We start from the raw sequence: 110931 nt of genomic DNA, 5'->3' as shown, positions 1-110931 counted from the left end.
CACCGTGCCCGTGTGACGCGCCCCCGGCACCCGGAAGGCCACCGGCCGAACACCGGTGGCCTTCCGCGCGTCCGGCGGCAACTGCACGCGGTGCCCCGGGCGGTGGTGCGTCTTCGGCCGCGTACCGGGGGGCGGCCTTCCGGGCGCCCAGCCCGGCCGCGACGCCCCGAGCAACCCCTGTCCTGGAGGGCCACCCTCCCCTTGTGACGCGCCCCCGGCACCCGGAAGGCCACCGGCCGAACACCGGTGGCCTTCCGCGCGCCCGGCGGCAGCCGACTGCGATGCCCCGGGCGGTGGTACGTCCTCCGCATACCGGGGGCGGCCTTCCGGACGGCGCCCTGCCCGACCACGACACCCCGGGCAGCCCCCGTCCCGGGCTTCCCCTCCCGCGTGACGCGCCCCGGAACCCCGGAAGGCCGCCGGGCCGTATGCCCGGTGGCCTTCCGTGAGCCTGGGAGGGTCGCGGACTGGGGTGCCGGGCGTGGCCGGACGGCTTCGGCCCCGGCCACCCCCGGTCGCGGAGGCCCGCTTCCCGCGCGAGGGGCCCCGGCACACCGGAAAGGCCCACAGGAAAGGCCCACCGGCCGGACGCCGGTGGGCCTTTGTGGGTCTGGCCGCGGGGCCGGTCGCCGGCTACGGCGCCTCGGGTGGCGGGACGGGGGCGCCGGGCAGGCGTACGGTCGCCACCGTGCCGCCGCCCTCGGCCGGGGACAGGGCGACCTCGCCGCCCGCCTGGTGCACGGTGCGCGCCACGATGGACAGGCCCAGACCCGAGCCGGGCAGGGCGCGTGCGTCGGGGGAGCGCCAGAAGCGGTCGAAGACGTGCGGGAGTTCCTCGGTGGGGATGCCCGGACCGTGGTCCCGGACCGTCAGCACGCCGTCCGCGAGCCGCACCTCGACGGTGCCGCCCTCCGGGCTGAACTTCACCGCGTTGTCCAGGATGTTGACGATCGCCCGCTCCAGGGCCGACGGCTCGGCGCGGACGTACCAGGGCCGCAGGTCGGCCGTGATCGTCAGCTCGGGGCCGCGCAGCCGGGCCCGGCGCAGGGCGGACTCGATGGTGTCCTCCAGGGCGATCACCTGGACCCGCTCGCCCCGCTGGCCCTCCGAGCGGGACAGTTCCTGGAGGTCGCCGATGAGCGCGGCCAGCTCGGTCATCTGGGCCTTCACCGAGGCGAGCAGCGCCTTGCGGTCCGCCGGGGGGATCGGGCGGCCGGTCTCCTCGCTGCGGGTGAGCAGTTCGATGTTGGTGCGCAGGGAGGTCAGCGGGGTGCGCAGCTCATGTCCGGCGTCCGCGATCAGCTGCTGCTGGAGCTCGTGGGAGCTGGCCAGCGCGGAGGTCATCGAGTTGAACGACCTCGACAGCCGGGCCACCTCGTCCTCGGCGTCCTCCGACACGGGGATGCGGACGCTCAGGTCCTCCGTCCTGGCCACGTGCTCGACGGCCTCGGTGAGCTTGTCGACGGGCCGCAGCCCGGCCCGCGCGACGGCGAGCCCGGCGGCTCCGGCGCCCACGACTCCGATGCCGGAGACCAGGAGAAGGATGAGGGCCAGGTCGTTGAGGGTGTCCTGGGTGCTCTTCAGGGGCATGGCGACGACGAGTCCGAGTTTCGGGCCGGCTTCTCCGTCCCGGGTGACCGTGGTGAGCGGGCGGGTCAGCACGCGCACGTCGGTGCCGTCGGCGGTGGTCCCGTTGCGGAAGTAGACCTTCTGCGTGTCCCCGCTCTCGATCGCCTCCCTGTCGGCGTCCGTGACCTTCACCTCGGAGGAGGAGCCTTCGAGGAGACAGACGGTGCCGTCCTCCTGGACCACCTGGGAGTAGTTGCGGAAGACGTTGCCGGCGTAGGAGGGGGTGTCGGTGCAGTTGGCGAGGGCGCTCTGCAACTGCGCCGGCATGCGCATCGACGACGCCCGGGTCAGGTCCCCCTCCAGCTGTTCGTACAGTTTCCCCTGCACGATGAACCAGCACGTCACCGAGACCGCCGCCACCGCGAACGCCACCGCCGCCGCCACCAGCAGCGACAGCCGCGCCCGGATCGGCAGCGCGCGGAACCCGCGGAACAGCTTGCTCACTCGGCGCCGCCCTGTCGGAGCACATAGCCAACCCCGCGGACCGTGTGCACGAGGCGCGGCTCGCCGCCCGCCTCGGTCTTGCGGCGCAGGTACATGACGTAGACGTCGAGGGAGTTCGACGACGGCTCGAAGTCGAAGCCCCAGACGGCCTTGAGGATCTGCTCACGGGTGAGGACCTGGCGCGGGTGCGCCATGAACATCTCCAACAGCGTGAACTCCGTGCGGGTCAGCTCCACCGGGCGCCCGGCCCGGGTCACCTCCCGGGTCGCCAGGTTCATGCGCAGGTCGGCGAAGGTGAGCGCCTCGTCCTCCTCGGTGGCGGCCGAGGCCGCGGCCGCGTAGGAGCTGCGCCGCAGCAGGGCCCGTACCCGGGCGAACAGTTCGTCCAGTTCGAAGGGCTTGACGAGGTAGTCGTCGGCGCCGGCGTCGAGCCCGGTGACCCGGTCGCCGACGGTGTCGCGGGCGGTCAGCATCAGGATCGGGGTGGTGTCGCCCGCGCCGCGGATGCGCCGGGCGGCGGTCAGTCCGTCCATGCGGGGCATCTGGATGTCGAGGACGACCAGGTCCGGGTGGTACGCGGTGGCCTTCTCCAGGGCGTCGGCGCCGTCGACGGCGACCTCGGTGTCGTAGCCCTCGAAGGCGAGGCTGCGCTGGAGGGCTTCGCGCACCGCCGGCTCGTCGTCGACGATCAGGATGCGCTGGGGGTCACGGTCGCCATCGGCGGGGCTCATGGGCTTCGGGTTCCTCGGTGCGGGGGACGGGTCGGCACATTCAGCCTCGCATGTCCGCGACGGGTGCGGTCAGAGGCGGGTCAGGCGCGGGCCGTCGTACGGCGGCGGGCGCGGCGGGCCGTGGTGCGGCCGACGGGGCCGGTGGCCAGCTCGGGGGCGCGGGCGGCGGGGGCGTGCAGCTCGTACGCGACCTCCAGGGCGAGCGCGAAGCTCGCCGGGTCGGTGTCGGCGGCCGTACGGGAGACCTGCTTGATCATGGCGTGCCCCTTCAGCTCTGGGAGCCCGAACGCAGCTTGGCGAGGTCGGACTTGACGGTGTTGATCGGAATGGCGAAGCCGAGGCCGACACTGCCGGCGTCGGAGGAGGACGAGGCCGAGGAGTACATCGCGGAGTTGATGCCGACGATGTTGCCGTTCATGTCGATCAGCGCGCCGCCGGAGTTGCCGGGGTTCAGGGACGCGTCCGTCTGGAGCGCCTTGTACGTCGTGGTGGACGAGCCGGTGTCGCCGTTGAACTGCTGGCCGCCGAACTCGAACGGCCAGCCGCCGCCCTGCTGCTGTTGCTGTTGCTGCTGGCCCTCGTCGGTGGAGACGGTGACGTCGCGGTCGAGCGCCGAGATGATGCCGCTGGTGACGGTGCCGGTCAGGCCCTCGGGCGAGCCGATCGCCACGACCGTGTCGCCCACCTGCACGTTGTCGGAGTCGCCGAGGCTCGCGGCCGTCAGTCCAGAGGCGTCCTGGAGCTTGATCAGCGCCAGGTCCTTGCTGCTGTCGGTGCCGACGACCTCGGCGGTGTACTCCTTGCCGTCGCTGGTGGTGACCTTGATCGAGGAGGCGCCGGAGATGACGTGGTTGTTGGTGACGATCTCGCCGTCACTGGTGATGATCACGCCGGAGCCGGTGGACTCGCCGGAGTTCGAGGTGGCGCTGATCTCCACGATGCTCGGGCTGACCACCGAGGCGATGGCCGCGATGTCGCCCTTCTTGCTGGAGGGCACCACGCTGGTGGTGGTGCTCGCGGCGACGGTGTCGCTGCCGGTCAGCTCCTGCACGGCGTAGGCGGTGCCGCCGCCCACGGCCGCGGCGACCAGCGCGACGGCGGCGAGCAGGGCGACGGGTCCCCGGGTGCGCTTCCTGCGCGGTGCCTCGCCGGAGGGTGCGGGGGTGAGCGGTGCGGTGCCGCCGCCGTCGCCGTCACCGGCGGCCCAGGCGGTCTGCGCCGGGGCGGGCTCCTGCGCCTGCTGGTGGTGGACCGGGGCGGGCTCCTGCACCGGCGCGAACGCCGGCGGGGGCGGCCACTCCGGGTTCACAGGAGTGGAGGCGTGGTGCTGCCGGCCCTGGTACGGGTCCTGCCGGCCCTGGTACGGGTCCTCGTACTCGCCGCTGCGGCGGAAGCTCTCGGTCATGGAACAGAGCTTGTCCGCCGACGATGAGAGCTCCCTGAGTGCTCCCTGAGAAGCCCGGCAGAACCTCGTATGCCCGATGTAAAGGCCGTTCCGGGCGTGGGGTGGGCCCTCTCAGGAGGCGTTCACGAACCGTGGCGGGAGGGGCTCACGGGCAGCCGCAGGACCGCCGGGTCACCAGCTGGGACGGGAACACCTTGAGCCGTTCGCGCCGGGATCCCGCGACCCGCAGACCGTCGTCCAGGACCAGGTCCACCGCGGCCCGCGCCATCGCCGAGCGGTCCGAGGCGATCGTGGTCAGCGGCGGGTCCGCCAGCGCCGCCTCCTTGATGTCGTCGAAGCCCGCCACGGCCAGCTCGCCCGGCACGTCGATGCGCAGCTCGCGCGCGGCCCGCAGGACACCCAGCGCCTGGTCGTCGGTGGAGCAGAAGATCGCCGGCGGCCGGTCGGGGCCGGCGAGCAGGTCCAGCGCTATCCGGTAGGCGTCGTAGCGGTTGTAGGGCGCCTCGAAGAGCTTGCCCTCGGAGCTGATCCCGGCCTCGTGCAGGGCGCGCCGCCAGCCCTCGACGTGGTCGGAGACGGGGTCGCCGACCGAGGGGGTCTCCGCGGTGCCGCCCATGCAGGCGACGTAGTCGTAGCCGTGCTCCAGCAGGTGGCGCACGGCGAGCTGGGCTCCGCCGAGGTCGTCGGTGACGACGGCGACGTCGTCGATCGCCTCGGGGCGCTCGTGCAGCAGCACCACCCGGGCGTCCCACGCCTCGATCTCGGCCGCCGCCAGGTCGTTCAGCGCGTGGCTGACCAGGATCAGACCGGAGACCCGCATGCCGAGGAAGGCGCGCAGATAGTGGACCTCGCGCTCGCCGACGTAGTCGGTGTTGCCGACGAGGACCATCTTTCCGCGCTCGGACGCGGCCTGTTCGACCGCGTGCGCCATCTCCCCGAAGAAGGGCTGGCGCGCGTCCGGGATGATCAGACCTATGAGGTCCGTCCGGCGCGAGGCCATGGCCTGGGCGACCCGGTCGGGCCGGTACCCCAGCTCCTTGATCGCGGCGAGAACGCGCTCGCGCGTGGCCGGGGCGACCGGCCGGGGTCCGTTGTTGATGACATAGCTGACGACGGCGGTGGAGGTACCCGCCAGCCGCGCCACATCATCCCTGGTTACCTTGGCCACGCGCGGAGTCTACGCGGATGGACCCGCTCTGGGCAGGGCGTGCAGAGGCTTGCCTGAGCCCCGCCCGAGCGCTGCCGGGATCCGCTAGGCGTCCGCACTGACCTCGACGCCGTCCAGGACCGCCGTCTCGTCCGTATCTTCCGCCTTTGCGCGGTCGGCCTTGGCGCGGGCCTCCTCGGCGGAACGGTCGCCCTTCTCGGGCGTAACGAATCGATAACCGACGTTCCGGACGGTACCGATCAGCGACTCGTGCTCGGGGCCGAGCTTGGCGCGCAGCCGTCGTACGTGCACGTCGACGGTGCGGGTGCCGCCGAAGTAGTCGTAGCCCCAGACCTCCTGGAGCAGCTGGGCGCGGGTGAAGACGCGGCCCGGGTGCTGCGCGAGGTACTTCAGGAGCTCGAACTCCTTGAAGGTGAGGTCGAGGACCCGCCCCTTGAGCTTGGCGCTGTAGGTGGCCTCGTCGACGGAGAGGTCGCCGTTGCGGATCTCCATCGGGGAGTCGTCGTTGACGATCTGCTGGCGGCCCATGGCCAGGCGCAGCCGCGCCTCGACCTCGGCGGGGCCGGCGGTGTCCAGCAGGACGTCGTCGATGCCCCAGTCGGCGGTGACGGCGGCGAGGCCGCCCTCGGTGACGACCAGGATGAGCGGACAGCCGGGTCCGGTGGAGCGCAGCAGCTGGCACAGGCTGCGCACCTGCGGCAGATCACGGCGCCCGTCGATCAGGATGACGTCGGCGCCCGGGGTGTCGACGAGCGCGGGGCCTTCGGCGGGGGCCACTCGCACGTTGTGCAGGAGCAGGCCGAGGGCCGGAAGCACCTCCGTCGACGGCTGGAGGGCATTGGTCAGGAGCAGCAGAGAACTCATACGTCTGGTTCCTCCTCGGTCCCTGCGAGGACGTTTGCGGCACAGCGGCATTGCTCTGCGATCCCGGGGCCCGTACACCCGCGGTTTCCCGCGTCGTATACAACGCTTCCGAAAGCACAAAAGGACCCGGGGGCTTCGCTGCCCGAGTCCTCTGCCCAGGAGAATAGCCCACATGAGGACTGATCCGGCAGGTCGTGTGGCGCGTTCGACGTCTGTTCCGAATTCTGAGACGAACAGACGTACCCCTATCCGGACGTTTCTGCGCACGGACGACGGGGTGACGATCGATTCCGTATACGAACCGGGTGCGGTCGTATACAACACCGGAATTCCATCCACCGGTGGTCCGGCGTTCGTGATCGCGCACGGTTTCACCGGTGATGTGGACAAGCCGCACGTGCGCCGGGTCGCGGAGGCGTTCGCCCAGTACGGGAGCGTGATCACCTTCTCCTTCCGGGGCCACGGACGCTCCGCCGGACGGTCCACGGTGGGCGACCGCGAGGTGCTCGACCTGGCCGCCGCCGTGGCCTGGGCGCGGGAGCTCGGGCACTCACGCGTAGTGACGGTGGGCTTCTCCATGGGCGGCTCCGTGGTGCTGCGCCACGCGGCCCTGTACGGGCCGGAGCACGCGGGGCGCACGGGGGCGCAAACGGACGCGGTGGTTTCGGTGAGTGCCCCCGCGCGTTGGTACTACCGGGGGACGGCCCCTATGCGCCGGGTCCACTGGCTGGTAACCCGCCGCGAGGGCCGCCTGGTGAGCCGCTACGGACTGCGCACGCGTATCCACCACCGCGGGTGGAGCCCGGTCCCGCTCTCCCCGGTGGACTCGGTGCCGTTGATCGCCCCCGTCCCGCTGCTGATCGTGCACGGCGACCGCGACGGCTACTTCCCCCTCGACCACCCCCGGATGCTGGCCGACGCGGCCGGTGGGCACGGCGAACTCTGGCTGGAACCGGGCATGGGGCACGCCGAGCACGCGGCCGACGACGGGCTGCTGGCCAGGATCGGGCGCTGGGCCGTCGGCCGGGCGGGCTAGCCTGGGCCCGTTGACAGCCGAAGGACGGTTGACGCCGAAGGACAGAGGAACGGGATGGCAGAGGTCACGGTCCGCTACTGGGCCGCCGCGAAGGCCGCGGCCGGAGTGGATGAGGAGCCGTACGCCGCGGACACACTCGCCGAGGCGCTCGCCGCGGTGCGCGAGCGGCACCCCGGCGAACTCACGCGCGTGCTGCTGCGCTGCTCGTTCCTGATCGACGGTGACCCCGTGGGCACCCGCGGACATGAGACGGTACGCCTGGCCGACGGCGGCACGGTCGAAGTGCTCCCGCCGTTCGCAGGAGGGTGAGCGATGACCAACCAGCCGTACCAGGGCGGCTACGACGCCTACGACCCGTACGGGCAGCAGCAGCCACAGCCACAGGCGCAACAGGGGTGGCAGGGGTACGAGGACCCGCAGGCCGCCCAGCAGTACACGCAGCAGTGGCAGGGCCAGACCTGGGAGACCCAGGTCCAGCCCCCGGTCGCGGCCGCGGAGACGGCGTACATGCCCCAGCAGGGCTACGAGCCGTACGCGGCGGGGTCACCGCAGGCCCCTGAGCCGTACGCGGCCGCGCCCCCGCAGGCTCCTGGGCCGCAACCGGCCCCGGTCCCGCCGGCCGCGCCCGAGGAGTCGGGCTACGGTCCGGCGACCCTCGGCGGCAACGCTCGCGTCACCGACGCGCAGCGGGCCCGTCTGGAGGGCCGTTCCCCGATCATCGAGCCGGGCATGCAGCCGGCGGCGCTGACCGCGGCGCTCGGCCTGCTGCTGTCGGGCACGGCGGCGGTCGGCACCTACGCGCTGCTGGTCCCGCTGGTCGTGCTCCAGGCGGTCACCGCGGCCGGCTGGTTCCGGCTGAACGGCATGTGGCCGGCCCGCCAGGGCATCGCGCTGGCCTTCGCGGGCGCGCTGACCGCGGACGTGGCCCTGCTCGCCTCCGACCGGGCCCCCTCGGCCATCCTCGGCACGCTGGGCGTCTGGGTCCTGCTGGCCCTGGTCCTCCAGCTCCGTTCGCACGCCGACCCCGACGAGCGCATGTACGGCCTGATGGCGACCGTCGCCTCGGCGGCGCTGGCCATCGTGGCGTCCGGCTACCTCGCGGCGGAGGCGGACGCGGTGACGGTGGGCGCGGCCGCGGTGGCGGTGGCCCTGCTCGCCCGTGCCCTGCCGCTGCCGACCGCGGCGTCCGTCGTGGTCTCCGTGCTCGCCGCGGCGGGCGCGGGCATCGCCGTCGGCGGGATGACGGACGTCGGCTCCCAGGGCGCGCTGCTCGGCGCGGCGGCCGGGGCCTCGGCCCTCATCGGCCACCGGGTGGCGAGCTACGACTACCCGTCGAGGTTCGTCCACTTCACGGCCGGCGTCGCCCTCCCCCTCGCGGCGGCGGCACCGGCGGTGTACGTCCTGGGCCGGGCTCTGGGCTAGACCTTTCACCGGTCCGCGTGTCACAGGTGATCGACAGTTCGGCGGACCGGACGCCATCCGGGGTTACGCTCCCCCGATGGCGGCCGGCCGGTCGTCGTCCGACCGGGTGGGGGAAGTCCGAAACATGCGCGCACTGCGGATCCTGCTGATCGTCACCGTCGTCCTCGGTGGTCTCTTCGTGCTCGCCGACCGGCTCGCCGTGGGCTTCGCCGAGGACGAGGCGGCCGAGAAGCTGCGGACGACCGAGAACCTCGCCGCCACCCCCGACGTGTCCATCAAGGGCTTCCCCTTCCTCACCCAGCTCGCCGGGGGCGAACTGGACGACATCGAGGTCGGCATAGACGACTACGAGGCCACGGCGGGCGACGGCGAGACCATCCGCATCGACGGGCTCAGGGCGAACATGAAGGGCGTGCGGTTCTCCAACGGCTTCAGCTCCGCCACCGCGGACACCGCCACCGGCACCGCCTCCATCGGCTACGCGGAACTCCTCAAGACCGCCCAGTCCGAGGACACCGAGGTCGGGCCCGGCGTCACCGCCCATGTGGTGGGGCTCTCCGACGGCGGCAACGGCCGGATCAAGGTCGCCGTGGAGGCCACCGTCCTCGGGGTGAAGCTCCCCAACCCGGTCCACGTGCTCAGCTCGGTCACCGTGGAGGGCGACACCGTCAAGGTGCACGCGGACTCCCTGCCCTCGTTCGGCGGCGTCGACATAGCGGAGTCCCGGGCGCGCGGCATCACCGACTTCGAGCAGCGGATCGACGGTCTGCCCGGCGGCATCGAGCTGGACAAGGTCGAGGCGGCGAAGGACGGAGTGGAGATCACGGTGCGGGGTTCGGACGTCCGGCTCGCGGGGTAGTACGGCCCTTGGCGCACGTCGGGGCGGCTTCGGGGCGCCCCGGTGCGAGCAACCGGTGTGAGCCTCGGTGCCTCGGTGTGAGCCTCGGTGTGAGCTTCGGTGTCCGAAAGGCGAGACGCCGCTGTCCGCACCGTAGCTGTGACGGCGGCCGCATCGCCCCGGAAGCCCTGCGGCGACGGCTTCGAGGGCCCGCCGGTCCCACATCCCGGACGATCGCGTCTCAAAATGCGACACGCCGGTGACATGCGCGCCTGTCCCTCCCTACGATCGCAGGTATGAAGCGACAGGCGGATCTCACGAAGCGGCGGGCAGTAGACCTGTGCCGCGTCGCCGCCATGCTCTGTCGCCCCTTCTGAGCGAAGAGCACCGACGCCTCGCATTCCCCCGCCCTGCCCAGGGCCTTCGTGCGCCGTCCGCACCCGGACCGCGCGCCCCTCTCACTTGCACGCCCCGCCGCAACTGCCCCGGAGGAGAAAGCATGAGCCGCAGCGACGTCCTGGTCGACGCCGACTGGCTCCAGGAGCACCTGGACGACAGCAACATCGCGATCGTGGAGGTGGACGAGGACACGTCCGCCTACGAGAAGAACCACATCAAGAACGCGATCCGCATCGACTGGACCAAGGACCTTCAGGACCCGGTCCGCCGCGACTTCATCGACCAGGAGGGCTTCGAGAAGCTCCTGTCGAAGAAGGGCATCGCCAACGACACGCTGGTGATCCTCTACGGCGGCAACAACAACTGGTTCGCGTCCTACGCCTACTGGTACTTCAAGCTCTACGGCCACGACAGCGTCAAGCTCCTCGACGGCGGCCGCAAGAAGTGGGAGCTGGACGCCCGCGAGCTGGTCGCCGGCGACGAGGTCCCCGAGCGCGCGGCCACCGAGTACAAGGCCAAGGCACAGGACACCTCGATCCGTGCCTTCCGCGACGATGTCGTGGCGGCCATCGGCGCGCAGAACCTGGTCGACGTGCGCTCGCCCGACGAGTTCTCCGGCAAGCTGCTCGCCCCGGCCCACCTGCCGCAGGAGCAGTCCCAGCGTCCCGGCCACGTGCCGAGCGCCCGCAACATCCCGTGGTCGAAGAACGCCAACGACGACGGCACCTTCAAGTCGGACGACGAGCTGAAGGAGCTGTACGCCGAGGAGCAGGTGGACCTGGCCAAGGACACCATCGCCTACTGCCGCATCGGTGAGCGCTCCGCGCTGACCTGGTTCGTCCTGCACGAGCTGCTCGGCGTGGAGAACGTCAAGAACTACGACGGCTCCTGGACCGAGTACGGCTCCCTCGTCGGCGTGCCGATCGAGCTCGGCGCCAACAAGTAAGACCAACGACCTTTACCCCGAGGAGTTCAACATGTGCGGAGCGAAGGCCGGCGGCCCGGACGCCTCCACGATCAAGCCCGGTGAGACCACGATCCAGGGTCAGGTGACGAAGGACGGCGAGCCGATCGTCGGATACGTCCGCCTGCTGGACTCCACCGGCGAGTTCACCGCGGAGGTCCCCACCTCCGCCACGGGCCAGTTCCGCTTCTACGCGGCCGAGGGCACCTGGACCGTGCGCGCGCTGGTTCCCGGCGGCACCGCCGACCGTACCGTCGTCGCCCAGCAGGGCGGCCTGGCGGAGGTCGCCATCGCCGTCTGAGGCACCCCTGAACGGCCGAAGGGCCGCACCCCCGGGTTGGACGCTCGGGGTGCGGCCCTTCGGCCTACTCTGGACGTATGTACGCACGGCGTCGTCATCTGTACTTCGCCATGATGGGCACCTGCCTGGGGCTGTTCGTCCTGGCCTGGGGCGTCGTACGGCTCTGGTCGGTGCCCGTGGCGGTGGGCATGTGCGTGGTGGCCATGGTCATCCCGCCGCTGGCCGCCGTGGTCGCCAACCGCCGCGGCCCCGAAGACCGCTGGTGGGACGACCACTCCGGCGACCCCGAGTCCGACGAGTGGTGGGACGAGCTGGACGGCAGGAAGCGGCCGCGTCAGTAGACGAGGGCCTGGGTGTCGTCCGCGAGCGACTCCTGCACGAACACCTGGGCGCCCGCGATCCGTACGCCCTCGACGACGTCCTTCTCCGTGATGTCCCGCCGGGCCGCGCACTGGGTGCACAGGGTGATCCGGCCGCCCGCCAGGATCGACTCGACCAGGTCCGGCAGCGGAGCGGCGTGCGGCAGCTCGAACTCGGCGGCCCGGCCCGGCAGGGCGAACCAGGCGGACTCCCCGGTCAGCCACAGGGACACCTCCACGCCACTGGCCACGGCCACCGCCGCCACCGTGAACGCCTGCGAGCAGCGTTCGGGGGCGTCGGCCCCCGCCGTCACCTTGATCACGAGCTTCTTCGCCATGGCTGAATCGTAATCAACTGCCTTGCAACCTTGAGCTTTGGCCATGGGTCTCCTGTGCGCGCGCATACGGAATGCGCGCTTCACGTTCCGTGGGGGGACGACTTGGAAGTACCCGAAGAAGCAGTGGCCCGGCCGCGCCGTCGCGGACGTACGGCGCTGCTGATCACCGGCGCCGCCGTGCTCGGCCTGGTGGCCGGTACCTGCGCCGGCTACCTGGTGCAGGCCGACCGCGAGCCGACGCGGCTGCCCTCGCTCTCCCAGCCGAAGCTGGAGCAGACCCGGGGCGAGGCCCCCGAACCCCTGTCCGCCGCGCACGACCACCAGGTCAAGACCGACGGCGACCTGCGCAAGCTGCTGCTGAAGAAGCCGGCGGGGGCGGAGAAGGCCGAGTGGCTCGGAGGGTCCGACGGCTGGATGAGCCTGGCCGACTACGCCGACTACTTCGAGGACCCGGCCGGCGCCTTCGAGGACATGGCGCCCGCCTTCCGCCGTGCGGCCGTCACCGGCTGGGAGTACGACGCGTACACCGTGGAGATCCGGCTGATCCAGTACCGGCAGGACGAGGTGGCGGACCTGGCCGCGGGTGCGGCTGACGACGGCCACTACTGGGCGACCTACGACGAGGACGGCTCGGGCATGCCGTGGGCCGAGGAGGACGAGGACACCAAGAGCTGGAGCGTGCGCGGCACCGAGGACGGGATGGCGTACGTCCACACCGTGCCGGAGACCGAGCCGGGCTACGAGCCGGTCTACAGCGCCGAAGCGCACGCCTGGCGCGGTGACATCGCCTTGGAGGTCTGGATCTACAGCACCGAGCCGGTCTCCGGGAAGACGATCCGGGGCCTGGCCGAGCGTCAGATGGAGCGGCTGTGACTGAAGCAGAGAACCCGGAGAGCGCGGAGAGTCCGGTCGAGGTTGTCGCCGAGGCGCCCGTGAAGAAGAAGGTGCGGGTCGGCCGGATCCTGGCCGTCGCCGGGTCCTTGGTGCTGGTCGGCGCGCTGGTCGCCGGGGTCGGGTACACCGTGGTGACGGTGCGCGGCGCCGACCGGGACGCGGGGGCGCCCGTCTGGAAGTTCCCGCGCGGCGAGTCGGGGGGCCGGGCGCACGCCGCGAAGCCCTCCGGGCTCTCCGCGGTACTGGTCCCGTACGACGACTACTGGACCCGGGGGCCCGACCTCACGGAGTTCGGCTCGGACGAGGCGCTCAGCGGCGCCGAGGCGACCGCCCTGCGCAAGGAGTCGCTGCGCGGCCTGCCGCGCACGCAGCGCCGCGAGATGGAGAAGCAGATCGACAAGGCGCGGTACACCGGCATGGCGATGCGCAGCTACGTGCAGACGGGGGGCAGCTCCCCCTCCGCCGTCAGCATCATCCTGTCCCGGATGGAGAACCGGACGTCCGTGCGCCGCAACACGGTGTTCTACAACGAGCTGCTCGACGCCATCGACGTGTTCGAGGCCGGTCCGAAGATCGAGGGGCACAAGGACACCAAGTGCTTCCTGCTGCCCTCGGACGTGACGTACGGCGAGGACGAGGACGAGGGCGAGGGCCTGGACCACCTCCTCTGCTCCGGCTACCAGGGTGACGTCATGGTCACCGCCGTCGCGGACGGCGTCGAGTCGATGGACACCGACGCGATCGCATCGCTGCTCAAGACCCAACTCGACCGCATCGCCGAACCGGGAGCAGCGGTATGACCACGACCGACCACCCCACCCCCGCAACTCCGTCCGAGCCGGCGCCGAAGCCGACGTCCGAGCCGGGGCCGAAGCCGACGTCCGAGCCGGGGCCCGAGGCCGGCCCCGCGCCTGCACCCGCGGCCGGCCCGGCAAATGAGCCCGCGCCCGACTCCACGCCCGCGCCTGAGGCCGGCCCCGCGCCTGCACCCGCGCCCGAGCCCACGCCCACGCCTGAGGCCGGGCCTGCTCCTGAGGCCGGGCCTGCTCCTGAGGCTGCGCCTGCTCCTGAGGCTGCGCCCGCCCCTGAGGCCGGGGACGCCCCTGAGGCTGCGCCCGCCCCTGAGGCCGGGGACGCCCCTGAGGCTGCGCCCGCCCCTGAGGCCGGGGACGCCCCGGAAGCAGAGACCGGGCCCGGCACCGAGCCGGATGCCGCGTCGGTGACCGCGTCGACGCCTGCTCCTGAGGCCGGGCCTGCTCCTGAGGCTGCGCCCGCTCCTGAGGCCGGGGACGCCCCGGAAGCAGAGGCCGGGCCCGGCACCGAGCCGGATGCCGCGTCGACGCCCGTGCCTGAGGCCGCGCCCGTGCCTGAGGCCGCGCCCGCCCCTGCCGCTGTCCTTGCGTCGGAGTCTCGGAACGCCCCTGAGTCCGGGGACGACCCGGGAGCCGACGCCGTGTCGGGAGCCGCCTCGGCGGTGGGCCCGGTGTCCGATGCCGCGTCTGTCCGTGACACGGCACCCACCCCCACGCTCACCCCCGAGGCCGGGGCCGTAGCGCCGGCCGAGTCGGTGCCCGCTGGTGGGGCCGAGGGGGACCCCGCCGCCGTTTCCGGCACCCCGGTGGGTGGGCCCGTGCCCGAGGGCGGGGACGCGCTCGCCCCCGTTGCGCAGGGTGCCGGCGCGCCCGCCGCACGGCCGCGGCGGAGGCTGCGGGCCGCGCTCCGGTGGACCGCCGCGGTGGCCGTCTTCGCCGCCGTCGGGACGCTGACGGCGTACGGCATCACCCGGATGGAGCGCACCGACGTACCGGGGCTGGCGACCGAGTCGGACGGTCGGTGGAACTACCCGACGCTCGCCTACCCGCCGATGCCCTCGGGCAGCCCCGGACCGCTCGCCGAGGACAACCCGGCCGGCACCCACCACGCCGACCTGCGCGCCCTGGTGCTGCCCGCGCCGAAGGGCGCCACCGAGGACAAGGCGCTGCGGGGCGAGGACGGCTGGCTGGCGACGAAGGACTTCCTCGCCCAGTTCCCCGAGAAGACGCACCGCGCGGAGTTCGGGCAGTTCCTGACCGACTACGGGCTGCGGCACATCGCCGCCCGGGGCTGGACCACCGAGGACGGCACCGAGACCCGCGTTTACCTGCTGCGCTTCGCCACCTCGGCGGTCGTGCAGGAACTGACCCCCGGCCGCATCGCCCCGGCCGGCGGCCCGGCCTACCGGGTGCGCGGCGACAACCTCTCCGAGTTCGACAACGAGTACGCCGAGGCGGTCAAGCCGTTGCCGGACGTCTCGCGCTACGTCTACGCGGAGATGAAGCCGTACGGCGCCCAGCAGGTCCGGCAGGCGTACGTCACCGCCGGTGACGTGCTCGCCCTGATCGTCCAGTCCCGGAAGGGGAAGGCCCTCGCCGTCCCCTTCCAGCAGACGGTCACCCTCCAGAGCCAGCTGCTGAGCTGACCTCGCCAAGAAGGCCGGGCCCGGGCCGCGTAAGCTGGGGCCCGGCCTTCGTGCATCGCCCGTCCGCTCACCAAGGAGCAACCCGTGATCCTCTTCTTCGAGATCCTGCTGGTCCTGGTCGCCATCGGCGTCCTCGCCTTCGCCGGACTGACCGTGAAGAAGCTGTACCAGGGCCAGCGCTGACCCACGTCTAGGAACTGCACCCATGATCGAGATCCCGTCCGACCTCCACAAGGACCTCGTCCCGCTCGCCTTCCTGCTCGGCAACTGGGCCGGCGCGGGCGTGCACGACTTCCCCGGCGCCGAGAAGTGCAACTTCGGTCAGGAGGTCTCCTTCACGCATGACGGCCGGGACTTCCTGGAGTACCAGTCCCACACCTGGGTGCTGGACAACGACGGCAACAAGGTCAGGCCGCTGGAGTCCGAGCACGGCTACTGGCGGATCGACGCCGACCGCAAGGTCGAGGTCACGATGACCCGCGACGACGGTGTCATCGAGATCTGGTACGGCGAGCTGGCCGACAAGAAGCCGCAGATCGACATCGTCACCGACGCCGTGGCCCGCACCGCCGCCTCCGCCCCCTACACGGGCGGCAAGCGTCTGTACGGCTACGTCAAGAGCGACCTGATGTGGGTCGGCGAGAAGCAGACCCCCGAGGTCGAGCTGCGTCCCTACATGTCGGCGCACCTGAAGAAGGTCGTCACCCCCGAGGACGTCGAGCGCTGGGCCAAGGCCCTCCCCGATGACATGCCGGACGACGGGATCGCTTTCTTCAAGTAGTCCTAGACTCGTCGGTGTGGTGAGCACCGACTGGAAGAGCGATCTCAGGCAGCGCGGCTACCGGCTGACGCCGCAACGGCAACTCGTGCTCGAAGCCGTGGACACCCTTGAGCATGCGACCCCCGACGACATCCTCGTGGAAGTGAGGAAGACCGCGTCGGGGGTCAACATTTCGACGGTGTACCGGACCCTTGAGCTCCTGGAGGAGCTGGGGCTGGTCAGCCACGCGCATCTCGGGCACGGAGCGCCCACCTACCATCTCGCGGACCGGCACCATCACCTTCATCTGGTGTGCCGGGACTGCACGAACGTGATCGAGGCGGACGTCTCCGTGGCCGCCGAGTTCACGGCCAAGCTGCGGGACACCTTCGGCTTCGAGACCGATATGAAGCACTTCGCGATCTTCGGGCGCTGCGCGGACTGCGCGCGGAAGGGCTCGGAGAACAGCTTGAAGAACAGCTCGGAGAACAGCTCGCTGAAGAATTCAACTACCGAGTCGTAGGCTTGCCCCCATGAAGAGCCCTCTGCTGACCCTGCCCGGCGCCGTCCCCGCCGAGGGCGTGGACGAAGGCGTCGCCGCCCACTACGGCGAACTGTTCCGCGAGCAGCGCGCCCTCGCCGACGGCGCCGGTTTCGTCGACCTCTCGCACCGCGGCGTGATCGCCGTGACCGGTGAGGACCGGCTGAGCTGGCTGCACCTGCTGCTCACCCAGCACGTCAGCGAGCTGCCGGCCGGCGAGGCCACGGAGGCGCTGATCCTCTCCGCGCACGGCCACATCGAGCACGCGCTGTACCTGGTGGACGACGGCGGCACGGTCTGGGCCCACGTCGAGCCCGGCACCCAGGAGGCGCTGCTGGCGTACCTGGAGTCGATGAAGTTCTTCTACCGCGTCGAGGCGACCGACCGGACCGCCGACTTCGCCGTCGTGCACCTGCCCGCCGGCTCCATCGCGGAGGTCCCGGACGGCGTCGTCGTACGCGAGACGGCGTACGGGCGTGACCTCTTCCTGCCGCGTGCCGACCTGGAGTCGTACGCGCAGAAGGCCGGGCCCGCCGCCGGGCTGCTCGCGTACGAGGCGCTGCGCGTCGAGCACCACCGGCCGCGCCTGGGCTTCGAGACCGACCACCGCACGATCCCGCACGAGCTGGGCTGGATCGGTACCGCGGTCCATCTCCAGAAGGGCTGCTACCGGGGCCAGGAGACCGTGGCCCGGGTGCAGAACCTGGGCAAGCCGCCGCGCCGGCTGGTCTTCCTGCACCTCGACGGCAGCGAGGTCCATCTGCCGGTCGCCGGTACCGAGATCCGGCTCGCGGCGGACGGGCCCGAGGGCCGGAAGATCGGCTTCATCACCACCTCGGCCCGCCACCACGAGCTGGGCCCGGTCGCGCTCGCGCTGGTGAAGCGGAACGTGCCGACGGACGCGCAGCTGGTGGCCGGGGACACCGCGGCGGCGCAGGAAGTCGTCGTCGCGCCGTAGGAGCCTGTGGGGCCGTTCGCGCCTGTGCGCCCCGTAGGGCCTGCGGGCCCCGTGGGACCTGTGGGTGTCTCAGATCTCCAGCAGGACGGTGAACGGGCCGTCGTTGGTCAGACCGACGCGCATCTGCGCGCCGAAGCGGCCCGTCGCCACCGTCGCGCCCAGGGCGCGCAGCTGGGCCACCACCTCGTCGACCAAGGGCTCGGCCACGTCGCCCGGGGCGGCGGCGTTCCAGGTGGGGCGGCGGCCCTTGCGGGCGTCGCCGTACAGGGTGAACTGGCTGATCACGAGGAGCGGGGCGTCGATGTCGCTGCACGACTTCTCGTCGTGGAGCATGCGCACCGACCAGAGTTTGCGGGCCAGCGCGGCGGCCTTCTCCTTGGTGTCGTCATGGGTGACGCCCACCAGGACGCACAGCCCCTCCTCGGCGATCTCGCCGACGGTCTCGCCCTCCACGACGACGCTCGCGCCGTCCACCCTCTGCACCACTGCACGCATGACGACCATCATGCCGTGTGTCCCGGAGCAGTTTGTCAGGGGATTCTTTTTGAACCTTAACCCCCCATCCGGGGTCGATCGGGGGCACTCGGTCACATAGCGGCCACTTGGGGTGGCACGATGCTTCCACACTTTGGTCGAGGGGACGGTTGAGGTAGATGAGCGCATCGAGTACCGGACGGCAGTCCGGGGCCGTCTCGTTGACCCGAGCGGGAGAACGCGGTCTGCGCGGCCCGCTCAGGCCGCCCGTGCAGCGCACCGCGACGGAGCAGTCGGCGCGGCTGCCCGCCGGTCCGCCCGAGCACGACCTGGCCCTGCTGAACCTGCCCGAACTGCGCACGGTACGACGGGACGCGCAGCGCGACGAGGCCGATCTGAGCTACGTACGGCGCCTGTTGCAGGGGCGGATCGACATCCTGCGGGCCGAGCTGGCCCGGCGCTCGCCCCTGGGCGCCGCGTCCGTCGTGGAGCGGCTCGCGGAGATCCTGCGCGACGCCCCGGCCCGGCACCGCTCCTCGGCCCGCCACGTCACGCTGGGCACACCGCACAGCGAGGAGTACCGGCGGCTGGCGGCGGAGATGCTGGCGGAGGTCGAGCTGTCGGACCTCGGCGCGCGCACCGACGCGGAGCTGAACGAGGCGATGGGCCGCCTGGTCCGCTACGAACAGCAGGTCTCCCTGCGCCGCCAGCGCCTCCAGCGCACGGCGGACGACTGCAGCGCCGAGATCGCCCGCCGCTACCGCGAGGGCGAGGCCCAGGTGGACGACCTGCTGCTGTGACACCGGGCCGCGCCGCGCAGGCACCGCGCGTCCGGTCCCGGAACCACCGCGCGTCCGGTCCCGGACCTACCGCGCGTCCGGTCCCGGACCTACCGCGGGTCCGGTCCCGTCCGGCGAAAACGTCGCGACACCCCCGCCGGGCCGCGCCTACCGTGAGGGCATGACGCGCGCCGCTGACATCGACGTCCGACCGATCACCGAGGCAGAGCTGCCCGACTGGCATCGTGCCGTGCACACCGGGTTCCTGCGGGAGCCCACCCTCACCGAGGAGCAACTGGCCGCGCGCCGGCCCTGGTTCGTCCCCGGCCGGGTCCGGGGGGCCTTCGACGGGGACCGCTGCGTCGCCACCTTCCGCTCCTTCGACCAGCGGCTCACCGCGGTGGGCGGCGCCGCCCTGCCCTCCGACGCGATCACCAACGTGACCGTCTCGCCCACCCACCGCCGCCGCGGTCTGCTCGGCCGGATGATGGAGCAGGACCTGGCCGCCGCCCGGGAGCGCGGGGACGCCGTCGCCACCCTCATCGCCGCCGAGTACCCGATCTACGGCCGCTACGGCTTCGGCCCCGCCACCACGGCGGCCGAGTGGACCATCGACGTCCCCCGCACCGGCCTCGACCCGCGCTGGTCCGGCCCCGAGGACGGCGGCCGGATCGACCTGGTCGACGCCGAGGACGTCCGCAAGCTGGGCCCCGAACTCCACGAGCGGCTGCGCCGGGTGCAGCCCGGAGCGGTCAGCCGCGACGAGGTGTGGTGGCAGGCGACCACCGGGCAGGTGAGGTACTACAACACCTTCCAGGAACCCCACTACGCGGTGTACCGCGCGCCGTCCGGCGAGGTGGAGGGCATGGTGGCCTACACCGCCGACGACCGGTGGGGCGACGGCGGGCAGCCGTCGAACACGGCCACGGTGAAGTGGCTGACCACCCTCTCGCCGAACGCCGAGCGCGCGCTGTGGCGCTATCTCTGCTCCATCGACTGGATCACCCACGTCAAGACGGGCCGGCGGGCCCCGGACGACCTTCTGCCGCACTTCTTCCCCGACCCGCGTGCGGCCAGGCTCACCAGCCAGGTCGACTGGCTGTGGGTGCGGATCCTGGACGTCGTACGGGCCCTGGAGGCGCGGACGTACGGGAGTGCCGGGTCGCTGGTGCTGGACGTCGTCGACGGGGGCGGGCGGTACCGCCTGGAGGCGGACGCCGACGGCTCGGGGGACTGCGCGGCCACCACCGACGGTGCCGACCTCACCCTGAACCTCTCCGACCTGGCCACCCTGTGGCTCGGCGACGAGTCCGCCGTACGGCTCGCCGCGATCGGCCGGGTCCGGGAAGAACGAGCGGGCGCCGCCCGTGTGGCCGACGCCCTGCTGCGTACGTCCAGGCGACCGTGGTGCCCGGACCTGTTTTGACCCCTTTCGTCTGTTTCAGGCCCGATGCTCGGTGACTCGGCGGGCCGGACTCCCGGCTCCCCTCCGGAAGGGAGCCCGGCCCGCCGTGTCGTGCATCCGGGTGCCTGTGCCTGTGTGTTTCGGTTGTGGACCGCGGATCGCCAACCATCCGTAGTTGCAACCATGTTGTGCAAGTTGGCGACCAACTCCACTGTACTTATCACCGCGTGGAAGCGTCTCATAACCACCTTTCCCCGAACTGCCCAAAGATGGCGGGAAGTTGTACTGTTTGGCCGTGGACCCGAAACACGACTCCGCCAATGGGCGGAAGAGGTCACCGCGGCCACAGAAGTCACATCGCGACGTGGCCGACGAACTGCGCGCCCGGATCAGGTCCGGCGAACTGCAGCCCGGCCACCGCATGCCCACCCAGGCCCGGCTCGCCGAGGAGTTCGGCGTGGAGCGGGGAGTGGTGCGGCAGGCACTGCGGATCCTCCAGGCCGAGCATCTGCTCACCAACGTCTCCAAGGGCAGTCCGGCCACCGTCGCCGCGGACCCGGTCAGGGCGCTGACCGGCCCCGGAGCCCCGCCGCAGCCCACCATGGTCGCCCTCGCGCCCCGCATCGGGTGCGCCTTCGGCGCCGCGCACGTCGAGATCGACGCCCTGTGCCTGACCGCCATCTCGCTCACCCTGGCCATCGGTGAGCCGCTGCGGCAGATCCACGCCGGAGGGCCGAAACCGGCCAAGGTCGACGTCCGTGTCCTGCTGCCGAGCCGGGACATCGACCTGGCCTTCCCCACCCCCGTGGACGGCTCCGAGCGGGGCCGGCTGCGCCGACGCTGGCTCGCCCAGCGCAACGCCCAGGTCCGGGTGCTCCAGCACAATCTGCTGGCCCTGCGGGCGACCCACGGCATCGACGTCCAGGTCACCTTCCGCGCGCTGCCCTTCACCCCGCCGGTGAAGCTGTACCTGCTCAACGGTGTGGAGGCGCTGTTCGCCTACTACACGGTCGAGCGCCGTGAGGAGGAGGTCGATCACGAGTTCCTGGAGATGTACGACGCCGAGGGCGTCCAGTCCCTGCTCTTCGCCTTCGAGCAGGGTGCCGCGCTGCGCGACACCACCTTCGTGGAGCAGTCCCATGTGTGGTTCAACTCGCTGTGGGAGACGATCAGTTCGGAGCTGGTGCCGACGAGCTGATCATCCCCCGCGGCGGGCGATCCGGGTGCGGTTCGGTCATAGGGCGGGCCCCGAGACCAGCAGCGCGAGCACCACGGCGCCCGCGGAGCTGACGGCCGGGCTCTTGGCCTTGATGCCTATGGTGAGCAGCAGCAGTCCGACGATGCCGGTGGTTCCGTACTGGACTTCGATAGCCTGTTCGATGCCGACGACGAGGATCGCGGCGAGGAGGGCGATGACAGGCACGGTGTTCCCCCTTCTGATGGTCCAACCTGAGGTAAAGCTTCCGCCAACTCGGCCAAGTTGGTGACCAACTCTGCTTATGTTGTCCCCACTTGGTTACTACTCATAAACAAGTACCAAACAACTCCACGTAGATGGAGTGGAGTTGTAGCGTTTGGTCGTGACCCAGGAGAACGTGGCAGTGAACGGCAGCAGACGGTTCTCCCCGCAGGAGATCGCGGACGTCCTGCGGGACCGCATCCGCGCGGGAGAGCTCAAGGCGGGCCAACGCCTGCCCACCCAGGCCGAACTCGCCGAGGAGTTCGGCGTGGAGCGCGGCACCGTCCGCCAGGCGCTGCGCGCCCTCCAGGAGGACGGCCTGCTCAGCAACGTCAGCAAGGGCAGCCCGCCGAGGATCGCGGTGCCCCCGTCCCCCGTGCGCGGGGTGCCCAGGCCGACCATGGTCGGGCTCGCGCCCCGGCTGGTGGACGCGTTCGGGGCCCGCCAGGTGCGGGTGGACGTCGTCTGCCACACTGCCGAGACCCTGATGCTCGCCGTCGGCGAACCGCTGCGCCGCATCCACGAGGGCACGCTCACCCCGCAGTCCATCGACGTACGCATCCTGCTGCCCTCCCGGGAGATCACACTCGCCTTCCCCCGCCTGGTGGAGGCCCAGGGCGAGGACGATCCGGTCCACAAGCGCTGGCTGGAGATGCGCAACGCCCAGGCCCAGGTCCTGCGCCACAACCTCCAGGCGGTCCGCTCCACCCACGGCATCGACGTCCGCGTCACCTTCCGCGCCCTGCCGTTCACCCCACCGGTGAAGCTGTACCTCCTGAACGGGGAGGAGGCGCTGATCGGGTACTACGTCGTCACCGAGCGGGCCGAGGAGTACGAGAGCACGACCCTGGAGATGTACGACGCGCTCGGTGCCGCGTCCCTGCTCTTCTCCTTCGACAAGCAGAGCGCGGAACGTGACGGGGCGTTCGTGGAGGAATCCCAGAAGTGGTTCGACGCCCTCTGGGAAACCATCTCCACGGAGTTGACACTCTCCTAGTGACCTCTGAGACGCAGGCTGAAGCGGTGACGAACCGGACCGAGCGCGACTCCGACGAACTGGGCGACCTGATCGGACGGGCCCGTGTGGTCCTCTGGGACTTCGACGGACCCGTCTGCCGTCTGTTCGCCCGCCACAAGGCGGAGCGGGTCGCCACGGATCTGGTGGAGTGGCTGGAGACCCGGGGCCTGCGCGGTCTGCTCACGGAGGGCGAACGCGAGTCCCCCGACCCCCATCTCGTGCTGCGCGCCGTGGACCGCAGGCATCCGGGCAGCGACCTGGTGGCCGAGCTGGAGGAGTACCTGACCAAGGAGGAACTGAAGGCCACGTCCTCCGCGATGCCCACGCCGTACGCGGATCCGCTGATCCGGACCTGGACCGCGATCGGATCCCGGCTGGCCGTCGCCACCAACAACTCCCCACAGGTGGTGCGCACCTACCTCGCGAGCCGGGGCCTGACCTCCTGCTTCAGCCCGCACATCTACGGCCGCACGCAACAGCTGAACCACCTCAAGCCGCACCCGCACTGCCTCAACCGCGCCCTGAACGCGATGGGCGCGGCCCCCGGCGCGGCCCTGATGATCGGCGACACCCCGTCGGACTACCTCGCGGCCCGCGCCGCCGGCGTCCCCTTCCTCGGCTACGGCCGCAACGAACACAAGGAACACCTGCTGCGCGAGGCAGGGGCGACGGTCGTGGTGGACTCGCTGGAGCCGGTGCTCTCGACGGTCCGAGGTCTGAAGTGACATGGCCTCTCCCCTTCCTGCCAATCCGGACTGAGGCCTTCAAGTTGCGGTCCAATTGGACCGGTCAACCTGATGGGTGTCTGCCCTGTCCTGGTGATCCCTTAACCGGCGATCCGCTCAATCTCGCTCTGGAGCGGTCCAGTTGGGCGAAAGTGGTGTGACTCCGGAAGGTAGGCGGTACGGTCCAGTTGTGGACAAGGAGTTCGAGAAGGTCGCCGGAGCGCTCAGGAACCGCATCACCGACGGGACGTACGCGCTGGGCGCTTCCCTGCCCTCCCAACGCGCCCTCCTCGTCGAGTTCGGTGTCTCCCGAGCCACGGTCCAGCGCGCGCTGCGGGAGCTGACCGGCGAAGGCTGGATCGAGTCACGACAGGGAAGCGGATCCCGGGTGATCAAGACGCAGCGCATACAGTCGTCGAGATCCGCGTCCGTCGGCAGCCGGCCCGCCACGCTCGGACCCCTGATCAGCGAGGCATTCGAGCAGCCCGAAATCACGTTGGACGTCTACACGTTGACCTCGGAGTCCCTGGACACCCACCTCCGCCTTCAGGTGGAGCGCATCCGCGGCGGCGAGCTCCGGCCCCGGAGTATCACCCTGCGCGTTCTGCTCCCGCGCGAAGACCAGCCGATGCCCTACCCCTGTGCCAAGGGGGATCCGGCCGATCCGCGGCCCGGTGAGCGGATGCGCGCGACCAGCCGACTGCACACGGCTTCACTGCGTCGGCTCCTGCGGGACCTGACGACCGAGGAACTCGTACCCTCCGTCGAGGTGACGGTCCGGCACGCCCCGTTGGTCCCGGCCTTCAAGGTCTACCTGATGAACGGGACCGAGGCTCTGCACGGCATGTACGAGGTGATCCAGCGCCGGATGGAGCTGGACAGCGGGGAGGTGATCGACGCCCTGGACGTGCTGGGACTCGGCGCGACCCTGACCCATCACGTCAAGGACACGGACCCTGACTCACCGGGTTCGGTCTTCGTGGACAGCATGAAGGTGTGGTTCGACTCGGTCTGGGAGCGGCTCTCGGAGTAGGGCTCAGGAGTGCCGAGAACTCCTCCCCGTGGTGCGCTAGCATTCCGGCACCGTCCGGGTAACCGCGGCAGACCAACCGTCGCGCCCGCTCAAGGACGTCTCCGGTAGTGCCTGCTAAGAACCGGACTTACGTTGTGGAATACCTTCTGATCTGCACGAAATTCCGGAGCGGCTCGTGGGCTCACCACCCCTTCCTGGTTCCCTCCCCGAGGGGCATGCGGAGTCCTTCGCTGTCCGGGCCTTCGTGACCCGGGCCGCGACGCGGGGTCGTTCGAGCCGGGGTCACCACAATCAGAACCATGTGCTCCCCCTGACCGAGGAACTGGCCCGAAAGTTCGGCCGGGAGGCCGGGACCCTGGTGACCGTGCGGATGCGGCGGCCGGAGGCGCTGCCCGTGGTCATCAGAACCTGGCAGGACGAGCCGGAGATCCTCCGGGCGGTGGGACGGGCGCTGCCGCAGGTGCCGCAATGTCTCGCCACGGGGCCGGACTTCGCCCTTCACACCTACGTGGAGGGCGTTCCGCTGTCGAGTGTCTGCGCGGACGGCAAGCCCCTCGACACCCTGCTGGTGAAGGCGCTGGCAGAGGTGTTCGCCCAGATGGCGCCGGTACGCCGGAGCGAGCTGCCCCGACTGCCCGCCTCCTGGCCTCGCGACGACGAGGACAGCCAGGGCTTTCTGCGCACCTTGGCCTTCGAGGCCGATCGTCAGATCAGGCGGCCCAACCAGGAGGCGTTCGGCTCCCTGTTCGCCGCTCTCGGCATCCCGGAGAACGCGCTGGCGCGGCTCGCCGACCGGGCGCCGACGATGCGAAGACGGCCGTTCGGTCTCCTCCACACCGATCTGCACCGCGACAACCTGATTCTGCCGTCCGACGAGGAGGCTCCGCTCTTCTGCGTCGACTGGGAGCTGGCCACGTTCGGTGATCCGCTGCACGATCTCGCCACGCACCTGGTGCGCATGGGCTACCCGGAGCAACAGCGGCCGGAGGTCGTCGAGAGCTGGGCCGAGGCGGTGGGGCGGTCGCGGCCCGGTGCCCTCGACGGGTTGGACCAGGATCTCGATCTCTACCTCGACTTCGAGGAGGCACAGTCCGTCTACCCGGACGTCATGCGGGCGGCGGCACTGCTGCGCGACCGGGCCGACGAGGAGGGCCTGGCCGCCGCGACGGCGCGGGTCCGGGCGGCACTGGAGGCGGCGGCCCGGCCTCTGTCGCTCGCGGCTGTCCCGAGTGAGCAGGAGGTCGAGCGGATCCTGTCCCGCTGGCGAGACGCGAGGGTCGAGAGCGCGCCACCGGCCCTCATCGCCCTGGACCTGCCCTCGGTCATGCGGGACCCGGCGCCCGCTCTGCGCTGAGTCCGCCCGCGCCCGCATACGCTCAACCCATGAGTGAGACCGGCCTGCGTGAGCGGAAGAAGCGGCGGACGTACGAGGTCGTGTCGGAAGTCGCGATCCGGCTGTTCCTGGAGAAGGGCTTCGACGCGGTGTCCGTGGCCGAGGTGGCCGCCGCCGCGGAGATCTCCAAGCCGACGCTCTTCCGGTACTTCCCGGCCAAGGAGGACCTGGTCCTGTACCGGATCGCGGACCACGAGGGCGAGGCGGCGCGAGCGGCCGCCGGTGCCGAGGGCTCGCCGCTGGACGCGTTGCGTCGGCACTTCCTCGACGGTCTCGAGCGCCACGACCCCGTCACCGGGCTCAACGACCATCCGCAGGTGCTCGCCTTTCACGCGCTGCTCTAAGGCACTCCGGCCTTGGTCGCGCGGGCGTACACCCATCAGCAGCGGTCCGAGGCCGCGCTCGCGGAGGCGCTGGGCGGGGATCTGGACGCGCGGCTGGCCGCGGGCCAGATCATGGCCGTCCAGCCGGTGGCATGACGTCCGCCGATCCCGTCCTCCGTGCCCCAGTCCGCGATCAGCTCCATGACCGCCTTCGTGTTGAACGGGACCACCACGACCGCTGCCGTGCCGCCCTCGACGCGATGGTCGCCGGTGCCGAGGAACACGTCGTCGTCGGCGAGGACGTCTCCGCCTCGGGCGCCGACGCCGAGGTCCTGGGCCACCGGCTGCGCAGCCGGGCCTAGGAGATGCGCGAACTGCCCGAGGGGCCGCTGTTCTTCGGCCGGCTGGACTTCGGCGGCGGTCCGCACGCCGGGCAGAGCTATCACGTGGGACGCCTGCGCGGATCAGTGAGGATCCGGCCGCCCGACGCTGGTCGTCGACTGGCGCGCGCCGGTCTCCCGGGCCTTCTACCAGGCCAGCTCCCGTGACCGCGCGGAGTGACCGTGCGCCGCAGGTTCGGCCGGGCCCCGGGCAGCCGGGGCGCCTCGGCCGACCTCACCGGGCTGGAGGACGAACACCTCCAGGAACCGCAGGAGCCGGAGGTCAGCGGGATCGTCACCCGGGAGATCGAGCGGCCGAGGCTCGGACCGATGCGGGACATCGCCGCCACCATCAAGCCCGAGCAGGACGACCTGGTCCGCGCCGACCTCACCGTCTCGGTCTGCGTGCAAGGCGCCCCGGGCACCGGCAAGACCGCGGTCGGCCTGCACCGGGCCGCTTATCTGCTCTACACCCACCCGCGCCGCATCCACCGTTCCGGCCTGCTCATCCTCGGCCCCAACCGCGCCTTCCTCGCCTACATCTCCGAGGTGCTCCCCGCGCTCGGCGAGACGGGGGTCCGCCAGTCGACGCTGCTGGACGAGATCGCCCGGTATCCGGCCACCGGCACCGACGAGGAACCGGCGGCCGTGGTCAAGCACGACGCGCGGATGGCGGAGGTGGTGCGACGGGCGCTGTACGCACGGGTGGCCGTGGCGGGCGCGGGCGCTCCGGAGGTGCCGGACGGCTCCTACCGCTGGCGCGTCGGCACCGACGAACTGGCTCGGATCGTCAGGGAGGTACGCGGCGAGGAACTGCCGTACGGCGCGGGACGGGAGCGGGTGCGGACCCGGATCGTGGCGGCCCTGCGGGAGCGGGCCGAACGGCGGACGGGACCCCGCCCGAACGCCTGGGTGCGCCGGATGGCGGGAATCCGGGGCGTAGGCCCGTACGTCGACGCGGTGTGGCCCCGGGTGCGCCCCGAGGAGGTGCTGGCCGACCTCCTCACCGGGCCCGAGGCGCTGGCGGAGGCGGCGGACGGTCTGCTGACGGCGGATGAGCAGCGTGCGGTGCGGTGGACGCGACCGCCGCGGTCCCGGAAGTCGGCGCGCTGGTCCCCGGCCGACCTGGTCCTCCTCGACGAACTGTCCGGGCTGATCGAGCACCCGCGGGGGTACGGCCATGTCGTCGTCGACGAGGCGCAGGACCTGTCGCCCATGGAGTGCCGGGCCGTCGCGCGCCGGGCTCCCTTCGGATCGCTGACCGTGCTGGGGGACCTGGCTCAGGGGACGACGCCGTGGGCGGCCCGGTCCTGGGCGCCCCTGCTCGGGCACCTGGGCAGGCCGGACGCGGTCCTCGCCCCGCTCACCACCGGCTTCCGCATGCCCGCGGCGGTGGCGGAACTGGCCAACCGCCTGCGCAGGACGGACGCCGGTGAGCTGCCCGGGGCGGTGGTGGAGGCCGTCCGCGCGGCGCACGCGCGGGAGGGCGCCATCGCGGTCGTCGCGGCGGGGCCGGACCTGCCGGTGCTGGACCGGGCCCTCGCCGAGGCCGGGGTGCGGTCGTCGAGGGTGACGGTGATCGCGGCGACCGAGGTCAAGGGGCTGGAGTACGACCATGTCGTCGTCGTGGAGCCGGCGAACGTCGTCGCGGCCGAGGCACGCGGACTGCACCGGCTCTACGTCGCCCTGACCCGGGCCGTGTCCCGGCTGGAGAGCGTGCACGCGAAACCCCCGCCGTTCTGAGGGATGCTGGTCGGGATGTTCCTCTTCCTGGATGTCGACGGGACCCTGCTGCCCTTCGGGGGACCGGGGCCGTACCCCGAGTTCGAGGCGCCGCTGCCGGCGGCCCTCGCGGGCAACCCGCTGCTGGCCCGGGTCGACCCCGCGCTCGGCCCCCGCCTGGCCGGGCTGGGCTGCGAGCTGGTGTGGGCCACGACCTGGCTGGAGGACGCCAACACCTGCCTGGCGCCCTGGCTCGGGCTGCCCGCGCTGCCGATGGTGGACTGGCCGGAGGACCAGGACCGTCCCGAGGGACTGCACTGGAAGACCCTCCCCCTGACCGACTGGGCGGCCGGGCGGCCCTTCGTCTGGGTCGACGACGAGATCCGCGCCGCCGACCGCGACTGGGTGGCCGCCCGCCACCCCGGCCCCGCCCTCCTGCACCGGGTCGACCACCGCGCGGGCCTGACCGACGCCGACTTCGCCGCGCTGGAGCGCTGGATCACCACCTACGGCGGCCCGTGAGCGGACCTCGGCGTCGGCATCGGGCGGCCCGAGACCGGACCCCGGCGTCGGCGTCAGTGGGACTGGCGGGCCAGCAGGTCCGTGACGCGGACGAAGCCGTCCGAGCCGTGGCCCACGGCGACGACCCGGCGGGCCAGGCCCTCGATGACACGCATCAGGCTCGCGTCGATGCCGTGGGCCTCCGAGGCGTGTACGACGTGCGACATCGTGGAGACCGCCGAGGTGATCGGGTTCAGGTCCCCGGAGTACGTGCCGTCGTCGACGTCCCCCGCGAACTCCTCGAACAGCGGCGGCAGGATCGCGCCGATGCCCTGTGCGAAGGGTGCCAGCTCACGGGCGGTGACGCCCTCGGCGCGGGCCACCGCGAGGGCGTGCGCGTAGCCCGCCATCGCCGTCCAGAAGATGTCGAGCAGGGCGATGTCGTAGGCGGCGGCCCGCCCGATGTCCTCGCCCAGGTGGGTGTGGGTGCCGCCGAGCGCGGCGAGCAGGGTGCGGTGCCGCTCGTAAAGGTCCTTCGGGCCGCTGAGGATGAACACCGCGTCGGGCGTGCCGATGGTCGGCGTCGGGGTCATGATCGCGCCGTCCAGGTAGGGGATCGCGTGCTCGTCCGCCCAGGCGCCGGCGGACCGGGCGCGGTCCGGGGTGTCGGCGGTGAGGTTGACGAGGGTGCGGCCCTTCAGCGCTTCGGCGACGTCCGCCTGGCGCAGGATCGCGTCGGAGGCGTCGTAGTTCACCACGCAGACCACGGTCAGCGGGCTCGCGGCGACCGCCTCCGCCGCCGAACCGGCGGCCGTGGCGCCCCGGGCGACCAGCTCGGCCGCGCGGCCGGGCGTGCGGTTCCAGACCGTGGTCCGCACCCCGGCGTCCAGGAAGGCCCCGGCCAGGGCACGGCCCATCGGACCCAGTCCGAGGACGGTGACGGCAGACTGGTCGTCGTGGTCCCCGTGGTCCCCGTGGTCCCCGTGGTCCCCGTGGTCCCCGTGGTCCCCGTGGTCCTCGTGGTCCTCGTGGTCTTTGTACGCGGACATGCTTCTCCAACTCCTTGTATCTAAGTAGCCAGTTGTGAAAAAAGTCAGTCACGAATATTCGTTGCAAAAGGGGCGATGATGACGCGCAGCCGTGCCAAGGATCCGAACGTCTGCGGAGTGACCGCCGCCATCGCGGTGATCGACGGAAAGTGGAAGCCGAGCCTGCTGTGGATGCTGGAGTCGGGCCCGCGCCGCCCCGGTGAGCTGCGGCGCGCCCTGCCCGGACTCAGCGAGAAGGTGCTGACCCAGGCGCTGCGCGAGATGGAGGAGGACGGTCTGGTGCACCGCGAGGTGCATGACGTGCTCCCGCTGAAGACGGTCTACTCGCTGACCGGCTTCGGCCGTGAACTCTCCGGACTCCTCGGTCCCCTCTCCGACTGGGGTCACCGCCGGCTGGAGCGGCTGGCGGCTTCCTGATCAGGTGCGTCCAGCCTCGCCGGTGCAAGGGGCCGTGCCAAGTACCCACAAAAAGGTGGGTACGCCGAGGGGGCGGCGGGCGGCCCGGCGCGGCCGATGTCACAGCGCGCGGGGCTGTCTCGTCCCAGGGATGAGAGACGGTTCGCGAGAGCGGGGAAGGTGAGGACCATGCGTGTGTTCGTGGCGGGCGGCGCCGGGACGCTGGGCCGGCGGCTGGTGCCGCTGCTGGTGGCCCGGGGGCACGAGGTGACCGCGACGACGAGGAGCGCGGCGCGGCTGGGCGAGGTGGAGCGGCTCGGCGCGCGGGGCGTGGTGATGGACGGGCTCGACGCGATGTCCGTCGGCGAGGCGGTGGCGCTGGCCCGGCCGGACGCGATCGTGCACCAGATGACCGCCATCACCGGCCCGCCCGACATCCGGCGCATCGACCGCTGGTTCGCGACGACGAACCGGCTGCGCACCGAGGGCACCGACCACCTGCTGGCCGCCGCCGAGGCGACCGGCGTGCCGCACGTCGTCGCGCAGAGCTACGGCGCCTGGAACGGGCCGCGCGAGGGCGGCTGGGTCAAGACCGAGGAGGATCCGCCGGACCCCATGACCGGGACCCCGGCCGAGCCGGTCATGGCGGCGGTCCGGCATGTCGAGGACGCGGTCACGAAGGCGGGCGGCGCGGCCCTCAGATACGGCGCCTTCTACGGCGCGGGCGCCACCGGCGACCAGGTGGCGCTGGTCCGCAAACGGCGGTTCCCCCTGGTCGGGAAGGGCACCGGGCACTGCTCGTGGATCCATGTCGACGACGCGGCGAGCGCCACCGCGCTGGCGCTGGAGCGGCGGGCGAGGGGCGTGTACGACATCGTCGACGACGACCCGGCGCCGGCCGCCGAGTGGCTGCCGCACCTGGCGGCCTGCGCGGGCGCCGAACCGCCCCTCCGGGTGCCGGTGTGGCTGGCGCGGCTGCTGGCGGGGGAGGTCGCGGTGGTGATGATGACCGAGGGGCGGGGATTCTCCAACGCCAGGGCCAAGCGGGAGCTGGGCTGGGAGCCGGCCCACCCGTCCTGGCGGGAGGGGTTCGAGAAGGAGCTTGGGTGAGGAGGGCCCGGAGTGACCCGTACGGACGATTTCGAGGAACTGCGGCCGCTGCTGTTCGCCGTCGCCTACCGGATTCTGGGCAGCGTCGGCGAGGCGGAGGACGCGGTGCAGGAGACCTGGCTGCGCTGGCAGGCGGTGGCGACCCGGCCCGCGTCGACCAAGGCGTACCTGTCGGCGGTGGTCACCCGGATCTCCATCGACGTCCTGCGCTCGGCGCGGGTGCGCCGCGAGGAGTACGTCGGCCCCTGGTTCCCCGAGCCCCTGCTGAACGACCCCTACGAGGACCCCGAGCGCTCGGCGGAACTGGCGGACTCGCTGTCGATGGCGGCGCTGGTCCTGCTGGAGCGCCTGTCACCGCTGGAACGGGCGGTGTTCGTGCTGCGGGACGTGTTCGGCTTCGGCTTCCCGGAGATCGCCTCGGCGGTGGACCGCTCGGAGGCGGCCTGCCGTCAGCTGGCGGTACGGGCGCGGCGGCACATGGACGCGGGGCGGCCCCGCTTCGAGGCCGACCGCGGGGAGCGGGACCGGCTCGCGGAGCGGTTCTTCGACGCGTTCCGGGAGGGGGACGTGGACGGGCTCAGGGAACTGCTGGCCGGTGACGTCCAGATGGTCGGCGACGGCGGCGGCAAGGCTCCGCAGTGGGCGCGGGCGATCACCGGCGCCGAGCACGTGTCCCGCCTGCTGGTCTCGCTGGCGCGGCCCTTCGGCGCGATCGGCGTCACCGCCGAGCGGCACGAGATCAACGGGCAGCCGGGCATCCTCTTCCGGGACCGGGACGGCAAGGTCGTCAACATCATGGTCCTGGAGATCGCCGACGGTCGGGTCCTCACCATCCGCTCGGTGATCAACCCCGAGAAGCTGGGCCACCTGGGCCCGGTCGCGGACGCCTACGCCGTGATGCGGGAGGCGAACCGGGCCCGCCGGGAGTCCGCACCCGACCCTGGCGAAAAGTGATCCGGGTCACACCGTGTCACAGACGCGAGGGGTCCGGTGTCTTCATGCCGAATCGACGGAAGCAAGCGGATCGAGGAGGCGGCGTGATGGGGAACATCGAGATCGTGGTGGTCGGCGGCGGATACGCCGGAGTGATGGCGGCCAACCGGCTGACGCTGCGCGCGGGCGTGCGGGTCACCGTGGTCAATCCGCGGGAGTCGTTCGTGGAGCGGATCCGGCTCCACCAGCTGGTCGGCGGGTCCGACGACGCGGTCGTGGCGTACCGCGAGGTGCTCGCCGAGGGGGTGCGGCTGGTGGTGGACTCGGTGGACCGGATCGACGCCGCGGGGCGCGCGGTGGAGCTGGCGTCCGGCCGGCGGCTCGGCTACGACCACCTCGTCTACGCCGTCGGCAGCGGCAGCACGGGGACCGGCGTGCCCGGGTGCGACGAGTTCGCGCTTCCGCTGGCCACCTTCGAGGAGGCGGACCGGCTGCGGGCGGTGCTCCTGGACACCCCCGAGTCTGCCCCGGTCACCGTGGTCGGCGCCGGCCCGCTCGGCATCGAGACCGCCACGGAACTCGCGGAGGAGGGCCGCTCGGTGACCCTGGTCTGCGGCGGGCGGCTCGGTCCGTATCTGCACCGCCGGGGGCGGCGCTCGGTCGCCCGGCGGATGGCCGCGCTCGGGGTGACCGTCCTGGACGGTCCGGGCAGCCGCGCCGCCGAGGTCACCCCGGACACGGTGCGGCTGGAGGACGGCCGTGCGGTGCCGAGCGAGGTGACCGTGTGGACGGCCGGGTTCGGCGTACCTGACCTCGCCGCGCGCAGCGGTCTGACCACCGACGAGCTGGGCCGGCTGCTCACCGACGAGACGCTGACCAGCGTGGACGACCCGCGCATCGTCGCGGCCGGCGACTCCGCCGCGCCCTCGGGCCTGCCGCTGCGGATGAGCTGCCAGGCCGCCATGCCGCTCGGCGCGCGGGCCGCCGACACCGTGCTCAGCCGGATCGACGGCGAGGAGCCCGAGACCCTCAACCAGGCCTTCGCCGGGCAGTGCATCAGCCTGGGCCGCGAGGCGGGCATCTTCCAGTTCGCCCGCCGCCACGACGTCGCGGTCTGGTTCCACATCGGCGGCCGGCCCGGCGCGAAGCTCAAGGAGTTCGTCTGCAAGGGCATCGTCAAGCACCTCTCGGAGGAGGCCCACCAGCCGGGTTCGTACCGTCTGCACAAGGTCTCCGGCGGCCCGGCCCGCGAGCGGCGCCTCCGGGCCCGGAGCGCGGACGCCCCCGGCTCCGTCGAACACGTGGCCTAGACCGCGAGGGCATCGGGGAGAGTCCCGTCATGAGTGATCACGCCACCGACCCGGCGACCGAGGCCTTCGTCGCCCACCGCAACCTGCTCTTCACCGTCGCCTACGAGATGCTCGGCTCGGCGGCCGACGCGGAGGACGTACTCCAGGAGACCTGGCTGCGGTGGGTCCGCCTCGACCTGGAGCAGGTGCGCGACCACCGTGCCTACCTGGTGCGGATCACCACCCGGCAGGCGCTCAACCGGCTGCGCGCCCTGCAGCGCCGCAAGGAGGCCTACGTCGGCCCCTGGCTGCCGGAACCCCTCCTGACCTCGCCGGACGTGGCCGAGGACGTCGAACTCGCCGAGAGTGTCTCGATGGCGCTGATGCTGGTCCTGGAGACGCTCTCGCCGACCGAACGTGCGGTCTTCGTGCTGCGGGACGTCTTCGACCTCGGCTACGACGAGATCGCGGCCGCCGTCGACAAGAGCCCCGCGGCCGTGCGCCAGATCGCGCACCGGGCCCGGCTCCACGTGGAGGAGCGGCGCCCGCGTGAGCCGGTCTCCGCGAGCCGGACCCGGGCGGCCCTGGACTCCTTCCGGCGCACCCTGGAGACCGGCGACCTCCAGGGCCTGCTGGACGTCCTCGCCCCCGACGTCGTCCTGATGTCCGACGGCGGCGGGATCAAGCAGGCCGCGGTCCGGCCGATCGTGGGCGCCGACCGGGTGGGCCGCTACGTCCTCGGCGGCATCGGCAAGGCCCAGGTCACGGTCGCCTACGAGCCCACCGTGGTGAACGGCCACCCGGCCTTCGCGCTCCGCGTGGACGGCGTCACCGACGGCGTGATGGCGATCCGTGTCGAGGACGACCGCATCACCGGCATCTACTACGTCCGCAACCCCGAGAAGCTGACCCGCATCGGCTCGGAGACCTCGCTGACCCGGCGCTGACCCCCTCGCGACATGACGTGGCGCACTATTGCAAGCGGGTGCTTGCAATAGTTAGCGCGGCTGGGGCAAGGTGGAGTCATGGCAACACTCAACGTCGGCAATCTCGGTGAGTACCTGCGCGAGCAGCGGCGCAACGCCCAGCTCTCGCTGCGGCAGCTCGCCGATGCCGCCGGGGTGTCCAACCCGTATCTGAGCCAGATCGAGCGCGGCCTGCGCAAGCCGAGCGCGGAGGTCCTCCAGCAGGTCGCCAAGGCCCTGCGGATCTCCGCCGAGACGCTGTACGTGCGGGCCGGGATCCTCGACGCCGAGCGCGACCGGGACGAGGTGGAGACGCGTGCCGTCATACTCGCCGACCCCACGCTCAACGAGCAGCAGAAGACCGCGCTGCTCCAGATCTACGAGTCCTTCCGCAAGGAGAACGGCTTCGGGATCGCGGCGGACGAGGACGCCATGACGGGCACCGAACCCGGCGACGACGCCGGGCCCGTCCGGCTCGACGGCACCCGCACGGCCGACGACGGCGACGAGGCCGACGTCCAGGGCTCCAAGGACACCGAAGACCCGCGGGAACCCCGGCAGTCGGCCGGCTGAGCCGGGCGACCGGCCGCCGCCGCACCGGCCCGCGGAACGCACTCACCCCAACCCTCAACTGCCAGCGATCCGGGAGAACCATCACCATGGCCATCACCGACGACCTCCGCAAGACCTTCAGCGACCCCACCCCCCTCTACTTCGCCGCCGGCACCGCCGACCTCGCCCTGCAGCAGGCCAGGAAGGTCCCCGGCCTGGTGGAGCAGCTGCGCACCGAGGCCCCGGCCCGGTTCGAGGCCGTGCGCGGCACCGACCCCAAGGCCGTCCAGGAGAAGGCCGCCGCGCGCGCCAAGGAGGCCGGGGCCCGCGTCAAGGAGCGCCAGGAGACCCTCCAGGCCAAGGTCGGCGAGTTCATCAGCACCCTCGACGGCGACCTGAAGAAGCTCGGCACCAACCTCGACGCCGACCTGAAGAAGTTCGGCGAGTCCGCCCAGGACTTCGCGCTGCGCGGGGTGGGCGTCGCCGCCGAGTACGCCGTGAAGGCGCGCGAGACCTACGAGAAGGTCGCCGAGCACGGCGAGCAGGCCGTGAAGACCTGGCGCGGCGAGGCCGCCGAGTCCATCGAGGACATCGCCGTGGCCGTGGAGCCGAAGGCCGAGCCCGTCGAGGTCAAGCCCGAGCCCGCGCCGGCCGCGCCCAAGCCCGCCGCCGCTGCCGCCCCGGCCGCCCCGGCGAAGAAGCCCGTGGCCAAGAAGTCCGCTCCGCGCAAGAGCACCGCGAAGAAGACGACCCCGCCCGCGAAGTAGGCGGCACGCGCGGACACAACCGGACGGGCCGGGCACTTACCGGGTGCCCGGCCCGTTGACCGGGTATCGCGCCAGTGGTTGCGGGTACGGTGACCGCGTAGGGACGAGCCGAGTCGGGTGGTGGACGTTGTGCTGATGCAGGGCTTCGCAAACTTCATGTGGCTGTTGAGCATGGCCCTGATCCTTTTCAGCGGCTTCGCGCTGATCGACGCCGCCACGCGGCGCGAGGACGCCTACCGTGCCGCCGACAAGAAGACCAAGCCGTTCTGGCTGATCGTGCTCGGGCTCGCCTTCGTGGTGAACCTGATCTTCAACATCCTGTCGTTCCTGCCGATCATCGGCCTGATCGCGACCATCGTCTACATGGTCGACGTCCGCCCGGCGCTCCGCTCCCTCCCGGGCGGCGGCCGCAGCACCCGCCGGGGCTCCAGCAGCGACGGCCCCTACGGCCCCTGGAACGGCGGCCGCTAGGCCCGTTCAGGGGCGCGGGGAACTGCGCGACCGGCCACGACGCACGGTCAGCCGCCCGACACCGATCGCCCCGCATCCTGCCGCGAACAGCCCGCCGCAGGCGAACTCCTCAGAACCCCCGGCAGGTCACGGCGCCCGGTCGAGCAGCAGCACAGCCACGTCATCGGTCAGCTCGCCCCCGTTGAGGTCACGAACCTCGGCGACAGCCGACCGCAGCAGCGCCTCCCCCCGCAGCCCCTCCGCGAGCTGCCGCCGGACCATGGACACCATCCCGTCCTGCCCCAGCCGCTCGCGCCCCGGCCCGATCCGCCCCTCGATCAGCCCGTCGGTGTACAGCATCAGGCTCCACTCGGCGCCCAGCTCCACCTGCATCCGAGGCCACCGCGCGCCGGGCAGCAGCCCGAGCGCGGGCCCGTTGTTGTCGTACGGCAGCAGCTTCGCCGCCTTCCCGGGCCGGGCCAGCAGCGGCGAGGGGTGCCCGGCCAGGCAGAGCCCGGCCCGGCGCCCGTCGGGCGCGATGTCCACCGTGCAGAGCGTCGCGAAGATCTCGTCGTCCGACCGCTCGTGCTCCAGCACCTGCTGAAGCGTCCCGAGCAGTTCGTCCCCGCACAGCCCCGCCAGAGTCAGCGCCCGCCAGGCGATCCGCAGCTCCACACCGAGCGCGGCCTCGTCGGGCCCGTGCCCGCAGACGTCACCGATCATGGCGTGCACGGTGCCGTCCGAGGTCCGCACGACGTCGTAGAAGTCGCCGCCGAGCAGAGCCCGCGAGCGGCCGGGCCGGTAGCGCGCGGCGAAGCGCAGCGAGGAGCCCTCCAGCAGCGGCGTGGGCAGCAGCCCGCGCTCCAGCCGGCGGTTCTCCTGCGCCCGCACCCGCCCCTCGGCGAGCCGCCGCTCCGCGGAGTCGGAACGTTTCCGCTCCACCGCGTACCGGATCGCCCGGCTCAGCAGCCGCCCGTCCAGCTCGTCACGGAGGAGGTAGTCCTGGGCGCCCACCCGTACGGCTTCCTCGCCGCGCTCGGTGTCGCCGGAGGCGGTGAGGGCGAGCACGGCGTGCCGGGGCGCGAGCTCCAGCACGTGCTTGAGCACGGCGAGCTCGTCGCCGTCGTCGCCGCGGCCCGGCGCGGGCAGCGCGAGGTCCAGCAGGATGCAGTGGACGTCGTCGGTGAGCAGCCGCTCGGCCTCGGTGAGGTTGCGCGCGCTGCGGACCCGGATCGGCCGGCCCGACCGGTCCTGCAGCTCGGGCAGGACGGTGGAGCCACCCGGGTCGTCCTCGATGAGCAGCAGCGTCAGGCTGGTGTGCGCGGTGCCGGTGGCACCGGCGTGGTGCGTGGTGTCGGTCTGCTCGGCCACGGCGCCCTTCTTCGGGGCGCTCTCGGCCGAGGGGCCGCCGGCTGCGGGGCCGCCGGCCGCGGGCATGACCGCGTGCGCCAGACCACTCTCCACGGCCGGGATCGCTCTCTGCCGCGGTACGGGTACGGGCATCGTCCTGGGTTCCTTCCCTCCCCCCGAGGGCACGGCGGGGACGAGGGACCTCGACCCACCGACGGGGACCCTAGCGGTAGTCGGCACCGCAAAGGAATGGCGCAGGCCACCCGGTTGGGCTTCAGGCCGCTGTCATATGCCGCGTTCCGTACCGCAGTTGGGCAGGGTGGCCGGTGCCGGGGGATGACGAAGGTCACGTCCGCCCGTGGTTTCACGCGGGTCTTGGGGTGCGGTGGGTCACGTGGCCCCGGTCACCGCCGGGGAATTTTGGGTGACTTCGCTCTCAGATGTCCGGTCGTACGACCGCGAGGATCGGCATTGAGCCGGCCCCCGCCACGGTCACCGTCCGGCCGGGCCTCGGGGCGTGCACGATGGCTCCGTCGCCGACGTACATGCCGACATGGCTGGCGTCGTCGTTGTAGATGATGAGGTCGCCGGGGCGCATGTCCTCGACGGCGATCCGCTTGAGCTGCTTCCACTGCTCCTGCGAGGTGCGCGGGATCGGCCGGCCGGCCGCCGCCCAGGCCTGCGAGGTCAGCCCGGAGCAGTCGAAGGTGCCGGGCCCCTCGGCGCCCCACTCGTACGGCTTGCCCAACTGCGCGGTGGCGTAGGCCACGGCCTTCTTGCCCCGCGCGGACGCCTCGCCGTCGATCGCGTCGAGGATGCCGGAGTCCAGCCACTCCGTCTGCGCCCGCAGCGCGGCCTGGCGCTCCAGCTCGGCGAGGCGCTCCTTCTCCTCCGCCTCCAGCTCCGACTCCAGCTTCTCGGCGGCCGAGATCTGCTTCTTGATCTTCGCTTTCGCCTTGGCCCTGGCCTTGCGGTTGGTCTCCAGCCTCTCCCACTGCGCGGAGGCGTCCTTCGCGTACTGCTCCAAGTCCTGCTGGGTGCGGTTCAGTTCGGCGAGCAGTCCCTTGGTGGCGCGCTCGCCCTGGATCACCCGGCCGGCGCCGTCGAGGAACTGGGCCGGGTCGTCGCTGAGCACCAGGTGCGCCTCGTCGGGCAGTCCGCCGTTGCGGTACTGCGCGGCGGCCGCGGCGCCGGCCCGCTTCCTCAGCTCGGCCAGCTTCTTCTTGCCCTTGACGATCTTCTGCGCCAGGGACACGATCTCCGCCGACTGCCGCTCGGCCTTGTCCTCGGCCAGGTTGTAGGCGTCGGTGGCGACGGAGGCCTCGTGGTAGAGGCGGTCCAGCTTCTTGCGGACGGCCTCAAGGTCCTTGTTGGTCACAGGGGTCGGCGCGGAGGACGCGCCCGGCGTGGCGCTCGCACTCGGTGTGGGGGAGGGGGTGGGGCTCGCGAACGCGGTCCCGGGGGCCGCCAGCACGGTCACCGCGCACACCACGGTGACGGCGATGGTGATGAGGCCGCGCCTGCCCGTACCCATACCTCTTCCCCCAACCTGATTTACCGTCAGTAACTTACGGTCGCCCGGGGGATCGTGCCACGTCCCGGCCCAAAACGACAGAGGCGGCGCAACCTGCTCCTTCCCCCCGTTCCCACCCCGGCATGACGATCTCCCCGCCTGTGTGACGAACGACTCAGGGAGATCGTTCCCCGCGGTCCGGTGCGCGGTCCGGTGCGCGGTTCGCCGCGCGGTCCTCGGTGCCGGTCGGCGTCGCCTCAGCCGGCCGGGGCCAACGCCGCCCAGGCCAGCGTCACTTCCCCCTGCCGCCAGCGCGCCGGGCCGTCCAGCACCGGCCAGTCGGCGGCGAGTCGGCGGACCGTCCGGATCCAGCGCTGGCGGGCGCCGTAGGAGGCGTAGGGCGCGGCGGCGGCCCAGGCGCGGTCGAAGTCGCGCAGGAAGGCGTGCACCGGTTCGCCGGGGACGTTGCGGTGGATGAGCGCCTTGGGCAGCCGCTCGGCGAGGTCCGAGGGCCGCTCCAGCGAGCCGAGCCGGGTCGCGAAGGTCACCGTGCGCGGCCCCTCGGGCCCCAGCGCGACCCACACGTGCCGCCGCCCGATCTCGTCGCAGGTCCCCTCGACCAGCAGCCCGCCCCGGGAGCCGTCCCCGGCCGGCGCCAGCCGTGCGCACAGCCGCTCCCACACCTCGGCCACCCGCTGCTCGTCGTACTGCCGCAGCACGTTGGCGGCCCGGACCAGCAGCGGCCGCTCCGGGACGGGGATCTCGAAGCCGCCGTGCCGGAAGGTGAGGCCCTCGCGCGCGTAGGGGCGGGCCGCGGCGACCCGGGCCGGTTCGATCTCGACGCCGACCACGCGCACGTCCGGCGCGACCGTGCGCAGCCGTCCGAGCAGTTCCACCGCGGTCCAGGGGGCGGCGCCGTAGCCGAGGTCGACGGCGACCGCCCGGCCGCCGGCGCGGCGCAGTTCGGCGCCGTGCGTCGCCGCGATCCAGCGGTCCATGCGGCGCAGCCGGTTGGGGTTGGTGGTCCCGCGCGTCACCGTTCCCACGGGGCGAGGGGTGGCGCGGGCTGTCATGCCTACGAGGGTATGCGCCCCGGTGCCTCCCCTACGGACGCAGCCCTTCGTCGAACGGTTGAGCGAGTTCCGGTAATGATTCGGCAAAGACGCCCGGCCCGGAAATGGAGCCGCGCCCTCCGGTGTTGCATCCCCTGGAGGGCCCCGCACGTCCTCCCTCAGGCATGCCCGCAGCGAGGAGGAACGCCACGTGAGCCACTACGTCAGCAGGCTCGGGCGTCGCTCCGCGGCCGCTCCCTCGCGGCTGCGGCTGCACCGCCGCCCCCGCCGGGTCGCGATGCTCTCCGTGCACACCTCACCGCTGCACCAGCCCGGCACCGGCGACGCCGGCGGCATGAACGTCTACATCGTGGAACTCGCGCAGCGCCTCGCCGCGATCAACATCGAGGTCGAGATCTTCACCCGCGCCACCACGGCCGCCCTCCCGCCCACCGTCGAGATGGCCCCCGGCGTCCTCGTCCGGCACGTCGACGCGGGCCCCTACGAGGGCCTCGCCAAGGAGGAACTCCCCGCCCAGCTCTGCGCCTTCACCCACGGCGTGATGCAGGCGTGGGCGGGCCACCGGCCCGGCTACTACGACCTCGTCCACTCGCACTACTGGCTCTCCGGCCACGTCGGCTGGCTCGCCGCCCAGCGCTGGGGCACCCCCCTGGTGCACGCCATGCACACCATGGCCAAGGTCAAGAACGCCAACCTCGCCGCGGGCGACACCCCCGAGCCCGCCGCTCGGGTCATCGGCGAGACCCAGATCGTCGCCGCCGCCGACCGGCTCATCGCCAACACGGCGGAGGAGGCCGACGAACTCGTACGCCACTACAGCGCCGACCCCGCCAAGGTCGCCGTGGTCCACCCCGGCGTCAACCTCGAACGCTTCTCGCCCGCCGACGGCCGGGCCGCCGCCCGCGCCCGCCTCGGGCTGCCCCAGGACGCGCTGATCCCGCTCTTCGCGGGCCGCATCCAGCCCCTGAAGGCACCGGACGTGCTGCTGCGCGCGGTCGCCGTCCTGCTCGACGAACGCCCCGAGCTGCGCTCCCGGGTCATCGTCCCGGTGGTCGGCGGCCCCAGCGGCAGCGGCCTCGCCAAGCCCGAGGGCCTCCAGAAGCTGGCGGCCCGCCTCGGCATCGCCGACGTCGTACGGTTCCGGCCGCCGGTCGGCCAGGAGCAGCTCGCCGACTGGTTCCGGGCCGCCTCCGTCCTGGTCATGCCCTCCTACAGCGAGTCCTTCGGCCTGGTCGCCATAGAGGCGCAGGCGGCCGGGACCCCGGTGCTGGCCGCCTCGGTCGGCGGACTGCCGGTGGCCGTGCGCGACGGGGACACCGGCTTCCTGGTCTCCGGCCACCAGCCCGCCGCCTACGCGCGCGTGCTCGGCGACTTCGCCGACCACCCGGAGCTGTCCGCCCGCATGGGCGCCGCCGCCGCCCGGCACGCCCGCTCCTTCGGCTGGGACGCCTCGGCCGCCGCCACGGCGGACGTCTACACGGCCGCGACCCAGGCCCACCGACGTCGCGTACGCTCCCAGCATGGGTGATGCGCAGCAGGTGGTGACCGACTTCCTCCAGGACGCGGAACTCTCCTGGGAGAACCCCGACCCCGGCACCTACGTGATCACGCTGCCCGGCACCCGCAAGCTGTCGACGACCGTCTCCCTTCGGCTCGGCCGCCACTCCCTCTCCCTCAACGCCTTCGTCATCCGCCACCCCGACGAGAACGAGCCCGGCGTCCACCGCTGGCTGCTGGAGCGCAACCTCAAGCTGTACGGCGTGAGTTACGCCGTCGACCCCCTCGGCGACATCTACGTCACCGCGAAGCTCCCGCTGTCCTCGGTCACCCCGGAGGACCTCGACCGGCTGCTCGGCCAGACCCTGGAGGCCGCCGACGGCGCCTTCAACACCCTGCTGGAACTGGGCTTCGCGAGCGCCATCCGCAAGGAGTACGCGTGGCGCGTCGAACGGGGCGAGTCGACCCGGAACCTGGACGCCTTCAAGCACCTGACCCGGCCCGCGGACGCCGGCTGACCCGCCGGTCGTCGGCGTAGCGCCCCGGGGTGACGCCCACCAGGCGGCGGAAGTGCCGGTTCAGGTGGGACTGGTCGAAGAAGCCGGCCGCCGCGGCGACCTCGCCGGGGCGCAGGCCGTCGAGGAGCAGGCGCCGGGCGCGGTCGACGCGCCGGGAGTTGAGGTACTGGTGCGGCGCGATGCCGTAGGCGGAGCTGAACGCCCGTACCAGGTGGGCGGGATGGGCGTGCAGCAGCGCGGCGGCCTCCTCCAGCGGGACGCCCTCCACGACACGTGCGTCGAGCAGCTCACGCAGTCTCCGGGCGAGGGCCGGATCGGCCCGCGGCACCCCGGTGACCTGCGAGGGCCTGAGGTGGGCCCTCAGACGCTCCCCGACGAACACCAGCCTGCTCGCCGCCTCCAGTTCCTCGCCGGGCCGGTCGAGGGCGTCGTGCAACTGCCCCACCCGCCGCCGCAGTACGGGGTCCAGCAGGTCGGGCGTGTCGACTGCGGAACCCACGAGGTCCTCGCCCAGCAGCGAGGTGTCCAGATAGAGCACCCGTTTGCGGAAACCGCCCGGGGTGGCGGGGGAGCCGTTGTGCGGGACGTGCGGCGGCAGCAGGCTCACCGTGTCGTGCGGGGTGCCGTGCTCGTGCCGGTCGAGGTCGTAGCGGACGGCGCCGTCGTCGACGATGAGCAGGGTCCACGCCTCGTGGACGTGCATCGGGTACGCGTACTCGGTGAAGTGCGCGTGGAAGACCTCGACGACACCCGGGACACCGGGACGCCAGGCGGTCACCTCGGGCTGCGCGGCCATGCAAAAAACGTACAAGACGCGGCCGTACCGCTCTCGGCAGTCTCGGAGTATGAGCGAGCAGCCCTTTCGATTCGACACGAAGATCGCCGTGGTCCTGCGCGAGGACCTGGAGCCCTGGCAGCGGCTGAACGTGACCGCGTTCCTGGTCAGCGGCCTCGGGACCCAGGTGCCCGAGGTGATCGGGGAGCCCTACGAGGACGCCGACGCGGTGGCCTACCTGCCGATGTTCCGGCAGCCGGTGATGGTCTTCGAGGCGTCCAAGGAGACGCTGACCGCGGCCCACGCGCGCGTGCTGTCCCGCGCGCTGCCCCGCGCCGTCTTCACCTCCGACCTCTTCGCCACCGGCAACGACCGGGACAACCGGGCCGCCGTGCGTGCCGTTCCCACCGCTGACCTGGACCTGGTGGGGATCGCCCTGTACGGGCCGCGCAACGCCGTGGACAAGGTGGTGAAGGGGGCGCGGATGCACCCCTGAACGGCCCCCGGGATCAGGCGGCCGCGGTCTCCTGGCGGACCGGGACGGCGGACTCGGCGACCGTCTCCACGGCTGGGACACGGCGCATGAGCAGCCCGTACCCGATGCCCGCGACCGTGCCGATCACCGCGCACACGCCCCACAGCCACTCGGCGCCGTACCGGTCGATGACGGCGCCCGACAGCAGGGGGGCGACGAGCGAGGCGACGGCCCAGGACATGGTGTACATGCCCTGGTAGCGGCCGCGGCCGTGGGTGGGGGAGAGGCGGACCACCAGGCTGGTCTGGGTCGGGGCGTTGACGATCTCGGCGAGCGTCCACACGCAGACGGTCAGCGCGAACACGCCCACGGACCCGGCGAAGGCGGTCAGCCCGAAGCCGTACCCGGCGAGCACCGAGGAGACCACCAGCAGCCGCCGGGGATCCCGGTGCTCGATCAGCCGGGTCACCGGGATCTGGAGCACGACGATCAGGAAGCCGTTGACGGCGATGGCCATGCCGTAGTCGGCCGGGGTGAACCCGGCCTCGCCCATCGCCACGGGCAGCCCGATGGAGGCCTGCTGGAAGATCAGCGCGATCAGGAACGACAGCCCGACGACCCCCATGAACCGCCCGTCCCGCAGCACGGTCCCCAGCCCCACGGCGGCTCCCTCGGCCTTCGCGGTCGCGGTCGGCTCGGGCCGGGACTCGGGCAGCTTCAGGAAGACGACGATCGCGCAGGCCAGCGTCATCGCGGCCTCGATCAGGAAGCCGGCCCGGTAGCTGTACGCGGCGATGAAGCCGGCGGCCATGGAGGAGATCGCGAAACCGAGGTTGATCGCCCAGTAGTTCAGGGAGAAGGCGCGGACCCGGTCCTCGGGCGGGACGATGTCGGCCATCATCGCCTGCACGGCCGGCCGGGAGGCGTTGGAGGCCATGCCGACGAGGAAGGCGACGCCCGCGATGGCGACCGGGTGGTGCACGAAGCCGAGCGCCGCCACCGAGAAGGCCGTCGCGACCTGCGAGACCAGCAGCGTGGGCCGCCGCCCCAGCCGGTCGGCCATCACCCCGCCGCCGAGCGAGGAGAGCACACCGCCCAGCCCGTGCAGGGAGGCGACCAGACCGGCGTAGGAGGCGGAGTAGCCGCGGTCCAGCGTCAGGTACAGGGCCATGAAGGTGGCGACGAAGGCGCCGAGCCGGTTGATCAGAGTGCTCGTCCACAGCCACCAGAAGTCCCGGGGGAGCCCGGAGACGGACTCATGGACGGCACGCCTGAGGGCGGCGACGGACATGGGACTCCCCCGAGATGTAAGTGGTGTGAATGGTGGACACAACTTACGGAGCCGCGGTACCCGGAAGCCACTCGATTAACAGATCCCGTCAACCGTCCGCCCCCTGGGCGGACGCGCAAGCGATCAGAAGGTTCGATTACGCTCCCTCCCATGGCCGACGCACCGTACAAGCTGATCCTCCTCCGCCACGGCGAGAGCGAGTGGAACGCGAAGAACCTGTTCACCGGCTGGGTGGACGTCAACCTCAACGAGAAGGGCGAGAAGGAGGCGGTCCGCGGTGGCGAGCTCCTGAAGGACGCCGATCTCCTGCCCGACGTGGTCCACACGTCCCTCCAGAAGCGCGCGATCCGCACGGCCCAGCTGGCGCTGGAGGCCGCGGACCGCCACTGGATCCCCGTCCACCGCTCGTGGCGCCTGAACGAGCGTCACTACGGCGCCCTCCAGGGCAAGGACAAGGCCCAGACGCTCGCCGAGTTCGGCGAGGAGCAGTTCATGCTGTGGCGCCGCTCCTACGACGTCCCGCCGCCCCCGCTGGAGGACGGCACCGAGTTCTCCCAGTCCGGCGACGCGCGCTACGCGACCATCCCGCCGGAGCTCCGTCCCCGCACGGAGTGCCTGAAGGACGTCGTCGCCCGCATGCTCCCGTACTGGTACGACGGCATCGTCCCCGACCTGCTGGCCGGCCGCACGGTCCTGGTCGCGGCCCACGGGAACAGCCTGCGCGCCCTCGTCAAGCACCTCGACGGCATCTCCGACGCCGACATCGCGGGCCTGAACATCCCGACGGGCATCCCGCTGGCCTACGAGCTGGACGAGAACTTCAAGCCCCTCAACCCCGGCGGCACCTACCTCGACCCCGAGGCGGCCGCGGCGGCGATCGAGGCGGTCAAGAACCAGGGCAAGAAGAAGTAACCTTCGCGATCACGCCCCCGACCTGCGCGAACGGCGCGGATCGGGGGCGTTTTCGCTGTCGGGGACCTGAGGGGAGTGTCATGGATGTCGTGCCGTTCAAGCCGTCGCTCGTCAGGGCCGTGTTCCGGGACGTGACCCCGCTGCAGGTCTCCCGGGCCGCCGCGTGGGCCGCCGCCTCGGTGACCGGGACCGTGCTGGCGGAGATCGTCGACGGCGCGCGGAGAGCGGCGGCGGAGGCGCACCGGAGCAGGCTGACCACCGGGGACCTGCTCTCGGCGCTCGACCGGGACGTCGAGCTGGAGGTGGGGTGCCGGTGGTACGAGCACAGCCCGACCTTCCGCGGCCTGACCGGTGGTGCGCGCGACGCCGGCCGCGGGTCGCGCAAGCCGCGTGCCGTGGCCGGTGCCCACCGGTTCGAGGCCGGGGTCAGGAAGCTGCTGCGGAGCCGGGGCGCGACGGCCGTCCCGGCGCTCGTCCGTGATCTGGACGGCATCGCCAGCGTGTTCCTGACGGACCTCGCCCGGGACGCCGCCATGGTCGTGCGCGAGGGCGGGGCCCGAGGCTTCGGCACGGTCACCCTCGTGACGCCGGACGAGCCGTCCGCACCCCCGACTCCGCTCCTCAAGGAGGCCCCCGCGCAGCGGTCCGTCCGCGCGGGGGACCGGCGGACCGTCGGTAGCGAGGACGTCCTGGCGGCCGCCGGGATCCAGCTGTTCGGCGGCGGCCTCAGGCACCGAGCCCTCGCCGGGGCCCGCGAGACGGCACGGCGAACCGCGCGCGGCTGACTGACGCGGGGACGGGGCTCAGACCGTCAGCGGTACGGCGTGGACCTCGTCCGCCTTGTGGCCGGCGCGTTCGTGGATGCGCTGGACCGCTTCGGCCGAGGGCGCCTCGGAGAGGCAGTAGACGACGCCGGACTCCGGGTCCGCCCACGCCTGCTTGAAGTGGACCTGCTCGTCCTTCTCGATCGCGAGGTCCGCGTTGTGCGCCTCGCGCAGCTGGTCGGCCGTGATGCCCTTCATGTGGTGGTGTACGTCCATGAACTGGGGCATGGCATGGCTCCTTCCGTTCCTGCGGGCTCCGGGCTCTCCCCTCCATGCTGCGCCCGTGCCCGGCCGACGGCATGACGAAGGGCCCCGGCGTCCTTCACCGGGGCCCTTCACCGTCGTCACAGGGGATACGGATCAACCGCACTGGCACGGGTTGCCCGACTGGCACCCGCAGCCGCAGCCCGAACCGCAGCCGCACGCGGCGATCAGGGTCAGGTTCCTGATCTCCGCTGGCTGCTCGGTCCGGCGCTCCTGCGCGGGGTCGGGTGTGGTGCCGGGCGTGCCGGGGGAGTCGGCCATGGTCCCTCCTCGTCGAGGCAGGCTGATGCCTGCTCCCCATTTCATGCCCGCACCCCAGGGCGCATCAACGGCGCACGGGGTTTTCCCGCACGCGCCCCCGAGCGTTCTCAGGCGCCCTCGACGCCCGTCACCGGCGGCAGGTCCTGCTGGAGCTCGTCGGCGTGCTCACCGGTCACCAGGAACACCACACGCTTGGCGACGGCCACCGCGTGGTCGGCGAACCGCTCGTAGTAGCGGCCCAGCAGGGTCACGTCGACGGCCGTCTCGATGCCGTGCTTCCAGCGCTCGTCCATCAGGTGCTGGAAGAGCGTGCGGTGCAGCAGGTCCATCTCGTCGTCGTCGGTCTCCATCTGGAGCGCGAGGTCGATGTCCTTGGTCACGATGACCTCGGCGGCCTTCGCCATCAGCCGCTGCGCGAGCTGCCCCATCTCCAGGATGGTGGCGTGCAGGTCGTTGGGGATCGCGCGCTCGGGGTAGCGCAGCCGGGTCAGCTTGGCCACGTGCTGGGCCAGGTCGCCGGAGCGCTCCAGGTCGGCGGACATCCGCAGCGAGGTGACGACGATCCGCAGATCGGTGGCGACCGGCTGCTGCCGGGCGAGGAGGGCTATCGCGCGCGCCTCCAGGTCGTGCTGGAGGTCGTCGACCTTCTGGTCGGCCTCGATCACGCTCTCGGCCAGCTTCAGGTCGGAGTCGAGGATGGCCGTCGTGGCCCGCCCGACGGCCGACCCGACCAGGCGGGCCATCTCCACCAGGCTGTCGCTGATCGAGTCAAGTTCCTCGTGGTACGCGTCCCGCATGAGGGTTCCCTCTCGTACGTGTCTCTTGGGGTTCCGGGGGCCGGGGCCAGTGTGCACGTCCTGCTGAACCGGCGCTATCGCACCCCACCCTCATACCGTCTGACCTGCACGCGTCCGTTTCTGCCACCCCAAATGAACCACTGCTAGCTCTCAGGTGAACTCTGGGCGACGAGTGTTCGAGGTCGCACTCGGATGGCTGTGGCCATGACCGTCGGCGTGCCTAACCTGGAGGCATGGACGTGAACGCGGCGGTCGCCGCAGCGGCAGCGATCGCCGGGGTACTCACCGGTGTCATCGCCATGCTGGCGTTCCGCTGGAGCGAACGCGACCAGGCGCGACCCACCCGAACCTCCCTGCACACCGACCCGGTCCTGCCGCCGGGCGTGGACACGGTCCTGTCCGTGCTGCGCTCCTCCGCGGTCGTACTGGACGAGGCCGACGCCGTCGTCAAGGCCAGCTCGGCCGCATACGCGCTCGGTCTGGTGCGGGGCGGCCGGCTCTCCGTGGAGCCGATGCTCCAGATGGCCCGGGACACCCGGCGCGACGGCGAGATACGGCAGGTCGAGCTGGATCTGCCCCGGCGCGGCACCGGCCGCGGCGAGGCCCTCGCGGTCTCCGCCCGGGTCGCCCCCCTCGGCTCCCGCCTGGTGCTGCTCCTCGTGGAGGACCTCACCGAGGCCCGGCGGATAGAAGCCGTACGACGTGACTTCGTGGCCAACGTCAGCCATGAGCTCAAGACTCCGGTGGGCGCCCTCTCCCTGCTCTCCGAGGCCGTCATGGACGCCTCGGACGACCCGGAGGCCGTGGAGCGGTTCGCCGGACGCATGCAGATCGAGGCGACCCGGCTCACCAACCTGGTGCAGGAGCTGATCGACCTCTCCCGGGTCCAGAACGACGACCCGCTGGAGGACGCCGAGCCGGTCCGGGTCGACGAACTGGTGGCCGAGGCCATCGACCGCTGCCGGCACGCGGCCGGCACCAAGCAGATCACCATGGCCGCCGGCGGCACCGCCGACCTGAGCATCTGGGGCAACCGCGGCCAGCTCGCGGCGGCCCTGGGCAACCTCGTCGAGAACGCCGTCAACTACTCGCCCGCCCGCACCCGCGTCGGCATAGCCGCCCGCCGGTTGCCCGCACAGGGCGGCGACCACATCGAGATCGCCGTGACCGATCAGGGCATCGGCATCTCCGACAAGGACAAGGAGCGCATCTTCGAGCGCTTCTACCGCGTCGACCCGGCCCGCTCCCGCGCCACCGGTGGCACGGGGCTCGGGCTGGCGATCGTCAAGCACGTGGCCGCCTCGCACGGCGGGGAGGTCACGGTGTGGAGTTCCGAGGGACAGGGCTCCACGTTCACCCTGAGACTGCCGGAGGCGGGCGCGGCCCGCGACCGAGCTCAGCAGCATCCCGTCCTCGACGACGAGGAAGGGCGCCCCGCCGACCCGTCCCACGACACACCCCCCGACTCAGCCGCGTACGAAACGCTTTCCGCCCCGGAGGTCCTTCCGTGACCCGAGTGCTCGTCGTCGAGGACGAGGAATCCTTCTCAGACGCCCTGTCGTACATGCTCCGCAAGGAGGGCTTCGAGGTCGCGGTCGCGACCACCGGGCCCGACGGACTCGACGAGTTCGAGCGCAACGGCGCCGACCTCGTCCTCCTCGACCTGATGCTGCCCGGCCTGCCGGGCACCGAGGTCTGCCGCCAGCTGCGCGGCCGCTCCAACGTCCCCGTCATCATGGTGACCGCCAAGGACAGCGAGATCGACAAGGTCGTCGGCCTGGAAATAGGAGCCGACGACTATGTCACCAAGCCCTTCTCCTCGCGCGAGCTGGTCGCCCGTATCCGGGCCGTCCTGCGCCGCCGCGGCGAGCCCGAGGAGGTCACCCCGGCCGCTCTGGAGGCGGGTCCGGTCCGGATGGACGTCGACCGTCACGTGGTCACGGTCTCCGGCTCGAAGGTCGACCTGCCGCTCAAGGAGTTCGACCTCCTGGAGATGCTCCTGCGCAACGCGGGCCGGGTGCTGACCCGGATGCAGCTCATCGACCGGGTCTGGGGCGCCGACTACGTCGGGGACACCAAGACCCTCGACGTCCACGTCAAGCGGCTGCGCGCCAAGATCGAGCCGGACCCGGGCGCGCCGCGCTACCTGGTGACGGTGCGCGGTCTGGGCTACAAGTTCGAGCCGTAAACAGCGCTTGCGCGAAGGGCGGGCCCCTCCTCCGGTGGATCGGAGGAGGGGCCCGCCCTTCGGCGTGCGTGCGGCTCAGTGGCCGGCGGCCGCCTGCTCCGTGGCCGAGGCCGAGGTGGCGTCGGTCGGGGTGGTCGAGTCGTCGGGGGTGCTGGACGCGTCCCCGGTCGGCTCCTCGGTCGAGGTGGCCCCGTCCGTCGGCTCGGTGCTCGGGGTGGCGGTGTCCTCGCTGGGGGCGGCCGGCACCTTGGTCGGGCCCCAGGCGGTGAAGTAGCTCTCGGCGGGGACCACGAAGGCGCGCAGGCTCACGTCACCGGTCTCGCTGAAGGCGAAGGTCACCTTCTGGGCGGCGCCGTCCTGGACGGTCTCCGGGGTGGCCTCCAGCACCGCTGACGCGTTGTCCGCGCCGCCGATGACCAGCGAACCGCCGGCCGGGACGGTCAGGCTGCCCCCCTTGGCGGCCTTCAGCGTCACCGGGCCGTCGGCGCCGTCGACGATGATCGACTCCAGCTTCTGGGCGCTGGTGCCGTTGTTGAACAGCGTCGCGGCGACGGCGGCCGGGCCGCTCGCCTCCGCGTCGGGCTGGGTGACGACGACGGCGTTCTGGATCATGATGTCGCCGACCGTGGTGGCCGCGTTGTCCGGCTTGACCTCCAGGGTCTGTGCGTTGTTGCCTGCGCCGCACGCGGCGAGCGGGAGAATCGAGAACGTGATCGCGGCGGCAGCGAGTGCGCCGCGTCGAAGGCTGCTGCTCACGGCGGCGGCAACTCCTTGACTCGAACGGGGCGGGCGCATAAAGCCGCCCTAAGTATCTGTCAGCGGCCTTAGGTTACCGAGCCGTTCCCGCGCGGCCGCACCCGACCCTCCCCTGAGTCCGACATGAGCCGTCCGCATCACCCGTCCCGTCGACCACAAGTGACCCGCGGGTCACTTTGAAGCCGGGCGCGTCCCCCATTCGCATAAGTCCCGTGCGCATACCCGGGACACCGGTGCGCGAAATTTCCGTGAAGGAATGCGCGGACCTCCGGAAATGGATCAACGACTGTGCGTCGGCCGCCCCGGTGATCAATTCCGGAATCGCCCGGGAGCCGGCCGAAGGTCACCGAACGGAGTAGCGGAAGTCGCACATGCGGAAGCGGACATATCGGGATGTTAGTCCGCTTGGCGGGGGCTCCGGATGTGTGTAACGTGCGCGTTTCTCCTCCCCTGAACAGCCGCTCCGACCTGCGAATACCTCCCTCCGGTCGGCTCGCGCAGCACGTTCCTGTTGCTGTTGTCAAGCCCCGAGATATGCCCTGACCTGCGAAAACGCCATTCAGAACCCGCCGTTTCCGTGTTACCCTGGATAGCCACGGAAGGGGTACCTGTCACATGACGTTCAAGGTTGGCGACACCGTGGTCTATCCCCATCACGGGGCCGCGCTGATCGAGGCTATCGAAACTCGCCAGATCAAAGGCGTGGACAAGACCTACTTGGTGCTGAAGGTCGCCCAGGGTGACCTGACGGTACGTGTGCCAGCGGACAATGCGGAGTTCGTCGGCGTGCGTGATGTGGTCGGTCAGGACGGGCTGGACCGGGTCTTCGAGGTGCTGCGCGCGCCGTACGCCGAGGAGCCCACGAACTGGTCCCGTCGTTACAAGGCAAATCTGGAGAAGCTCGCCTCCGGCGATGTCATCAAGGTCGCGGAAGTCGTGCGTGACCTGTGGCGTCGTGAGCGCGAGCGAGGACTCTCCGCAGGTGAGAAGCGCATGCTCGCCAAGGCCCGGCAGATCCTGGTGAGCGAGCTGGCCCTCGCGGAGAACACGAACGAGGACAAGGCGGAGGCCCTGCTCGACGAGGTCCTCGCGTCCTGACGCCCGCTCACGGCAGGCTCAGCCCATTGCTGCGCAGTTGAGAGAAGTGCCGCAAAGAAGTGCCGCGGTGCCCGATGACGCATTGCTGTCGCCGGGCGCTGCGGCATGTTCGCTTCCGCGTGGCGTCCCACGCCGGACCTCTTCGCCGTACGCCGTCCGTCTTCCCGCTGCGCACCCAGGCTTCCCGGGCTTCCCGCCGCACCCAGGGACGTCCTGCGCACGGGACATCCTGTGCCCCCCGGGACATCTTCCCGGTGCGACCTCGGAAAGTCGTCGAGAACGACTGCCCCCGATAATGATCGTGCCGGGCCCGGGCAGCTGGCTCGACCGGTGTCACGGAAGGGTCCGGTCAAGGCGTCGCGCCCGGCACTTCCCAGGCCATACCCACGCCAGGCCGGAACACAAACCTGACAGGAACCGATGTCTGACGAATCGCGCCCCTCGCCCGCGCAGGCCGGTACGAGCACCCGCACGGCCGCGGTGATTCCGGCCGCCGGCCGCGGTGTCCGCCTCGGACCCGGCGCCCCCAAGGCCCTGCGCGCGCTGGGCGGCACCCCGATGCTCATCCACGCGGTACGCGCGATGGCCGCGTCCCGCGCCGTCTCCCTGGTCGTCGTCGTGGCCCCGCCCGAGGACGCCGCCGAGGTGAAGTCCCTGCTCGAATCGCACGCCCTGCCCGAGCGGACCGACTTCCTGGTGGTCCCCGGCGGGGACTCCCGCCAGGAGTCGGTGCGGTTCGGCCTGGAAGCGCTGCCGCCCGAGTACGGCATCGTCCTCGTCCACGACGCCGCCCGGCCGCTCGTACCGGTCGACACCGTCGACGCCGTGATCGAGGCCGTGCGCGAGGGCGCCCCCGCGGTCGTCCCCGCGCTGCCGCTGGCCGACACCGTCAAGGAGGTCGAACCCGCCGGCGAGGGCGAGCCCGAACCGGTGGTCGCCACTCCGCTGCGGGCCCGGCTGCGCGCCGTGCAGACCCCGCAGGGCTTCGACCGGGAGACCCTGGTCCGCGCCCACGAGACGGTCACCGGGGAGGTCACCGACGACGCCGGCATGGTCGAACAGCTCGGCCTGACCGTCGTGGTGGTGCCCGGCCACGAGGAGGCGTTCAAGGTGACCCGCCCGCTGGACCTGGTCCTGGCCGAGGCGGTCCTGGCGCGCCGGAGGCTCAACGATGGCTTCTGAGGCACCCCTGCTGCCCCGGGTGGGCATCGGCACCGACATCCACGCCTTCGAGGAGGGCCGCGAGCTGTGGTGCGCGGGCCTGAAGTGGGAGGGCGAGGGCACCGGGCTCGCCGGACACTCCGACGCCGACGTCGTCGCCCACGCCGCCTGCAACGCGCTCTTCTCCGCGGCCGGCCTCGGCGACCTGGGCAAGCACTTCGGCACCGGGCGCCCCGAGTGGTCGGGCGCCTCCGGGGTCGTCCTGCTGACGGAGGCGGCGCGGATCGTCCGCGCGGCCGGCTTCGTCATCGGCAACGTCGCGGTGCAGGTGGTCGGCCCCCGGCCGAAGATCGGAAAGCGCCGGGAGGAGGCCGAGAAGGTCCTCTCGGAGGCGGCCGGGGCGCCGGTCTCGGTCTCCGGCGCCACGACCGACGGACTGGGGTTCCCCGGCAGGGGTGAGGGACTGATGGCCGTGGCGACCGCACTGGTGGCGCGCACCACAGCCTGAGTGTTGTCCACAACCGTCGGAGGCACCCGCTTCCGCCTACTACCCTGGACTCGTGACTATTCGCCTGTACGACACCAGCGCCCGGCAGATCCGTGACTTCACCCCGCTCAAGCCGGGTTGTGTCTCGATCTACCTCTGTGGCGCCACCGTGCAGGCGGCCCCGCACATCGGCCACATCCGGTCCGGGCTGAACTTCGACATCATGCGCCGCTGGTTCGAGTACCGCGGCTACGACGTCACGTTCGTCCGCAACGTCACGGACATCGACGACAAGATCATCACCAAGTCCGCCGACCAGGGCCGCCCCTGGTGGTCCATCGGGTACGAGAACGAGCGGGCCTTCAACGACGGCTACGACGCCCTCGGCTGCCTGCCGCCCACGTACGAGCCGCGGGCCACCGGTCATGTCACCGAGATGGTCGAGATGATGCGCGGCCTGATCGAGCGCGGCCACGCCTACGAGGCCGACGGCAACGTCTACTTCGACGTGAAGTCCTTCCCCGAGTATCTGCGCCTGTCCAACCAGGAGCTGGACAACCTGCTCCAGCCCTCCGGCGAGGGCGAGACGGGCAAGCGGGACAGCCGGGACTTCGCGATGTGGAAGGCGGTCAAGCCGGGCGAGCCGAGCTGGGAGACACCGTGGGGCCGGGGCCGGCCCGGCTGGCACCTGGAGTGCTCGGCGATGGCCCACAAGTACCTGGGCTCCGCCTTCGACATCCACGGCGGCGGCCTGGACCTGATCTTCCCGCACCACGAGAACGAGATCGCCCAGGCCAAGGCCTTCGGCGACGAGTTCGCCCGGTACTGGGTGCACAACGCCTGGGTCACCATGAGCGGCGAGAAGATGTCCAAGTCGCTCGGCAACTCCGTGCTCGTCAGCGAGATGGTCAAGAACTGGCGCCCCGTCGTGCTGCGCTACTACCTCGGCACCCCGCACTACCGGTCGATGATCGAGTACAGCGAGGAGGCCCTGCGCGAGGCCGAGGCCGCGTTCGCGCGGATCGAGGGCTTCGTGCAGCGCGTCGTCGAGCTGGCCGGCCACGCCGTGGAGCCGGCCGGCGAGGTGCCGACCGCCTTCGCCGAGGCGATGGACGACGACCTCGGCGTGCCGCAGGCGCTCGCCGTCGTCCACACCACCGTCCGGCAGGGCAACTCCGCCCTCGCCGCCGACGACAAGGAAGCCGCCGTGGCCCGCCTCGCCGAGGTGCGCGCCATGCTCGGCGTCCTCGGCCTGGACCCGCTGGCCCCGCACTGGGCGGGTGAGAGCGACCGGGGCGAGGACCTGCACGGCGTCGTCGACAGCCTCGTGCGCCTGGTCCTCGACCAGCGGGAGTCCGCCAGGGCCCGCAAGGACTGGGCGACCGCGGACGCCATCCGGGACCAGCTCAAGCAGTCGGGCCTGGCCATCGAGGACAGTCCGCAGGGGCCCCGCTGGAGCCTCGGCGCGCGCTGAACGCAGTGATCGATTGTGCCGCCCGGCCCTCCGGGCGGCACACTGCATAGACGTACGTTTTCCACCGCTACACACAGACGGGTAGGTCATGGCCGCGAACAACCGCCGCATGTCCGGCAAGAAGGGCGCGCAGGTCGGCAGTGGCGGCCAGCGGCGCCGGGGCCTGGAAGGCAAGGGGCCGACGCCGCCCGCCGAGATGCGCAAGGGGCACGCCAAGCAGCGCGCCGCCAACGCGAAGGTGCGACGCGCCCAGGGCCGTCCGCAGACGCAGCGGCGCGGCGGCGGCCGGTCGACGTCCGAGCTGGTCGTCGGGCGCAACCCGGTCGTCGAGGCGCTGCGCGAGGGCGTCCCGGCGTCCACGCTCTACGTCCAGCAGTTCATCGACAACGACGAGCGGGTGCGCGAGGCGCTCCAGCTCGCGGCCGAGCGCGGCGGCATCAACCTGATGGAGGCCCCGCGTCCCGAGCTGGACCGGATGACCAACGGCCTCAACCACCAGGGCCTGGTCCTCCAGGTCCCGCCGTACGAGTACGCCCACCCCGAGGACCTCGCGGACGCCGCGGCGGACGCGGGCGAGGACCCGCTGATCATGGCGCTCGACGGGGTGACCGACCCGCGCAACCTCGGCGCCGTCGTGCGCTCCGTCTCCGCCTTCGGCGGCCACGGCGTCGTCGTGCCCGAGCGGCGCGCGGCCGGGATGACGGCCGGCGCCTGGAAGACGTCGGCGGGTACCGCCGCGCGCACCCCGGTCGCCCGCGCCACCAACCTCACGCGCGCCCTGGAGCAGTACAAGAAGGCCGGGATCACGGTCGTCGGTCTCGCCGCCGACGGCGAGGCCGAACTGGGCGACCTCGAAGCGCTCGGCGGCCCGGTCGTCATCGTCGTCGGCAGCGAGGGCAAGGGCCTGTCCCGGCTGGTCGGGGAGACCTGCGACGTCCGGGTGCGGATCCCGATGCCGGGTGGCGCCGAGTCGCTCAACGCCGGTGTGGCGGCGGGGATCGTGCTGTACGAGGCGGCGCGCCGACGCGGCTGAACGCGCGTCCGTACCGTCGCCCGTACGGGGCAATCCGGTCGTGCAGGGCAAGCTTGACGCGGTCCGGACAGATCCGGCAGGTCAAAGCAGTGTCCTAACCACACGTCACTCGGTTAGATGAGTGTGGACACCAGAACACCCCGCACACCCACGGGGGACCGCTCGTCGGGATTCGACGACGCTCCCGCGCTGAGCATGGTGAAGGTGCCGAGCGATCCGGCGCAGATCATCGTCAATCACGCGAGTTTCCGCGTGCAGTTGGGCGCGTCGACGAGGCGCAGCCAATCGCCGCGGATCGCACGGCACTTGAGCGCCGCCGAGGACACCGCCCGCATGCCCGTGGTCGGCGCCGCGCCCGCCGCCCGACGCCGGCCCGTCGTCTGGAGCGGCAAGTCCGCCCCCGACGACACCGGCGCCCACCGGCTCCTCCAGGCGGTGCGGGGCGCCGGCGTCACCCACGCCGACGAACCGGCCGACGCCGGCGCCACACAGGTCATCCCGCGCCTCGACGAGTCCTACGGCGGCGACGGTTACGACGATCTCGCGCAGACCGTCGAGACCCCGCTCGTGGGCGCCCAGCGCACCCCGCCCGACGGCGAGGGCACCCGGCTGCTGCCCGACATGCGCCGGGTCGGCAGCGCGTACGACGAGGAACTCGGGTACGACGAGGAGCAGTTCGCGGAGCCGGAGGAGGAGCCCCGCGGCCGCCGGCACGGCGACGACCCCGCGCGGCACGCCTACTACCCGGGCCGCCGCATGAACCTGGGCGTGGTCCTCCTCCCGCTGCGCATCTTCCTCGGCTTCATCTCCATCTACGCCGGCATGGGCAAGCTCTGCGACCCCGTCTACTTCGACGGCGGCAAGCGCGGCTCGATGGTGAAGTGGCTCAACACCCTGCACCCCTGGGAAGTCGCCGAGCCGCTGCGCCAGTTCGCCCTGGAGCACCCGGTCGGCTCCGGTCTGGTGATCGCCTTCTTCCAGGTCATCGTGGGTGTCCTCACGATCCTGGGCTGCTGGCAGCGGGTCGCCGCTGTGGTGGGCGCGCTGCTGTCGGCCGCGCTGCTGCTCACCGTGAGCTGGAAGAGCGTCCCGGTCTACGACGCCCCCGACATCATCTACCTCGCCGCCTGGTCGCCGCTGATCATCGCCGGTGCCCCCGTCTACTCCGTGGACGGCCGTCTGGCGGGCAGCGCCTGGCGCAGGCTCGGTCCGCGCGCCGACATCTGGGACCTGCGCCGCTACGTGCTGCGCCGGGGCGCCCTGATCACCGCCATCGTGACCGGCCTGACGCTGCTGCTCGGCTCGCTGCTCGGCGGTGCCGTCCGGGACGCGGACCGGGTCGTCGTCCCCGGCCCCGGCGAGGCCCCGCGCAACGAACTGCCCGGCACGCCGCTTCCCTCGGAGCCCGGCGAGCGGCGCCAGCGCACTCCCTCGGCGTCCACGACACCTACCCAGGGCGCCACCACGGCGGCCCCCACGGCGGGCGCCGCCGCGACCCCGGACGCCACCCGGGACACCGGCACCGCCGGTACGGCGGGTACGACCGGCGCGCCCAGCCAGACCCAGGGCACCGGGGGTCAGGCCCCGCCCCAGCAGACCACCCCGGCGGAGCAGGCCCCCAGCACCACTGCGGGCCCGACCACGGGCGGCACCACCGGCGGCGACAGCACGCCGGGCGGCTCGGGAGGCGGAGGCTCGACCTCCGGTGAACCGGGCCTGGTGGGCGGCCTGTTGGGGTAGATGGGCCGGTGGGCGGCATCCTGGGTTGAGCCCACCGGCAGCACGCACGACGAACCCAACCGGATCCCCGCGCCGAACGGCGCGGGGATCCGCGCGTCGGGCGTGGGTCGTTACCGGGGGCTTTGGCTCAGCGGAGGGCGGCGAGTTCCTTGGCCGCCTCGGTCAGGTCCTTGGCGGTGTCGATGGCCCGCCAGTAGGAGCCCTGGGGGAGCGGGAAGCCGGCCAGCTTCAGCTCACGGGCCAGCCGCGGGAAGGTGGTCCGCTCGTGGTCCCCGAGTTCGGGGAGCAGCGCGGCGAACTCGGCGGAGAAGACGTACACACCCGCGTTGATCTCGTACGTCGTGGGCGGCGCCTCGATGAAGTCGGTGACGTGACCGAAGCCGTCCGTCTGCACGGCGCCCCAGGGGATGCGCGGCCGGGCCAGCGCGAGGGTCGCGGTGGCGGCCCGCTCGGTGTGGAAGTCCGCCATGTCGCGCAGCGAGAACCGGGTCCAGATGTCCCCGTTCGTGGCGTACCAGGGCTGGTCGGGGTGGGGGAGGTGGGCGGCCGCGTACTTGAGGCCGCCGCCGCGTCCGAGGGGCTCCGTCTCGACGACCGTGGTGACCTCGACCGGAAGGTCGGCCCCGTCGAGCCACTCCTTGAGCACGTCCGCGAGGTGGCCGCAGCTGACCACGACGTGGGTCACGCCCTCCTCGGCGAGCCAGGCGAGCTGGTGGCCGATGATCGGGGTTCCCGTGCCGGGGATCTCGACCATCGGCTTGGGCCGGTCGTCGGTGTACGGACGCAGCCGGCTGCCCTGGCCGCCGGCCAGGATCACGGCTTGTACGGGGAGGGTGGTGGCGGCGTTCGGATCGGTCATGGTCCGAACTGTACGGGGGGTGCGGTGAGGGGGTTCGGGTGTGGGCGGGCCCTGGGGTGCTGGGGGTGCGCTGGGGGGGTGGGGGTGCCCTGAGGGGGTGGGGGGTGGTTGGGGGTGGGAGAGTGCGGGTGGGGTGGTGGCTGGGCGCGCAGTTCCCCGCGCCCCTGGGGGCCTGGGGCCTCCGGCCCCTGCCCCCGACGTCATACGTCGCCGTCCGTCGTCGACCGACGGGCGTGGGGTGGTCCCCGGCCGTCTCCGGAACCCCGGAAGCCGTGAAGTGCGCCCGGAGACCCCGATCCTCGCGCAGGTCCCCGCACGGTGCGCGAGCCCGCCGGGCCGTGGGCGAGGAAGGCCCGCGAGCGCACATGCAAGCGAGCCTGCACGGCACGCGAGCCAGAGGCGAGCCAGACGCGAGCCAGATGGGCTCGTGAGCCGGTGAGGGCGGCAGGCACGCGAGTCCGCCGGGCCGGCACGGCCAGTAAGGGCCCAGGCCCGCCGGGCCCGTAGGCAGGTAAGCCCGCGAGCAGGCGAGCCCACCTCGGGCCTGGAGGCGACGTGGGCGTGAGGCCATGTGCACGGTGGGGGTCGTGGCCTCTGGGGGCCTCGGGGGTGTTGGGTACCCCTCGAAGCGCCCCCACCGCCACGACCCCCTGGAAGTCGTCCCAGGGGGTCGCCCGGCCCCTCGGCGTTCGGGGTGGGGCCGGGCCCCGCCGCGAGGGGCGGTGGGGCCCGGGGTGGGGGTGGCTAGCGGTGGGCCGCTGCCACGCCGGTGGCGAAGGCGGTGTCGCAGACCGGGCGGGCGTAGGACTGGGCACGGGCCGGCCCGTAGACACGGACCGCGGCACGGCCCAGGGCGCGCGCGATGGAGGCGCAGTGCTTGGCGAGCGACGGGCGCCCGTTCACGGCCTCCTGGAGGTGGGTCAGCGCGACGCCAGGGTTCTTCTGCACCAGCTCGGTCATCAGCCGGTCGCGCAGCAGGTCCTGCGGGGCGCGGGAGGCCGAGCCGGGCTTGGCGTCCGAGACCGCTGCGTCCGACGCCGTGAGCACGGAGTTCGAGGAGGGGTTCCCCGACCAGTTGACCCGGGTGACCGCGAGGGTCCCGGAGAGCACCAGGACGACGGGCAGGACGAGGGCGAGGGAGCGGCCGATCCGGTGGGCGGGGCCCCGGCCGCGTCGCGTCTGTTGGTTAGTGGAGTGCTTCACGCGAGTGAGGGTAGCGCCCGGTAATGATTTGGCGACATTTAGTCACTGGTTCGGGGGATGAAGTGGTGCCTCTTTTTGGGTAGAGGGTTGACGGCCGCAGATCGAAATGGGTGGTATGCCGGGGTATTTGTCGACACGGGAAGGGCCCCGCAGCGCACTGCGGGGCCCTTCTCGTCAACCTGGGTGATTCACCCGGTTCGTGCCTCAGTCGGTGAGACGCTCACCCGTGGAGGTGGAGAACACGTGGGTCTCGCCCGCGCGCGGCACGACGTGCAGCTGGGAGCCCTTCTCCGGGACCTGGCGGCCGTTGACGCGGACGACGAGGTCCTTCGTCTCACCGTTGACCTCGGCGGTGCCGTAGACGTAGCCGTCGGCACCGAGCTCCTCGACGACGTTGACGGAGACGGCGAGACCGGCCGGGCCGTCCGCGCTCTCCTTGGAGAGACCGGAGGCGCCCAGCTCGACGACCTCGAAGTGCTCGGGGCGGACGCCGACGGTGACCGTGCGGTCGCCCTTGTCGGCGGCGGCCTTCAGCGCGTCACGGTTGACCGGGACGACGCTGTTGCCGAACTTCACGCCGCCGTCGGTGATCGGGACCTCGACCAGGTTCATGGCGGGGGAGCCGATGAAGCCGGCGACGAAGAGGTTGGCCGGACGGTCGTACATGTTGCGCGGGGAGTCGACCTGCTGGAGCAGACCGTCCTTGAGGACCGCGACGCGGTCGCCCATGGTCATGGCCTCGACCTGGTCGTGGGTGACGTAGACCGTGGTGATGCCCAGGCGGCGCTGGAGCGAGGCGATCTGCGTACGGGTGGAGACGCGGAGCTTGGCGTCGAGGTTCGACAGCGGCTCGTCCATGAGGAAGACCTGGGGCTCACGCACGATGGCGCGGCCCATCGCCACACGCTGGCGCTGACCGCCGGAGAGCGCCTTCGGCTTGCGGCCGAGGTACTCGGTGAGGTCGAGGATCTTCGCCGCGTCCTCGACCTTCTGGCGGATCTCGGCCTTGTTGACGCCGGCGATCTTGAGCGCGAAGCCCATGTTGTCGGCGACCGTCATGTGCGGGTAGAGCGCGTAGTTCTGGAACACCATGGCGATGTCCCGGTCCTTGGGCGGCAGGTGGGTGACGTCGCGGTCGCCGATGCGGATGGCGCCGCCGTTGACGTCCTCGAGCCCCGCGAGCATGCGGAGCGAGGTGGACTTGCCACAGCCGGACGGGCCGACGAGGACGAGGAACTCGCCGTCCTCGATCGCGATGTCGAGACCGTCGACGGCGGGCTTGGTGGAACCCGGGTAGATGCGGGTCGCCTTGTCGAACGTAACAGTGGCCATGGTGATGGGCCCCCTTCTACCGGCAGGAACGTGCCGGACGATCCGTTGTAGGAAGGTGGTGGTGTAGTCCAAGCGAGTGGACCGAACTCGGACGGTACCTGTCGTTCACCTGGTCTGTCAGTACTTGGACCCCTGTGAACTTCGCGGAAATTTTCGACGGGGTCGCGCCGGGCGGTGGGTACACTGCACGGGCACGCAGGTGCATGCCTCCTTAGCTCAGCTGGTCAGAGCGCCGCTCTTGTAAAGCGAAGGTCGTCGGTTCGAATCCGACAGGGGGCTCTCTCCTCTCCCGGGCCGTCCGGTGTCTCCGGGCCCCTCCTTTCCCCTGCCGCGGTGCCCTCCGCCGCCGTACGCTGGTCGGCACGACGGGTCCGCGCCGGCTGGGGGAGGCAATGGAGTGAGGAGCCCGGAACGGGTCCGCAACGAGCTGCGCGCGGCCATCGTGGACGCCCTTCAGGAATCGGCGACGGTGACGCAGACGGCCAGCCGCGAGTTATGGCGGGACATGCTCGTCGACGAGCTGGGCGCGCCGGTGGAACCCTTCGGCGGTGACCGCCTGCGGCCCTGGCTGCTCCACGTCGTCAAGGCGTGCACGGCGGTCGAGGACGGTCCCGCCTGTCTGGTGCGGTCACTGGAGTACGTGGAGCAGCAGTCGGCCACGGTCGCGGCGTTATGGCCGCTGGTGGACGAGTGGGAGGCCGTCGACTTCTTCGGGGGCGCCGACCTCGGCACCCTGCGGCAGGTCCTGGAGTCCCTCGGCTCGGCCGAGCTGGCCGGGATGGCGCGACGGGCCAGCCGGTCCCGGGTGCAGGAGCTGCCGCCCTGGTGCCGCACGGGCTGGCAGGTCTTCCTCCGGCTGGCCGGTGAGAACTCCCCCACGGGCGGGTTGCCGCCCAGCATGGCCTTCCTGGCCCTGGCCGCCGACCGGCTGGTGGAGGACGGCCGGATGGAGGACGCGGAGGGCCTGCGCCGGTTCAACCGCGGAGAGGCGCAGAAGCTGCGTCTGGACGGTCTGCTGGCCGAGTGGCAGCACTCGGAGCTTCCGCAGCCGGCGCCCTCGGTGGTGCCTGCCTACCTCATGATCCAGTTCGAGCCGGACCGCAACGAGGCCGGCCGTTTCTACTTCACCTACTGGCGGCAGTCCGACTCGACCGGCTGGCATCCGGTGCGGGGCGAGACCCTTCACCTGTGCCGGGCCGAGCTGCCGGGCGCGGTGGAGCGGCTGATCGAGGAGTCCGAGGCGCGCTGGGCCGAGCTGCGGCAGCCGGTCGTCCTGGAGTTCATCCTGCCCTGGGAACTGCTCAACGAGCCGGTCGAGTGGTGGTCGAAAGAGGCGGACCATCCCGAACCGACACCGCTCGCCCTGGACTATCCGGTTCTGGTCAGATCCCTGGAGCGGCTGCACCGCGCCGCCTGGCACCGGCCCTGGCACGCCAAGTGGCGGCAGCTGAAGGAACGTCCGGCCGACAGCCACCCGCACTGGAGCCGCCCGGCCGAGGACGGGTCGTACTTCTTCCATCTGGAGCGGGAGCTGAAGGAGGACGGGCACGCCGTGTGCCTGGTGCTCAGCGAGCCGCCGGGTGACGACTCGGGCACCGGACGGCGCGAGGTGCTGGCCGGGCTGCGGGCCGGGGTGCCGGCGATGATCTGGCACCGCTCCGACTGCTCCGACCCCGGCTTCCAGGACGCCATCGGCGAGATCCTCCAGGACCGCGGGCTCGGCAGCCTCGCGGAGTCCGTCGCCAAGTGGCGCAACGACGCGCTCGCGCTCGGCCCCGACGGCTGGGACGGTCACGTCGGACGCCATCTGGCCATCCTTCTGGACGACCCCGAGCGTCAGCCGGGCCCCGCGGGACCGGTGTAGCGGCGATGACTGCGCAGAGCGGGCCCGGGCGCCCGGCCCGGCCCGGTGACGGCTTCTCGCCGATACGCGTACCCGAGTGGCAGACGGCCTTGCACGCGGCACTGGGCGGTGCCACGCTGGACGCGAGACAGGCTGGCGTCTGCACCGCAGGGGGGCGCGTTCCGTCCGCCGTTCCATCCGCTGATCGACTGTCCCTTTTGTGCACCCCCCTCCCCCTGTGGCCTGCCGTCTTGCACCGTATGCCGACCACTGCCAGGCTTGGCACGTGGATGTCACGCATGCCCGCGAACGGCGGGGTTCCTCTATGGCGCTCCCTTCGTTCCCGGGCCTTACCGGACGCTCTGAGAGCGCTTATGCAGTGTGACGATGCTCCACGACCAACTGCGGAGACCGCGGCTGACCAACCGTCATTCGACGCCGTCCCGCACGCCCTGAGTGAACTGGCGCGCTCCTCCTCGGCGGACCCCCCGTCGGTGCTCCTCGTGATCGACGACCACGCCACCATGCGGGTGTGGGACGAGACGGTCGACCGGCTGGCCGGCCAACTCGCCCTGGAGGAAGGGCTGGGCGAGGTCAGCTCCGTACGGCTGCTCAGCTCCGACGACACCGAGCCGGCCCGGATCCGGCTCGAACAGCTGCCGCCCGCCCCGTCCGAGCGCCGGGTGGTGCTCGTGCTCACCGACGGGCTGGCCGCGGGCTGGCGGTCGGACGCGGTGCTGCCGCTGCTGCGTGAGCTGGGCCGGGCCGAGCCGCTCGCCGTACTGCACCTGCTGCCGCAGCACTTGTGGTCCCGGGCCGGGATCGAGGCCCACCGCATGCGGTTCAGCAACTCCCGCCCCTGGGCGGCCAACGACACCCTGCGCTGGGAACTGCGCACCTCCCCGCTCGAACCCGTCGACGACCCCGACGCCCGTACCGGTGTGATCCCCGTGCCCGTGCTGGAGCCCACCGAGCGCTCCCTGTCGGGCTGGGTCGGGCTGGTCACCGGAGCCTCCGGGGAGTGGGTGGAGATGTCCGGCGTGCGGGCCCGCGACTGGAAGCGGCGGGCGGACGCGGCGCGGGCCGTGCCGTGGGTGGTGGACGTACCGGATCCGGCCAGTGGCGTACCGCCCTGGGAGCGGGTCTCGGACTTCCGGGCCGCCGCCTCCCCGACGGCCTTCGAACTCGCCAAGCGACTGGCTGCGGCGCCACTGACGCTGCCCGTGATGACCGCCGTGACCGCCTCGGTGCCGGGCGCCGGGCCGGCCCATCTGGCGGAACTGCTGATGAGCGGGCTGGTGCGGCCCTCCGGCGCGGACGCCGAGCGGGTGGCCGACGTGACGTACGTCTTCGGCCCCAACATCCGCCAGGAGTTATTGGCGCTCTCCCGGCGCAGGGACACCGCCCGGGTGCTGCGTGATGTGCGCGGGCTGCTCACCGACGCGCCGCGGGACGAGGATCCCGTCCTGCCCGCCCCCGGGGAACTCCTCGAAACGGACGAGGTGCCCTCGGTGACCCGGGGCAATCTCGCCTTCCTGCGCGTCGAACTCGCCGCGCTGCGGGCGCTGTCCGGGAAGTTCCTCCCGAGGGCCGAACGCCTGGCCCGCGCACTGCGCGACTACGACCGCCAGAACTCCGTGAGCCTGCGCAAGGGCGTGGGCCTCCGCACCGCTCCTCCGAGCGACGACCCCCTCGACGCCGAACAGGCCGCGACGCCGGCCGGTACAACTTCAGAAGGAGTCACGCCCATGACCACCACGCAGACCCAGCCCGCGGTGGAGAGCGGGCGTTCGACGCCGCGCGTGTGGGGCAACATCCCGCCGCGCAACCCGAACTTCACCGGTCGCGTGGACCTTCTGGAGGCGCTCAGTGAACGTCTGAGCGAGGGAACGACCACCACGGTGCTGCCCGAGGCCATCCACGGCATGGGCGGTGTCGGCAAGACGCAGTTGGCGATCGAGTACGCATACCGCCATCAGGCTGATTACGACGTGGTGTGGTGGATCCCCGCCGAGCGGCCGGGACAGATCGGGCAGGCGTTGGTGGAACTGGCCCAGCGGCTGGGGCTGGTCACCAGTGGCGAGAACAACATCGCCGGGCCGGCCGTGCGGGAGGCGCTGCGCGAGGGACGGCCCTACGCCCGCTGGCTGCTGATCTTCGACAACGCGGACAGGCCGGAGGCAGTGCGGGACTACTTCCCCACCACCAAGTCCAGTGACGGGGGCACCGGCCACATCCTGGTCACTTCCCGCAACCGGCGCTGGAGCGTGGTCGGCCCCTCCCTTGAGGTCGATGTCTTCACCCGTGAGGAGAGCAAGGAGCTGCTGCGCCGTTCCGGCCCGGACGGTCTCGACGACGCCGAGGCGAACCGCCTCGCCGACGCCCTCGGCGACCTGCCGCTCGCGCTCGAACAGGCGGCCGCCTGGCGGGCGGAGACCGGGATGCCGGTCTCGGAGTACCTGCGGCTGTTCGAGCACAAGCGGGCCGAGCTGCTGGAAGTCTCCCCGCCGCCGGACTACCAGCTCCCGGTCGCCGCCGCGTGGAACGTCTCGCTGGACCACCTGGAGACCCGCAGCCCCACCGCGCTCCGCCTGCTCCAGCTGTGCTCCTACTTCGCACCCGACCCGATCTCGCGGTCCATCTTCTCCGGGCTCGGCGGCTCCAGCATCGACCCCGAACTGGACCGGGCGCTGAACGACCCGATGCGCCTCGCGCGCGCGGTCCGCGAGATCAACCGCTACTCGCTCGCCCGCATCGACCACCGGACCAACTCCATCGAAATGCACCGTCTGGTCCAGGCCGTGCTGATCCACCGTATGAACACCGAGGAACAGAACCGCATGCGCAACGGGGCTCACACCCTTCTCGCCGCCGCGGACCCCAAGGGTCCCAACCAAGCGGCCAACTGGCCCCGCTACGCCGAGCTGTACGGCCACGTGATCGCCTCCAGCGCGATCGAGTCCGACCAGCCGTGGGTGCGTGAACTCGTGATGAACATCGCCAAGTACCTCTGGTACTGGGGTGACCACAAGGTGGCCCGCGAGTTCACCGAGCAGACCTGGCAGACCTGGCAGTCCCTGTTCGGCGAGGAGGACCAGCAGACCCGGCTGATGGGCTGGTGGCTGTGCTTCCTGTACCTGAAGGTCGGACGCTACGACGACGCCTCGCGAGTGGTCGCGCAGCTCAAGGCCATCTACGGCCGCACCGCTCCCGAGGGGCGGGAGGACACCCGCGAGGACGCGCTGGAGGCGATGATGCTGGAGGCGGCGGTGCGCCGGGCCCAGGGCGACTTCGCGGCCGGTGCCGAACTGGACGAGATGGCCTACGACCGGGCCCGCCGCGCGTTCGGCGACGACGACCCGACGACCCTGGGCACCGCGCACAACCTCGGCGTGAGCCTGCGACTGGTGGGCGAGTTCCGGCGGGCACTGGAACTGGACCAGCACACGCACGTGTTGAAGACCAGGCTCTACGGGCGCGACCACCACCAGTCGCTGATCACCGAGGGCAGTATCGCCATCGACGTCCGCGAGACCGGCGACTACGTCGGCGCGCGGTCGCTCCAGGAGGCCGTCGTGGACGGCTTCCGGCCCGTGTTCGGCGCCGGGAACCCCTCTACCCTCCAGACCCTGCGTCAGCTCGGTGAGGCCTGCCGCAAGGAGGGCGACCACGCGACGGCGCTGGAGCTGGCGCGGGAGGCCTTCAACCAGTTCACCCGCCGCTACGGCGACACCCACCCGGAGTCCCTCACGGCCGCGCTGGCGCTCTCGGTGGCGCTGCGTCACAACGGGGAACTGGAGGCGGCGCGGGACCGGGGTGCCAAGACGAGCGAGCGGTTCCGGCGGGTGTTCCGGGCCGATCATCCGCATGTGCTGGCCGCCGATGTCGACCTTGCCGTGACGTTGCGCTTGCTGGGCCGGGTCGAGGAGGCGCGGGCGCTGGACGAGGAGGCGCACGCCTCCCTGACCGCCCGTCTCGGCGGGAGCCACCCGATCGCGCTCGCCTGCGCCATCAATCTGGCCAGCGATCTCAGCGCTCTCGGCCGGGTGAGCGAGGCCTGCGCGCTCGGCCGGCGGTCGCTGGAGCTGAGCCGTGAGCGGATGGGCGAGAACCACCCGACCGCACTGGTGTGCGCGGCGAACCTCTCGCTGGATCTGACGGCACTCGGCGAGGAGGACGAGGCGGAGGCGCTGCGGGCGGACACCCTCGCCCGGATGGAGCAGGTGCTGGACGCGCCGCGACTGCGGTCGGCGGATCCGGCGCCGCACCCGGCGACCGTGCAGACTCGGGCCCGGGAGCGGGCCAACTGCGACATCGACCCGATGCCCCTGTGAGCTGAGGCCGCGTGCGCGAAGGGCCGGCTCCCTAATCGGGCCGGTCCGCCAGCCAGGTCGCGAGGCGGACCGGGTCGGGCGGTGTTCCCGTCGCCGCGGTCACGGCCCGGTGCACCGCCCTGGCCCGTTCCGGGTGGTGGCGCAGGAAATGGGCGGCCGTCGGGGACGTGCGGGTCAGGGCCAGCGTGCGGGCGAGGCCGGCCCAGGCCGTGGGGTGCTCGGGGGTGGCCGCCAGGTGGGCGAGATAGGCGTCCTGGGCCGCTCCGGCCGCGCCCGCCGCCAGCAGGGCGTCCGCGCCCGAGGCTCCGGTCACCGCCGCCTTCTCCGGGTCCTCGCCGCTCAGCCGGTGGCGGGTGAGCACGGCCAGGGAGTCCAGCCAGCGGGCCGAGTCGTCGGGCACCACCTCCGGGGGCGTGTCCAAGGAGCGCGGCGGTGCCGGGGCCTCGGCCAGCCAGGCCCGCACCGCCTCCCGCACGGCCCGCTCCGGGGGCCGCAGGTGGTGGGCGCGCCAGCGGGTGGCGTGGTCGCTGACGCAGGCGCGGGCCAGCGAGCGGGGGAGGTCCGGCACCGGCTCGTCCAGCCAGCGCGTGCACAGGGCGTACAGGCGGTCCAGGAGCTGGGCGCCCACCGGGGTGAGGCGTTCGTGCCGGTGGACCTGGCGCAGGGCCGTGGTCACATGGGCGCGCCACAGGGCGAACTCGAAGTGGGCCATGGGGGTCGAGGCACCCGAGGCCAGTCGGTGGGTGCGCCAGAAGCGGGCGATGCCCACGAAGGCGTAGATGCCCTGCATCAGCCCGTCCAACGGGCGGGGGTCGTCCCGCCAGGGCGCGTACCAGAGTTCAGGGTTCTCGGCCGTCTCCTCGGCGAGCAGGGGGGTCAGGTGCAACAGCCCGCCCAGCTTGGTGTGCTGGAATTCGTGCACCAGGGTGACGGCGAGCTGGACGGGGTCGTCCGGTGCCGAGGACTCGATGCCGCCGAAGGCATCCCCCGCAGTGACACTGCGTGGCCGAAACCTTTCCCTCGGCGGGCCGGGCGTCAGGGACAGCAGCCCCGCCCGCATCGCCTCCGCCGTCCGCGGCTGCTCCTCCAGCAGAATCGTCCACGCCCGGTCCACCGCACGGGCCCAGCCCCGCGCCTCCTCCTCCGACAGCGGGTCCGGTTCGGTCGGCCGGGGATACGTCCGGTACGGGTCCACGTCGTCCAGGGCGAGCGAGAGGCGATGGGTCGGCGGGCCGACCCTCAGGCGCCGCAGCGGACGCCACCCCGGGCCGGGGGTGTCCGGCGGGTCCGGGACGGTCACCGCGGCATCCGGTGCCACCACGACCGCCCGCCCGGACTCCGCGCGGACCGTGGCCCTCGCCCACGGCTCGGTCGCGGGCAGTTCGGCGCAGCCCAGGGTGGGCAGGGTGACGCGGCCGTGCCGCATCGGGACCTCGATCGAGAAGTCGAGCTCCGCGCGTAGCGCCGCCACCGCGGCGAGGGCGGAGACATGGCCCAGCACCACCCACGGCGGCTGGTCGTCCGGCACCGCGCTGCCGCGCACCCGGCGCAGCGCCGTGGCCAGCCACATGCCGGTCTGCGGATACATCAGCAGCTCGTCGACGGCCTCCGGTGCCCGGCGCTGGGCCGCGCTGAGCAGGTCCCAGGCGGGGCCGATGCCGGCCGCGTCGTCGAGCATCCGCAACAGCAGCAGCCGGCGACTGCGCTCGGCGGCCAGGAGCAGACCGATCGTGGCCGGACCGCCCTCGCCGCAGCTCAGTTCATCCAGTGCGGACGACGGCAGACGGTGTCGGGGGAGCGTGGGATCAGCTCGCATCGGCGGCCCAGGCGTCGTCAGTCGTACCGCTCCGCGCTGGGGTTGAAGTCGCTGACGCTCGCCTGGGCGAGGTCGATGCGCTCGCGCAGCTCCGCCAGGGAGCCCGCGAGAACCTGACCGTCCAAGGAGCGCAGCGTTTCAAGAGATACCCCCGCGAGATCGACTAGGTTGGACTCGACGGCGGCCACAGACGGCTCCATGACGGCCAAACCCCTTCCCTCCGGCTGCTATTGGCGTACAGGCTGCTCGCGCATCCCCCTGATAATGGCCCGCCGTGCAGGGGATGAAACCCCGTGCTCCCGCCGCGCCGCGATATCAGGTCAGCGGTGGCGCCGGGACAACTCCACCGCCTCCTGGTCCATTCGGGCAACCCCGGTGGAGTCGCCCTCAACCCACCGTATCGCTTCCAGGAGTTGGTCCAAGGTCCCCCGATAACGCAGGCAGGTGCGCAGGATGTTGAACACGTCCGGGCGCAGGGCCGGCGAGCGCGGGGTCATGGCCGAGATGACCGGGTCGATGCTGTCGAGGATCAGGGTGAGGGCGTCGCGGTCGCTCACCGAGGGGATCTCGGTCAACGCGGTGACCAGGCCGTCGAGTTCGCGCAGCGGAAGACGCTCCGGCAGGTGCGCGAGGCCGGGCGGGCCGGACAGGCCGGCCGGGGTCGCGGGCAGGCCCGCGTACGTGTGCAGCAGGGACAGTTCGGTGGGGGAGAGCAAGTCGTACCAGCGGTCCACGCGGACCGCGGTGAGGCGGTGCGGGCCGTCCGCCGGGCGGTGGGCGCCGACCACGCCGATCAGGCGGTCCTCGTGCCGGACGGCGGCGCCGCACAGCGCGTCCGGAAGGGGGTGCGGGAGCTCGGGCTCCAGGGCCAGTACGAGTCGGTGGGCGCGGTCGTCGGGCGGGGTGAGGAGCGCGCCCTCGGTGCGGGGGGCGGTGCCGATCGTGACCCGTAGGGCGGTGGGCGGGCGCGGGGCGGCGCCGTAGGCGGGCGGCACGCAGGCGTCCGGTACGGGGCCCGTCAGTTCCAGCAGGGCCGCCTCGGCCGCCGCGGAGGCGAGGGCCACGCGGGCGGACGCCGTCCACTCCTCGCCCCGGTCCGACCGGAACCGTACGCACGCCTCCCGCGCCTCGCCGACCAGGTGCGCGGAGCTGAGGACCCAGCGGTCGCCGACCCGGTACCCGCAGCCGTGCCGCGCGCCCACGACGACCTCGGCCGCTCGCCCCCTGATCAGTGCAACTCCTCTGCCGCAGAGCGGTGTTCTCCCACGCACGCTGCATACCCGCACCACTGTTCCGTCACTCGATCCGGGCTGATTCGGCGCTGTGGAGCTGTGAGGTGTCCGTGATGCATTAGGGTCGCCGCTGTAATACGTGTAAAACACCTGAAACAGTGAAATGGACGGGGTCATGGACAAGTCCGGAGTCGAGTCCGAGCTGATCGACCTGAGCGGGGTTCCGCTGGACGTCTGGCCCTCCCTTCATCTTCCGTCCGCCGATGCCTCGCTGCGGCGGCTGCTCAGCCGGATCGACGACCCGGCCGGCAGTCTCGGCGGCTACAACCCGCAGCGCGACGAAGCGTGACCGGCGCGCACGTCCTGCCGGCCGACGCCTTCGACGAACTCCTCGGCGGCGGGGGCGGTCCCGCGACGGTGGCCGCGCTCCGGGCGAGTGAGCGCAGCTGGCGGCTGCTGGTCGTACGGGCCCTGATCGACGCGTACGGGACGGCTCCCGACGGGGCGTGGGAGCTGCTCATGCGGGCCCGGGCCGCCGACGAGGCCGCCTTCGAGGAACTGCTCGCCTATCCGGCCGTCGGGGTGTGGGCGGCGCACACCCTGCGGCGGCTGCGCGGCAGCGCGGCCGGTACCGAACCGCCCGACACCGGGTATCTGCACGCTGTCGCGGCGAGCGCGGCGATCCGTGCCGGTCTCGACTTCCGTACCGTCGTCCCCGTGCGGGAGGGGTGGGCCGTACTGCCCGCCCTCGGGGCCGTGCGCGTGCCCGGCGCCGACACCGCCGAGGTGTCCGCCGCCCAGGGACGGGTGCTGGTGGCCGGGGAACCGCTGGAGGGCCCCCGCTGGCACCCGCTGACCCGGCTGCGCGCCGACGGGTGGGCGCTCGTTCTCGACGACGCCGATCCCTACCGCAGCCTGCGCACCCCCCTGTCCACCGAACCGGTCGACGCCGAGGGCTGGCAGGAGCTGTTCGCCGGGGCGTGGGAGATCCTGCGCGCCCTCGACGCGGAGGCGGCCCGCGCGCTGGCGGGCGGCCTGGTCACCCTCGTGCCCCGCCCGCGCGCCGAGCGGTTCCGTCCGCACAGCGCCTCCTCCGGGGACGCCTTCGGCGCCGCCCTCGTCTCCGTCCCCGACGACGCCGAGCAGCTCGCCGCGACGCTGGTGCACGAGTTCCAGCACAACAAACTCAGCGCCTTCATGCACCTGTTCACCCTGTACGAGGACCAGGACCAGGACCAGGATCAGGACCAGGACCGGGACCGGGACCAGGGCCGGGACCAGGGCCGCGGGCAGCGGCTCCACTACGCGCCCTGGCGGGACGATCCGCGTCCGCTCGGCGGTCTGTTGCAGGGGGTGTACGCCTTCTTCGGGGTCACCGGGTTCTGGCGGCGGCGTGAACATCCGCTCGGACGCTTCGAGTTCGCGCTGTGGCGCGAGCAGACCGCGCACGCCCTGCGGGGGATCGCCGCGGCGGACGGCCTGAACGAGCGGGGGCGCCGGCTGGTGGCCGAGCTGACGGAGCGGCTGTCGCCGTGGCTCGCCGAGCCGGTGGAGGGCGATGCCCTGGGTGCCGCGGAGCTCGCCGCGGCGGATCACCGGGCGACCTGGCGTGCGTATCATCTGCGCCCCGACCCGCGGGTGGTACGCGCACACCTGGAGGGCCGGCCGCTGGACGAGGGCGCGCCGGAGCTGGTCCCCGGGGTCCCGGCCCGCGGCCTCGACACCCGTGCCACGCTGCTGCGCCGCCGGCTGGCCGACCCGGCGGGCTTCGACGCCCTGCGCGAGGACCCCGGCGCCGCGGTGGAGGGCGCCCGCCCCGAGGACATCGCCCTGGTCACCGGGGACACCGCGGGGGCGCTCGCGGCGTTCCGGGCCCGCCTCCTGCGCGGTGACGGGGACCCCGAGACCTGGGTGGGCCTCGGGCTCGCGGCCCGGGCGGCCGGTGATCCGGCGGGCGAGGCGCTGCTCGGCCGACCGGAGCTGGTCATGGCGGCGCACGCCGAACTCGGGTGGGAGTCCGACCCGTTGGAGACGGCCAGGGGGCTCCTCGGCTGATCCGTGCAGCCTGTCCGGCGCCGGGATTGAGGGAGCGGGGGCGGCTCAGCCGCCCAGCGCCAGCAGTGCCTCGTCCGTCAGGCGGTACACCGTCCACTCGTCCTGGGGGCGGGCGCCCAGGGACTCGTAGAAGGCGATGGACGGGGTGTTCCAGTTCAGGACGGACCACTCCAGGCGTTCGTAGCCGCGTGCCACGCAGATCCGGGCCAGTTCGGTGAGCAGGGCCTTGCCGTGGCCGGCGCCGCGGGCCGTGGGGCGGACGTAGAGGTCCTCCAGGTAGATGCCGTGGACACCGCGCCAGGTGGAGAAGTTCAGGAACCACAGGGCGAAGCCGACCGGTTCGCCCGTCCCGTCGTCGACGGCGAGGTGGGCGTAGGCGGCGGGGCGCTCGCCGAACAGGGCCTCGTGGAGCTGCTCCTCCGTGGCCCGGACCTCGTGCAGGGCCTTCTCGTACTCGGCCAGCTCGCGGACGAGCGCGTGGATGACCGGGATGTCGGCGGGGGTCGCGGTGCGGATCATGGGGGGAGGTTAACCCGACCGTCCGCGGAGCCGGTTGACGATCTCCAGCTGCTCGGCCAGCGGCGGCTCTTCCTCCTCGATGTGCCACACCGCGTTCTGGAGGACCCGGCCGTACGTCCAGGCGCGGGCCCTCTCCCGGTCCAGGGCCAGCACCTCCGTCATCGTGTCGAAGCGCCGGCGGACCTCGTCGGCCTCGAACCGGTTCCACAGGGCGGGGAGCAGTTCGAAACCGGGGTCGCCCGCGAGGGGCTTGGGGTCGATGGCGAGCCAGGGGGCGCGGTCGGAGGCCAGGACGTTCTCGAAGTGCAGGTCCCAGTGGAGGAGCCGGTCGCCGGGTTCGGCGGCCACCTCGTCGAGCGCGGCCGCGCAGTCCGCGAGGAGACGTCGTACGGCGAGGTCCTCGACCCGGGGCAGGACGGCCGCCGCGCGGTCCAGGAGGCGCGGTACGAGGTCCGCCAGGCGGCGCAGTTCCGGCGGGGCCGGCGTGGCCGTCAGCTCGGCCAGCAGACGGGCGACGACCAGCGTCGCCTCGCGGGTGTCGGGCAGGTCGTCCAACGGGCGCGTCATGTCCAGGCGTTCGAGGAGCATGGTGCCCGTGCCGGGGTCGTGAGCGAGGAGGCGGGCGGCGCCGGAGCCGTCCCAGGCGCGCAGTGCGAGGGGCTCGCCGGCCGTCTCCTCGTCGACGTCCTGGAGCTTCAGCACGGCGGGTGTGCCGTCGGCCTCCAGCACGGGCAGGACCAGCGCGCACCGGCCGCTCATGGTCGGGCCGTCGGGGCGCAGGTCCCACTCCCGGAGGAAGCGTGCGGCGCGCTCGTCGTACTCGGCAGGGAGATCGCTCACGGTCCGACGGTAGCGGCGTTCCCGGGGCCCGAGCCACGCGATAACGACGGAATCCGAAGGAGACAGTGACCGCCGCGACGGGTTACCGTCCCGGCCATGAGCAGCTCGGACAGCGGTGTCGTCAACGGCGGCATCTCCTTCTGGTACGCGGACGACGGCCTTCCTGCGGTGCGGGAGCCGCTGCCCGGGGACACCACGGCGGACGTCGTGATCGTCGGCGGCGGATACACGGGACTGTGGACCGCGTACTACCTGAAGAAGGCGGCGCCGTTCCTCCGGATCACCGTCCTGGAGCAGAAGTTCTGCGGCTACGGCGCCTCGGGCCGCAACGGCGGCTGGCTGTACAACGGCATCGCGGGCCGCGACCGGTACGCGAAGCTGCACGGGCACGAGGCCGCCGTACGGCTCCAGCGGGCCATGAACGAGACCGTGGACGAGGTCCTCGCCGTGGTCGCCGCCGAGCACATCGAGGCCGACGCGCACCACGGCGGGGTGCTCGAAGTGGCCCGCACACCCGCGCAGTTGGCACGGCTGAACGCGTTCCACCGGGCGGAGCTGGCGTTCGGGGAGAAGGACCGGGAGCTGTACGACGCCCGGCAGACCGCCGAGCGGATCCGGGTCGCGGACGCGGTCGGCTCGTCCTGGACCCCGCACGGCGCCCGGGTGCACCCGGTGAAGCTGGTGAAGGGGCTGGCGGCGGCGGTCGAGGCGCTCGGGGTCGTCGTCCACGAGGGCACCCCGGTGACGGAGATCCGCCCCCGGCACGCGGTGACGCCGTACGGCACCGTCCGCGCGCCCTACGTCCTGCGCTGCACCGAGGGCTTCACGGCCGCCCTCAAGGGCGAGCGGCGGACCTGGCTGCCGATGAACTCCTCGATGATCGCCACCGAGCCGCTCACCGACGAGCAGTGGGAGTCGGTCGGCTGGGACGGGCGCGAGGCGCTCGGCGACATGGCGCACGCCTACATGTACGCGCAGCGCACGGCCGACGGGCGGATCGCGCTCGGCGGGCGCGGGGTGCCGTACCGGTTCGGCTCGCGCACCGACAACGACGGGCGCACCCAGGCCGCCACCGTCGAGGCGCTGCGGGAGATCCTGCACGGCTTCTTCCCCCAGCTCGCCGGAGTCCGGGTCGAACACGCCTGGTCCGGGGTGCTGGGTGTGCCCCGGGACTGGTGCGCCACGGTGACCCTGGACCGGTCGACGGGGCTCGGCTGGGCGGGCGGGTACGTCGGTTCCGGCGTGGCCACGGCGAACCTCGCGGCGCGGACGCTGAAGGACCTGGTCCAGCAGGACTCGGGGCAGGCCGGGCGCACGGAGCTGACGGAGCTGCCCTGGGTGGGCCACAAGGTCCGCAAGTGGGAGCCGGAGCCGCTGCGCTGGCTCGGTGTGCAGGGCATGTACGCGGTGTACCGGGCGGCGGACCGGCGGGAGACGGCGACGCACAGCGCCGGGTCCTCGCGGCTGGCGCGGGCGGCGGACCGGGTGGCTGGGCGGGGCTGAGGGTGGTCGCGGGTTCTGGGCGGGGTCGGCGAGGGCTGTCTCAGCGGGGGCTGTCCGGCTTTCCCTCCCCGTACAGCCAGTCCGCCCAGATCTCGTCGAAGTCTTCGTCCGGGACCCGCTCCTCGACGTACCGGGTGAAGTCCTCGGTGTCCGCGTTGCCGTGGCGGTGGCGGGCCGTCCAGCCCTGGACGAGGTCGTAGAAGGCGTCGTCGCCCACCTGCTCGCGGATCCTGTGGACGACCATCGCGCCCCGGTCGTAGACCGGCCGGTCGGAGATGTGCGCGGGGCCGGAGGGTTTCGCGGGCGGGAAGGACCACAGCTCGGGGTCGTCCTCGGCGTACACCGACTCGAACCGCTCCCGGGCGCTCTCGCCGCCCTGGTCCTCCTCCCACAGCCACTCCGCGTAGGTGGCGAAGCCCTCGTTCAGCCACATGTCCCGCCAGGACTCGGGGGAGACGGAGTTGCCGAACCACTGGTGGGCGATCTCGTGGACGAGCAGCGCGGTGTCGGGGGCGCCGGGGAAGACGGGCCGGTTCTGGGTCTCCAGGGCGTAGTCGGACACCCCGGCGGGGGCGACGATCAGGCCGGTGGAGGTGAAGGGGTACGGCCCGAAGTTGTACTCCGCCCACTCCATGACCCCGGGCAGCTCGTCGACGGCGTCCGGTTCGCCCTCCGACCGGTCCACGGCCGTGTACGCCGGGTGGCCGGCGGCGGTGGAGCGGCGGACCGCGTAGTCGCCGACGGCGAGCGTGGCGACATGGCTCGCCATCGGCTCCTCGGTCCGCCAGGTGCGGACCGTCCGGCCGCCTCGGGTGCGCTCGTCGGACGGTTCCCCGTTGGAGACGGCCTCGACGCCCTCGGGCACGCTGACCGTCAGCTCGTACGACGCCTTGTCCGCGGGGTGGTGGTTGCCGGGGAACCAGGTCATCGAGCCCATCGGCTCGCCCAGTGCGACGGCGCCGTCCTCGGTGAACAGCCAGCCTTCCCGGGAGCCGTCCGGGTCGGTGAGGGTGCGGGGGGTGCCGGCGTAGCGCACCCGCGTCTCGAAGGTCTCGCCGCGGTCCAGGGGGCGGGGCGGGCGGACGGTCAGTTCCTGGCCGTCGCGGCTGAAGCGGGCCCGCTCGCCCGCCACCGTGACCTCCTCGACCTTCAGTCCGGCGAGGTCCAGGTTGAAGGCGGAGAGGTCCTCGGTGGCGCGGGCGGTGACGGTGGCTGTGCCGTCCAGGTGCCGGCGGGCGGGGTCGTAGGAGAGGTCGAGGGCGTAGTGGCCGACGTCGTAGCCGCCGTTGCCCGCCTTCGGGAAGTACGGGTCGCCCAGGCCCGGGGCGCCCGCGCCGGGCCCGCCGTCACCGCCCCCGCACGCGGTGAGCGCGAGGAGGAGCAGAGCGGGGAGAAACCGTACGGACCGGGGCACAATCGCGATCCTACGAGGGCGTGACACCATCACGTACGTGCTCGACATCGGCTACGCCCTCTCCAACCGCTTCCCGGACCTGCCGCAGACCGACTACCGGCGTGCGGACGTCCGCGCGCTGCGGCACGACCTGTTCTGCGGTGACGTCTACCTGGCCGACACCAAGGCGGACCGGGAGCTGTCCACGGCCTGGGGATGGGTGCCGGTGCTGGACTTCGCCTGGGCGCTGTGCGACATCGTGGAACAGCTGGACCGCGATCCGGCCGGCTCCCGGGCCGCCCGCCCGCAGCGCGCGGAGCTGGACTTCACCGAGTCCACCGACCGGATGCTCTTCGAGCGGCGCTTCGGCTGGGTCGACGTCGAGGCCGACTGGATGCCGGCCGAGGAGGCGCCGCTGAGCTTCTCGCACGCGGAACTGCGGCGCGAGGCGCGGGACTTCCTGCACGATCTGGTCGCCGACCTGTGCGACCTGCACGAGGACCTGGCGGAGAACCCGGCGATCTGGACCCTCCAGGCCCGCTTCCCCCGCCTGCCGTGACCGGCGGGACGCCCCCGTCGGTCAAGGCCCGCTTCCTTCGCCTGCCGTGACCGGTGGGACGCCCCCGTCGGTCAAGGCCCGCTTCCTTCGCCTGCCGTGACCGGCTGGACGCCCTCGCCGATCCAGCACGCCGATGCGTCGCCGGTCGGGCCGCGGCCGCCCCGGATGCCTTGATCCCGGGCCGACGGCCTCGGGCGCCGCGCGGTGTCGTGGATTCCGGAGCGTCGTGAATTCGGGGCGCCGCCGACGTCCGGGTGGGCCGGCCCTGCCGTTCCGCGGCTACTGCTCCACGCGGATCCCCAGTGCCGCCGCCAGGACCGGGGCCAGGTCCAGCAGCTGGCCCGTGCTGATCACGGCGCCCGCCAGGCGGTCCACCCCGCGGGCGACCTCCAGGGACGCCGCCTCCCTGAGGTCCACGTCCTTGAGGGTCGCCCCCGCCAGCTCCGCCCCCTTGAGCACGCTGCCCGGGAACGAGACCCGCTCCAGCACGGCCCCGCCGAAGTCCGGCTGGACCAGGACGCAGTTCTCGAAGACGACGTCCCTGACCCGGGCGCCGCGCAGATTCAGATAGTCGATCTTGCCGCCGCGGATCAGCACCCGTTCCAGCACGGCGCCGTGCAACTGGACACCGCCCAGGCGCGCGTCGCGCACCTCCACGTCCCGCAGGGTCGCCTCCGCGAGGTCGGTGCCGACCCCGCGCGGGGCGGTGAGCACCGAGTCCAGGAAGCGGGCCCGGGTCAGCCGGGTCCCGTCCAGCGCGCACTCCGTCAGCGCGCAGTCCATGAAGCGGGCGCCGCCGCCGTCCTGCCCGGAGAGATCCGCCGCGCTGAACTCCAGCCCGTCGTAGTCGCCGTCCGGCTCCAGCTCCCCGTCGGTGTGCGGCTCCAGCGCCGGAAGCCGCACCTCGGGCCGCCGGGCCGCCTTCACCCTCGTACCGTCGCCACCCGCAGTCACCATCACCCCATCCTGCACCCCGCCACTGACAACGCCGACGGCACGCCGGTGACCTGCGCCGATCCGGGCGGTGTCACATTTCGGGGCCCTCGTTCCGTCGTATGTGCGGAAGGCCACCGAGCAGAGGGAGACCCCCATGCAGCGCATCACCGTCATCGGCGGCGGCTTCGCCGGACTCACCGCGGCGGTCACCGCCGCGGAGGCGGGCGCCAAGGTCACCGTGTACGAGGCTCACCACACCCTGGGCGGGCGGGCCCGGACCGCCGACGGGCCGTACCGCACCAACGAGGGGCCGCACGCCCTCTACAACGGCGGCCCGCACTGGGCCTGGCTCAAGAAGCGGGACCTGATCGGACCGCTCGCCGCGATCCCGCCGCTGGAGGCGGCCCGGCTGCGGCTGCGCCACAAGGGCGTACTGCGCCGCACCCCGCCCTTCGGCATGCTCAAGCTGCTGCGCCACGGCGCGTCGCAGGCGCCCGTCGACGTCGACTTCCTGACCTGGGCGACCGGGGTGGCGGGCGAGGAGGGCGCGCGGGCCGCGGCCCACTACTCGGCGGTCGCCCTCTTCCACCACGACCCCGGCGCCCTCTCCGCGGCCTTCGTGCAGGAGCGGCTGCGCCGCGCCACCAAGCTCCCGCCGGAGGCGCACTACCCCCGCGGCGGCTGGGGCGGCCTCATCGGGCGGATGGCCGACCACGCCTGGAACCTCGGAGTGCGGATCGAGACCCTGTCCCGGGTCGACGCCCTCCCGACGGACACCCCGGTCGTCGTCGCGACCTCCCTGGACTCCGCGCGCCGGCTGCTCAAGGACGACACGCTGACCTGGCCGAGCGGCCGCACCGCGCTGATCGACCTCGCCGTGCGCACCCGGCGCGGGGACGCCTTCGTCGTGTCGGACCTGGACCACCCGGGGTGGATCGAGCGGTTCACCGCGCAGGACCGGACCCTCGCGCCCGCCGGTGAGCAGCTGATCCAGGGTCAGATCCCGCTCGGCCCCGGCGAGTCCAGGGCGGTCGGGACCGCCCGCGCCGAGGAACTCCTCGACCTCGGGTTCGAGGGCTGGCGGGACCGGGTCACCTGGCGGCGGGAGGCCCTCGCGGGCGGCCGCACCGGGGCCGTGGACCTGCCCGGCACCAGCTGGCGGGACCGGCCCGGGATCGACCGCGGTGAGGGCGTGTACCTCGCCGGTGACCAGGTCGCGGCGCCCGGCGTGCTCTCCGAGGTGTCCTTCAACAGCGCCCTGAACGCGGTGTCGCTGGCGCTCGGCCGGGGCGCCCTTGACCTCAAGCATGCTTGAGGTTGAAGGGTGGGGGTCCTGAACACACCCGCGGACCCGATGGGGGAGCCCTCATGCACGCCATTCGCCTGCACGCCTTCGGCCCGGCCGAGAACCTCGTCCACGAGCGTGTCGAGGACCCTCGGCCCGGTCCCGGCCAGGTCCGGATCGCGGTCGCCGCTGCCGGTGTCCATCTCCTCGACACCGCCCTGCGCGAGGGCATGCGGGGTCCTGGCCCGGGACCGGCGACGCTGCCCACCGTGCCGGGGCGCGAGGTGGCGGGCGTGGTGGAGTCCCTCGGCGAGGGGGTGGCCGCACTGTGGCTCGGCAAGCGGGTGGTGGCCCACCTCGGCTTCGTGCCCGGCGGCTACGCCGAACTCGCGGTGACGGAGGTCGAGCGGCTGCACGAGATCCCGGCCGGCCTGGACTTCGCCGAGGCCGTCGCCATGATCGGCACGGGCCGTACGGCGATGGGGATCCTCCAGTTCGCGGAACTGGGCCCGGACTCCGTGGCCGTCGTGCCGGCGGCGGCCGGGGGCATCGGCACCCTGCTGGTGCAGTACGCCAAGAACGCCGGGGCCACCGTCGTCGGGCTGGCCGGCGGTCCCGCGAAGGCGGCCCTGGTGCGGGAGAACGGCGCGGATCTCGCCGTCGACTACAAGGAACCCGACTGGCCGGCGAAGGTCCGGGCCTGGCTGGGCGGACGGGCGGCCACGGTGGTCTTCGACGGGGTCGGCGGGGACGTGGCCCGGGAGTCCGTCGCCCTGCTCGGACCCGGCGGCCGGCACATCGTCTTCGGCTGGTCCGGCGAGGGGCTGCACAACGGCGCGCCCCACGTCGTCGAGGGGGTCTCCGAGCAGGTGCTCGGTCCCGTGATGCTGGGCCGGGCGGGCGGCCCCGACCCGCTCCGCACGCTGGAACTGCGCGCCCTGGTGGAGGCCGCCGAGGGCCGTCTCACCCCCGCCGTGCAACGCTTCCCGCTCGCGGAGGCGGCCGCCGCGCACCGTGCGCTGGAGAGCCGGGCGACGACCGGCAAGGTCGTCCTGGAGCCGTGAGCCGTGAGCCGTGAGCCGGGCGACGCGGGCCGGGCGACGCGGGCCGGTACGGCCGGACCCCCGGCCGCGAGGGCCGGGGGTCCGGGTCGAGCACGCGGGTCTCAGGCGCTGACGCCCTGGACGCCGACGACTCAGACGTTGACGCCGAAGTCCTGGGCGATGCCGACCAGGCCGGAGGCGTAGCCCTGGCCCACGGCGCGGAACTTCCACTCCGCGCCGTTGCGGTACAGCTCGCCGAAGACCATGGCGGTCTCGGTCGCCGCGTCCTCGGACAGGTCGTAGCGCGCGATCTCGGCGCCGCCGGCCTGGTTGACGATGCGGATGTAGGCGTTGCGGACCTGGCCGAAGTTCTGCGAGCGGTTCTCCGCGTCGTAGATCGAGACCGGGAAGACGATCTTGTCGATGTCGGCCGGGAGGCCGGCGAGGTTGACGTTGATCGCCTCGTCGTCGCCCGCGCCCTCACCGGTGCGGTTGTCACCGGTGTGGACGATGGTGCTGTCCGGGGTCTGCTTGTTGTTGAAGAACACGAAGTGGCCGTCGGAGTAGACCTTGCCCTGCGTGTTCACCGCGATCGCGGAGGCGTCGAGGTCGAAGTCCGTGCCGGTGGTGGTGCGGACGTCCCAGCCGAGGCCCACGGTGACGGCCGTCAGGCCCGGAGCCTCCTTGGTGAGCGAGACGTTGCCACCCTTGGACAGGCTTACAGCCATTGTTGGGAGTCCCTTCCCTCGTTTTGCTTACGAGCACGAAGCTACAGCTACCCCTATGAACGTCGAGAGGGGTACGCGAGGTTCCAGCTCGCTTTACTTTCTTTACTCGGCCTTCCGGAGCAGTCCGGGACGAAATTCGCGTGACGTGGACCGGACAGAGGCGCGACCATGGACGGCATGTCCGGTCCCTACGTCATCCGCGGCTCCGTCTCGCTCCCCGAGGCCGAGCTGATGTGGCGTTTCTCGCGTTCGTCGGGGCCCGGTGGACAGCACGTCAACACCAGTGACTCGCAGGTGGAGCTGCGCTTCGACCTGGCCGGCACCGAGGCGCTGCCCGAGGTGTGGAAGCAGCGGGCGCTGGAGCGGCTCGCCGGACGCCTGACCGACGGCGTCCTCAGTGTCCGCTCCTCCGAGCACCGCTCCCAGTGGCGCAACCGCGAGACCGCGGCGGTGCGGCTGGCCGCGCTGCTCGCCGAGGCCACGGCGCCCCCGCCCAAGCCCCGCCGGGCGACCCGTATCCCCCGGGGCATCAACGAGCGCCGGCTGCGGGAGAAGAAGCAGCGCTCGGACACCAAGCGCGGCCGCTCCGGCCGGGACTGGGGTTAGGGCAGGCCCAGGGCAGGCCCAGGGCAGTCCTGGCCGCCGCTGTCACACCGAGGGCGTGCCGTCCGTCATACGGGTGAGCGCGCGCGTGTGTGCCCCGACGAGAGGTGTGACGGACCGATGACCACCGACCACGACTTCCTGGCCCGGCGTTTCGAGGAGCACCGCGGGCATCTGCGGGCGGTCGCCCACCGCATGCTCGGCTCGGCCGCCGAGGCGGAGGACGCCGTGCAGGAGGCGTGGTTCCGGCTCAGCCGGTCCGAGCCGGAGCGGATCGACAACCTCGGCGGCTGGCTGACCACGGTCGTCGGCCGGGTCTGTCTGGACCTGCTCCGGTCCCGCGGCTCGCGCGCCGAGCGGCCGCTGGACGCCGTCGGCCCCCGTCCGGACGCCGACGCCGACCCCGAGCGGGACGCGCTGGTCGCCGACTCGGTGGGCGTGGCCCTGCTCGTCGTGCTGGAGAACCTGACCCCGGCCGAGCGGCTGGCGTTCGTGCTGCACGACCTGTTCGCCGTGGACTACGCGGAGATCGCGGCCGTGGTCGGCCGCAGCCCCGCCGCGACCCGGCAGCTGGCCAGCCGGGCCCGGCGCCGGGTGCGCGGGGCGCGGCCCTCGGACGCCGATCCGGCCCGTCGGCGCGCGGTCGTGGACGCCTTCCTGGCCGCGGCGCGCGAGGGCGACATCCAGGGGCTCGTCGACGTCCTCGACCCCGACGTGGTCGCCCACACCGAGGCCGGTGTGCTCGCGGGCGCCCGCGAGGTGGCCGGCAACGCCGCCCGCTTCGCCGCCCTCGCCCGGCTGGCCCGGCCCGCGCTCGTCGACGGCCGGGCGGGCCTGGTGCTCCTGGTGGACGGACGCCCGGAGCGGGTGCTGGACCTGACGGTGGTGGGCGGCCGGATCGCCGTCATCGACATCGTGAAGGACCCGGAGCGGCTGGTCCGCATGGACGTGCGGCCGCTCTGAGATCCGGCGCGCGGTCGGCCTGCCGCGACCCCGGCCTGCCGCGACCCCGGCCTGCCGGGTCGCCGGAAGCCCCGTCCGGCGCGACGGTTTCCGGCACCCCGCTCGCGGAGACTCGGCCCGCCCGTGGCGTCGCCGCCCGGCACACGCCCCAGGCCCGCGGCCGAAGGACTACGGCACTTCACCCGCGGCGATCGCACCCCACCCGCGCGACGGCGTCGGGCCCGGCGCGACGGTGGCCGGCTCGCGGCCCGGCGCCCGGTGCGCGTGATGGTGGTCGGCGGCGGGCAGCGGGCCCCGAGCCCTACGGCGTGGTGGCCGCGGCGTCCGCCGTCAGTTTCAGCACTCCCACCGTCTGGCCCCCGCTGGTCTCGCCGTTCGGTTCGAAGCCGAGGCCGAGGTAGAAGGGCTCGGGGCCGTCCGGGCCGGGGTGCCAGGTGACGTAGAGGTCGGTGCCGCCCCTGCGGCGCAGTTCCTCGGCCACGGACCGGACGGCGAAGCGGCCGTATCCGCGGCCCTGTTCCTCCGCCGCGATGTTCAGGCGCCACAGCCCGGAGCGGATGACGGAGCCGTCGCCCTTCCAGTCGATGTCGAAGAAGGCCATCAGGAAGCCCACCGCCCGGCCGTCGTCCACGATCAGCCGCGGCCAGGCGACCCCGGGCCAGACGTAAGCCTCGGCGAGGGAATGCGCGACCGGTTCGACGGCGTGCTCCTGGTCCGGGCGGATCCGGATGGCGAGAGCGTCCTCGACATTGCGCGGAGTGAGGGTTTCGAGGCGTGGGCCGGTGGCGGTCGTCATGGGCGCACCATAGGACGCGCACTCACACTCCGTCACATGAATTCCGGCTCAGCCCAATTGGCGATAGCGACCGCGGAAATAGGTGAGCGGGCCGCCTTCCGCGCTCGGAAGGCGAGCGGTCAGAACACGGCCGACGACCAGGGTGTGGTCGCCCGCGGCGATCCGTTGTTCGGTGCGGCACTCCAGGGTGGCGAGCGCGCCGCCCAGCAGCGCGGCGCCGGTGGCCTCGCCGCGCACGTGGGGGATGTCCTCGAACAGGAGGCGGTCGCTGATGCGGCCCTTCATGGCGAAGCGGCCGGCGATGTGCCGCTGGCTCTCGGACAGCACCGAGACCGCCCACAGGGGCTGCTCGTCGAGCAGGTCGTCCATGCGTCCGCCGGTCTTCAGGCTGACCAGCACCAGGGGCGGGTCCAGGGAGACCGACACGAAGGCCGTGGCGGTCATGCCGACGTCCTCGCCCCGCGGCCCGTCCGGGGCGAGGGGCGGTTCGAACGCGGTCACCAGGACCACGCCCGCGGCCAGCCGGGACATGGCGGCGCGGAACTCGTCGTTGCTCACCCCCTCAGCATGCCCGGCGGCGGAGGGCTCGGTGATCGGGGGGAGCGGGGCGGGGGAAGTGTTCGGCACGCCGGAAACGCTAATCTCCCGGTGGGACCGTCACATCGGGCCCGGGTCCGAGAGCGGACCTAGGACCTTCGGCGGACGTCTTCGGAGCGGAGTCGAATGACTTCGCGCAGTGTCCAAAGTTTGCGTTCAGGAAACGCACAGGAAAAACGCAGAAACCCCGCTCAATTGTTCATCTTTCGCTGTGACTTGAGTCACAAGGGGCACTAATTGTTGACCCTGTGTACCGAGTGGGCAGCGCGCTGTGATTCAGTGGCTGGGGACCTTCATCAAGAACAGCAAGGGCACCGCACAGAAAAGACGCCGAAGACAACCCTTGATTCACTGCCGAGGTCTCGGGGGGAGGGCGAGCATGGAGACCGAGTCGGAGCCGTACGTCCGTCTTGCGACCCTGCGACAACTGCACCAGGTCATGGCGGACATGAACACCGCGCGCAGCCTGGCCGACACGCTGCAGACCGTCGCCGACGGCGTCGTCACCGGCCTCGGCTACGAGCTGGCGTGCGTCAACCTGGTCCGCCAGGACGGCGACCTGGTCGTCGCCGCGCTCGCGGGCAACCCCGCCGCCGAGGCGCTGATCACCGGCCGGGTCGGCTCGCGCGAGTCCTGGGACCGCCGGCTCAGCATGGGCGAGCACTGGGGTGACCTGGTCTTCATCCCGCACACCGAGGGCTGGGTCCTCGACGACGACGACGTCCCGCAGTGGTACACCGACGGTCCCGCGCCCCGCTTCGAGGACGAGTGGCACCCCTCCGACCGGCTGTTCGCCCCCATGTACACGCCCGGCGCGCACGGCGGCGGCAGCGGCGAGCTGATCGGCGTCCTGTCCATGGACCGGCCGCGCAACGGCAGGCTGCCGGGCGCCTGGGGCCGCGAGGCCCTCCAGATGTACGCGTTCCAGGCCGCGATCGCGATCAGCAACGCGCGTCTACGTGCGAATATGCAGCGGGCACTGGTCAGGCTGGAGCGCGATCAGCAGGCTCTGCGGGCCAGCGAGGAGAGCTTCCGGCAGGCCTTCGAGTACGCCCCGTCCGGCATGGCCATCGCCGAGATGGGCGGCGACCAGCACGGCCGCATCCTGCGCACCAACGACGCCCTGTGCCGCCTGCTGGGCCGCCCCGCCGCCGCGATGCGCCGGTACTCCTTCTCCGACCTCGTCCACCCCGAGGACATAGGCACCCTGCTCCGGACCTCCGCCGAGGGCGGCCGGGCCGAGCTGAGGCTCGGACGCCGCGACGGCACCTACGTCTGGGTCAGCCTGCGCAACAGCGTGGTCGCCGACGCCGCCGACGGGCCGCGCTTCCTGCTCACCCACGTCGAGGACATAGAGGAGCGCAAGCGGCGCGAGCTCCAGCTCGCCCACCGCGCCTCCCACGACTCCCTGACCGGCCTGCCGAACTCCGCCGAGCTGCGCGCCCGCCTCTCCTCGCGCCTGTGCCGGCGCCCCGCCCACGCGGGCGAGCTGGAGACCACGGACGCGGCCTACGGCCACCCCGCCTTCGACGTCAACGGCCACGGCTTCGACTTCCCGCCCGGCGCGGACGCCCTCGACGGCTACGACCACCACGTCCACACCGTCGCCCCCGCGAGTGACTACGACGACGGCACGAAGGGGCTCGCGGTGCTCTTCTGCGACCTCGACGGCTTCAAGTCGATCAACGACCGGTTCGGGCACAACGCGGGTGACGCGGTTCTCATCGAAGTGGCCCGCCGGCTCACCCGGGGCGTCCGGGACGGCGACACGGTGGCCCGGCTCGGCGGCGACGAGTTCGTCGTCCTCGCCGACGGACTCGGCCGGGCCGACGCCCAGGACCTGGCGGTTCGGCTGCGCAACGAGATCATCCAGCCCATCCGGGTCGACGGCCGGGCCGTGCGGGTGGGCGCCAGCTTCGGCATCGGCTGGGCGCACTGCGGCATGACGGCGGACGAGGTCCTGAAGTCCGCCGACGAGCGGATGTACGTAGAGAAACGATCTCGTCCCAAACAACACAGACGCGCGGGATGAATCCCAGGTCAGCGAGCTGATGCGGTCCGAGTCACCCGTTTGGGTCAGTCAGAGCGGGTAGGCTCGCCCTTCGTCACACGTACCGCATCCGCCCCGCACCTGGTGAGGAGACCAAGGGATGACGTCCGGCAACAACGGCGCCCATACGCCCGAGGACGACGACCCGTTCGGCTACCTCTACGCCGACGGGCAGGCCAACGGCGCCCAGCCCCCCTCCGGTGGCTACGGCTACCCGAACTCGGTGAACCGGGTGCGGTCGGTCGGCCAGCGGCAGTACGGCCAGCAGCAGGCGCAGACGGCCCCCTACGGCCAGGTCCCGCAGCAGCAGGGCGCCTACGGCCAGTCGAACGCGCACTACGCGGCCCCCGAGACCCTCCCGGGCGGCGCGCCGACCACCCAGCAGGCGATGCCGTCGCACGGCGTCGGCGGGGGCGGCCGCGGGCGCGGCCCCAACACCAAGGGGCTGCTGATCGGCGCCATCGCGGTGGTCGCCGCGGTCGTGATCGGCATCGCGGTCGCGATGGCCGGCGGCGACGACTCCGAGGGCGGCGACGGGAACCAGGCCGACGCCACGCCGACCCAGTCCCAGACCGAGGAGGCCACTCCCTCGCAGGGCAGCAGCGCCGAGGAGGAGGTGGAGCTGCCGACCTCGGACGCCAAGGCGATGCGGCTCGCGCAGGGCGCGGCCATCGCCTCCGAGGTGGAGGGCGCCCAGTCGGAGAACGGCACCTACGTCGCGGGGCTGAACCAGCCGGGGGCCTCGGTCACCTGGACCGTGAACGGCATCCCGGAGGACGGCCCGTACACGCTGTTCGCGCGGTACAGCGCGGCCGGTGAGGACCAGTCGATGACGCTCACCGTCAACGGCAAGCCCTTCGGCTCCAAGCTGAGCATGAAGAACTACGCGAAGGCCGCGGACGGCGACTTCGCCAAGGGCTGGACGACGACCTACGCGTGGCCCACGCTCAACAAGGGCACCAACACGATCTCGGTCTCCTGCGGCGACGGCGACAAGTGCGACGTCCTGCTGGACCAGATGTGGGTGAAGGCGGGCAACGTCAAGCGGTAGGAGCGTCGGCTCAGGCCGCGGTGGCCTCCGCCGTCACCGCCACCCGGGCCAGCAGTTCCTCGTAGGCCGCGCGGTCGAACTCGCCCGCCACCGGCGCCAGTACGCTCGCCGCCGACAGGGCCGCGGCCCGCGCCAGGCGGTCCGGCCAGGGCAGCCGCTCCACCAGGCCCGACAGCAGGCCCGCGACCGCCGCGTCGCCCGCGCCGGTCGGGTTGCCGCGCAGGGGGCCGGGCGGGGTCGCGCGCCAGCGCCCCTCCGGGGTGTGCGCGAACAGGCCCTCCGCGCCGAGCGAGGCCACCACCGCGTGCGCACCGCGCCGCCGGGCGTCCTGTGCGGCCCGCAACGGCTCGTGGGAGCCGGTCAGTTCGGCCAGTTCGTCGGCGTTGGGCTTGATCAGGTCGGGGCGGGCGGCGACCGCCCGGCGCAGCGGCTCACCACTGGTGTCGAGCAGCACCGGGACGCCCGCGGCGCGCGCCGCGCGGACCAGGCCCGCGTAGGCGCCCACCGGAACACCCGGCGGGAGGCTGCCGCACAGGGCCACCGCGTCGGCCGAGGCGAGCAGCCGGCCGTAGGACTCCTGGAAGGCGGACCACTCGACGGGGGTGACGATCGGGCCCGGCTCGTTGAGCTGGGTGGTGTCGCCGCTGAGGTCGTCCACCACGGCCGTCGTACGGCGGGTGGCGCCGGAGACGGGCACGAGGGCGTCGGTCAACCCGGGGACCGCGGTGAGCCGTTCGCGTACCACCCGGCCGGTGGCGCCGCCGACCAGGCCGGTGACGGTCACCTCGTGGCCGAGGGCCGCCAGCACCCGGGCCACGTTCAGGCCCTTGCCGCCGGGGCGTTCGAGGACCTCGGAGACCCGGTGCGAGGCGTGCGGACGCAACGCCCGTACGCGATAGGTGATGTCGAGAGCGGTGTTCGGCGTGACCGTGAGGATCACCCGGACCGACCTCCCCCCGCAAAGTGGTGCCGTCTCTTCCGGGCCTGATCATGCCAAACAGACGGCGGTCGTCCCAGCCCTCGGGGCGACCGCCGTCCGTACCGTTGCCGGACGGATCAGCCCAGTTGGGGATCGACCACCCATGCACCCCGGCGCAGCACGCCCTTGAGGTCGAAGGAGGAGTCGAGAACCACCAGGTCGGCGTACTTGCCGGGCTCCAGGGAGCCGATGGTGTCCGAAAGGCCCAGCAGCCGGGCCGGGTTGGCGGACAGGGCCGTCACCGCGTCCGGCACCGAGAGGCCGTCGACCGTCACCGCGCGCTTGAAGGCGCGGTCCAGGGTGAGCGTCGAGCCCGCGATCGAGCCGCCCTCCACCAGGCGGGCGACGCCGTCGGAGACCTCCACCTCCAGCGGGCCGAGCATGTAGCGGCCGTCGCCGAAGCCCGCCGCGTCCATCGCGTCGGTGATGAACGCGACCCGGTCCGCGCCCGCGTGATGGAACGCCAACTGGAGGGAGGCGGGGTGCAGATGGGTGCCGTCGTTGATCAGCTCGACGGTGATCCGGTCGTCCTCCAGCAGCGCCGCGATCGGGCCGGGGGCGCGGTGGCCGAGCGGGGGCATCGCGTTGAAGAGGTGGGTCGCCACGGTGGCGCCCGCGTCGATCGCGGCCACGGTCTGCTCGTACGTCGCGTCCGTGTGCCCGATCGCCGCGATCACGCCGTGCTCGGCGAGCATGCGCACCGAGTCGATGCCGCCGGGCAGTTCGGTGGCGAGGGTGACCATGGCGGCCCGGCCGCGGGCGGCGTCGATCAGCTTGCGCACCTCGGCCGGGTCGGGGTCGCGCAGCAGTTCCTCGGAGTGCGCGCCCTTGCGGCAGGGGGAGATGAACGGGCCCTCGAAGTGGATGCCGGCGACGTCGCCCTGCTCGGCGAGTTCGGAGAGCAGGCCCGCGCGCTGGACGAGGAAGTCCATGTCGCCGGTGACGGTGGAGGCGACCAGGGTGGTGGTGCCGTGCCGGCGGTGGGTGTCGATGCCGAGGAGTACGTCCTCGACGGTGCCGGAGGTGAAGGAGGCTCCGCCTCCGCCGTGGTTGTGGAGGTCGACGAAGCCGGGGACCACGTAGTGGTTGGTGACGTCGATGACCTGGGCGTTCTCCGGGGCGCTCGCGGTGATTCGGTCGCCCTCGAAGGCGATCGTGCCGTTTTCCACGAGTCCTGTGGGAAGGGCTACGTGGGCTCCCTTGAGGATCGTGTGCGGGCCGGTGGGGGTTTGTCGCGCCCCGCGGCGGAGCCGCAGATCATCGCTGCCCCGCGCCCCTGGGGGGGTTGCCATCAGGTCGTTACCTCCGTGCCGTCAGTAGTGTCGAGGAGATCCCAGGCCAGTAGCCCGGCACCGAGGCAGCCTGCCGTGTCGCCCAGGGCTGCCGGGACGATGGCCGGCAGTTTCTGGAACGTGACCCGTTGCCGGACGGCGTCCTGCAGTGGTGTGAACAAGGTTTCCCCCGCCTCGGCGAGGCCGCCACCGATGATCAGGGTGCGCGGGTCCAGCAGGGTGAGGGCGCTGACCAGGCCGTCCGCGAGGGCGTCGACCGCCTGCCGCCAGACGCGTACGGCGTTCGGGTCGCCGGACGCGACGGCCTTCGCGCAGTCGGCGGCGTCCGCCTCCGGGTCGCCGCTCGCGGCCGCCCAGGCGTCGCTGACCGCGGCGGCCGACGCGTACCGCTCCAGGCAGCCGCGCTGTCCGCAGGGGCAGGGGCTGCCGCCGGGCCGTACGACGACATGGCCGATCTCGCCGGCGAAGCCGTGCGCCCCGGCCTCCACCCGGCCGTCCAGGCCGATCGCCCCGGCGATGCCGGTGCCCAGCGCCACGAACAGGAACCGGTCCGTGCCCCGGCCGGCCCCGATGCGGCCCTCGGCGAGTCCGCCGGTGCGGACGTCGTGGCCGAGCGCGGCGGGGATGCCCAGCCGGGCGCCGATCAGCTCGCGCAGGGGGACGTCGCGCCAGCCCAGGTTGGCGGAGTAGGCGGCGACGCCGGTGGCCTCCTCGACGATGCCGGGGACGGCGAGACCGGCCGCGACGGCCGGCTCGCCGAGGGTGTCGACACCGTGGGCGCGCAGCTCGGCGGCGAAGTCGAGGATGCCCTCGACGACCGCGTCGGGGCCGCGCTCGCGTCCGGTCGGCCGGCGGGCCTGGTGCAGCAGGGCGCCGTCGGCCCCGACCAGGGCGGCCTTCATCCCGGTGCCGCCCACGTCGAGGGCGATGACATGTCTCACGGGGGACAGTGTGGCGCCTCTACCCAGGAGAGGTCTAGTCCACTAGGGTGGTGTAGACCTTATGACGTTGTTTCGAAAGTTTTCGCTTCGGGTTGGGGACATAGGCAGTGCAGCGGCGTAGGACGGCAATGATCGCGGCGGTGTCCGCCCTCGGCATGACGGCGGTGCTCGGCGGCTGCGGCCTGACCGGGGGGTCGGACGAGGTCACGCTGAGGCTCGTCGCCGCCGACTACGGCGACAGCGCGGCCAACAGCTCCAGCAAGTACTGGAACTCCCTCGTCGAGGCGTACGAGAAGGACCACCCCGACGTCAACGTCGAGGTCAGCGTCTACTCGTGGACCGACGTCGACCGCAAGGTCAAGGAGCTGGTCGACGCCGGCAAGGCACCCGACCTCGCGCAGATCGGCGCCTACGCGGACTACGCGAAGGCCGGGAAGCTCTACACCGCCAGCGAACTGCTCTCGATCACCACCCAGGCCGACTTCCTCCCGCAGTTCGCCTCGGCCGGCGCGGTCAAGGGCATCCAGTACGGGATGCCGTTCGCCTCCTCCACGCGGCTGCTGTTCTACAACAAGAGCCTCTTCGCGGAGGCCGGCATCTCCGCCCCGAAGACCTGGCAGGAGCTGGCCGCGGACGCCGAGGCGCTGAAGGCGAACGGGGTGAAGTACCCGTACGCGCTGCCGCTCGGCCCGGAGGAGGCGCAGGCCGAGACCATGCAGTGGCTGCTCAGCGGCGGGGGCGGCTACACCGACACCAACGCCGGGACCTACCAGATCGACTCCGAGGAGAACGTCGCCACCTTCGACTGGCTGAACGACCAGCTGGTCGGCCAGGGTCTGACCGGTCCGGTCGCGCCCGCCACGCTCAACCGCGCCGACGCCTTCGAGGCGTTCACCAACGGCGAGGTCGGCATGCTCAACGGGCATCCCTCGCTGATGAAGGCGGCCGAGGCCAAGGGCGTGAAGTTCGGCATGGTGCCGATGCCCGGCGCCGACGGTCCGAGCGAGGTCTCCATGGGCGTCGCCGACTGGATGATGGCGTTCAAGCAGAACGGCCACGCCGAGCAGGTCGGCGACTTCCTCGACTTCGTCTACCAGGAGGAGAACGTGCTCGCCTTCTCCCGCGAGTACGACCTGCTGCCCGTCACCAGCGCGGTCTCCGACATCATGAGCACCGCCGAGCAGGACGCCGACCTCAAGCCGTTCCTGGAGGCGCTGCCGTCCTCCGAGCTGTACCCGGTGGGCCGGACCTCCTGGGCGGCGGTCAGCGCGGCGGTGAAGAAGCAGATCGGCAGGGCCGTCTCCTCCAGCGGCGACCCCGAGACCGTGCTGGGCGACCTCCAGGCGACGGCGGCGGCAGCGGAGAGCGCCGAGTAGCGGAGCGCGCCTTGCCGCGCGACGGCCGCGCTGTCGGTGCCGGGGGTTACCGTGCCCCCATGCACCCGGACCCGCTGAACCCCAGGGAACAGGCCGTCCTCGCGCTGGAGCGACGCGGCTTCGCCGGCCCCGGCGCGAAGGAACGGGCGATCCGCGAGGAGCTGGGCCTGGCGCCGGTCCGCTACTACCAGCTGCTCAACGCCCTCCTCGACGACGCCCGTGCCCTCGCCCACGACCCGGTCACCGTCAACCGTCTGCGCCGGGTCCGGGACGCCCGCCGGAGCGAGCGCTGACGCCACCGGACCCCGGGCCCTGATGACCGGCGGCCCGGGGTGTGGATAGGGTCGCCGTATGGGCAGCCACAAGGACTCGACCCCCCTGCCGACCCCCGCCACCCGCGCCGGACGCGCCGGTCTGGAGGCGCTTCTCGACCGGCCCGAACGGGCGGTGATCGCGCTCGACTTCGACGGGACGCTCGCACCGATCGTGCCCGACCCCGACCAGGCCCGCGCCCACCCCGACGCGGTACCCGCGCTCGCCGCGCTCGCGCCCAAGGTGGCCGCCGTCGCGGTGGTCACCGGCCGCCCGGCCGGGGTCGCGGTCCGCAACGGCGGCTTCGCCGGCGTCCCCGGCCTGGAGCACCTCGTCGTCCTCGGCCACTACGGCGCCGAACGCTGGGACGCCGTCACCGGTACCGTCACCGCCCCCGCCCCGGACCCCGGGGTCGCCGCCGTCCGCGCGGAACTGCCCGGCGTCCTCGACGGCGTCGGCGCCTGGCACGGCACCTGGATCGAGGAGAAGGGCCGCGCGGTCGCCGTGCACACCCGCCGCGCCGCCGACCCGCAGGCCGCCTTCGAGGCGCTGCGCGCGCCCCTCGCCGACCTCGCCGCCCGCCACGGCCTGATCGTCGAGCCGGGCCGGATGGTCCTGGAGCTGCGCCCGCCCGGCATGGACAAGGGCGTCGCCCTGCTGGAGTACCTCCGTGAGACCGACGCGGCCTCGGTCCTCTACGCCGGTGACGACCTGGGCGACCTGCCCGCCTTCGCGGCCGTCGACAAGCTCCGCACCGACGGCACCCCGGGCCTGCTGGTGTGCAGCGGCAGCGCGGAGGTCCCGGAGCTGGAGGAACGGGCCGACCTGGTGGTGAAGGGCCCGGCCGGAGTGGTGGACCTGCTGACGCGACTGGCCTCCGAGCTGGCCTGACCCGCCTCAGCCGGTCAGCGCCCGCAGCTGCTCCAGGAACCACTGGGACGGGGGCAGGGCCGTGGCCGACGCGGCCAGGCGCTTGGTGCGCTCGGCGCGCTCGTGGGGCGGCATCGTCAGGGCCTCGTGCAGGGCCTCAGCGGTGCCCAGGACGTCGTAGGGGTTCACCACGATCGCGTCCTCGCCGAGTTCCTCGTACGCGCCCGCCTCCCGCGACAGCACCAGCGCGCACCCCTCGTCGGAGACGACCGGCACCTCCTTCGCGACCAGGTTCATGCCGTCCCGGACCGGGTTGACCAGGGCCACGTCGGCGAGCCGGTACGCGGCCAGGGAGCGCGCGAAGTCGTCCTTGACGTGGAGCACCACCGGCGTCCAGCCCGGGGTGCCGAAGGCGTCGTTGATCTCGTCCGCGAGCCGCCGCACCTCGGCGGTGTAGTCGCGGTAGACGGCGAGGTCCTGACGGGAGGGGTAGGCGAAGGCGACGTGCACGACCCGCTCGTGCCACTCGGGGCGGTCCTCCAGCAGGCGCCGGTAGGCCAGCAGCCCGCGCACGATGTTCTTCGACAGCTCCGTCCGGTCCACCCGGACGATCGTCTTCCGGCCGGCGCCGATCTCCGTCCGCAGCGCCGCCATGCGCTCGGCGACGTCCGCCTCGTGCGACCGCGCGCGCAGGAAGTCCGCGTCCGCGCCCAGGCCGTGCACACCGACCTCGGTGGAGCCGAGGCCGCCCGCCTCCTGGGCGCAGGCGGTGAAGGCGTCCGCCCAGCGCCGGGTGAGGAAGCCGAGCCGGTCGGCGCCGAGCATGCCGTCGAGCACCTGACGCGCCACGTCGTCGGGGAGCAGCCGGAAGTAGTCGACCGGCGCCCACGGCGTGTGCGAGAAGTGGCCGATGCGCAGGTCGGGCCGGAGGCCGCGGAGCATCCCCGGCACCAGCGTCAGGTGGTAGTCCTGGACCAGGACCGCCGCGCCCTCGGCCGCCTCCTCGGCCAGCGCCTCGGCGAAGGCCCGGTTGTAGCGGACGTAGTTCTCCCACTGCCGCCGGAAAACGGCGTCGAAGACCGGCTCCAGCGGCGTCTGGTACAGCATGTGGTGGACGAACCACAGCACGGAGTTGGCGACGCCGTTGTAGGCGTCGGAGTGCACCTCGGCCGGGATGTCGAGCATCCGTACGCCGTCCTCGCCGACCCCGCGGCGGACCGCCTCGCGGTCGCCGTCGGAGAGCGCCGAGCACACCCACAGCGCGCCGGCGTCCGGCCCGATCGCCGAGAGGCCGGAGACGAGTCCGCCCCCGCCGCGTTTGGCGCGCAGCGAACCGTCGTCCTGGACCTCGTAGGAGACCGGGCCGCGATTCGACGCGACCAGCACCTGGGCAGCACCGTGCGTGGAAGCCATGTGCTCCAACCTAGCCCGTGCCGTAAACGCTCAAACGTACGAGCCGGCGGCGGGGGCGTGGGTTACGCCACCTTGCGCGCGGCGTACTCGGCGATCTCCACCATCGGCGGCCGTTCCTCGGTGTCCACCGAGTAGGTCCGCGGCTCGAAACCGTCCTCGCCGCGCTCGAACTGGGTGAGCGAGGGGCGGACGAGGTGCCCGCGGGCCAGCCGCAGCTGGGCCGTGCGGTAGATCGCCGCGGACATCCGGCCGAGCGCCTGCCCGTCCTGGTGCCGGTGCTTGCGCACCCCCACGTCGACCTGGGCCAGCGCGTCGAGGCCCACCAGGTGCAGCGAGTCGATCAGCATGCCCAGCTCCACGCCGTAGCCGACGGGGAAGGGGAGCTGTTCGAGCAGGGAGCGGCGGGCCGCGTACTCCCCGCCGAGGGGCTGCACGAAGCCGGCCAGCTGCGGCCAGTGCATGTTCAGCAGCGGGCGGGCCATCAGCTCGGTGACCCGGCCGCCCTGTCCCGCGGCCTGCCCCAGCGGCCGGTCGTACATCGCCTTGACCAGGTCCACCCCGGGCTCGGTGAGCAGCGGGCCGACGATGCCCGAGACGAAGTCCGAGGAGAACTCCTTCAGGTCCGCGTCGATGAAGCAGACGATGTCGCCCCGGGTGGCCAGCAGCGAGCGCCAGAGCACCTCGCCCTTGCCGGGCGCCGTGGGGATGCGGGGCAGGATCGCGTCCCGGTGGACGACCGTCGCCCCGGCCGCCGCCGCGACCTCGGAGGTGCGGTCGGTCGAACCGGAGTCGATCACGACGATCTCGTCGACCAGCGGCACCTGCCGCATCAGGTCGTGCCGGATCACGGCGACGATGTCACCGACCGTCCGCTCCTCGTTGAGCGCGGGCAGCACGACGGAGACCGACTGGCCCGAGGCGCGTTTCGCGGCCATGATCTGGTGCAGCGGGCGGTCGGTCACGGACCAGGAGCGGGTACTCAGCCAGCGTTCTACTTGTTCCAGCACAGTGCGCGGCTCCTCTGCGTTCTCTCGGCAAGCTCGGGACCGGCATGACGGGCATGTGATCCATCTCGCGGTTCGGACGGCTCCCTCAACTGTCCTGGCCTTCGGTTACAGTCTTGAACAACGCTGATGACCATCGCATGTCGGGGGTCGTCAACGCCCACAACCACATACCGCTCATCCAGAGGGGCAGAGGGACACGGCCCGATGAAGCCCCGGCAACCCTCCAGTCGGTTCTCGTAGCGATCACTGTCGATCGTCCTTGCGAGGCTCCCGGCTAGGGAAGGTGCCAAATCCGTCTCACGGCGAGATGCGTCGTGAGGAAGATGAGGAGAAAGGGCCTCGCCTCACATGGCTGTGCAGACTGCCGCAAGCACCGGAAACACCACCGTCGACCTCGGCCCCGCCGCCGCCCTGAGCTGCCGCGAGTGCGGTCACCGCGTCCCGCTCGGCCCGGTCTTCGCCTGCGAGGAGTGTTTCGGCCCGCTGGAGATCGCTTACGACTTCTCGGCGTACGACACCGAGGAGCTCCGCGCGCGGATCGAGGCGGGCCCCGCGAACATCTGGCGCTACGCGCCGCTGCTGCCCGTCCCCGCAGACGTGGCGGACAAGCCCAACCTGAACCCCGGCTGGACCAAGCTCGTGCAGGCCGACAACCTGGCCCGCGAACTCGGCGTCACCGGCGGCCTGTATGTGAAGGACGACTCCGGAAACCCGACGCACTCCTTCAAGGACCGCGTCGTCGCCCAGGCGCTGGAGGCCGCCCGCGCCTTCGGCTTCACCACGCTCAGCTGCTCCTCCACCGGCAACCTGGCCGGCGCGGTGGGCGCCGCGGCGGCCCGTGCGGGCCTGCGCTCGTGCGTGTTCATCCCGCACGACCTGGAGCAGGGCAAGGTCGTCATGGCCGCGGTCTACGGCGGCGAGCTCGTCGGCATCGAGGGCAACTACGACGATGTGAACCGCTTCTGCTCCGAGCTGATCGGCGACCCGGCCGGCGAGGGCTGGGGCTTCGTCAACGTCAACCTGCGGCCCTACTACGCGGAGGGTTCCAAGACCCTCGCGTACGAGATCTGCGAGCAGCTCGGCTGGCGGCTGCCGGACCAGATCGTCGTGCCGATCGCCTCCGGCTCGCAGCTCACCAAGATCGACAAGGGGCTCCAGGAGCTGATCAAGCTCGGGCTGGTCGAGGACAGGCCGTACAAGATCTTCGGTGCCCAGGCCGAGGGCTGCTCGCCGGTGTCGGTGGCCTACAAGGAGGGCCACGACGTGGTCCGCCCGCAGAAGCCGAACACCATCGCCAAGTCGCTGGCCATCGGCAACCCGGCGGACGGGCCCTACGTCCTGGACATCGCCCGCCGCACCGGCGGCGCGGTGGAGGACGTCACCGACGAGGAAGTCGTCGACGCCATCAAGCTGCTGGCCCGCACCGAGGGCATCTTCGCCGAGACGGCCGGCGGTGTGACCGTCGGTGTGACGCAGAAGCTGATCAAGAACGGTCTGCTCGACCCGGCGAAGACGACTGTCGTCCTCAACACCGGCGACGGCCTGAAGACCCTCGACGCGGTGGCCGGCACCGGCCTCACCGCCACCATCCGCCCGAACCTGGACTCCTTCCGAGAGGCTGGCCTCGCATGAGCGTGACCGTCCGCATCCCCACCATCCTGCGCACCTACACCGGCGGGCAGGCCGAGGTCGCCGCCGAGGGCGGCACCCTCGGCGAGGTCATCGCCGACCTGGAGAAGAACCACACCGGCATCGCCGCCCGCGTCCTGGACGACCAGGGCAAGCTGCGCCGCTTCGTGAACGTCTACGTCAACGACGACGACGTCCGCTTCGAGCAGGGCCTGGACACGGCGACCCCCGAGGGGGCCGGCGTCTCCATCATTCCGGCGGTCGCCGGCGGTTGATCGTTACCTTCGGTAACTGAGGTTACCGAGAGTTCATCGAATTGCCCTCTCCGTAAGAGAAACGGAGGGGGCAATTCTGCTTGATTGAGCACGGTACAGTTGGGGAACCCGCCGCTGTCGTGCGATAAGAAGTAGCCAAAGTGTGCGGGTATTTTGCGTCATTTGCTTCTTTTGCGGGGCCCGACTTGCCCTGAATCCAGGCGAATTCTTACTACATTCCGGACCTCGTGCGTCCAGAATTCTCGTCCGATTGACCTGTTGCAGACGGCAGTTGGACAGATACATTCAGCCGCGGTCGACGCGTTCCGGCGCACGCCCCCAAAACGACTGGGGGGTGAGGTCTGACCCGGATCCGCGAAGTGCGGATCTGCGCAAGGGCCAGTAATAGGGGAGTTAGGCATGGCTCAGGGCACCGTCAAGTGGTTCAACGCGGAGAAGGGGTACGGCTTCATCGCGGTCGACGGTGGTGCGGATGTTTTCGTCCACTACAGCGCGATCCAGATGGACGGTTACCGCACCCTGGAAGAGGGCCAGCGGGTCGAGTTCGAGATCTCGCAGGGCCAGAAGGGCCCGCAGGCCGACATGGTTCGCGTCACTGCCTGAACGCGCGACCGAGAACCGCAAGCGACGTCTTCCGCTGAAGGGCTCGCACCGGAGGGACCCAACCCCTCGGGTGCGAGCCCTTCCGTGTGCCCGCGCGCGGGCCGGCGCCGGGCCGCGCGCCCGATCGGGTGGGGTTCGATCCCCGAGAGCCGCTTGCACTCGCATGGGTCGAGTGCTAATCATTGGCGTTAGCACTCTGAAGGTGAGAGTGACAACGAAGGACCGGGTCGGTGAGGCCGCAGGCCGGGTGGGGCAAGGAACCACGAGGCAGGCAGGCCGTCCGTCGCGGGCGCGGGCGCGGTCCGAGGAATCACCCCCAGTCCTGGAGGGACCACTTCACATGGCCAAGATCATCGCGTTCGACGAGGAGGCGCGGCGCGGCCTCGAGCGCGGCATGAACCAGCTCGCGGACGCCGTCAAGGTGACGCTCGGCCCCAAGGGTCGCAACGTCGTCCTCGAGAAGAAGTGGGGCGCCCCCACGATCACCAACGACGGTGTCTCCATCGCCAAGGAGATCGAGCTCGAGGACCCGTACGAGAAGATCGGCGCCGAGCTGGTCAAGGAAGTCGCCAAGAAGACGGACGACGTCGCCGGTGACGGTACGACCACCGCGACCGTTCTCGCCCAGGCGCTGGTCCGCGAGGGCCTGCGCAACGTCGCCGCCGGCGCCAACCCGATGGCCCTGAAGCGCGGTATCGAGAAGGCCGTCGAGGCCGTCTCCGCCGCCCTGCTGGAGCAGGCGAAGGACGTCGAGACCAAGGAGCAGATCGCCTCCACGGCCTCCATCTCCGCCGCCGACACCCAGATCGGCGAGCTGATCGCCGAGGCCATGGACAAGGTCGGCAAGGAAGGCGTCATCACCGTCGAGGAGTCCCAGACCTTCGGTCTGGAGCTCGAGCTCACCGAGGGTATGCGCTTCGACAAGGGCTACATCTCGGCGTACTTCGCCACCGACATGGAGCGGATGGAGGCGTCGCTCGACGACCCGTACATCCTGATCGCCAACTCCAAGATCGGCTCCGTCAAGGACCTGCTCCCGCTGCTGGAGAAGGTCATGCAGTCGGGCAAGCCGCTGCTGATCATCGCCGAGGACGTCGAGGGCGAGGCCCTGTCGACCCTGGTCGTCAACAAGATCCGCGGCACCTTCAAGTCCGTCGCCGTCAAGGCCCCGGGCTTCGGCGACCGCCGCAAGGCGATGCTGAACGACATCGCCATCCTCACCGGCGGCGAGGTCATCTCCGAGGAGGTCGGTCTCAAGCTCGAGAACACCTCCCTGGACCTGCTGGGCAAGGCCCGCAAGGTCGTCATCACCAAGGACGAGACCACGATCGTCGACGGCGCCGGCTCCTCCGAGCAGGTCGCCGGCCGGGTCAACCAGATCCGCGCCGAGATCGAGAACAGCGACTCCGACTACGACCGCGAGAAGCTCCAGGAGCGCCTGGCGAAGCTCGCGGGCGGCGTGGCCGTCATCAAGGCCGGTGCCGCCACCGAGGTGGAGCTCAAGGAGCGCAAGCACCGCATCGAGGACGCCGTGCGCAACGCCAAGGCGGCCGTCGAGGAGGGCATCGTCGCCGGTGGTGGCGTGGCCCTGCTCCAGGCCTCCGCGGTCTTCGAGAAGCTGGAGCTGGACGGCGACGAGGCGACCGGCGCCAACGCCGTGAAGCTCGCGCTGGAGGCCCCGCTGAAGCAGATCGCCGTCAACGGTGGTCTGGAGGGTGGCGTCGTCGTGGAGAAGGTGCGCAACCTGGCCGTCGGCCACGGTCTGAACGCCGCCACGGGTGAGTACGTCGACATGATCGCCGAGGGCATCATCGACCCGGCGAAGGTGACCCGTTCCGCGCTGCAGAACGCCGCCTCCATCGCCGCGCTGTTCCTCACCACCGAGGCCGTCATCGCCGACAAGCCGGAGAAGGCCGCCGCGGCCGCTCCGGGCGGCATGCCGGGCGGTGACATGGACTTCTGATCGACCTGACGGTTGATCCACGTCCTGACGGAGGGCGGCACTCCCCGATGAGGGGGGTGCCGCCCTCCGGCTTTTCCGCGTCCGGCCGCCGGGTCAGGGGGCGACCCGCAGGGAGGTGAACCGGGGCCACGCGCCGTCCGGGGCGTCGTTGCGGACGGCGAGCGACAGGCCGCCGTCCGTCCGCGCGGGTTCCTCCCCGTCGCGTCGGCGCACCGTCAGCGTCACCTCGTCGTCCACCGTGATCCGCACCGCCTCCGGCGAGACGTCGACGGTCATCCGGTGCGCCGGTGCCGGGGTGAGCCGCCGGACGGTGACCTCCGGTGCCGCCCCGTGCCGCTTCTCCGTCACCCGCAGTCCGTTGGCGCCGAGCGTGATCACACAGGGGTCGAGGCTGCCGTGGCCGACCTCGACCGAGACTCCGGTGCCGCTGCCGCGCAGCCGGTCCGCGCCGGCGGTCACCCGGTACGCGCGCCAGCCCGCCGTGGCCATGGGCAGATGGGCGGCCGAGGCGTACGTCCCGGTCGCGGGCCCCTCGCCGGTCAGGGCCGCGGTGCCGACCGGCCCGCCGTTCGCGTCCCGCCACTGGCCGGGGTGGAGCAGCGGCTCCGGTACGTCGCCGGGGGAGAGCGTGGTCCAGTCGGCGAGGCCGCTCAGCAGGTCGTCCGGGGTGGTCGAGCCCAGTACCTCCAGCCGCCTTACCTGTCCGGCCGCGGCGGCGCGGGGGCCGGCGGGCAGCGGCCGGGAGGTGGTGTTGGTGAGGGCCGCGGTGAAGCGGGCGTCCAGCAGTTCGCGCAGCACGGTGGTGCCTCCGTCGGCCTGGTTGGTCGCGCCGCCCGTCTCGGAGTAGGGGTAGGCGAACAGCCGCGGCCGGGGCAGCCCGTGCTCGGCGAAGGCGCTCAGTGAACGGTCGAGGTCCTCCTCGATCCGGGCCCGGTACTCCGCCGCGCTCTCCAGCCGGCCCTCCTGGTCCAGCCACAGCCGGTTGGCGAGGACCGAGCCGAGCCGCCCTGCCTCGTCCACGGCGGCCCTGCGGTGCGCGAGGTGGGTGTGGTCCTGGAAGTCCCAGCGGCCGGAGTCCGCCATCCGCCCGATCTCGTTCCAGGAGAGGTAGTAGGGGCGGTGGGTGTCCACGGAACCGGTGATCAGGTAGGCCGCCGCGCGCATCCGGTGCTTGGCGAGGACCGGGTCGGCGTACGTCCACAGGCCGCGGGTGCCGTCGTCGAAGGTCAGGTAGACGGTGCGCGGGGCGGGGGTGCGGCCGGTGGCGAGGTAGTCGGTGAACTCCTCGGTGGACAGGGTCCGGTAGCCGGCGCGGGCCAGCGCGGACAGCTGGGCGTCCAGCCGCTCGGGGGTGAGCGTGTAGCGGCCGCGGGGCTCCGGGGCGATGTCGTGGTAGGCGAGGACGACGGGCGCGGCGGCCTTCCGGGCGGGGTCGGCGGCGGGCCGGGCGTCCGCGTCGGCTCCGGGCGCCGGTACCTGGGCGGAGACCGTACGCCGTCCGGCCTCGTACTCCCAGGCGACGGCGAAGGGCACGGTGACCACGGCCACCGCCAGCCCTCCGAGCACGACCCGCGCCAGGGTCCTCCTCCGGGCCCGCCCGCGTTCCCGGCCCGGTGTGGTCGGGGAGGGGTTCGGTTGCTGTGCGGGCAGGGCGGGTTCGTCGGTCATCGGGTACCGCCGCGGGTGAGGACGACGTAGTAGAGGAGAGCGGCGGTCACCGCGGTGAGGGCGGTGACCAGCACGCGAACCGCGCGCCGCACGGAACGTGCGGCGCGTGCGGCCGCGCGGTCGGGGAGGTACTGCGAAGGGGCCGCGGGCGCGTGGTGCGGGGCCCGGCCGGTGGGGGTCGCTCGGGTCATACGGGAGTCCTCGTCCAGATTCCGCGGCGCAGGGTGAGAGCGGCGTACGGCAGCAGCCACGCCAGGACACAGCAGGAGAGCAGGCTCATCAGCGGGCGGTAACGCCAGTGCCGGTCGCCGGGGTTGTCGATGCGGTAGGCCAGGCCCCACAGGGCGCCCTTGAGCAGGACCCCGCACAGGTACAGCACCGTGAGGACCGCCGCCCAGTGCAGCGGCGCCCACACCAGGTGCCAGAAGACCAGCGCGGGCGCGGCCAGGACCCACAGGGCGTGGCCGTAGTAGAGCAGCGCGGGCACCGGTCCGCGGCGCCACATGAAGCCGCCGGTGAAGAAGAGGTTGCGGATGAAGCTCTTCTTCCAGCGGACCTGCTGGTGCAGGAAGGGCCGCCAGCGGGAGGGCACGTTCGTCCACACCAGCGCGGAGCGGCTGTAGGCGACCAGCCAGCGCCGCTCGGGGTGGTCCTCCTCGGTGACGAAGGGCGAGTCTGCGTGCCGGCGCTTGAGGTCCCGGCCGCGCCAGACCTGGCCCAGTACGTAGCCGGTCAGCTGGCGGTCGGTGGCGAAGCGGAAGGGGGCGCCCGCGAACCGGTCGGCCGCCCAGGCGGGCAGGTAGTTGTAGACGGCCTCGCGGCGGAACGCGGCGAGCGGTCCGGAGACGCAGCACACCGACCCGTAGGCCGACTCGGCCGCCTTGGCGATCCGGAACTGCCCCTCGTACCAGATGTCCTGAAGGCGGGTCAGGGCGCCGGTGGAGGCGTTCAGGGCCCGGCAGTGTCCGCTGACGGCGCCCAGTTCCGGGTGCCGGACCATCGCCCGTACGCAGCGCGAGACCGCGTCGGGCGCGACCACGCAGTCGGAGTCGGTGAAGACCAGCACGTCACCGTCGGCGAGCGCGCAGGCGCGCACCAGCGCGGCCTTCTTGCCGACGTTGCGCTCCAGCCGCAGCACGGTGATGCCCAGTTCGCCGGCGAGGGCGTCGAGGACGTCCCCGGTGCCGTCGCGCGAGCCGTCGTCGACGACGACGATCTGGAGGTCGGGCCAGTCGGAGGCGGCCATGGAGCGGACGCAGTCCTCGACGTTGCCGACCTCGTCCTTGACCGCGAGCAGGAAGCTGACCCGGGGCCGGGCGGGCAGGGCCGGGAACGCCTCGTGACCCCGGGCGCGGCGGCGCAGGGTGCGCTCGGCGGGGTCGTCGTAGCGGGCGTAGGCGAGGTAGAGCAGACAGGCGGAGCCGGTGAGCACGGTGAGGCCGTAGCAGGTCAGCAGCCCGGATCCGTAGGGCAGGCGGACCGCCCGGTGGGCGATCAGCAGCAGCACCGGGAGCAGCGCGAGGAGCACCAGCAGCCGTACCAGTGCGGCCCGTTCGCGGGGTTCGAGGCGGTGGAGGGTGGTGTCCTTGGCGGCCCGGAGCCGGTGCCGGGCGGCCGAGCCGGGGTGGCGCGTGGCCGCGCCCGCGGGGCGCGCGGTGTCCGGTGGGCGGAGTTCGGCGGGGGCGGTCACCGGGCGGCGGCCGGGGTCGGCGGGCGGTGGCGGTGGCGGGTGTCCAGCACCCGGGGTGCGGTCCGGAGCCAGTCCAGGTCGGTGTCGGGGTGGGCGGTGTGCAGGACCACCAGGTCCCAGTGCTCCTCGCGGGGCCGCGGCACGGACCGCAGCTCGCGCCCCGCCAGCTCGACGGAGTCCACGTGGCAGTCGCTGTAGTGGATGTCGGCGCCCTGTTCGGCGAGCAGCGCCAGCAGCCGCAGCGCGGGGCTCTCCCGGACGTCCGAGACCCCTTCCTTGTAGGCGACGCCGAGGACCAGGACCCGGGCGCCGGCGGGCCGCAGTCCGTCGGCCCGCAGGAGTTCGGCCGCGCGGGCGGCGATCCGCGCGGGCCGGTCCCGCAGGGCGGCCATCGCGGCCCGTACGACGGGTGCGGAGGGGGCGTGCTCCGGGCCGGTCCCGGCGTCCTGCTCGGGCAGCTGCCCGAGCAGGTAGTAGGGGTCGCACGGGATGCAGTGGCCGCCGGCTCCGGGGCCCGGGTAGAAGGGCAGGAAGCCGTAGGGCTTGGTGGCCGCCGCCTCGATCACCGGGAGCGGGGCGAGGCCGAGGTGCAGACAGGCGTCGGACAGTTCGTTGGCGAGGGCGATGTTGACGGCGCGGAAGACGTTCTCCCAGAGCTTGGCCATCTCCGCGGTCTCCGGCTCGGCCACCTCGTGGACCTCGGCCGCGGTGGCGGCGAGCAGGAAGGCGGCGGCGCGGGAGGCGAGCGGTCCGGCGCCGCCGACCAGGCGGGGGGTGTTCTCCGGGGTGTGCCGGGCGTTGCCGGGGTCGATGCGTTCGGGTGCGAAGGCGACGAGGACCTCGCGCTCGGCGGTCAGGCCGCGGGCGGCCAGGGGGCGGATCAGCAGGTCGCGGGTGGTGCCCACGTGGCTGGTGGAGGTCAGCACGATCAGCTGGCCGGGGGCCGCGCGTTCCACCACGGACGCGCAGGCGGCGCGCAGCGCGGTGAGGTCGGGTCGGTGGTCGGCCGTGACCGGGGTGGGGACGCAGATCACGACGGCGTCCGCCTCGCGCACCGCGTCCGCGTCGGTGGTCAGCAGCAGGTCGCAGGTGTTCTCGGCGCAGGCGAGCACGGCGTGCTGGGCCGGGAGCAGGTCGACGACGCCTTCCCGGATGTCGTCGATGCGGCGGGCGCTGGTGTCCACGCCGACGACGGCCGCCCCGGCTCCCCACAGGGCCAGGGCGGTGGGCAGGCCGACGTACCCCAGGCCGACCACGGCGACGGTGATGCCGCGCAGGGCCTCGGGGCCGCGGCCGTCCCCGGTGAGGGCGCGGTCCGCCCAGCGGGCCACGCCGGGCGCCGCCGGGGCGGGTGCCGCCGGGTCGTCGGGGGTCACTCCATTGCTCGCGTTGACGTGCGTAATAGTCACAAAGTGATATGTACGGCTCATCCCTCGCCGAGGTGCGGAAAGGCGGGCGCGGGTGCGCCGGTTTCACTCCATTGGAGCGCCGGGGGCGCGCGGTGTGGTGGGCGTCACAGTGGGGATCGGGCGGAGGCCGGAATGCCGTCGCGGGCGGGACCGGTTGTGAGGAGCGAGCGATGTATTCGCGTGCACATACCAGCCGGTCTATTCCGAGGAGCCCCCCACGTGACCGCCACCATCGAACGGTCCGCCTCGCGCGCCGCCGAGATCCTGTCCCGCCCGGTCGCCATCAACGGCCTGACCGTGCCCAACCGGATCGCCATGGCGCCGATGACCCGCATGTTCTCCCCGGGCGGCGTCCCGGGCGAGGACGTGGTGTCGTACTACGCCCGCCGGGCCGCCGCCGGGGTGGGCCTGATCGTCACCGAGGGCACCTACGTCGGGCACGACTCCGCCGGACAGAGCGACCGCGTGCCGCGCTTCCACGGCTCCGAGCAACTGGCGGGCTGGGCGAAGGTCGCCGACGAGGTGCACGCGGCCGGCGGCACGATCGTTCCGCAGCTGTGGCACATCGGCATGGTCCGCAAGCAGGGCGAGCCGCCCTTCGCGGACGCGCCCGCGGTCGGCCCGTCCGGGCTGCGCGTCGACGGCACCGAGGGCACCGGCCGGGCCATGACCCGGCAGGACCTGGACGACGTCGTCGGCGCGTTCGCCGAGGCCGCGGCCGCCGCCGAGCGCATCGGCTTCGACGGTGTCGAGCTGCACGGCGCCCACGGCTACCTGATCGACCAGTTCCTCTGGTCCGGGACCAACCGCCGCACCGACGAGTACGGCGGCGACCCGGTGGCCCGTACGAGGTTCGCGGCCGAGATCGTCGCGGCCGTGCGCGCGGCCGTCCCCGCCGACTTCCCGGTGATCTTCCGCTACTCCCAGTGGAAGCAGGAGGCCTACGACGCCCGCCTCGCCGAGACCCCCCAGGAGCTGGAGGCGATCCTCGCCCCGCTCGCGGCGGCCGGTGTCGACGCCTTCCACGCCTCCACGCGCCGCTACTGGCTCCCCGAGTTCGACGGCTCGGACCTCAACCTGGCCGGCTGGACCAAGAAGCTGACCGGCCGGCCCACCCTCACCGTCGGCTCGGTCGGCCTGAACGGCGACTTCATCAAGGCGTTCCAGGGCGAGGGCGCCGAGCTGGGCTCCCTCGACAACCTCCTGGACCGACTGGAGCGCGACGAGTTCGACCTGGTCGCGGTCGGCCGGGCCCTCCTCCAGGACCCGCTGTGGGCGCAGAAGGTGCTGGCCGGCCGGGTGACGGAACTGGCCCCGTACGACCCGGCGTCGCTGCGCTCGCTGAGCTGACGCCCTCTGGTTCCGTGCCCGGGGGCCCGTTAGGTTCGGGGAGATGAGGGTCCTTCATCTCTCCGACACCCATCTCGACCGCGCCGACGAGCCCAACCGGCACGGCGTCAACGCCACCGCGTCCCTGCGGCTGATGCTCGCCGAGCTGCGGCACCAGCGGGACGTCGGAGCGGTCGTGGTCAGCGGCGACCTGGCCGACGACGGAGCCGTCGAGGCGTACGCGACGCTGCGGGAACTGGTGGGGGAGTTCGCCGCGGGGCTCGGGGCGCCCCTGTTCCTCAGCACCGGCAACCACGACGAGCGCGCCGCCTTCGCCAAGGTGCTGGGCAGCGGGCACCTGGGGGCCGACGGCGGGGACTGCGCCGAACTGGTCCTGGAGTCCGCCGCCGGGGAGCGGGCCGCGGTGACCACGGTCGACGGGTGGCGCTTCGTCACCCTGGACTCACTGGTGCCGGGGGAGGTGTGGGGGCGGATCGGCGCGGTCCAGCTCGACTGGCTGCGCGAGGTGCTGCGCACGCCCGCCGCCCGGGGGACCGTCCTGGTCCTCCACCATCCGCCGGTCGCCCTCGACCATCCGCTCCAGCGGCTCTTCGGTCTGCGGGACCCCTCGGCCCTCGCCGACGTCGTCCGCGGGACCGATGTCCGGGCCGTGCTCACCGGGCACTTCCACATCCAGCTCTGCGGCTTCCTGGCCGGGGTGCCGGTGTGGGTGACCCCGGGGGTGGTCAACCGCATCGACCTGACGGCCCGGCCGGGCACCGAGCGCGCCGTGCGCGGTGCCTCGGCCACGCTGGTGGAGCTGGGCGGTCCGGCGGGCCCCCTCTTCCACACCCTCCACGCCCGTGATCCACGGGCCCACGAGACGGTCCACGACCTGGACGAGGAGCGGATCGACGCGTTCGTGGCGGCGCGCCGGCCCCGGGACTGAGGCCAGGGACCGAGCCCCGGGACTGAGGCCTCGCACCCCTGTGGCCTGCGCGTACGGACATCCCTTGCTTAAGTCAATCAACTGACTTAAGGTTGCCCGAGTCAATCGCTCAGCAGGTCCGACGGAGGCTTCGTCATGTCCGACACCCTTGCCCAGCCCGCCCCGGCAGGGGGTTCCGCCCCGCCGAGGACGAATGTCGTGGTGGCGGTGCTGGCCCTGGCCGGAATCGTCGTCTCGCTGATGCAGACCCTGGTCATCCCGATCGTCCCGGAGCTGCCGAAGCTGCTGGACGCCCCGGCCTCGGACACCGCCTGGGCGGTCACCGCGACGCTGCTCGCCGCGGCCGTCGCCACCCCGGTCGTCGGACGGCTCGGCGACATGCTCGGCAAGCGGCGGATGCTGCTGGTCAGCGCCGCGCTGCTGGTCGTGGGCTCCCTGGTCTGCGCACTCAGCGACTCGCTGGTCCCGATGGTCGTCGGGCGCGTGCTCCAGGGCCTCGCCTCCGGTGTGATCCCGCTCGGCATCAGCATCATGCGCGACGAACTCCCCGCCGAGAAGCTCGCCTCGGCCACCGCCCTGATGAGCGCCTCCCTCGGTATCGGCGGCGCCCTCGGCCTGCCCGCCGCCGCGCTGATCGCCGACAACTTCGACTGGCACGTGCTGTTCTGGGTGTCGGCCGCCCTCGGTGCCGCCGCCACCGTGCTCGTCCTGCTCTTCGTGCCCGAGTCCCAGGTCCGCGGCGGCGGCCGCTTCGACCTCGTCGGCGGCCTGGGCATGGCGGCCGGCCTGGTCTGCCTGCTGCTCGGCATCTCCAAGGGCGCCGACTGGGGCTGGACCAGCGGCACCACGCTCGGCCTGTTCACCGCGGCCGTGGTGATCCTGCTCGCCTGGGGCCGGTGGGAGCTGCGGGTGGAGCAGCCGCTGGTGGACCTGCGCACCACCGCCCGCCGCCAGGTGCTCGTCACCAACCTCGCCTCGATCGCCGTCGGTTTCGCGATGTTCGCGATGTCCCTGGTGCTGCCGCAGCTCCTCCAGCTGCCCGAGCAGACCGGGTACGGCCTCGGCCGGTCGATGCTGGTCGCCGGTCTGGTCATGGCGCCGTCCGGTCTGGTCATGATGGCCACCGCCCCGGTCTCGGCCGCCGTCTCCAAGGCCAAGGGCCCCAAGGTCACCCTGATGATCGGCGCCCTGATCGTGGCCGCCGGCTACGTGCTGAACATCCTGCTGATGTCCGAGGTCTGGCACTTCGTGCTGGTGTCCTGCGTCATCGGCGCCGGTATCGGCTTCACCTACGGTTCGATGCCCGCGCTCATCATGGGCGCCGTGCCCGCCTCCGAGACGGCCGCCGCCAACAGCCTCAACACCCTGATGCGGTCCATCGGAACCTCCTCCGCGAGCGCCATCGCCGGTGTCGTCCTCGCCCAGATGACGACCGACTTCGGCGGCTACGCCCTGCCCTCGGAGAACGGCTTCAAGGTGGTCCTCGCGGTCGGCGCCGGAGCCGCGCTGCTCGCCTTCGTGGTCGCCTCCTTCATCCCGCGCCAGCGCCCCGCCACCCCGGCCGCCCCCGCGGGCGGCGCACCGGCACCGGACCGGGCCGCGGCCACGTCCTGACCGCCCGCCAGCCGGCCCGCCCCGCGCCCGTCCCCCGTGGACGGCCGCGGGGCGTCGGCGTGCCCCGGCCCGACCGGCGAGTGGCAGAAACTGCCATCGTGTCAGAAGGTGACAGTAAACCGGTGTTCACCCGGATGTCGATGTGTGCACACAGCATCCGTCTCATGAACAACCTCACCCGCGCCGGTGCCGCCCTGGCCCTCACCGCGCTCGCAGCGACCGCGACGGCCGTGCCCGCCGCCGCCCACACGCACCACTCCGACGCGCGGCCCACCCAGCGCATCCCGTTCACCGCGGCCACCGTGACCGCCGGCGACGACGGCTCGTACCGGATCGTCTGGACCGCCCCCGGGGTGCGGAACGTGACCGTGAAGGCGGGCGGCAAGGTCGTCGCGCGCGGCGGTGCGAAGGGTGACGTGACCGTGCGCGGGCTGGCCGCCGCCGACCGCCAGTGGTTCGACCTGGTGCCCGAGCGCGGCGGCTCGCTGCACCTCGCGGACCGGCTGATCGAGCTGGACGGCACCGTCAACTTCCGTGACGCGGGCGGCTACCGCACCAAGGACGGCCACTGGGTGAAGATGGGCGAGGTCTACCGCTCCGACGCCCTGAACCACCTCACCGACGCCGACCTGGCCAAGCTGGCGCGGCTCGGCATCCGGACCGTCTTCGACCTGCGGATGCAGTCCGAGCGCACCTCCGCCCCGGACCGCGTGCCGGCCGGCGCCACGTACACCGTCGCCGACGTGGTCGGTGACTCGGGCGCCTTCACGGCCATGCCCACGACCGCGGCCGAGTCCGTCGCGATGATGGTCGAGGGCGAGAAGGCCATGGTCAGCAGCGACTCCGCGCGCGCCGCCTACAGCACCGTGTACGCGGGGGTCGCCGACGAGGACGACCGCGGAGTGCTCTACCACTGCACCGCCGGCAAGGACCGCACCGGCTGGTCCAGCGCGGCCCTGCTGACGGCGCTCGGCGTGCCCGCCGACACGGTCATGGCCGACTACCTGGCCAGCAACACCTACCGGGCCGCCGCCAACGAGGCCACGCTCGCCGCGCTGCCCGCCGCGCAGGCCGCGATCTACAAGCCGCTCCTCGACGTCCGCCCGGAGTACCTCAACTCCGGTTACCAGGAGGTCCGTGAGGAGTACGGCTCCTTCAACTCCTACCTGCGCGAGGGGCTCGGCATCGACGCGCGAGAGCTGCGCGAGCTGAAGTCGGAGCTGCTGGTCGGCTAGGCGGGTGACGGGGGCGGCGGCGGACGGTTCCGTCCGCCGCCCTCACGCGGTGTGCGCCCTCAGCCCGAAGAGGTAGGTGGCCGCGAAGCCCACCGCGTACCCCGTGAGCAGCCCGCCCGCGTAGACCGCCGCCGTCCAGGCCAGGCCCCCCGGCCCCGACAGCAGGGGGAACAGGGCCCATCCCGAGGGCCCGATCGCGGTCGCGCCCACCCGGTCGCCGAGCATCGCGAACCCGCCGACGAAGGCGCCGCCCGCCGCGCCGCCCGCGCACGCCGTCAGGAACGGGCGGCCCAACGGCAGCGACACCCCGTAGATGAGCGGCTCGCCGACGCCGAGCAGGCCCGCCGGGAGCGCCGACCGGATGGTGCTGCGCAGGGTGGTGTCGTGGCGCAGCCGGACGTACACCGCCAGGGCCGCGCCGACCTGGCCCGCGCCCGCCATCGCCAGGATGGGCAGCAGCACGGTGTGGCCCTGCTCCTCGATCAGGGTCGCGTGGACGGGGATCAGCGCCTGGTGCAGGCCCAGCATCACCAGCGGCAGGAACAGGCCGCCCAGCACCATCCCGGCGGCCGCACCCGTCGTGGTCAGCAGCCAGTTCGCCGCCGTGCCGATGGCCGAGGAGACCGCGCCGGCCACGAACATCAGGCCGTAGAGCGTGGCCAGGCCCGCCACCAGGACCGTCAGCGTCGGGGTCAGCAGGACGTCCAGCGTGCCGGGCATCCGGCGCCTGCACCACTTCTCGACGTACGTCCCCAGCAGCGCCGCCGCGAGCGCGCCCAGCACCCCGCCCTGACCCGGCGCGAGGGTCACCCCGAACGCCGTCACCTTCGCCACGCCCGGGTAGACCACGATCGCCGCGACCGCGCCGCCGAGCACGGGCGTGCCGCCGAACTCCTTCGCCGTGTTGTGGCCGACGAACACCGCGATCAGGGCCATGAAGCCGGCGGCGACCGCGGACAGGGCGGGCGTGAGTCCGGGCAGCCACCCCAGGTTCAGCAGCAGGCCGTTGAGGCCCGCCAGCACCCCGCAGCCGATCAGCGCCGGGATCAGCGGGACGAAGACGTTCGCCACCCGGCGCAGCGCCAGCTTCAGCGGGGTCGCGTTACGGGCCGCCTGCG

General features: G+C 72.4%; 109 protein-coding genes, 1 tRNA gene, 2 pseudogenes and 1 riboswitch (2 of these 113 running past the window's edge). Of the genes and pseudogenes, 70 read left to right on the top strand and 42 right to left on the bottom strand.

Features of this window, described 5'->3' with window-relative positions; all coding sequences use genetic code 11:
- A protein-coding gene (locus AB0E07_RS05575; protein ID WP_362246716.1) for an ABC transporter ATP-binding protein crosses the window boundary here: on the top strand, positions 1 to 16 show its 3' end. 1733 nt of this gene lie to the left of the window's left edge; the window shows 16 of its 1749 coding nt (coding positions 1734–1749); the start codon falls outside the window, past its left edge; it ends in the stop codon at positions 14 to 16.
- 617 nt (positions 17 to 633) lie between these two features.
- On the opposite strand, the gene AB0E07_RS05570 is transcribed toward AB0E07_RS05575, so the two are convergent.
- The 6 genes from AB0E07_RS05570 to AB0E07_RS05545 form a co-directional block, all read right to left on the bottom strand.
- Positions 634 to 2073, bottom strand: coding sequence for a HAMP domain-containing sensor histidine kinase (locus AB0E07_RS05570; RefSeq protein ID WP_362246714.1), 1440 nt, complete (start codon positions 2071 to 2073; stop codon positions 634 to 636).
- Entirely contained in the window at positions 2070 to 2804 is a 735-nt protein-coding gene (locus AB0E07_RS05565) for a response regulator transcription factor (RefSeq protein WP_362246712.1), read from the bottom strand. Before AB0E07_RS05565 ends, AB0E07_RS05570 begins: the two co-directional genes overlap by 4 nt.
- A gap of 80 nt (positions 2805 to 2884) precedes the next feature.
- Complete coding sequence (locus AB0E07_RS05560) at positions 2885 to 3061, bottom strand: hypothetical protein (RefSeq protein WP_362246710.1); 177 nt, start codon at positions 3059 to 3061, stop codon at positions 2885 to 2887.
- Positions 3062 to 3072: 11 nt separating this feature from the next.
- Positions 3073 to 4209, bottom strand: a complete 1137-nt coding sequence (locus AB0E07_RS05555; RefSeq protein WP_362246708.1) for a trypsin-like peptidase domain-containing protein — start codon at positions 4207 to 4209, stop codon at positions 3073 to 3075.
- A gap of 145 nt (positions 4210 to 4354) precedes the next feature.
- Positions 4355 to 5377 carry a LacI family DNA-binding transcriptional regulator gene (locus tag AB0E07_RS05550; RefSeq protein ID WP_362246706.1) on the bottom strand — a complete coding sequence of 341 codons (1023 nt, stop codon included), beginning with the start codon at positions 5375 to 5377 and terminating at the stop codon, positions 4355 to 4357.
- Positions 5378 to 5461: 84 nt separating this feature from the next.
- Positions 5462 to 6241, bottom strand: coding sequence for a response regulator transcription factor (locus tag AB0E07_RS05545; RefSeq protein WP_362246704.1), 780 nt, complete (start codon positions 6239 to 6241; stop codon positions 5462 to 5464).
- Between the two features lie 172 nt (positions 6242 to 6413).
- Here AB0E07_RS05545 and AB0E07_RS05540 point away from each other — a divergent pair, with 172 nt between their 5' ends.
- The 8 genes from AB0E07_RS05540 (at position 6414) to AB0E07_RS05505 (ending at position 11542) form a co-directional block, all read left to right on the top strand.
- On the top strand, positions 6414 to 7277 hold the full coding sequence (locus tag AB0E07_RS05540; RefSeq protein WP_362246702.1) for an alpha/beta fold hydrolase: 864 nt from the start codon (positions 6414 to 6416) through the stop codon (positions 7275 to 7277).
- Between the two features lie 54 nt (positions 7278 to 7331).
- Complete coding sequence (locus AB0E07_RS05535; protein ID WP_362246700.1) at positions 7332 to 7586, top strand: MoaD/ThiS family protein; 255 nt, start codon at positions 7332 to 7334, stop codon at positions 7584 to 7586.
- 3 nt (positions 7587 to 7589) lie between these two features.
- Positions 7590 to 8699, top strand: a complete 1110-nt coding sequence (locus AB0E07_RS05530) for a hypothetical protein (protein ID WP_362246698.1) — start codon at positions 7590 to 7592, stop codon at positions 8697 to 8699.
- A gap of 124 nt (positions 8700 to 8823) precedes the next feature.
- Complete coding sequence (locus AB0E07_RS05525; protein WP_362246696.1) at positions 8824 to 9558, top strand: DUF2993 domain-containing protein; 735 nt, start codon at positions 8824 to 8826, stop codon at positions 9556 to 9558.
- Between the two features lie 275 nt (positions 9559 to 9833).
- A complete protein-coding gene (locus tag AB0E07_RS05520) occupies positions 9834 to 9914 on the top strand; it encodes an Ms5788A family Cys-rich leader peptide (RefSeq protein WP_350751515.1) in 81 nt (26 codons plus the stop codon).
- Positions 9915 to 10036: 122 nt separating this feature from the next.
- Positions 10037 to 10882: a sulfurtransferase gene (locus AB0E07_RS05515; RefSeq protein ID WP_362246694.1), complete on the top strand. Its 846-nt coding sequence runs from the start codon at positions 10037 to 10039 to the stop codon at positions 10880 to 10882.
- A 31-nt stretch (positions 10883 to 10913) separates the two neighbouring features.
- Positions 10914 to 11201 (top strand): DUF1416 domain-containing protein, encoded by a 288-nt coding sequence (locus tag AB0E07_RS05510; protein ID WP_015659522.1) that lies wholly within the window; start codon positions 10914 to 10916, stop codon positions 11199 to 11201.
- 77 nt (positions 11202 to 11278) lie between these two features.
- Entirely contained in the window at positions 11279 to 11542 is a 264-nt protein-coding gene (locus AB0E07_RS05505; RefSeq protein WP_362246692.1) for a DUF3099 domain-containing protein, read from the top strand.
- Here AB0E07_RS05505 and AB0E07_RS05500 read toward each other — a convergent pair.
- The gene (locus AB0E07_RS05500) at positions 11536 to 11898 is read right to left on the bottom strand and encodes a DsrE family protein (RefSeq protein WP_362246690.1); all 363 of its coding nucleotides are present in this window, start codon (positions 11896 to 11898) and stop codon (positions 11536 to 11538) included. The genes AB0E07_RS05505 and AB0E07_RS05500 overlap by 7 nt on opposite strands.
- Positions 11899 to 12000: 102 nt before the next feature.
- On the opposite strand from AB0E07_RS05500, the gene AB0E07_RS05495 reads away from it, so the two are divergent.
- The 6 genes from AB0E07_RS05495 to AB0E07_RS05470 all read left to right on the top strand — a co-directional run bounded on the left by AB0E07_RS05495 (position 12001) and on the right by AB0E07_RS05470 (position 17509).
- Complete coding sequence (locus AB0E07_RS05495; RefSeq protein ID WP_362246688.1) at positions 12001 to 12771, top strand: hypothetical protein; 771 nt, start codon at positions 12001 to 12003, stop codon at positions 12769 to 12771.
- The gene (locus AB0E07_RS05490) at positions 12768 to 13592 is read left to right on the top strand and encodes a hypothetical protein (RefSeq protein ID WP_362246686.1); all 825 of its coding nucleotides are present in this window, start codon (positions 12768 to 12770) and stop codon (positions 13590 to 13592) included. The genes AB0E07_RS05495 and AB0E07_RS05490 overlap by 4 nt, the downstream gene beginning before the upstream one ends.
- A gap of 830 nt (positions 13593 to 14422) precedes the next feature.
- Positions 14423 to 15250 carry a hypothetical protein gene (locus AB0E07_RS05485; RefSeq protein ID WP_362246838.1) on the top strand — a complete coding sequence of 276 codons (828 nt, stop codon included), beginning with the start codon at positions 14423 to 14425 and terminating at the stop codon, positions 15248 to 15250.
- 205 nt (positions 15251 to 15455) lie between these two features.
- Positions 15456 to 16031 carry an FABP family protein gene (locus AB0E07_RS05480; RefSeq protein ID WP_362246684.1) on the top strand — a complete coding sequence of 192 codons (576 nt, stop codon included), beginning with the start codon at positions 15456 to 15458 and terminating at the stop codon, positions 16029 to 16031.
- A gap of 16 nt (positions 16032 to 16047) precedes the next feature.
- Complete coding sequence (locus tag AB0E07_RS05475; protein WP_362246682.1) at positions 16048 to 16533, top strand: transcriptional repressor; 486 nt, start codon at positions 16048 to 16050, stop codon at positions 16531 to 16533.
- A 10-nt stretch (positions 16534 to 16543) separates the two neighbouring features.
- Positions 16544 to 17509: a folate-binding protein gene (locus AB0E07_RS05470; RefSeq protein ID WP_362246680.1), complete on the top strand. Its 966-nt coding sequence runs from the start codon at positions 16544 to 16546 to the stop codon at positions 17507 to 17509.
- 69 nt (positions 17510 to 17578) lie between these two features.
- Here the strand turns inward: AB0E07_RS05470 and dtd are convergent, their stop codons facing one another.
- Positions 17579 to 18004, bottom strand: coding sequence for a D-aminoacyl-tRNA deacylase (gene dtd / locus AB0E07_RS05465; protein ID WP_362246678.1), 426 nt, complete (start codon positions 18002 to 18004; stop codon positions 17579 to 17581).
- A gap of 158 nt (positions 18005 to 18162) precedes the next feature.
- Between dtd and AB0E07_RS05460 the strand changes: the two genes are divergently transcribed.
- From AB0E07_RS05460 to AB0E07_RS05450, 3 genes are all read left to right on the top strand, one after another.
- Entirely contained in the window at positions 18163 to 18783 is a 621-nt protein-coding gene (locus tag AB0E07_RS05460; RefSeq protein ID WP_362246676.1) for an aerial mycelium formation protein, read from the top strand.
- A gap of 160 nt (positions 18784 to 18943) precedes the next feature.
- Positions 18944 to 20188 (top strand): GNAT family N-acetyltransferase, encoded by a 1245-nt coding sequence (locus AB0E07_RS05455; protein ID WP_362246674.1) that lies wholly within the window; start codon positions 18944 to 18946, stop codon positions 20186 to 20188.
- Positions 20189 to 20456: 268 nt separating this feature from the next.
- Positions 20457 to 21365 carry a winged helix-turn-helix domain-containing protein gene (locus AB0E07_RS05450; protein WP_362246672.1) on the top strand — a complete coding sequence of 303 codons (909 nt, stop codon included), beginning with the start codon at positions 20457 to 20459 and terminating at the stop codon, positions 21363 to 21365.
- 36 nt (positions 21366 to 21401) lie between these two features.
- On the opposite strand, the gene AB0E07_RS05445 is transcribed toward AB0E07_RS05450, so the two are convergent.
- Positions 21402 to 21590 (bottom strand): hypothetical protein, encoded by a 189-nt coding sequence (locus AB0E07_RS05445; RefSeq protein ID WP_362246670.1) that lies wholly within the window; start codon positions 21588 to 21590, stop codon positions 21402 to 21404.
- 151 nt (positions 21591 to 21741) lie between these two features.
- Here AB0E07_RS05445 and AB0E07_RS05440 point away from each other — a divergent pair, with 151 nt between their 5' ends.
- The 7 genes and pseudogenes from AB0E07_RS05440 (at position 21742) to AB0E07_RS05410 (ending at position 28742) form a co-directional block, all read left to right on the top strand.
- Positions 21742 to 22623 (top strand): winged helix-turn-helix domain-containing protein, encoded by an 882-nt coding sequence (locus tag AB0E07_RS05440; RefSeq protein WP_362246668.1) that lies wholly within the window; start codon positions 21742 to 21744, stop codon positions 22621 to 22623.
- Positions 22624 to 22649: 26 nt separating this feature from the next.
- The gene (locus AB0E07_RS05435) at positions 22650 to 23369 is read left to right on the top strand and encodes an HAD family hydrolase (RefSeq protein ID WP_362246666.1); all 720 of its coding nucleotides are present in this window, start codon (positions 22650 to 22652) and stop codon (positions 23367 to 23369) included.
- A 190-nt stretch (positions 23370 to 23559) separates the two neighbouring features.
- The gene (locus tag AB0E07_RS05430) at positions 23560 to 24402 is read left to right on the top strand and encodes a winged helix-turn-helix domain-containing protein (protein ID WP_362246664.1); all 843 of its coding nucleotides are present in this window, start codon (positions 23560 to 23562) and stop codon (positions 24400 to 24402) included.
- Between the two features lie 301 nt (positions 24403 to 24703).
- Positions 24704 to 25756: an aminoglycoside phosphotransferase family protein gene (locus tag AB0E07_RS05425; RefSeq protein WP_362246662.1), complete on the top strand. Its 1053-nt coding sequence runs from the start codon at positions 24704 to 24706 to the stop codon at positions 25754 to 25756.
- A gap of 29 nt (positions 25757 to 25785) precedes the next feature.
- A pseudogene (locus AB0E07_RS05420) lies at positions 25786 to 26262 on the top strand (TetR family transcriptional regulator); the annotation flags it as partial.
- Positions 26263 to 26270: 8 nt separating this feature from the next.
- Positions 26271 to 28241 (top strand): annotated as a pseudogene (locus AB0E07_RS05415) (AAA family ATPase).
- A gap of 15 nt (positions 28242 to 28256) precedes the next feature.
- Complete coding sequence (locus AB0E07_RS05410) at positions 28257 to 28742, top strand: HAD domain-containing protein (protein WP_362246660.1); 486 nt, start codon at positions 28257 to 28259, stop codon at positions 28740 to 28742.
- Positions 28743 to 28795: 53 nt separating this feature from the next.
- On the opposite strand, the gene AB0E07_RS05405 is transcribed toward AB0E07_RS05410, so the two are convergent.
- Positions 28796 to 29638, bottom strand: a complete 843-nt coding sequence (locus AB0E07_RS05405) for an NAD(P)-binding domain-containing protein (RefSeq protein WP_362246836.1) — start codon at positions 29636 to 29638, stop codon at positions 28796 to 28798.
- 210 nt (positions 29639 to 29848) lie between these two features.
- Here AB0E07_RS05405 and AB0E07_RS05400 point away from each other — a divergent pair, with 210 nt between their 5' ends.
- From AB0E07_RS05400 to AB0E07_RS05365, 8 genes are all read left to right on the top strand, one after another.
- Positions 29849 to 30187 (top strand): helix-turn-helix domain-containing protein, encoded by a 339-nt coding sequence (locus tag AB0E07_RS05400; RefSeq protein ID WP_362246658.1) that lies wholly within the window; start codon positions 29849 to 29851, stop codon positions 30185 to 30187.
- A 168-nt stretch (positions 30188 to 30355) separates the two neighbouring features.
- Positions 30356 to 31276 carry an NAD(P)-dependent oxidoreductase gene (locus tag AB0E07_RS05395; protein ID WP_362246656.1) on the top strand — a complete coding sequence of 307 codons (921 nt, stop codon included), beginning with the start codon at positions 30356 to 30358 and terminating at the stop codon, positions 31274 to 31276.
- A gap of 12 nt (positions 31277 to 31288) precedes the next feature.
- Positions 31289 to 32230: an RNA polymerase sigma-70 factor gene (locus AB0E07_RS05390; protein WP_362246654.1), complete on the top strand. Its 942-nt coding sequence runs from the start codon at positions 31289 to 31291 to the stop codon at positions 32228 to 32230.
- An 86-nt stretch (positions 32231 to 32316) separates the two neighbouring features.
- On the top strand, positions 32317 to 33519 hold the full coding sequence (locus tag AB0E07_RS05385; protein WP_362246652.1) for an FAD-dependent oxidoreductase: 1203 nt from the start codon (positions 32317 to 32319) through the stop codon (positions 33517 to 33519).
- Between the two features lie 29 nt (positions 33520 to 33548).
- Entirely contained in the window at positions 33549 to 34445 is an 897-nt protein-coding gene (locus AB0E07_RS05380; RefSeq protein WP_362246650.1) for an RNA polymerase sigma-70 factor, read from the top strand.
- Positions 34446 to 34523: 78 nt separating this feature from the next.
- Positions 34524 to 35036 carry a helix-turn-helix transcriptional regulator gene (locus tag AB0E07_RS05375; protein ID WP_362246648.1) on the top strand — a complete coding sequence of 171 codons (513 nt, stop codon included), beginning with the start codon at positions 34524 to 34526 and terminating at the stop codon, positions 35034 to 35036.
- An 86-nt stretch (positions 35037 to 35122) separates the two neighbouring features.
- Entirely contained in the window at positions 35123 to 35782 is a 660-nt protein-coding gene (locus AB0E07_RS05370; protein WP_362246646.1) for a hypothetical protein, read from the top strand.
- Between the two features lie 135 nt (positions 35783 to 35917).
- Complete coding sequence (locus AB0E07_RS05365) at positions 35918 to 36253, top strand: DUF2516 family protein (protein WP_362246644.1); 336 nt, start codon at positions 35918 to 35920, stop codon at positions 36251 to 36253.
- A gap of 126 nt (positions 36254 to 36379) precedes the next feature.
- Here the strand turns inward: AB0E07_RS05365 and AB0E07_RS05360 are convergent, their stop codons facing one another.
- The 3 genes from AB0E07_RS05360 to AB0E07_RS05350 all read right to left on the bottom strand — a co-directional run bounded on the left by AB0E07_RS05360 (position 36380) and on the right by AB0E07_RS05350 (position 40168).
- The gene (locus AB0E07_RS05360; RefSeq protein ID WP_362246642.1) at positions 36380 to 37735 is read right to left on the bottom strand and encodes a SpoIIE family protein phosphatase; all 1356 of its coding nucleotides are present in this window, start codon (positions 37733 to 37735) and stop codon (positions 36380 to 36382) included.
- Positions 37736 to 38018: 283 nt separating this feature from the next.
- Complete coding sequence (locus AB0E07_RS05355; RefSeq protein WP_362246640.1) at positions 38019 to 39116, bottom strand: C40 family peptidase; 1098 nt, start codon at positions 39114 to 39116, stop codon at positions 38019 to 38021.
- Positions 39117 to 39352: 236 nt separating this feature from the next.
- Positions 39353 to 40168 (bottom strand): class I SAM-dependent methyltransferase, encoded by an 816-nt coding sequence (locus AB0E07_RS05350; RefSeq protein WP_362246638.1) that lies wholly within the window; start codon positions 40166 to 40168, stop codon positions 39353 to 39355.
- A 190-nt stretch (positions 40169 to 40358) separates the two neighbouring features.
- On the opposite strand from AB0E07_RS05350, the gene mshA reads away from it, so the two are divergent.
- Together mshA and AB0E07_RS05340 are read left to right on the top strand one after the other, a co-directional pair.
- Entirely contained in the window at positions 40359 to 41696 is a 1338-nt protein-coding gene (gene mshA, locus AB0E07_RS05345) for a D-inositol-3-phosphate glycosyltransferase (protein WP_362246636.1), read from the top strand.
- The gene (locus AB0E07_RS05340; protein WP_362246634.1) at positions 41689 to 42183 is read left to right on the top strand and encodes a YbjN domain-containing protein; all 495 of its coding nucleotides are present in this window, start codon (positions 41689 to 41691) and stop codon (positions 42181 to 42183) included. Before mshA ends, AB0E07_RS05340 begins: the two co-directional genes overlap by 8 nt.
- On the opposite strand, the gene AB0E07_RS05335 is transcribed toward AB0E07_RS05340, so the two are convergent.
- Positions 42149 to 42979: an AraC family transcriptional regulator gene (locus tag AB0E07_RS05335; protein ID WP_362246632.1), complete on the bottom strand. Its 831-nt coding sequence runs from the start codon at positions 42977 to 42979 to the stop codon at positions 42149 to 42151. The two genes, AB0E07_RS05340 and AB0E07_RS05335, sit on opposite strands and share 35 nt — an antisense overlap.
- Positions 42980 to 43028: 49 nt before the next feature.
- Here AB0E07_RS05335 and AB0E07_RS05330 point away from each other — a divergent pair, with 49 nt between their 5' ends.
- Positions 43029 to 43454, top strand: coding sequence for a DUF2000 domain-containing protein (locus tag AB0E07_RS05330; RefSeq protein ID WP_362246630.1), 426 nt, complete (start codon positions 43029 to 43031; stop codon positions 43452 to 43454).
- Positions 43455 to 43467: 13 nt separating this feature from the next.
- Here AB0E07_RS05330 and AB0E07_RS05325 read toward each other — a convergent pair whose 3' ends face one another.
- Positions 43468 to 44724: an MFS transporter gene (locus tag AB0E07_RS05325; RefSeq protein WP_362246627.1), complete on the bottom strand. Its 1257-nt coding sequence runs from the start codon at positions 44722 to 44724 to the stop codon at positions 43468 to 43470.
- Positions 44725 to 44874: 150 nt separating this feature from the next.
- On the opposite strand from AB0E07_RS05325, the gene AB0E07_RS05320 reads away from it, so the two are divergent.
- Together AB0E07_RS05320 and AB0E07_RS05315 are read left to right on the top strand one after the other, a co-directional pair.
- Positions 44875 to 45636, top strand: a complete 762-nt coding sequence (locus AB0E07_RS05320; protein WP_362246625.1) for a phosphoglyceromutase — start codon at positions 44875 to 44877, stop codon at positions 45634 to 45636.
- 80 nt (positions 45637 to 45716) lie between these two features.
- Complete coding sequence (locus AB0E07_RS05315) at positions 45717 to 46421, top strand: hypothetical protein (RefSeq protein ID WP_362246623.1); 705 nt, start codon at positions 45717 to 45719, stop codon at positions 46419 to 46421.
- 18 nt (positions 46422 to 46439) lie between these two features.
- On the opposite strand, the gene AB0E07_RS05310 is transcribed toward AB0E07_RS05315, so the two are convergent.
- The 3 genes from AB0E07_RS05310 to phoU form a co-directional block, all read right to left on the bottom strand.
- Positions 46440 to 46688 (bottom strand): SCO4226 family nickel-binding protein, encoded by a 249-nt coding sequence (locus AB0E07_RS05310; protein WP_362246621.1) that lies wholly within the window; start codon positions 46686 to 46688, stop codon positions 46440 to 46442.
- A gap of 132 nt (positions 46689 to 46820) precedes the next feature.
- Positions 46821 to 46985, bottom strand: a complete 165-nt coding sequence (locus tag AB0E07_RS05305) for a hypothetical protein (protein ID WP_351927195.1) — start codon at positions 46983 to 46985, stop codon at positions 46821 to 46823.
- Positions 46986 to 47092: 107 nt separating this feature from the next.
- Positions 47093 to 47782, bottom strand: coding sequence for a phosphate signaling complex protein PhoU (gene phoU / locus AB0E07_RS05300; protein WP_351927197.1), 690 nt, complete (start codon positions 47780 to 47782; stop codon positions 47093 to 47095).
- A 233-nt stretch (positions 47783 to 48015) separates the two neighbouring features.
- Between phoU and AB0E07_RS05295 the strand changes: the two genes are divergently transcribed.
- Both AB0E07_RS05295 and AB0E07_RS05290 read left to right on the top strand, forming a co-directional pair.
- Complete coding sequence (locus AB0E07_RS05295) at positions 48016 to 49293, top strand: ATP-binding protein (protein WP_362246618.1); 1278 nt, start codon at positions 48016 to 48018, stop codon at positions 49291 to 49293.
- Positions 49290 to 49970 carry a response regulator transcription factor gene (locus AB0E07_RS05290; RefSeq protein WP_015659563.1) on the top strand — a complete coding sequence of 227 codons (681 nt, stop codon included), beginning with the start codon at positions 49290 to 49292 and terminating at the stop codon, positions 49968 to 49970. Before AB0E07_RS05295 ends, AB0E07_RS05290 begins: the two co-directional genes overlap by 4 nt.
- Before the next feature lie 75 nt (positions 49971 to 50045).
- Here AB0E07_RS05290 and AB0E07_RS05285 read toward each other — a convergent pair whose 3' ends face one another.
- On the bottom strand, positions 50046 to 50726 hold the full coding sequence (locus AB0E07_RS05285) for a DUF461 domain-containing protein (protein ID WP_362246615.1): 681 nt from the start codon (positions 50724 to 50726) through the stop codon (positions 50046 to 50048).
- Positions 50727 to 51341: 615 nt separating this feature from the next.
- Between AB0E07_RS05285 and AB0E07_RS05280 the strand changes: the two genes are divergently transcribed.
- The 6 genes from AB0E07_RS05280 (at position 51342) to AB0E07_RS05255 (ending at position 57719) form a co-directional block, all read left to right on the top strand.
- On the top strand, positions 51342 to 51824 hold the full coding sequence (locus AB0E07_RS05280; protein ID WP_003953493.1) for a CarD family transcriptional regulator: 483 nt from the start codon (positions 51342 to 51344) through the stop codon (positions 51822 to 51824).
- A 420-nt stretch (positions 51825 to 52244) separates the two neighbouring features.
- On the top strand, positions 52245 to 53006 hold the full coding sequence (gene ispD, locus AB0E07_RS05275; protein ID WP_362246613.1) for a 2-C-methyl-D-erythritol 4-phosphate cytidylyltransferase: 762 nt from the start codon (positions 52245 to 52247) through the stop codon (positions 53004 to 53006).
- Positions 52996 to 53493, top strand: a complete 498-nt coding sequence (gene ispF / locus AB0E07_RS05270; RefSeq protein WP_362246611.1) for a 2-C-methyl-D-erythritol 2,4-cyclodiphosphate synthase — start codon at positions 52996 to 52998, stop codon at positions 53491 to 53493. Before ispD ends, ispF begins: the two co-directional genes overlap by 11 nt.
- A 52-nt stretch (positions 53494 to 53545) precedes the next feature.
- Positions 53546 to 54946 carry a cysteine--tRNA ligase gene (gene cysS, locus AB0E07_RS05265; RefSeq protein ID WP_362246609.1) on the top strand — a complete coding sequence of 467 codons (1401 nt, stop codon included), beginning with the start codon at positions 53546 to 53548 and terminating at the stop codon, positions 54944 to 54946.
- 88 nt (positions 54947 to 55034) lie between these two features.
- A complete protein-coding gene (rlmB, locus tag AB0E07_RS05260) occupies positions 55035 to 55979 on the top strand; it encodes a 23S rRNA (guanosine(2251)-2'-O)-methyltransferase RlmB (protein WP_362246607.1) in 945 nt (314 codons plus the stop codon).
- A 117-nt stretch (positions 55980 to 56096) separates the two neighbouring features.
- Complete coding sequence (locus tag AB0E07_RS05255) at positions 56097 to 57719, top strand: DoxX family protein (RefSeq protein ID WP_362246605.1); 1623 nt, start codon at positions 56097 to 56099, stop codon at positions 57717 to 57719.
- A gap of 127 nt (positions 57720 to 57846) precedes the next feature.
- Here the strand turns inward: AB0E07_RS05255 and AB0E07_RS05250 are convergent, their stop codons facing one another.
- From AB0E07_RS05250 to ugpC, 3 genes are all read right to left on the bottom strand, one after another.
- Positions 57847 to 58578, bottom strand: a complete 732-nt coding sequence (locus tag AB0E07_RS05250) for a nucleotidyltransferase family protein (RefSeq protein ID WP_362246603.1) — start codon at positions 58576 to 58578, stop codon at positions 57847 to 57849.
- A gap of 744 nt (positions 58579 to 59322) precedes the next feature.
- Positions 59323 to 59781 carry a hypothetical protein gene (locus AB0E07_RS05245; protein WP_362246601.1) on the bottom strand — a complete coding sequence of 153 codons (459 nt, stop codon included), beginning with the start codon at positions 59779 to 59781 and terminating at the stop codon, positions 59323 to 59325.
- Positions 59782 to 59985: 204 nt separating this feature from the next.
- Entirely contained in the window at positions 59986 to 61113 is a 1128-nt protein-coding gene (gene ugpC, locus AB0E07_RS05240; protein WP_362246599.1) for a sn-glycerol-3-phosphate ABC transporter ATP-binding protein UgpC, read from the bottom strand.
- 205 nt (positions 61114 to 61318) lie between these two features.
- Between ugpC and AB0E07_RS05235 the strand changes: the two genes are divergently transcribed.
- From AB0E07_RS05235 to fxsT, 3 genes are all read left to right on the top strand, one after another.
- A tRNA-Thr gene (locus AB0E07_RS05235) sits at positions 61319 to 61392 on the top strand.
- A 118-nt stretch (positions 61393 to 61510) separates the two neighbouring features.
- Positions 61511 to 62977 (top strand): hypothetical protein, encoded by a 1467-nt coding sequence (locus AB0E07_RS05230; protein ID WP_362246597.1) that lies wholly within the window; start codon positions 61511 to 61513, stop codon positions 62975 to 62977.
- 5 nt (positions 62978 to 62982) lie between these two features.
- On the top strand, positions 62983 to 67290 hold the full coding sequence (fxsT, locus tag AB0E07_RS05225; protein ID WP_362246595.1) for an FxSxx-COOH system tetratricopeptide repeat protein: 4308 nt from the start codon (positions 62983 to 62985) through the stop codon (positions 67288 to 67290).
- Between the two features lie 31 nt (positions 67291 to 67321).
- On the opposite strand, the gene AB0E07_RS05220 is transcribed toward fxsT, so the two are convergent.
- The 3 genes from AB0E07_RS05220 to AB0E07_RS05210 all read right to left on the bottom strand — a co-directional run bounded on the left by AB0E07_RS05220 (position 67322) and on the right by AB0E07_RS05210 (position 70308).
- Positions 67322 to 69106: an HEXXH motif domain-containing protein gene (locus AB0E07_RS05220; RefSeq protein ID WP_362246592.1), complete on the bottom strand. Its 1785-nt coding sequence runs from the start codon at positions 69104 to 69106 to the stop codon at positions 67322 to 67324.
- Positions 69107 to 69123: 17 nt separating this feature from the next.
- The gene (locus AB0E07_RS05215; RefSeq protein ID WP_362246590.1) at positions 69124 to 69306 is read right to left on the bottom strand and encodes a hypothetical protein; all 183 of its coding nucleotides are present in this window, start codon (positions 69304 to 69306) and stop codon (positions 69124 to 69126) included.
- Positions 69307 to 69426: 120 nt separating this feature from the next.
- Positions 69427 to 70308: a hypothetical protein gene (locus tag AB0E07_RS05210; protein WP_362246588.1), complete on the bottom strand. Its 882-nt coding sequence runs from the start codon at positions 70306 to 70308 to the stop codon at positions 69427 to 69429.
- Between the two features lie 205 nt (positions 70309 to 70513).
- Here AB0E07_RS05210 and AB0E07_RS05205 point away from each other — a divergent pair, with 205 nt between their 5' ends.
- Both AB0E07_RS05205 and AB0E07_RS05200 read left to right on the top strand, forming a co-directional pair.
- Positions 70514 to 70687: a hypothetical protein gene (locus AB0E07_RS05205; protein ID WP_362246586.1), complete on the top strand. Its 174-nt coding sequence runs from the start codon at positions 70514 to 70516 to the stop codon at positions 70685 to 70687.
- Positions 70684 to 72393: an HEXXH motif domain-containing protein gene (locus AB0E07_RS05200; protein WP_362246584.1), complete on the top strand. Its 1710-nt coding sequence runs from the start codon at positions 70684 to 70686 to the stop codon at positions 72391 to 72393. Before AB0E07_RS05205 ends, AB0E07_RS05200 begins: the two co-directional genes overlap by 4 nt.
- Positions 72394 to 72438: 45 nt before the next feature.
- On the opposite strand, the gene AB0E07_RS05195 is transcribed toward AB0E07_RS05200, so the two are convergent.
- Positions 72439 to 72912, bottom strand: coding sequence for a GNAT family N-acetyltransferase (locus AB0E07_RS05195; RefSeq protein ID WP_362246582.1), 474 nt, complete (start codon positions 72910 to 72912; stop codon positions 72439 to 72441).
- A 9-nt stretch (positions 72913 to 72921) separates the two neighbouring features.
- Positions 72922 to 73752, bottom strand: a complete 831-nt coding sequence (locus AB0E07_RS05190) for an aminoglycoside phosphotransferase family protein (protein WP_362246580.1) — start codon at positions 73750 to 73752, stop codon at positions 72922 to 72924.
- A 96-nt stretch (positions 73753 to 73848) separates the two neighbouring features.
- Between AB0E07_RS05190 and AB0E07_RS05185 the strand changes: the two genes are divergently transcribed.
- Positions 73849 to 75255, top strand: a complete 1407-nt coding sequence (locus tag AB0E07_RS05185) for an FAD-dependent oxidoreductase (RefSeq protein WP_362246578.1) — start codon at positions 73849 to 73851, stop codon at positions 75253 to 75255.
- A gap of 40 nt (positions 75256 to 75295) precedes the next feature.
- Here AB0E07_RS05185 and AB0E07_RS05180 read toward each other — a convergent pair whose 3' ends face one another.
- Positions 75296 to 76699: a M1 family metallopeptidase gene (locus AB0E07_RS05180; RefSeq protein WP_362246834.1), complete on the bottom strand. Its 1404-nt coding sequence runs from the start codon at positions 76697 to 76699 to the stop codon at positions 75296 to 75298.
- Positions 76700 to 76706: 7 nt separating this feature from the next.
- Here AB0E07_RS05180 and AB0E07_RS05175 point away from each other — a divergent pair, with 7 nt between their 5' ends.
- Positions 76707 to 77207: a hypothetical protein gene (locus AB0E07_RS05175; protein ID WP_362246576.1), complete on the top strand. Its 501-nt coding sequence runs from the start codon at positions 76707 to 76709 to the stop codon at positions 77205 to 77207.
- A 279-nt stretch (positions 77208 to 77486) separates the two neighbouring features.
- On the opposite strand, the gene AB0E07_RS05170 is transcribed toward AB0E07_RS05175, so the two are convergent.
- Positions 77487 to 78164 carry a pentapeptide repeat-containing protein gene (locus tag AB0E07_RS05170; RefSeq protein ID WP_362246574.1) on the bottom strand — a complete coding sequence of 226 codons (678 nt, stop codon included), beginning with the start codon at positions 78162 to 78164 and terminating at the stop codon, positions 77487 to 77489.
- Between the two features lie 133 nt (positions 78165 to 78297).
- Here AB0E07_RS05170 and AB0E07_RS05165 point away from each other — a divergent pair, with 133 nt between their 5' ends.
- Positions 78298 to 79458, top strand: coding sequence for an NAD(P)-binding protein (locus tag AB0E07_RS05165; RefSeq protein WP_362246572.1), 1161 nt, complete (start codon positions 78298 to 78300; stop codon positions 79456 to 79458).
- A 53-nt stretch (positions 79459 to 79511) separates the two neighbouring features.
- A complete protein-coding gene (locus AB0E07_RS05160) occupies positions 79512 to 80492 on the top strand; it encodes a zinc-binding dehydrogenase (RefSeq protein ID WP_362246570.1) in 981 nt (326 codons plus the stop codon).
- A gap of 131 nt (positions 80493 to 80623) precedes the next feature.
- On the opposite strand, the gene AB0E07_RS05155 is transcribed toward AB0E07_RS05160, so the two are convergent.
- On the bottom strand, positions 80624 to 81199 hold the full coding sequence (locus AB0E07_RS05155) for a TerD family protein (protein WP_356312977.1): 576 nt from the start codon (positions 81197 to 81199) through the stop codon (positions 80624 to 80626).
- A gap of 168 nt (positions 81200 to 81367) precedes the next feature.
- Here AB0E07_RS05155 and arfB point away from each other — a divergent pair, with 168 nt between their 5' ends.
- Both arfB and AB0E07_RS05145 read left to right on the top strand, forming a co-directional pair.
- Positions 81368 to 81805: an alternative ribosome rescue aminoacyl-tRNA hydrolase ArfB gene (arfB, locus tag AB0E07_RS05150; RefSeq protein ID WP_362246567.1), complete on the top strand. Its 438-nt coding sequence runs from the start codon at positions 81368 to 81370 to the stop codon at positions 81803 to 81805.
- A 117-nt stretch (positions 81806 to 81922) separates the two neighbouring features.
- Positions 81923 to 82765: a sigma-70 family RNA polymerase sigma factor gene (locus AB0E07_RS05145; protein WP_362246566.1), complete on the top strand. Its 843-nt coding sequence runs from the start codon at positions 81923 to 81925 to the stop codon at positions 82763 to 82765.
- 301 nt (positions 82766 to 83066) lie between these two features.
- Here AB0E07_RS05145 and AB0E07_RS05140 read toward each other — a convergent pair whose 3' ends face one another.
- Positions 83067 to 83561 (bottom strand): GNAT family N-acetyltransferase, encoded by a 495-nt coding sequence (locus AB0E07_RS05140; protein WP_362246564.1) that lies wholly within the window; start codon positions 83559 to 83561, stop codon positions 83067 to 83069.
- A 48-nt stretch (positions 83562 to 83609) separates the two neighbouring features.
- Positions 83610 to 84188, bottom strand: a complete 579-nt coding sequence (locus tag AB0E07_RS05135) for a flavin reductase family protein (protein ID WP_362246562.1) — start codon at positions 84186 to 84188, stop codon at positions 83610 to 83612.
- 349 nt (positions 84189 to 84537) lie between these two features.
- Here AB0E07_RS05135 and cdgB point away from each other — a divergent pair, with 349 nt between their 5' ends.
- Positions 84538 to 86190 carry a diguanylate cyclase CdgB gene (gene cdgB / locus AB0E07_RS05130; protein ID WP_362246560.1) on the top strand — a complete coding sequence of 551 codons (1653 nt, stop codon included), beginning with the start codon at positions 84538 to 84540 and terminating at the stop codon, positions 86188 to 86190.
- A 118-nt stretch (positions 86191 to 86308) separates the two neighbouring features.
- On the top strand, positions 86309 to 87259 hold the full coding sequence (locus AB0E07_RS05125; protein WP_362246558.1) for a carbohydrate-binding protein: 951 nt from the start codon (positions 86309 to 86311) through the stop codon (positions 87257 to 87259).
- Between the two features lie 10 nt (positions 87260 to 87269).
- On the opposite strand, the gene AB0E07_RS05120 is transcribed toward AB0E07_RS05125, so the two are convergent.
- From AB0E07_RS05120 to AB0E07_RS05110, 3 genes are all read right to left on the bottom strand, one after another.
- Positions 87270 to 88199, bottom strand: a complete 930-nt coding sequence (locus AB0E07_RS05120) for a 1-phosphofructokinase family hexose kinase (RefSeq protein ID WP_362246556.1) — start codon at positions 88197 to 88199, stop codon at positions 87270 to 87272.
- A gap of 116 nt (positions 88200 to 88315) precedes the next feature.
- Positions 88316 to 89530: an N-acetylglucosamine-6-phosphate deacetylase gene (nagA, locus tag AB0E07_RS05115; protein WP_362246554.1), complete on the bottom strand. Its 1215-nt coding sequence runs from the start codon at positions 89528 to 89530 to the stop codon at positions 88316 to 88318.
- Positions 89530 to 90471, bottom strand: coding sequence for an ROK family protein (locus AB0E07_RS05110; RefSeq protein ID WP_362246552.1), 942 nt, complete (start codon positions 90469 to 90471; stop codon positions 89530 to 89532). The genes nagA and AB0E07_RS05110 overlap by 1 nt, the downstream gene beginning before the upstream one ends.
- Positions 90472 to 90599: 128 nt before the next feature.
- On the opposite strand from AB0E07_RS05110, the gene AB0E07_RS05105 reads away from it, so the two are divergent.
- Genes AB0E07_RS05105 through otsB form a run of 3 tightly spaced genes read left to right on the top strand, consistent with a single transcriptional unit; the run spans position 90600 to position 93050 of the window.
- A complete protein-coding gene (locus AB0E07_RS05105) occupies positions 90600 to 91847 on the top strand; it encodes an extracellular solute-binding protein (protein ID WP_362246550.1) in 1248 nt (415 codons plus the stop codon).
- A 59-nt stretch (positions 91848 to 91906) separates the two neighbouring features.
- Positions 91907 to 92140 (top strand): DUF3263 domain-containing protein, encoded by a 234-nt coding sequence (locus tag AB0E07_RS05100; protein ID WP_362246548.1) that lies wholly within the window; start codon positions 91907 to 91909, stop codon positions 92138 to 92140.
- A gap of 58 nt (positions 92141 to 92198) precedes the next feature.
- The gene (gene otsB, locus AB0E07_RS05095; RefSeq protein ID WP_362246546.1) at positions 92199 to 93050 is read left to right on the top strand and encodes a trehalose-phosphatase; all 852 of its coding nucleotides are present in this window, start codon (positions 92199 to 92201) and stop codon (positions 93048 to 93050) included.
- Between the two features lie 6 nt (positions 93051 to 93056).
- Here otsB and AB0E07_RS05090 read toward each other — a convergent pair whose 3' ends face one another.
- Positions 93057 to 94442, bottom strand: a complete 1386-nt coding sequence (locus AB0E07_RS05090) for a trehalose-6-phosphate synthase (RefSeq protein WP_362246544.1) — start codon at positions 94440 to 94442, stop codon at positions 93057 to 93059.
- A gap of 62 nt (positions 94443 to 94504) precedes the next feature.
- Entirely contained in the window at positions 94505 to 95449 is a 945-nt protein-coding gene (locus AB0E07_RS05085; RefSeq protein WP_362246542.1) for a glucosyl-3-phosphoglycerate synthase, read from the bottom strand.
- 171 nt (positions 95450 to 95620) lie between these two features.
- Positions 95621 to 95779, top strand: a riboswitch (SAM riboswitch).
- An 18-nt stretch (positions 95780 to 95797) separates the two neighbouring features.
- Between AB0E07_RS05085 and thrC the strand changes: the two genes are divergently transcribed.
- From thrC to groL, 4 genes are all read left to right on the top strand, one after another.
- The gene (thrC, locus tag AB0E07_RS05080; RefSeq protein ID WP_362246540.1) at positions 95798 to 97081 is read left to right on the top strand and encodes a threonine synthase; all 1284 of its coding nucleotides are present in this window, start codon (positions 95798 to 95800) and stop codon (positions 97079 to 97081) included.
- Entirely contained in the window at positions 97078 to 97353 is a 276-nt protein-coding gene (locus AB0E07_RS05075) for a MoaD/ThiS family protein (protein WP_362246538.1), read from the top strand. Before thrC ends, AB0E07_RS05075 begins: the two co-directional genes overlap by 4 nt.
- A gap of 399 nt (positions 97354 to 97752) precedes the next feature.
- Positions 97753 to 97956, top strand: coding sequence for a cold-shock protein (locus tag AB0E07_RS05070; protein ID WP_004986573.1), 204 nt, complete (start codon positions 97753 to 97755; stop codon positions 97954 to 97956).
- Between the two features lie 340 nt (positions 97957 to 98296).
- Positions 98297 to 99919 (top strand): chaperonin GroEL, encoded by a 1623-nt coding sequence (groL, locus tag AB0E07_RS05065; RefSeq protein WP_351927281.1) that lies wholly within the window; start codon positions 98297 to 98299, stop codon positions 99917 to 99919.
- Between the two features lie 93 nt (positions 99920 to 100012).
- Here groL and AB0E07_RS05060 read toward each other — a convergent pair whose 3' ends face one another.
- Genes AB0E07_RS05060 through AB0E07_RS05045 form a run of 4 tightly spaced genes read right to left on the bottom strand, consistent with a single transcriptional unit; the run spans position 100013 to position 104686 of the window.
- The gene (locus AB0E07_RS05060) at positions 100013 to 101587 is read right to left on the bottom strand and encodes a polysaccharide deacetylase family protein (protein ID WP_362246534.1); all 1575 of its coding nucleotides are present in this window, start codon (positions 101585 to 101587) and stop codon (positions 100013 to 100015) included.
- Positions 101584 to 101778 carry a hypothetical protein gene (locus AB0E07_RS05055; protein WP_362246532.1) on the bottom strand — a complete coding sequence of 65 codons (195 nt, stop codon included), beginning with the start codon at positions 101776 to 101778 and terminating at the stop codon, positions 101584 to 101586. The genes AB0E07_RS05060 and AB0E07_RS05055 overlap by 4 nt, the downstream gene beginning before the upstream one ends.
- A complete protein-coding gene (locus AB0E07_RS05050; protein ID WP_362246530.1) occupies positions 101775 to 103277 on the bottom strand; it encodes a glycosyltransferase in 1503 nt (500 codons plus the stop codon). Before AB0E07_RS05050 ends, AB0E07_RS05055 begins: the two co-directional genes overlap by 4 nt.
- Positions 103274 to 104686 carry a nucleotide sugar dehydrogenase gene (locus AB0E07_RS05045; RefSeq protein ID WP_362246527.1) on the bottom strand — a complete coding sequence of 471 codons (1413 nt, stop codon included), beginning with the start codon at positions 104684 to 104686 and terminating at the stop codon, positions 103274 to 103276. Before AB0E07_RS05045 ends, AB0E07_RS05050 begins: the two co-directional genes overlap by 4 nt.
- Positions 104687 to 104905: 219 nt before the next feature.
- Between AB0E07_RS05045 and AB0E07_RS05040 the strand changes: the two genes are divergently transcribed.
- The 4 genes from AB0E07_RS05040 (at position 104906) to AB0E07_RS05025 (ending at position 109813) form a co-directional block, all read left to right on the top strand.
- Positions 104906 to 106036 carry an NADH:flavin oxidoreductase gene (locus tag AB0E07_RS05040; protein WP_362246525.1) on the top strand — a complete coding sequence of 377 codons (1131 nt, stop codon included), beginning with the start codon at positions 104906 to 104908 and terminating at the stop codon, positions 106034 to 106036.
- Between the two features lie 43 nt (positions 106037 to 106079).
- Positions 106080 to 106964, top strand: coding sequence for a metallophosphoesterase (locus AB0E07_RS05035; protein ID WP_362246523.1), 885 nt, complete (start codon positions 106080 to 106082; stop codon positions 106962 to 106964).
- A gap of 135 nt (positions 106965 to 107099) precedes the next feature.
- The gene (locus AB0E07_RS05030; protein WP_362246521.1) at positions 107100 to 108578 is read left to right on the top strand and encodes an MFS transporter; all 1479 of its coding nucleotides are present in this window, start codon (positions 107100 to 107102) and stop codon (positions 108576 to 108578) included.
- 164 nt (positions 108579 to 108742) lie between these two features.
- Positions 108743 to 109813, top strand: coding sequence for a tyrosine-protein phosphatase (locus AB0E07_RS05025; protein ID WP_362246519.1), 1071 nt, complete (start codon positions 108743 to 108745; stop codon positions 109811 to 109813).
- A gap of 42 nt (positions 109814 to 109855) precedes the next feature.
- Here the strand turns inward: AB0E07_RS05025 and AB0E07_RS05020 are convergent, their stop codons facing one another.
- Positions 109856 to 110931, bottom strand: the 3' portion of a protein-coding gene (locus AB0E07_RS05020; protein ID WP_362246517.1) for a PTS transporter subunit EIIC. The gene runs 253 nt beyond the window's last position; 1076 of the gene's 1329 nt are visible here — the last part of the coding sequence; its start codon lies off the right edge, out of view — the gene reads right to left on this strand; it ends in the stop codon at positions 109856 to 109858.

This window comes from Streptomyces sp. NPDC048002 (assembly GCF_040653275.1).
In the GTDB taxonomy this organism is placed as follows: domain Bacteria; phylum Actinomycetota; class Actinomycetes; order Streptomycetales; family Streptomycetaceae; genus Streptomyces.
This window is presented reverse-complemented; position numbering and strand designations above follow the sequence as displayed.

Excerpts from the sequence above, each read along its gene's own strand:
- AB0E07_RS05565 (WP_362246712.1), bottom strand. The coding sequence starts at position 2,804 with ATGAGCCCCGCCGATGGCGACCGTGACCCCCAGCGCATCCTGATCGTC.
- AB0E07_RS05560 (WP_362246710.1), bottom strand. The coding sequence starts at position 3,061 with ATGATCAAGCAGGTCTCCCGTACGGCCGCCGACACCGACCCGGCGAGC.
- AB0E07_RS05555 (WP_362246708.1), bottom strand. The coding sequence starts at position 4,209 with ATGACCGAGAGCTTCCGCCGCAGCGGCGAGTACGAGGACCCGTACCAG.
- AB0E07_RS05545 (WP_362246704.1), bottom strand. The coding sequence starts at position 6,241 with ATGAGTTCTCTGCTGCTCCTGACCAATGCCCTCCAGCCGTCGACGGAG.
- AB0E07_RS05540 (WP_362246702.1), top strand. The coding sequence starts at position 6,414 with ATGAGGACTGATCCGGCAGGTCGTGTGGCGCGTTCGACGTCTGTTCCG.
- AB0E07_RS05535 (WP_362246700.1), top strand. The coding sequence starts at position 7,332 with ATGGCAGAGGTCACGGTCCGCTACTGGGCCGCCGCGAAGGCCGCGGCC.
- AB0E07_RS05530 (WP_362246698.1), top strand. The coding sequence starts at position 7,590 with ATGACCAACCAGCCGTACCAGGGCGGCTACGACGCCTACGACCCGTAC.
- AB0E07_RS05525 (WP_362246696.1), top strand. The coding sequence starts at position 8,824 with ATGCGCGCACTGCGGATCCTGCTGATCGTCACCGTCGTCCTCGGTGGT.
- AB0E07_RS05520 (WP_350751515.1), top strand. The coding sequence starts at position 9,834 with ATGAAGCGACAGGCGGATCTCACGAAGCGGCGGGCAGTAGACCTGTGC.
- AB0E07_RS05515 (WP_362246694.1), top strand. The coding sequence starts at position 10,037 with ATGAGCCGCAGCGACGTCCTGGTCGACGCCGACTGGCTCCAGGAGCAC.
- AB0E07_RS05510 (WP_015659522.1), top strand. The coding sequence starts at position 10,914 with ATGTGCGGAGCGAAGGCCGGCGGCCCGGACGCCTCCACGATCAAGCCC.
- AB0E07_RS05505 (WP_362246692.1), top strand. The coding sequence starts at position 11,279 with ATGTACGCACGGCGTCGTCATCTGTACTTCGCCATGATGGGCACCTGC.
- AB0E07_RS05500 (WP_362246690.1), bottom strand. The coding sequence starts at position 11,898 with ATGGCGAAGAAGCTCGTGATCAAGGTGACGGCGGGGGCCGACGCCCCC.
- AB0E07_RS05480 (WP_362246684.1), top strand. The coding sequence starts at position 15,456 with ATGATCGAGATCCCGTCCGACCTCCACAAGGACCTCGTCCCGCTCGCC.
- AB0E07_RS05470 (WP_362246680.1), top strand. The coding sequence starts at position 16,544 with ATGAAGAGCCCTCTGCTGACCCTGCCCGGCGCCGTCCCCGCCGAGGGC.
- dtd (WP_362246678.1), bottom strand. The coding sequence starts at position 18,004 with ATGCGTGCAGTGGTGCAGAGGGTGGACGGCGCGAGCGTCGTCGTGGAG.
- AB0E07_RS05460 (WP_362246676.1), top strand. The coding sequence starts at position 18,163 with ATGAGCGCATCGAGTACCGGACGGCAGTCCGGGGCCGTCTCGTTGACC.
- AB0E07_RS05455 (WP_362246674.1), top strand. The coding sequence starts at position 18,944 with ATGACGCGCGCCGCTGACATCGACGTCCGACCGATCACCGAGGCAGAG.
- AB0E07_RS05410 (WP_362246660.1), top strand. The coding sequence starts at position 28,257 with ATGTTCCTCTTCCTGGATGTCGACGGGACCCTGCTGCCCTTCGGGGGA.
- AB0E07_RS05405 (WP_362246836.1), bottom strand. The coding sequence starts at position 29,638 with ATGGGCCGTGCCCTGGCCGGGGCCTTCCTGGACGCCGGGGTGCGGACC.
- AB0E07_RS05400 (WP_362246658.1), top strand. The coding sequence starts at position 29,849 with ATGACGCGCAGCCGTGCCAAGGATCCGAACGTCTGCGGAGTGACCGCC.
- AB0E07_RS05395 (WP_362246656.1), top strand. The coding sequence starts at position 30,356 with ATGCGTGTGTTCGTGGCGGGCGGCGCCGGGACGCTGGGCCGGCGGCTG.
- AB0E07_RS05385 (WP_362246652.1), top strand. The coding sequence starts at position 32,317 with ATGGGGAACATCGAGATCGTGGTGGTCGGCGGCGGATACGCCGGAGTG.
- AB0E07_RS05380 (WP_362246650.1), top strand. The coding sequence starts at position 33,549 with ATGAGTGATCACGCCACCGACCCGGCGACCGAGGCCTTCGTCGCCCAC.
- AB0E07_RS05375 (WP_362246648.1), top strand. The coding sequence starts at position 34,524 with ATGGCAACACTCAACGTCGGCAATCTCGGTGAGTACCTGCGCGAGCAG.
- AB0E07_RS05370 (WP_362246646.1), top strand. The coding sequence starts at position 35,123 with ATGGCCATCACCGACGACCTCCGCAAGACCTTCAGCGACCCCACCCCC.
- AB0E07_RS05365 (WP_362246644.1), top strand. The coding sequence starts at position 35,918 with ATGCAGGGCTTCGCAAACTTCATGTGGCTGTTGAGCATGGCCCTGATC.
- AB0E07_RS05360 (WP_362246642.1), bottom strand. The coding sequence starts at position 37,735 with ATGCCCGTACCCGTACCGCGGCAGAGAGCGATCCCGGCCGTGGAGAGT.
- AB0E07_RS05355 (WP_362246640.1), bottom strand. The coding sequence starts at position 39,116 with ATGGGTACGGGCAGGCGCGGCCTCATCACCATCGCCGTCACCGTGGTG.
- AB0E07_RS05350 (WP_362246638.1), bottom strand. The coding sequence starts at position 40,168 with ATGACAGCCCGCGCCACCCCTCGCCCCGTGGGAACGGTGACGCGCGGG.
- AB0E07_RS05340 (WP_362246634.1), top strand. The coding sequence starts at position 41,689 with ATGGGTGATGCGCAGCAGGTGGTGACCGACTTCCTCCAGGACGCGGAA.
- AB0E07_RS05335 (WP_362246632.1), bottom strand. The coding sequence starts at position 42,979 with ATGGCCGCGCAGCCCGAGGTGACCGCCTGGCGTCCCGGTGTCCCGGGT.
- AB0E07_RS05330 (WP_362246630.1), top strand. The coding sequence starts at position 43,029 with ATGAGCGAGCAGCCCTTTCGATTCGACACGAAGATCGCCGTGGTCCTG.
- AB0E07_RS05325 (WP_362246627.1), bottom strand. The coding sequence starts at position 44,724 with ATGTCCGTCGCCGCCCTCAGGCGTGCCGTCCATGAGTCCGTCTCCGGG.
- AB0E07_RS05320 (WP_362246625.1), top strand. The coding sequence starts at position 44,875 with ATGGCCGACGCACCGTACAAGCTGATCCTCCTCCGCCACGGCGAGAGC.
- AB0E07_RS05315 (WP_362246623.1), top strand. The coding sequence starts at position 45,717 with ATGGATGTCGTGCCGTTCAAGCCGTCGCTCGTCAGGGCCGTGTTCCGG.
- AB0E07_RS05310 (WP_362246621.1), bottom strand. The coding sequence starts at position 46,688 with ATGCCCCAGTTCATGGACGTACACCACCACATGAAGGGCATCACGGCC.
- AB0E07_RS05305 (WP_351927195.1), bottom strand. The coding sequence starts at position 46,985 with ATGGCCGACTCCCCCGGCACGCCCGGCACCACACCCGACCCCGCGCAG.
- phoU (WP_351927197.1), bottom strand. The coding sequence starts at position 47,782 with ATGCGGGACGCGTACCACGAGGAACTTGACTCGATCAGCGACAGCCTG.
- AB0E07_RS05295 (WP_362246618.1), top strand. The coding sequence starts at position 48,016 with ATGGACGTGAACGCGGCGGTCGCCGCAGCGGCAGCGATCGCCGGGGTA.
- AB0E07_RS05280 (WP_003953493.1), top strand. The coding sequence starts at position 51,342 with ATGACGTTCAAGGTTGGCGACACCGTGGTCTATCCCCATCACGGGGCC.
- ispD (WP_362246613.1), top strand. The coding sequence starts at position 52,245 with ATGTCTGACGAATCGCGCCCCTCGCCCGCGCAGGCCGGTACGAGCACC.
- ispF (WP_362246611.1), top strand. The coding sequence starts at position 52,996 with ATGGCTTCTGAGGCACCCCTGCTGCCCCGGGTGGGCATCGGCACCGAC.
- rlmB (WP_362246607.1), top strand. The coding sequence starts at position 55,035 with ATGGCCGCGAACAACCGCCGCATGTCCGGCAAGAAGGGCGCGCAGGTC.
- AB0E07_RS05255 (WP_362246605.1), top strand. The coding sequence starts at position 56,097 with ATGAGTGTGGACACCAGAACACCCCGCACACCCACGGGGGACCGCTCG.
- AB0E07_RS05250 (WP_362246603.1), bottom strand. The coding sequence starts at position 58,578 with ATGACCGATCCGAACGCCGCCACCACCCTCCCCGTACAAGCCGTGATC.
- ugpC (WP_362246599.1), bottom strand. The coding sequence starts at position 61,113 with ATGGCCACTGTTACGTTCGACAAGGCGACCCGCATCTACCCGGGTTCC.
- fxsT (WP_362246595.1), top strand. The coding sequence starts at position 62,983 with ATGACTGCGCAGAGCGGGCCCGGGCGCCCGGCCCGGCCCGGTGACGGC.
- AB0E07_RS05220 (WP_362246592.1), bottom strand. The coding sequence starts at position 69,106 with ATGCGAGCTGATCCCACGCTCCCCCGACACCGTCTGCCGTCGTCCGCA.
- AB0E07_RS05215 (WP_362246590.1), bottom strand. The coding sequence starts at position 69,306 with ATGGAGCCGTCTGTGGCCGCCGTCGAGTCCAACCTAGTCGATCTCGCG.
- AB0E07_RS05205 (WP_362246586.1), top strand. The coding sequence starts at position 70,514 with ATGGACAAGTCCGGAGTCGAGTCCGAGCTGATCGACCTGAGCGGGGTT.
- AB0E07_RS05195 (WP_362246582.1), bottom strand. The coding sequence starts at position 72,912 with ATGATCCGCACCGCGACCCCCGCCGACATCCCGGTCATCCACGCGCTC.
- AB0E07_RS05185 (WP_362246578.1), top strand. The coding sequence starts at position 73,849 with ATGAGCAGCTCGGACAGCGGTGTCGTCAACGGCGGCATCTCCTTCTGG.
- AB0E07_RS05180 (WP_362246834.1), bottom strand. The coding sequence starts at position 76,699 with ATGGTGTCACGCCCTCGTAGGATCGCGATTGTGCCCCGGTCCGTACGG.
- AB0E07_RS05170 (WP_362246574.1), bottom strand. The coding sequence starts at position 78,164 with ATGGTGACTGCGGGTGGCGACGGTACGAGGGTGAAGGCGGCCCGGCGG.
- AB0E07_RS05165 (WP_362246572.1), top strand. The coding sequence starts at position 78,298 with ATGCAGCGCATCACCGTCATCGGCGGCGGCTTCGCCGGACTCACCGCG.
- AB0E07_RS05160 (WP_362246570.1), top strand. The coding sequence starts at position 79,512 with ATGCACGCCATTCGCCTGCACGCCTTCGGCCCGGCCGAGAACCTCGTC.
- AB0E07_RS05155 (WP_356312977.1), bottom strand. The coding sequence starts at position 81,199 with ATGGCTGTAAGCCTGTCCAAGGGTGGCAACGTCTCGCTCACCAAGGAG.
- arfB (WP_362246567.1), top strand. The coding sequence starts at position 81,368 with ATGGACGGCATGTCCGGTCCCTACGTCATCCGCGGCTCCGTCTCGCTC.
- AB0E07_RS05145 (WP_362246566.1), top strand. The coding sequence starts at position 81,923 with ATGACCACCGACCACGACTTCCTGGCCCGGCGTTTCGAGGAGCACCGC.
- AB0E07_RS05140 (WP_362246564.1), bottom strand. The coding sequence starts at position 83,561 with ATGACGACCGCCACCGGCCCACGCCTCGAAACCCTCACTCCGCGCAAT.
- cdgB (WP_362246560.1), top strand. The coding sequence starts at position 84,538 with ATGGAGACCGAGTCGGAGCCGTACGTCCGTCTTGCGACCCTGCGACAA.
- AB0E07_RS05125 (WP_362246558.1), top strand. The coding sequence starts at position 86,309 with ATGACGTCCGGCAACAACGGCGCCCATACGCCCGAGGACGACGACCCG.
- nagA (WP_362246554.1), bottom strand. The coding sequence starts at position 89,530 with ATGGCAACCCCCCCAGGGGCGCGGGGCAGCGATGATCTGCGGCTCCGC.
- AB0E07_RS05105 (WP_362246550.1), top strand. The coding sequence starts at position 90,600 with ATGATCGCGGCGGTGTCCGCCCTCGGCATGACGGCGGTGCTCGGCGGC.
- AB0E07_RS05100 (WP_362246548.1), top strand. The coding sequence starts at position 91,907 with ATGCACCCGGACCCGCTGAACCCCAGGGAACAGGCCGTCCTCGCGCTG.
- otsB (WP_362246546.1), top strand. The coding sequence starts at position 92,199 with ATGGGCAGCCACAAGGACTCGACCCCCCTGCCGACCCCCGCCACCCGC.
- AB0E07_RS05090 (WP_362246544.1), bottom strand. The coding sequence starts at position 94,442 with ATGGCTTCCACGCACGGTGCTGCCCAGGTGCTGGTCGCGTCGAATCGC.
- thrC (WP_362246540.1), top strand. The coding sequence starts at position 95,798 with ATGGCTGTGCAGACTGCCGCAAGCACCGGAAACACCACCGTCGACCTC.
- AB0E07_RS05075 (WP_362246538.1), top strand. The coding sequence starts at position 97,078 with ATGAGCGTGACCGTCCGCATCCCCACCATCCTGCGCACCTACACCGGC.
- AB0E07_RS05070 (WP_004986573.1), top strand. The coding sequence starts at position 97,753 with ATGGCTCAGGGCACCGTCAAGTGGTTCAACGCGGAGAAGGGGTACGGC.
- groL (WP_351927281.1), top strand. The coding sequence starts at position 98,297 with ATGGCCAAGATCATCGCGTTCGACGAGGAGGCGCGGCGCGGCCTCGAG.
- AB0E07_RS05060 (WP_362246534.1), bottom strand. The coding sequence starts at position 101,587 with ATGACCGACGAACCCGCCCTGCCCGCACAGCAACCGAACCCCTCCCCG.
- AB0E07_RS05055 (WP_362246532.1), bottom strand. The coding sequence starts at position 101,778 with ATGACCCGAGCGACCCCCACCGGCCGGGCCCCGCACCACGCGCCCGCG.
- AB0E07_RS05035 (WP_362246523.1), top strand. The coding sequence starts at position 106,080 with ATGAGGGTCCTTCATCTCTCCGACACCCATCTCGACCGCGCCGACGAG.
- AB0E07_RS05030 (WP_362246521.1), top strand. The coding sequence starts at position 107,100 with ATGTCCGACACCCTTGCCCAGCCCGCCCCGGCAGGGGGTTCCGCCCCG.
- AB0E07_RS05025 (WP_362246519.1), top strand. The coding sequence starts at position 108,743 with ATGAACAACCTCACCCGCGCCGGTGCCGCCCTGGCCCTCACCGCGCTC.